Origin of the sequence: Tolypothrix sp. FACHB-123 (assembly GCF_014697075.1) — a bacterium.
In the GTDB taxonomy this organism is placed as follows: domain Bacteria; phylum Cyanobacteriota; class Cyanobacteriia; order Cyanobacteriales; family Nostocaceae; genus Aulosira.
On record NZ_JACJRE010000009.1, the window covers coordinates 1 to 114075 of the forward strand.

118 protein-coding genes, 1 other RNA gene and 2 pseudogenes (1 of these 121 only partly in view) are annotated in these 114075 nt (G+C 40.9%); 54 read left to right on the forward strand and 67 right to left on the reverse strand.

Annotated features, from left to right (window positions below; genetic code table 11):
• Positions 1-238: 238 nt before the first annotated feature.
• From H6G41_RS08390 to H6G41_RS08425, 8 genes and pseudogenes are all read left to right on the forward strand, one after another.
• Positions 239-589 carry a response regulator gene (locus H6G41_RS08390; protein WP_242037851.1) on the forward strand — a complete coding sequence of 117 codons (351 nt, stop codon included), beginning with the start codon at positions 239-241 and terminating at the stop codon, positions 587-589.
• A gap of 152 nt (positions 590-741) precedes the next feature.
• Positions 742-1338 carry a tRNA isopentenyl-2-thiomethyl-A-37 hydroxylase MiaE gene (locus tag H6G41_RS08395; protein ID WP_190745705.1) on the forward strand — a complete coding sequence of 199 codons (597 nt, stop codon included), beginning with the start codon at positions 742-744 and terminating at the stop codon, positions 1336-1338.
• Positions 1339-1358: 20 nt separating this feature from the next.
• Positions 1359-1763, forward strand: coding sequence for a VOC family protein (locus H6G41_RS08400; protein ID WP_190745432.1), 405 nt, complete (start codon positions 1359-1361; stop codon positions 1761-1763).
• Between the two features lie 24 nt (positions 1764-1787).
• A complete protein-coding gene (locus H6G41_RS08405; RefSeq protein ID WP_190745435.1) occupies positions 1788-2243 on the forward strand; it encodes a leucine-rich repeat domain-containing protein in 456 nt (151 codons plus the stop codon).
• Positions 2230-2625: pseudogene (locus H6G41_RS08410) on the forward strand (DUF6745 domain-containing protein); the annotation flags it as partial. The gene H6G41_RS08405 and the pseudogene H6G41_RS08410, both read left to right, overlap by 14 nt.
• A 54-nt stretch (positions 2626-2679) precedes the next feature.
• Positions 2680-3183 (forward strand): GNAT family N-acetyltransferase, encoded by a 504-nt coding sequence (locus H6G41_RS08415; protein WP_190745437.1) that lies wholly within the window; start codon positions 2680-2682, stop codon positions 3181-3183.
• Between the two features lie 45 nt (positions 3184-3228).
• Positions 3229-3900, forward strand: coding sequence for a ComF family protein (locus H6G41_RS08420; protein ID WP_190745439.1), 672 nt, complete (start codon positions 3229-3231; stop codon positions 3898-3900).
• An 83-nt stretch (positions 3901-3983) separates the two neighbouring features.
• On the forward strand, positions 3984-4445 hold the full coding sequence (locus H6G41_RS08425; protein WP_199316096.1) for a PPC domain-containing protein: 462 nt from the start codon (positions 3984-3986) through the stop codon (positions 4443-4445).
• Positions 4446-4502: 57 nt separating this feature from the next.
• Here H6G41_RS08425 and cobS read toward each other — a convergent pair whose 3' ends face one another.
• On the reverse strand, positions 4503-5276 hold the full coding sequence (cobS, locus tag H6G41_RS08430) for an adenosylcobinamide-GDP ribazoletransferase (RefSeq protein WP_190745442.1): 774 nt from the start codon (positions 5274-5276) through the stop codon (positions 4503-4505).
• 230 nt (positions 5277-5506) lie between these two features.
• Between cobS and H6G41_RS08435 the strand changes: the two genes are divergently transcribed.
• The 5 genes from H6G41_RS08435 (at position 5507) to psbM (ending at position 8271) form a co-directional block, all read left to right on the forward strand.
• Entirely contained in the window at positions 5507-5959 is a 453-nt protein-coding gene (locus tag H6G41_RS08435) for a hypothetical protein (RefSeq protein ID WP_190745444.1), read from the forward strand.
• A gap of 216 nt (positions 5960-6175) precedes the next feature.
• Positions 6176-7279 carry a tRNA guanosine(34) transglycosylase Tgt gene (gene tgt / locus H6G41_RS08440; RefSeq protein WP_190745446.1) on the forward strand — a complete coding sequence of 368 codons (1104 nt, stop codon included), beginning with the start codon at positions 6176-6178 and terminating at the stop codon, positions 7277-7279.
• 136 nt (positions 7280-7415) lie between these two features.
• The gene (locus H6G41_RS08445) at positions 7416-7553 is read left to right on the forward strand and encodes a photosystem II reaction center protein K (RefSeq protein WP_015199278.1); all 138 of its coding nucleotides are present in this window, start codon (positions 7416-7418) and stop codon (positions 7551-7553) included.
• A 183-nt stretch (positions 7554-7736) separates the two neighbouring features.
• On the forward strand, positions 7737-8033 hold the full coding sequence (locus tag H6G41_RS08450; protein ID WP_190745448.1) for a 2Fe-2S iron-sulfur cluster-binding protein: 297 nt from the start codon (positions 7737-7739) through the stop codon (positions 8031-8033).
• 121 nt (positions 8034-8154) lie between these two features.
• Positions 8155-8271, forward strand: a complete 117-nt coding sequence (gene psbM / locus H6G41_RS08455) for a photosystem II reaction center protein PsbM (RefSeq protein ID WP_096604004.1) — start codon at positions 8155-8157, stop codon at positions 8269-8271.
• Positions 8272-8349: 78 nt separating this feature from the next.
• Here psbM and H6G41_RS08460 read toward each other — a convergent pair whose 3' ends face one another.
• Complete coding sequence (locus H6G41_RS08460; RefSeq protein WP_190745709.1) at positions 8350-9201, reverse strand: universal stress protein; 852 nt, start codon at positions 9199-9201, stop codon at positions 8350-8352.
• Positions 9202-10210: 1009 nt separating this feature from the next.
• On the opposite strand from H6G41_RS08460, the gene H6G41_RS08465 reads away from it, so the two are divergent.
• The 4 genes from H6G41_RS08465 to H6G41_RS08480 all read left to right on the forward strand — a co-directional run bounded on the left by H6G41_RS08465 (position 10211) and on the right by H6G41_RS08480 (position 13628).
• Positions 10211-10969 carry a DsbA family protein gene (locus H6G41_RS08465; protein WP_190745450.1) on the forward strand — a complete coding sequence of 253 codons (759 nt, stop codon included), beginning with the start codon at positions 10211-10213 and terminating at the stop codon, positions 10967-10969.
• Between the two features lie 377 nt (positions 10970-11346).
• On the forward strand, positions 11347-12054 hold the full coding sequence (locus H6G41_RS08470) for a CAP domain-containing protein (RefSeq protein ID WP_190745452.1): 708 nt from the start codon (positions 11347-11349) through the stop codon (positions 12052-12054).
• Positions 12055-12168: 114 nt separating this feature from the next.
• Positions 12169-12741 (forward strand): CAP domain-containing protein, encoded by a 573-nt coding sequence (locus H6G41_RS08475; protein ID WP_190745454.1) that lies wholly within the window; start codon positions 12169-12171, stop codon positions 12739-12741.
• 44 nt (positions 12742-12785) lie between these two features.
• On the forward strand, positions 12786-13628 hold the full coding sequence (locus H6G41_RS08480; RefSeq protein WP_190745711.1) for an alpha/beta fold hydrolase: 843 nt from the start codon (positions 12786-12788) through the stop codon (positions 13626-13628).
• Positions 13629-13830: 202 nt separating this feature from the next.
• Here the strand turns inward: H6G41_RS08480 and H6G41_RS08485 are convergent, their stop codons facing one another.
• The 5 genes from H6G41_RS08485 to carA all read right to left on the reverse strand — a co-directional run bounded on the left by H6G41_RS08485 (position 13831) and on the right by carA (position 17980).
• The gene (locus H6G41_RS08485; RefSeq protein WP_190745456.1) at positions 13831-14133 is read right to left on the reverse strand and encodes a DUF1816 domain-containing protein; all 303 of its coding nucleotides are present in this window, start codon (positions 14131-14133) and stop codon (positions 13831-13833) included.
• Positions 14134-14229: 96 nt separating this feature from the next.
• Complete coding sequence (rlmB, locus tag H6G41_RS08490; protein WP_190745457.1) at positions 14230-15264, reverse strand: 23S rRNA (guanosine(2251)-2'-O)-methyltransferase RlmB; 1035 nt, start codon at positions 15262-15264, stop codon at positions 14230-14232.
• A 98-nt stretch (positions 15265-15362) separates the two neighbouring features.
• The gene (locus H6G41_RS08495; RefSeq protein ID WP_190745459.1) at positions 15363-15842 is read right to left on the reverse strand and encodes a ribonuclease III domain-containing protein; all 480 of its coding nucleotides are present in this window, start codon (positions 15840-15842) and stop codon (positions 15363-15365) included.
• A gap of 377 nt (positions 15843-16219) precedes the next feature.
• Positions 16220-16678 (reverse strand): STAS domain-containing protein, encoded by a 459-nt coding sequence (locus H6G41_RS08500; RefSeq protein ID WP_242037840.1) that lies wholly within the window; start codon positions 16676-16678, stop codon positions 16220-16222.
• Positions 16679-16813: 135 nt separating this feature from the next.
• The gene (gene carA, locus H6G41_RS08505; RefSeq protein WP_190745462.1) at positions 16814-17980 is read right to left on the reverse strand and encodes a glutamine-hydrolyzing carbamoyl-phosphate synthase small subunit; all 1167 of its coding nucleotides are present in this window, start codon (positions 17978-17980) and stop codon (positions 16814-16816) included.
• A gap of 305 nt (positions 17981-18285) precedes the next feature.
• Between carA and H6G41_RS08510 the strand changes: the two genes are divergently transcribed.
• The gene (locus H6G41_RS08510) at positions 18286-19341 is read left to right on the forward strand and encodes a TIGR02281 family clan AA aspartic protease (RefSeq protein WP_190745715.1); all 1056 of its coding nucleotides are present in this window, start codon (positions 18286-18288) and stop codon (positions 19339-19341) included.
• On the opposite strand, the gene trpD is transcribed toward H6G41_RS08510, so the two are convergent.
• Together trpD and H6G41_RS08520 are read right to left on the reverse strand one after the other, a co-directional pair.
• Positions 19271-20359, reverse strand: coding sequence for an anthranilate phosphoribosyltransferase (gene trpD / locus H6G41_RS08515; protein WP_190745464.1), 1089 nt, complete (start codon positions 20357-20359; stop codon positions 19271-19273). The two genes, H6G41_RS08510 and trpD, sit on opposite strands and share 71 nt — an antisense overlap.
• 304 nt (positions 20360-20663) lie before the next feature.
• A complete protein-coding gene (locus tag H6G41_RS08520; protein ID WP_190745466.1) occupies positions 20664-21479 on the reverse strand; it encodes a DNA adenine methylase in 816 nt (271 codons plus the stop codon).
• 214 nt (positions 21480-21693) lie between these two features.
• Between H6G41_RS08520 and H6G41_RS08525 the strand changes: the two genes are divergently transcribed.
• Positions 21694-21873, forward strand: coding sequence for a high light inducible protein (locus H6G41_RS08525; RefSeq protein ID WP_190745468.1), 180 nt, complete (start codon positions 21694-21696; stop codon positions 21871-21873).
• Positions 21874-22133: 260 nt separating this feature from the next.
• Here H6G41_RS08525 and H6G41_RS08530 read toward each other — a convergent pair whose 3' ends face one another.
• From H6G41_RS08530 to hpnI, 6 genes are all read right to left on the reverse strand, one after another.
• Positions 22134-23021, reverse strand: a complete 888-nt coding sequence (locus H6G41_RS08530; RefSeq protein ID WP_190745470.1) for a DNA adenine methylase — start codon at positions 23019-23021, stop codon at positions 22134-22136.
• Positions 23022-23089: 68 nt separating this feature from the next.
• Positions 23090-24235 (reverse strand): hypothetical protein, encoded by a 1146-nt coding sequence (locus tag H6G41_RS08535; RefSeq protein ID WP_190745472.1) that lies wholly within the window; start codon positions 24233-24235, stop codon positions 23090-23092.
• Between the two features lie 135 nt (positions 24236-24370).
• A complete protein-coding gene (locus H6G41_RS08540) occupies positions 24371-25456 on the reverse strand; it encodes a hypothetical protein (protein WP_190745474.1) in 1086 nt (361 codons plus the stop codon).
• A gap of 160 nt (positions 25457-25616) precedes the next feature.
• Positions 25617-28574: a virulence factor SrfB gene (locus H6G41_RS08545; protein WP_190745476.1), complete on the reverse strand. Its 2958-nt coding sequence runs from the start codon at positions 28572-28574 to the stop codon at positions 25617-25619.
• A 105-nt stretch (positions 28575-28679) separates the two neighbouring features.
• Positions 28680-31208 (reverse strand): proteasome protein, encoded by a 2529-nt coding sequence (locus tag H6G41_RS08550; protein ID WP_190745478.1) that lies wholly within the window; start codon positions 31206-31208, stop codon positions 28680-28682.
• 853 nt (positions 31209-32061) lie between these two features.
• Positions 32062-33213: a bacteriohopanetetrol glucosamine biosynthesis glycosyltransferase HpnI gene (hpnI, locus tag H6G41_RS08555; protein ID WP_374939412.1), complete on the reverse strand. Its 1152-nt coding sequence runs from the start codon at positions 33211-33213 to the stop codon at positions 32062-32064.
• Between the two features lie 133 nt (positions 33214-33346).
• Here hpnI and H6G41_RS08560 point away from each other — a divergent pair, with 133 nt between their 5' ends.
• Positions 33347-34969: a cyclic peptide export ABC transporter gene (locus H6G41_RS08560; RefSeq protein WP_190745480.1), complete on the forward strand. Its 1623-nt coding sequence runs from the start codon at positions 33347-33349 to the stop codon at positions 34967-34969.
• A gap of 57 nt (positions 34970-35026) precedes the next feature.
• On the opposite strand, the gene H6G41_RS08565 is transcribed toward H6G41_RS08560, so the two are convergent.
• From H6G41_RS08565 to H6G41_RS08575, 3 genes are all read right to left on the reverse strand, one after another.
• The gene (locus H6G41_RS08565; RefSeq protein WP_190745482.1) at positions 35027-35353 is read right to left on the reverse strand and encodes a hypothetical protein; all 327 of its coding nucleotides are present in this window, start codon (positions 35351-35353) and stop codon (positions 35027-35029) included.
• A gap of 161 nt (positions 35354-35514) precedes the next feature.
• The gene (locus H6G41_RS08570) at positions 35515-38946 is read right to left on the reverse strand and encodes a WD40 repeat domain-containing protein (protein WP_242037841.1); all 3432 of its coding nucleotides are present in this window, start codon (positions 38944-38946) and stop codon (positions 35515-35517) included.
• 159 nt (positions 38947-39105) lie between these two features.
• Complete coding sequence (locus tag H6G41_RS08575; protein WP_190745483.1) at positions 39106-41316, reverse strand: CHASE2 domain-containing protein; 2211 nt, start codon at positions 41314-41316, stop codon at positions 39106-39108.
• A gap of 368 nt (positions 41317-41684) precedes the next feature.
• Between H6G41_RS08575 and H6G41_RS08580 the strand changes: the two genes are divergently transcribed.
• The 3 genes from H6G41_RS08580 (at position 41685) to H6G41_RS08590 (ending at position 45945) form a co-directional block, all read left to right on the forward strand.
• Complete coding sequence (locus H6G41_RS08580; protein WP_308796119.1) at positions 41685-42548, forward strand: SGNH/GDSL hydrolase family protein; 864 nt, start codon at positions 41685-41687, stop codon at positions 42546-42548.
• Between the two features lie 78 nt (positions 42549-42626).
• Positions 42627-43835: a 4-hydroxy-3-methylbut-2-enyl diphosphate reductase gene (locus H6G41_RS08585; RefSeq protein WP_190745486.1), complete on the forward strand. Its 1209-nt coding sequence runs from the start codon at positions 42627-42629 to the stop codon at positions 43833-43835.
• A gap of 385 nt (positions 43836-44220) precedes the next feature.
• Positions 44221-45945 (forward strand): ABC transporter ATP-binding protein, encoded by a 1725-nt coding sequence (locus H6G41_RS08590; RefSeq protein ID WP_190745487.1) that lies wholly within the window; start codon positions 44221-44223, stop codon positions 45943-45945.
• 107 nt (positions 45946-46052) lie between these two features.
• Here the strand turns inward: H6G41_RS08590 and H6G41_RS08595 are convergent, their stop codons facing one another.
• Together H6G41_RS08595 and lipB are read right to left on the reverse strand one after the other, a co-directional pair.
• Positions 46053-46814 (reverse strand): peptidylprolyl isomerase, encoded by a 762-nt coding sequence (locus tag H6G41_RS08595; RefSeq protein ID WP_190745490.1) that lies wholly within the window; start codon positions 46812-46814, stop codon positions 46053-46055.
• Between the two features lie 478 nt (positions 46815-47292).
• Positions 47293-47946: a lipoyl(octanoyl) transferase LipB gene (lipB, locus tag H6G41_RS08600; protein WP_190745493.1), complete on the reverse strand. Its 654-nt coding sequence runs from the start codon at positions 47944-47946 to the stop codon at positions 47293-47295.
• Positions 47947-48573: 627 nt separating this feature from the next.
• On the opposite strand from lipB, the gene hpf reads away from it, so the two are divergent.
• A complete protein-coding gene (gene hpf / locus H6G41_RS08605; RefSeq protein WP_190629572.1) occupies positions 48574-49224 on the forward strand; it encodes a ribosome hibernation-promoting factor, HPF/YfiA family in 651 nt (216 codons plus the stop codon).
• A gap of 171 nt (positions 49225-49395) precedes the next feature.
• Here hpf and H6G41_RS08610 read toward each other — a convergent pair whose 3' ends face one another.
• Positions 49396-49854, reverse strand: coding sequence for a peroxiredoxin (locus H6G41_RS08610; protein WP_190745495.1), 459 nt, complete (start codon positions 49852-49854; stop codon positions 49396-49398).
• 352 nt (positions 49855-50206) lie between these two features.
• Between H6G41_RS08610 and H6G41_RS08615 the strand changes: the two genes are divergently transcribed.
• The gene (locus tag H6G41_RS08615; RefSeq protein ID WP_190745497.1) at positions 50207-51334 is read left to right on the forward strand and encodes an acyltransferase family protein; all 1128 of its coding nucleotides are present in this window, start codon (positions 50207-50209) and stop codon (positions 51332-51334) included.
• A gap of 67 nt (positions 51335-51401) precedes the next feature.
• Here H6G41_RS08615 and H6G41_RS08620 read toward each other — a convergent pair whose 3' ends face one another.
• The 3 genes from H6G41_RS08620 to H6G41_RS08630 form a co-directional block, all read right to left on the reverse strand.
• Positions 51402-51989, reverse strand: coding sequence for a Uma2 family endonuclease (locus H6G41_RS08620; RefSeq protein WP_190745499.1), 588 nt, complete (start codon positions 51987-51989; stop codon positions 51402-51404).
• Positions 51990-52005: 16 nt separating this feature from the next.
• The gene (gene obgE / locus H6G41_RS08625) at positions 52006-53028 is read right to left on the reverse strand and encodes a GTPase ObgE (protein ID WP_096645896.1); all 1023 of its coding nucleotides are present in this window, start codon (positions 53026-53028) and stop codon (positions 52006-52008) included.
• Between the two features lie 253 nt (positions 53029-53281).
• The gene (locus H6G41_RS08630; protein WP_190745501.1) at positions 53282-53998 is read right to left on the reverse strand and encodes a Mo-dependent nitrogenase C-terminal domain-containing protein; all 717 of its coding nucleotides are present in this window, start codon (positions 53996-53998) and stop codon (positions 53282-53284) included.
• Between the two features lie 508 nt (positions 53999-54506).
• Between H6G41_RS08630 and H6G41_RS08635 the strand changes: the two genes are divergently transcribed.
• Entirely contained in the window at positions 54507-55616 is a 1110-nt protein-coding gene (locus H6G41_RS08635) for a glutamate--cysteine ligase (RefSeq protein ID WP_190745503.1), read from the forward strand.
• 296 nt (positions 55617-55912) lie between these two features.
• Here H6G41_RS08635 and H6G41_RS08640 read toward each other — a convergent pair whose 3' ends face one another.
• Together H6G41_RS08640 and H6G41_RS08645 are read right to left on the reverse strand one after the other, a co-directional pair.
• Positions 55913-56608, reverse strand: coding sequence for an SAM-dependent methyltransferase (locus H6G41_RS08640; RefSeq protein ID WP_190745505.1), 696 nt, complete (start codon positions 56606-56608; stop codon positions 55913-55915).
• 112 nt (positions 56609-56720) lie between these two features.
• A complete protein-coding gene (locus H6G41_RS08645; RefSeq protein WP_190745507.1) occupies positions 56721-57830 on the reverse strand; it encodes an iron-containing redox enzyme family protein in 1110 nt (369 codons plus the stop codon).
• Between the two features lie 331 nt (positions 57831-58161).
• On the opposite strand from H6G41_RS08645, the gene H6G41_RS08650 reads away from it, so the two are divergent.
• On the forward strand, positions 58162-58362 hold the full coding sequence (locus H6G41_RS08650; RefSeq protein ID WP_190745509.1) for a hypothetical protein: 201 nt from the start codon (positions 58162-58164) through the stop codon (positions 58360-58362).
• Positions 58363-58501: 139 nt separating this feature from the next.
• Here the strand turns inward: H6G41_RS08650 and H6G41_RS08655 are convergent, their stop codons facing one another.
• Entirely contained in the window at positions 58502-58699 is a 198-nt protein-coding gene (locus H6G41_RS08655; RefSeq protein ID WP_242037842.1) for a DUF2795 domain-containing protein, read from the reverse strand.
• Between the two features lie 430 nt (positions 58700-59129).
• Here H6G41_RS08655 and H6G41_RS08660 point away from each other — a divergent pair, with 430 nt between their 5' ends.
• Positions 59130-59372, forward strand: a complete 243-nt coding sequence (locus H6G41_RS08660) for a hypothetical protein (RefSeq protein ID WP_190745511.1) — start codon at positions 59130-59132, stop codon at positions 59370-59372.
• Positions 59373-59479: 107 nt separating this feature from the next.
• On the opposite strand, the gene H6G41_RS35685 is transcribed toward H6G41_RS08660, so the two are convergent.
• Positions 59480-59659: an Rpn family recombination-promoting nuclease/putative transposase gene (locus H6G41_RS35685; RefSeq protein ID WP_190745513.1), complete on the reverse strand. Its 180-nt coding sequence runs from the start codon at positions 59657-59659 to the stop codon at positions 59480-59482.
• Between the two features lie 128 nt (positions 59660-59787).
• Positions 59788-60402 carry an Rpn family recombination-promoting nuclease/putative transposase gene (locus H6G41_RS35690; RefSeq protein ID WP_308796146.1) on the reverse strand — a complete coding sequence of 205 codons (615 nt, stop codon included), beginning with the start codon at positions 60400-60402 and terminating at the stop codon, positions 59788-59790.
• 328 nt (positions 60403-60730) lie between these two features.
• Here H6G41_RS35690 and H6G41_RS08675 point away from each other — a divergent pair, with 328 nt between their 5' ends.
• Positions 60731-62539, forward strand: a complete 1809-nt coding sequence (locus H6G41_RS08675) for a PmeII family type II restriction endonuclease (protein ID WP_190745515.1) — start codon at positions 60731-60733, stop codon at positions 62537-62539.
• A gap of 136 nt (positions 62540-62675) precedes the next feature.
• Here H6G41_RS08675 and H6G41_RS08680 read toward each other — a convergent pair whose 3' ends face one another.
• The 6 genes from H6G41_RS08680 to groL form a co-directional block, all read right to left on the reverse strand.
• Positions 62676-63749, reverse strand: coding sequence for a Gfo/Idh/MocA family protein (locus H6G41_RS08680; RefSeq protein ID WP_190745517.1), 1074 nt, complete (start codon positions 63747-63749; stop codon positions 62676-62678).
• A 234-nt stretch (positions 63750-63983) separates the two neighbouring features.
• On the reverse strand, positions 63984-64703 hold the full coding sequence (gene rnc / locus H6G41_RS08685) for a ribonuclease III (RefSeq protein ID WP_096645886.1): 720 nt from the start codon (positions 64701-64703) through the stop codon (positions 63984-63986).
• A 174-nt stretch (positions 64704-64877) separates the two neighbouring features.
• An RNA gene (rnpB, locus tag H6G41_RS08690) (RNase P RNA component class A) lies at positions 64878-65327 on the reverse strand.
• A 48-nt stretch (positions 65328-65375) separates the two neighbouring features.
• The gene (locus tag H6G41_RS08695; protein WP_190745519.1) at positions 65376-66086 is read right to left on the reverse strand and encodes a hypothetical protein; all 711 of its coding nucleotides are present in this window, start codon (positions 66084-66086) and stop codon (positions 65376-65378) included.
• 63 nt (positions 66087-66149) lie between these two features.
• Positions 66150-67292, reverse strand: coding sequence for a magnesium/cobalt transporter CorA (gene corA / locus H6G41_RS08700; RefSeq protein WP_190745521.1), 1143 nt, complete (start codon positions 67290-67292; stop codon positions 66150-66152).
• Between the two features lie 338 nt (positions 67293-67630).
• Positions 67631-69310 carry a chaperonin GroEL gene (groL, locus tag H6G41_RS08705; protein WP_190745523.1) on the reverse strand — a complete coding sequence of 560 codons (1680 nt, stop codon included), beginning with the start codon at positions 69308-69310 and terminating at the stop codon, positions 67631-67633.
• 711 nt (positions 69311-70021) lie between these two features.
• Here groL and H6G41_RS08710 point away from each other — a divergent pair.
• Complete coding sequence (locus tag H6G41_RS08710; RefSeq protein ID WP_190745725.1) at positions 70022-71113, forward strand: MraY family glycosyltransferase; 1092 nt, start codon at positions 70022-70024, stop codon at positions 71111-71113.
• 78 nt (positions 71114-71191) lie between these two features.
• On the opposite strand, the gene fabG is transcribed toward H6G41_RS08710, so the two are convergent.
• The 7 genes from fabG to H6G41_RS08745 all read right to left on the reverse strand — a co-directional run bounded on the left by fabG (position 71192) and on the right by H6G41_RS08745 (position 78875).
• Positions 71192-71959 (reverse strand): 3-oxoacyl-[acyl-carrier-protein] reductase, encoded by a 768-nt coding sequence (gene fabG / locus H6G41_RS08715; RefSeq protein WP_190745525.1) that lies wholly within the window; start codon positions 71957-71959, stop codon positions 71192-71194.
• Positions 71960-72274: 315 nt separating this feature from the next.
• The gene (locus H6G41_RS08720) at positions 72275-73396 is read right to left on the reverse strand and encodes a transposase (protein WP_242037843.1); all 1122 of its coding nucleotides are present in this window, start codon (positions 73394-73396) and stop codon (positions 72275-72277) included.
• Between the two features lie 238 nt (positions 73397-73634).
• Positions 73635-74927 (reverse strand): glucose-1-phosphate adenylyltransferase, encoded by a 1293-nt coding sequence (locus H6G41_RS08725; protein ID WP_190745527.1) that lies wholly within the window; start codon positions 74925-74927, stop codon positions 73635-73637.
• 408 nt (positions 74928-75335) lie between these two features.
• On the reverse strand, positions 75336-75635 hold the full coding sequence (locus tag H6G41_RS08730) for a hypothetical protein (protein ID WP_190745529.1): 300 nt from the start codon (positions 75633-75635) through the stop codon (positions 75336-75338).
• 133 nt (positions 75636-75768) lie between these two features.
• A complete protein-coding gene (locus H6G41_RS08735) occupies positions 75769-76719 on the reverse strand; it encodes a MoxR family ATPase (RefSeq protein WP_190745531.1) in 951 nt (316 codons plus the stop codon).
• Between the two features lie 62 nt (positions 76720-76781).
• Positions 76782-77870 (reverse strand): DUF4350 domain-containing protein, encoded by a 1089-nt coding sequence (locus H6G41_RS08740; protein WP_190745533.1) that lies wholly within the window; start codon positions 77868-77870, stop codon positions 76782-76784.
• 90 nt (positions 77871-77960) lie between these two features.
• Complete coding sequence (locus tag H6G41_RS08745; protein WP_242037844.1) at positions 77961-78875, reverse strand: 1-aminocyclopropane-1-carboxylate deaminase/D-cysteine desulfhydrase; 915 nt, start codon at positions 78873-78875, stop codon at positions 77961-77963.
• Positions 78876-78887: 12 nt separating this feature from the next.
• Here H6G41_RS08745 and H6G41_RS08750 point away from each other — a divergent pair, with 12 nt between their 5' ends.
• Positions 78888-79448, forward strand: coding sequence for a pyridoxamine 5'-phosphate oxidase family protein (locus H6G41_RS08750; protein WP_190745536.1), 561 nt, complete (start codon positions 78888-78890; stop codon positions 79446-79448).
• A 67-nt stretch (positions 79449-79515) separates the two neighbouring features.
• Here H6G41_RS08750 and H6G41_RS08755 read toward each other — a convergent pair whose 3' ends face one another.
• Together H6G41_RS08755 and H6G41_RS08760 are read right to left on the reverse strand one after the other, a co-directional pair.
• A complete protein-coding gene (locus tag H6G41_RS08755) occupies positions 79516-80169 on the reverse strand; it encodes a glutathione S-transferase family protein (RefSeq protein WP_190745538.1) in 654 nt (217 codons plus the stop codon).
• 11 nt (positions 80170-80180) lie between these two features.
• A complete protein-coding gene (locus H6G41_RS08760) occupies positions 80181-80453 on the reverse strand; it encodes a hypothetical protein (protein ID WP_242037845.1) in 273 nt (90 codons plus the stop codon).
• Positions 80454-80703: 250 nt separating this feature from the next.
• Between H6G41_RS08760 and H6G41_RS08765 the strand changes: the two genes are divergently transcribed.
• Positions 80704-81609, forward strand: a complete 906-nt coding sequence (locus H6G41_RS08765; protein WP_190745540.1) for a LysR family transcriptional regulator — start codon at positions 80704-80706, stop codon at positions 81607-81609.
• A 417-nt stretch (positions 81610-82026) separates the two neighbouring features.
• On the opposite strand, the gene patD is transcribed toward H6G41_RS08765, so the two are convergent.
• Entirely contained in the window at positions 82027-82380 is a 354-nt protein-coding gene (patD, locus tag H6G41_RS08770) for a heterocyst frequency control protein PatD (RefSeq protein ID WP_190745542.1), read from the reverse strand.
• 296 nt (positions 82381-82676) lie between these two features.
• Between patD and H6G41_RS08775 the strand changes: the two genes are divergently transcribed.
• On the forward strand, positions 82677-84947 hold the full coding sequence (locus tag H6G41_RS08775; protein ID WP_190745544.1) for a bifunctional (p)ppGpp synthetase/guanosine-3',5'-bis(diphosphate) 3'-pyrophosphohydrolase: 2271 nt from the start codon (positions 82677-82679) through the stop codon (positions 84945-84947).
• A 126-nt stretch (positions 84948-85073) separates the two neighbouring features.
• Here the strand turns inward: H6G41_RS08775 and H6G41_RS08780 are convergent, their stop codons facing one another.
• The gene (locus tag H6G41_RS08780; RefSeq protein WP_190745546.1) at positions 85074-85955 is read right to left on the reverse strand and encodes a CoA-binding protein; all 882 of its coding nucleotides are present in this window, start codon (positions 85953-85955) and stop codon (positions 85074-85076) included.
• A 395-nt stretch (positions 85956-86350) separates the two neighbouring features.
• The gene (locus tag H6G41_RS08785) at positions 86351-87574 is read right to left on the reverse strand and encodes a succinate--CoA ligase subunit beta (protein WP_190745548.1); all 1224 of its coding nucleotides are present in this window, start codon (positions 87572-87574) and stop codon (positions 86351-86353) included.
• A gap of 632 nt (positions 87575-88206) precedes the next feature.
• On the opposite strand from H6G41_RS08785, the gene H6G41_RS08790 reads away from it, so the two are divergent.
• The 5 genes from H6G41_RS08790 (at position 88207) to H6G41_RS08810 (ending at position 93145) form a co-directional block, all read left to right on the forward strand.
• On the forward strand, positions 88207-90246 hold the full coding sequence (locus H6G41_RS08790; RefSeq protein WP_190745550.1) for a hypothetical protein: 2040 nt from the start codon (positions 88207-88209) through the stop codon (positions 90244-90246).
• Positions 90247-90333: 87 nt separating this feature from the next.
• Positions 90334-90597, forward strand: coding sequence for a hypothetical protein (locus tag H6G41_RS08795; RefSeq protein ID WP_190745552.1), 264 nt, complete (start codon positions 90334-90336; stop codon positions 90595-90597).
• A gap of 151 nt (positions 90598-90748) precedes the next feature.
• Positions 90749-91642: an oxaloacetate decarboxylase gene (locus H6G41_RS08800; RefSeq protein WP_190745554.1), complete on the forward strand. Its 894-nt coding sequence runs from the start codon at positions 90749-90751 to the stop codon at positions 91640-91642.
• A gap of 26 nt (positions 91643-91668) precedes the next feature.
• Positions 91669-92154 carry a glutathione peroxidase gene (locus H6G41_RS08805; RefSeq protein ID WP_190745556.1) on the forward strand — a complete coding sequence of 162 codons (486 nt, stop codon included), beginning with the start codon at positions 91669-91671 and terminating at the stop codon, positions 92152-92154.
• A gap of 169 nt (positions 92155-92323) precedes the next feature.
• A complete protein-coding gene (locus tag H6G41_RS08810) occupies positions 92324-93145 on the forward strand; it encodes an SDR family oxidoreductase (protein ID WP_190745558.1) in 822 nt (273 codons plus the stop codon).
• 65 nt (positions 93146-93210) lie between these two features.
• Here H6G41_RS08810 and H6G41_RS35695 read toward each other — a convergent pair whose 3' ends face one another.
• Positions 93211-93339 (reverse strand): hypothetical protein, encoded by a 129-nt coding sequence (locus H6G41_RS35695; protein ID WP_277878063.1) that lies wholly within the window; start codon positions 93337-93339, stop codon positions 93211-93213.
• A gap of 54 nt (positions 93340-93393) precedes the next feature.
• Between H6G41_RS35695 and H6G41_RS08815 the strand changes: the two genes are divergently transcribed.
• Both H6G41_RS08815 and H6G41_RS08820 read left to right on the forward strand, forming a co-directional pair.
• The gene (locus H6G41_RS08815; RefSeq protein ID WP_190745561.1) at positions 93394-94128 is read left to right on the forward strand and encodes a glutathione peroxidase; all 735 of its coding nucleotides are present in this window, start codon (positions 93394-93396) and stop codon (positions 94126-94128) included.
• Positions 94129-94269: 141 nt separating this feature from the next.
• Positions 94270-94584: a hypothetical protein gene (locus H6G41_RS08820; protein ID WP_190745563.1), complete on the forward strand. Its 315-nt coding sequence runs from the start codon at positions 94270-94272 to the stop codon at positions 94582-94584.
• Positions 94585-94692: 108 nt separating this feature from the next.
• On the opposite strand, the gene H6G41_RS08825 is transcribed toward H6G41_RS08820, so the two are convergent.
• Entirely contained in the window at positions 94693-95112 is a 420-nt protein-coding gene (locus H6G41_RS08825; protein WP_190745564.1) for an Hsp20/alpha crystallin family protein, read from the reverse strand.
• 467 nt (positions 95113-95579) lie between these two features.
• Between H6G41_RS08825 and H6G41_RS08830 the strand changes: the two genes are divergently transcribed.
• The gene (locus tag H6G41_RS08830) at positions 95580-95813 is read left to right on the forward strand and encodes a hypothetical protein (RefSeq protein WP_190745566.1); all 234 of its coding nucleotides are present in this window, start codon (positions 95580-95582) and stop codon (positions 95811-95813) included.
• Positions 95814-96221: 408 nt separating this feature from the next.
• Positions 96222-97157 (forward strand): GIY-YIG nuclease family protein, encoded by a 936-nt coding sequence (locus H6G41_RS08835; protein ID WP_190745567.1) that lies wholly within the window; start codon positions 96222-96224, stop codon positions 97155-97157.
• A gap of 12 nt (positions 97158-97169) precedes the next feature.
• Here the strand turns inward: H6G41_RS08835 and H6G41_RS08840 are convergent, their stop codons facing one another.
• The gene (locus tag H6G41_RS08840) at positions 97170-97583 is read right to left on the reverse strand and encodes a heavy metal-responsive transcriptional regulator (protein WP_190745569.1); all 414 of its coding nucleotides are present in this window, start codon (positions 97581-97583) and stop codon (positions 97170-97172) included.
• A 140-nt stretch (positions 97584-97723) separates the two neighbouring features.
• Between H6G41_RS08840 and H6G41_RS35010 the strand changes: the two are divergent.
• Positions 97724-97903: pseudogene (locus H6G41_RS35010) on the forward strand (peptide chain release factor 3); the annotation flags it as partial.
• 73 nt (positions 97904-97976) lie between these two features.
• Here H6G41_RS35010 and H6G41_RS08850 read toward each other — a convergent pair.
• Positions 97977-98864, reverse strand: coding sequence for an aromatic ring-hydroxylating dioxygenase subunit alpha (locus H6G41_RS08850; protein ID WP_190745571.1), 888 nt, complete (start codon positions 98862-98864; stop codon positions 97977-97979).
• A 6-nt stretch (positions 98865-98870) separates the two neighbouring features.
• On the opposite strand from H6G41_RS08850, the gene H6G41_RS08855 reads away from it, so the two are divergent.
• Together H6G41_RS08855 and H6G41_RS08860 are read left to right on the forward strand one after the other, a co-directional pair.
• Entirely contained in the window at positions 98871-98984 is a 114-nt protein-coding gene (locus tag H6G41_RS08855; RefSeq protein ID WP_308796148.1) for a DUF433 domain-containing protein, read from the forward strand.
• 217 nt (positions 98985-99201) lie between these two features.
• A complete protein-coding gene (locus H6G41_RS08860) occupies positions 99202-99489 on the forward strand; it encodes a hypothetical protein (RefSeq protein WP_190745573.1) in 288 nt (95 codons plus the stop codon).
• On the opposite strand, the gene H6G41_RS08865 is transcribed toward H6G41_RS08860, so the two are convergent.
• The 13 genes from H6G41_RS08865 to H6G41_RS08925 all read right to left on the reverse strand — a co-directional run bounded on the left by H6G41_RS08865 (position 99486) and on the right by H6G41_RS08925 (position 109178).
• Complete coding sequence (locus H6G41_RS08865) at positions 99486-99764, reverse strand: hypothetical protein (protein ID WP_190745575.1); 279 nt, start codon at positions 99762-99764, stop codon at positions 99486-99488. The genes H6G41_RS08860 and H6G41_RS08865 overlap by 4 nt on opposite strands.
• Positions 99765-99971: 207 nt before the next feature.
• Entirely contained in the window at positions 99972-102236 is a 2265-nt protein-coding gene (locus H6G41_RS08870) for a heavy metal translocating P-type ATPase (RefSeq protein ID WP_190745577.1), read from the reverse strand.
• A 121-nt stretch (positions 102237-102357) separates the two neighbouring features.
• Positions 102358-102804 (reverse strand): hypothetical protein, encoded by a 447-nt coding sequence (locus H6G41_RS08875; protein WP_190745579.1) that lies wholly within the window; start codon positions 102802-102804, stop codon positions 102358-102360.
• On the reverse strand, positions 102804-103073 hold the full coding sequence (locus H6G41_RS08880) for a hypothetical protein (protein ID WP_190745581.1): 270 nt from the start codon (positions 103071-103073) through the stop codon (positions 102804-102806). Before H6G41_RS08880 ends, H6G41_RS08875 begins: the two co-directional genes overlap by 1 nt.
• Before the next feature lie 16 nt (positions 103074-103089).
• Complete coding sequence (locus H6G41_RS08885) at positions 103090-103401, reverse strand: hypothetical protein (RefSeq protein WP_190745583.1); 312 nt, start codon at positions 103399-103401, stop codon at positions 103090-103092.
• A complete protein-coding gene (locus tag H6G41_RS08890; RefSeq protein WP_190745586.1) occupies positions 103401-103721 on the reverse strand; it encodes a hypothetical protein in 321 nt (106 codons plus the stop codon). The genes H6G41_RS08885 and H6G41_RS08890 overlap by 1 nt, the downstream gene beginning before the upstream one ends.
• A 2-nt stretch (positions 103722-103723) precedes the next feature.
• On the reverse strand, positions 103724-104092 hold the full coding sequence (locus H6G41_RS08895) for a hypothetical protein (RefSeq protein WP_190745588.1): 369 nt from the start codon (positions 104090-104092) through the stop codon (positions 103724-103726).
• Positions 104085-104447 carry a hypothetical protein gene (locus H6G41_RS08900; RefSeq protein WP_190745590.1) on the reverse strand — a complete coding sequence of 121 codons (363 nt, stop codon included), beginning with the start codon at positions 104445-104447 and terminating at the stop codon, positions 104085-104087. Before H6G41_RS08900 ends, H6G41_RS08895 begins: the two co-directional genes overlap by 8 nt.
• Before the next feature lies 1 nt (position 104448).
• Positions 104449-104811 carry a hypothetical protein gene (locus tag H6G41_RS08905; RefSeq protein WP_190745592.1) on the reverse strand — a complete coding sequence of 121 codons (363 nt, stop codon included), beginning with the start codon at positions 104809-104811 and terminating at the stop codon, positions 104449-104451.
• Position 104812: 1 nt separating this feature from the next.
• A complete protein-coding gene (locus H6G41_RS08910; RefSeq protein ID WP_190745594.1) occupies positions 104813-105172 on the reverse strand; it encodes a hypothetical protein in 360 nt (119 codons plus the stop codon).
• Between the two features lie 132 nt (positions 105173-105304).
• Positions 105305-106144, reverse strand: coding sequence for a hypothetical protein (locus tag H6G41_RS08915; RefSeq protein ID WP_190745596.1), 840 nt, complete (start codon positions 106142-106144; stop codon positions 105305-105307).
• Positions 106145-106146: 2 nt separating this feature from the next.
• The gene (locus tag H6G41_RS35700) at positions 106147-108873 is read right to left on the reverse strand and encodes a hypothetical protein (RefSeq protein ID WP_190745598.1); all 2727 of its coding nucleotides are present in this window, start codon (positions 108871-108873) and stop codon (positions 106147-106149) included.
• Positions 108873-109178, reverse strand: coding sequence for a glucose-6-phosphate dehydrogenase (locus tag H6G41_RS08925; RefSeq protein ID WP_190745600.1), 306 nt, complete (start codon positions 109176-109178; stop codon positions 108873-108875). Before H6G41_RS08925 ends, H6G41_RS35700 begins: the two co-directional genes overlap by 1 nt.
• Positions 109179-109394: 216 nt before the next feature.
• Here H6G41_RS08925 and H6G41_RS08930 point away from each other — a divergent pair, with 216 nt between their 5' ends.
• The 3 genes from H6G41_RS08930 to H6G41_RS08940 all read left to right on the forward strand — a co-directional run bounded on the left by H6G41_RS08930 (position 109395) and on the right by H6G41_RS08940 (position 110589).
• On the forward strand, positions 109395-109976 hold the full coding sequence (locus H6G41_RS08930) for a site-specific integrase (protein WP_190745602.1): 582 nt from the start codon (positions 109395-109397) through the stop codon (positions 109974-109976).
• Entirely contained in the window at positions 109973-110137 is a 165-nt protein-coding gene (locus tag H6G41_RS08935; protein WP_190745604.1) for a hypothetical protein, read from the forward strand. Before H6G41_RS08930 ends, H6G41_RS08935 begins: the two co-directional genes overlap by 4 nt.
• Positions 110138-110268: 131 nt before the next feature.
• Complete coding sequence (locus H6G41_RS08940; RefSeq protein ID WP_190745606.1) at positions 110269-110589, forward strand: hypothetical protein; 321 nt, start codon at positions 110269-110271, stop codon at positions 110587-110589.
• Here H6G41_RS08940 and H6G41_RS08945 read toward each other — a convergent pair.
• The 3 genes from H6G41_RS08945 to H6G41_RS08955 form a co-directional block, all read right to left on the reverse strand.
• A complete protein-coding gene (locus H6G41_RS08945; protein WP_190745608.1) occupies positions 110569-111036 on the reverse strand; it encodes a DUF4102 domain-containing protein in 468 nt (155 codons plus the stop codon). The genes H6G41_RS08940 and H6G41_RS08945 overlap by 21 nt on opposite strands.
• Positions 111029-111736 (reverse strand): hypothetical protein, encoded by a 708-nt coding sequence (locus tag H6G41_RS08950; protein ID WP_190745610.1) that lies wholly within the window; start codon positions 111734-111736, stop codon positions 111029-111031. Before H6G41_RS08950 ends, H6G41_RS08945 begins: the two co-directional genes overlap by 8 nt.
• A gap of 254 nt (positions 111737-111990) precedes the next feature.
• Entirely contained in the window at positions 111991-112203 is a 213-nt protein-coding gene (locus tag H6G41_RS08955; RefSeq protein ID WP_190745612.1) for a ribbon-helix-helix protein, CopG family, read from the reverse strand.
• 112 nt (positions 112204-112315) lie between these two features.
• Here H6G41_RS08955 and H6G41_RS35705 point away from each other — a divergent pair, with 112 nt between their 5' ends.
• From H6G41_RS35705 to H6G41_RS08975, 6 genes are all read left to right on the forward strand, one after another.
• A complete protein-coding gene (locus H6G41_RS35705; protein ID WP_277878064.1) occupies positions 112316-112438 on the forward strand; it encodes a hypothetical protein in 123 nt (40 codons plus the stop codon).
• 166 nt (positions 112439-112604) lie between these two features.
• Positions 112605-112736, forward strand: coding sequence for a hypothetical protein (locus tag H6G41_RS35710; RefSeq protein WP_277878065.1), 132 nt, complete (start codon positions 112605-112607; stop codon positions 112734-112736).
• The gene (locus H6G41_RS08960) at positions 112697-113164 is read left to right on the forward strand and encodes a hypothetical protein (protein WP_190745614.1); all 468 of its coding nucleotides are present in this window, start codon (positions 112697-112699) and stop codon (positions 113162-113164) included. The genes H6G41_RS35710 and H6G41_RS08960 overlap by 40 nt, the downstream gene beginning before the upstream one ends.
• The gene (locus H6G41_RS08965; protein WP_190745616.1) at positions 113139-113387 is read left to right on the forward strand and encodes a hypothetical protein; all 249 of its coding nucleotides are present in this window, start codon (positions 113139-113141) and stop codon (positions 113385-113387) included. The genes H6G41_RS08960 and H6G41_RS08965 overlap by 26 nt, the downstream gene beginning before the upstream one ends.
• Before the next feature lie 9 nt (positions 113388-113396).
• Complete coding sequence (locus H6G41_RS08970; protein ID WP_190745618.1) at positions 113397-113903, forward strand: hypothetical protein; 507 nt, start codon at positions 113397-113399, stop codon at positions 113901-113903.
• Positions 113903-114075, forward strand: partial view of a hypothetical protein gene (locus tag H6G41_RS08975; RefSeq protein ID WP_190745619.1) — the 5' portion only. The gene runs 100 nt beyond the window's last position; only the first 173 of its 273 coding nucleotides appear in the window; its start codon is at positions 113903-113905; its stop codon lies off the right edge, out of view. The genes H6G41_RS08970 and H6G41_RS08975 overlap by 1 nt, the downstream gene beginning before the upstream one ends.

Consider the following 114075-nt stretch of genomic DNA (forward strand, 5'->3'; position numbering starts at 1 on the left):
TGTCAATACATATAAGGCTTTTGGCAAAATAAAGATGCTTTTTTTGTGTTTATATGAGTGCTATAACTAATAATTTGGCATAATAGCTACTGAAGAACCAAATAGTGGGGGTTTTGTACAAGTATTCAGTCAACAAGGTAAAGGTACAAAATTTAAAGTTTACTTACCAGCCATAGAACAAGCGAGCGATGAACAAGTATCATCGACAACAATACCCACAGGAAACCAAGAGCTAGTGATGATTGTCGATGATGAGGTAATGATACAATTAGCCACCAAAACATCACTAGAACAAGCTAATTATAGAACCTTGATTGCTAAAGATGGTATTGAGGCGATCGCAATTTACGCCCAGCATCAGCAGGAAATTAATTTAGTATTGATCGATATCATGATGCCGAGTTTAGATGGATTAACAGCTATCCGTACCCTCAAAAAATTAAATCCTCAACTCAAAATCATCGCCACTAGCGGATTACCTACTCACAGTCGGGAAGCTTTAGCAGCTGGTGCGCAAGAGTTTTTAGCCAAACCTTACACAGCCGCAGATTTATTAAATACTTTATCTGAGTTAATCGCCAACCAATAGACTGGTAAGCTAAAACCCATCTCCATTGACATAATCATTTCATGGGGTTGTTGACAGTCAACACTCAACACTCAACAATCAACTGTGAAAAGATTAAAATCAATGTGCTGGGCTATCTCAGCTACATTGAGATATCTGGAGTTTGTCATCCTGTGCTTACTGAATTACCAAAAATCAACGCCCTCAAACAACCCACTAGTTCCGCTTGGGTAGAACAAGCGATCGCTAATTTAGATATAATTCTGCTCGATCATTCCCACTGCGAACGTAAAGCAGCAGGCGTGGCGTTAAATTTTATGTTTCGCTACCCTTCCAATGCGAAAATGGTCAGAGAATTAACTGCGATCGCTCGTGAAGAACTAGAACACTTTGAACTCGTCAATCAGTGGCTAGAACGCCGCAACATCCCCCTCGCACCCTTACCACCACCACCCTACGGCGCGGGTTTAAAAGCGCAAGTTCGTCCCCAAGAACCAGATAGATTTTTAGATTCTTTACTCGTCACCGGATTAATAGAAGCTCGTAGTCATGAACGCTTAGGATTATTAGCTACACACTGTCCTGAGCCAGAATTAGCCAAATTTTACAAAGGTTTGATGGCATCTGAAGCCCGTCATTTCGGTACATACTGGGTTCTAGCTGATACTTACTTTGACCGTGAAATTGTCATGCAACGGCTCGATGAACTAGCAATAGTTGAAAGCGATCTGTTAGCAACATTACACTCAGAGCCTAGAATTCATAGTTAGTATATCAGCGTAAATGAATTATGAAACTTCAGTTAACACACCTCAGACTACTCGTATCCAATTATAAAGAGACTTTTTTGTTTTACCGGGATGTACTGGGATTGAATGTAGATTGGGGTGATGAAGAAACTGGATACGCCGAGTTTAACACCGGATCTATCCAGCTTGCTGTATTCAAAAAAGAGTTCATGGCACAAGTCATCCCCAGCATCAATCAGCCTTCATCCTTTGCTAGCCAAGATAAAACATCCTTAATTTTTGCTGTCGATAACGTCGATGAAGTTTATCAACGCCTCAAAGATCGTAATGGTATCCTCATGGCTCCACCGACAGATCGTCCAGACTGGGGAATTCGCACAGCTCATTTTCGCGATCCCGATGGCAATTTAATTGAGATATACACCAACTTGGGCATCCTGAGTTAAATTTTCTTTGCCAGTTACTAGTCGATGTCTCAACCACAGCCAAACCAGAGTCCGAACTTTCGCCGCTTTGCTGACTGGTGCTTACATCAAGATAGCCTCTCACCTAAAGCCAGACATACAGTTGAGGTTCTATTGGCGGAAGTTATTACTTCTGATTGCTACCAAGCAGAGCAACGACTTGCAAGCGTTATCAGACTGGGGCTAAATTATCAGGAAATTTCCGATCTAAGTCTACTATCTACATTAACCAATCTGACTTACTTAGAACTCGGTAATAATCAGATTTCTGACATTAGTCTATTATCTAGTTTAAGGAAACTGCGTTACCTAGAAATCAGTGATAATTCGATTGCCGATTTTTGTCCGTTGTCTGGTCTAACTAATTTTACTAAACTCTTTATTTGGCATAATAAAAATGACCTAGACCTGAGTCAATTTTCTACACTTCTCAACTTGACTCTACTGCGAACCAGCCATTGAATTTAGCGACGCTTGGCATACTGGATACTACTATCATAGTGTTAAACTACCAGAGAAATACGGCAAAATTCACCCCCAACAATGGCAAGCACAATGGCTTGTACAAGAAGACAATGCTGAACTTAGATGCATATTAATCCAAGGTATAGGCTACGATCGCATTTGTCAGCAACTACAAGCGCAAGTCATCGATTCTTGGGAAGAATACACCTTACTTCGCATTGATGCTGATGTTGATGTTGAGCCAATTCATCTTTTAAAAATGACTTGCCCTAGCACGGCAAAAATTCATACATTAAGAGTACCGCCTTTGATCAACTCTGCCAGAGTTGCGATTCGTTGGGTAAATTGGGATATAGATCCAGAAGAAATTTCTGTGTAAACTTGACTCTCTTTTTGCTCCCATTCAAAATTAAAAATTATTGAAAATTTTCCGATGAGAGATTATTATCGAGACTTTTTGATTCGTAACTGGGAGCAGAGCGATCGCACTAGCACTGCCGCAGTTATTAGTTATGTATTATCAGAATACGGTTTGGGCTGGGAACCAAACGGAGCCGATCGCGATGTGGTACAAGTTGAAGAATGCTACTTAGCCACAGGCGGTGAATTTTGGGTAATTGAACACCAAGGGCAATTAGTAGGAACCGGGGCATACTATCCGGTAAATCGCGGTGAAAAAGCCGTAGAAATCAGGAAAATGTATTTATTGCCCAGCATCAGAGGTATAGGATTAGGGAAATATTTGTTACAACAACTAGAAGAAGCGATCGCTGCCCGTGGCTTCAAGCAAATTTGGATAGAAACCGCCAGCGTCTTAGTAGAAGCTGTCAAACTCTACGAAAGCAACGGCTATCAACCAGCCACAGGAGTAGAAACCCCAAGGTGCGATCGCGTTTATGTCAAATACCTCAATCAATCCTCAAAGGAAGAGGGTTGACGGTTGACAGTTGACTGTTGACGCTTGACTCATACCCCATGCCCCATGCCCCATCCCCTAATTAAAGGATTACTTAATCTTTTTCTCCAATCCCATTGTCCTTTGTGTCAACGCAGTACCCCTAGCCATCTGTGTGAATACTGTGAAAGACAGCTGCAACAATGTCGCCTGCAAGACCCGAAAATCTTTTGGCAAAGACCGATACCAGTGTTTAGCTGGGGGGTTTATGGTGGTTCGTTAAAAAGAGCGATCGCTGTGATGAAATATGAAAATCAACCACAAATTGCTAAACCTTTAGGTCAGTGGTTAGGTGAAACATGGTTATTAAATTCGCCCATTGATCATCAAAATTTGCTAGTCGTACCCATACCACTTCACCCCAGTAAACAAAAAACCCGAGGATACAATCAAGCCGCACTCATAGCCCAAAGCTTTTGTCAAACAGCTGAGTTAAAATTCAAACTAAATGGTCTAGAAAGAGTTAGAGAAACTAAAGCACAATTTGGTTTATCGGCATCTGAGCGCGAAAAAAACTTGGCAGCAGCTTTTGTTGTTGGGCAAGAATTGCGCCGTATTCCTCCCACTGTACCAGTGTTGTTAGTAGATGATATTTACACTACGGGTGCTACCGCCGCAGCCGCGGTGCAAACACTCAGTGAGTGCAAAATTCCTATATTAGGCTTGGTAGCCCTTGCTACTACAAACAAAAATAAATAACTCAACAACACATGGGAAAGCTATTATTCTTTAAAACTCTATAATTGACCAAATTATCCTGTTTTTATGGAAATTTTGCTTTAATGATCAGTCAAGTTTTTGTCGCGGGTTTACAACGGCTAATTATTCTTCCTGCCACCTTATTGGCAATGAGCATCAGTACAAATGCTGTTTTTGCTCAAAATAAGTTATATAGTCCAATTCCTTTAACTACCAGTAGTTCAGAATTTTCCGATACTCTTTCAGAGAAAGATATTCCCACAGGTCAGGGCGGGTACGCTCGCGATTACGCTGTCAAGCTCAATAAAGGCGACAATTTAGCAGTTGATTTGTCATCAGATAACTTTGACTGCATTATTACCCTACTTTCGCCCAATGGTACAACCTTAGCCGAAAATGACGACGGGCCTGATGGCACAAGTAATTCCCTATTGTTTACCCGCATTGCAGAGACAGGAACTTATATAATTCGCGTCCGTTCTTTCGGAGAAACTGGCGTTGGTAACTTTAAATTAAAAGTAACAAAGCTACAGCCGATAAAGTGATATGGGGCATGGGGCATGGCTATTTCTCCTGTGCTTCCTCTGCCCCTCTGATTTCTTTCAAAAAGCAGTGAGAACGCAAAGAAATAGGGCTTCAGTCCATTCCACAACTGCGCCATAAGTGTCACCAGTGTGACCGCCTAATTTGTGGTTAAACCAGGCACTAGTGGCAGTAGCGATCGCTATTCCCGCAGCTACCATTACTAATGCCAAAAATCTCTGCTGGTTATATAGTAAAAAGAGTAATCCACTGATGCTAATCAGTAACAACAGTCCCGGTAACAAATCTTTGTAGGATTGAATGGCTTGTTTGTGAAATGCGCCTTTACCAGTCGGTTTAAGATAAGGATAATAAGCGATCGCTAGCTGTTGTCCCCAGCGTCCCCAACCACAAGTAGCCATCAAGATTAACCAACGGTTTGTTTCTATCTCTGTCAAGGCTGTTGTTTTTAGCAATAATAGAGCGATCGCAGCCATTGCGCCAAATGCACCTGTAGCACTATCTGCCATCACCTCTAGCCTTCTCTCTGGGTCACCTACCGCCAAACCGTCAGCAGTATCCATTGCTCCATCTAAATGTAGCCCTCCAGTAATGCCAATACCCATGCTGACTACTAGCGCGCTACGAGTTAATATTGGTATACCCAAATAACTCATTCCCATATCAAACAATCCTAAAATTCCCCCAATCAACAGCCCAATTAGTGGAGCCATACGCGCCACTTGCGCAAATACCAATCCGTTGACAGTTGGCAACGGAATTACAGTATAAAATATCACGGCAGCTACCAAATCAAGCAGCAGCTTTTTCCCAAAACTAGGCTGGTCGTTCATAGAATTTACGGGATGAGGGGCTAGGGATGAGGGGCTAGGGTCTAGGGACTAAGAACAAATGACTAATGACTAATGACCAATGACCAATGACCAATGACCAATGACAAAATTTAGCTTATTGGACGGTCGCTCTCAAAAGTTGATATTTTTTAAATGTAGGGAGTAAACAGACTTTTGACCTCAAAATTTTGCGCTGTTGCACCTCACTTACGCTCATACCCCATTTCCTTATGAGTCACCATCTACCCGACACCAAGATACCAGCTCCGTGCATTATTAACACGGGCATTATTGTGAATAAGCTCGACATCCGGCGATTGTTGGCTGACTTAGGTCGAGTCCACTACATCTACACCCAAGACGGACAGTTACAAAGTGAGGGTGATGGGGATGTGATGGAAGTGTTTGCCAACCCGCAAAGGTCTACTCTCGTGGCTAACCATGCACTTTATTTGAACGTTCATAGTTTTGACTACCTAGAACTCAAACAGTCCGAGCAACAAGAAACCTACTTTGATTTGCTCCAAGAAGGTATGTGTTTGCGGCTGATTCCCCTCTCAACGCCTTTACAAGAGCGCAGAGAGCGCAACTTGAATGTGAGCGCCATCGAAGCCATGATGGAGCAAGTACTCGCCGCCAGATGGGATGCGGAAATTGATGATGATACGACCGACTCATTTTGAATAATTTAGCTTGAAAATACTGTTGACTGTTGACTGTTGACTGTTGACTGTTGACCGGAAAGAGAAATTTTTAAGGCTTTTTAGTTTACCAATCTTTATAGATTAATTTTTTTTATGCCTTTGTGCCTTTGTGCCTTTGGGGTGGAAAATAATCTTTTACCACAAAGACCCAAGGGCATACAATCGTTAAATTAACGAAATCATATTAATTTTGCCTTGAGCGCTAATTTTTCTTTTCAATGTCTTGCTTGCTGTAGCAAGACAAAAGCTAGGGCTGGCGTATTTTTCACCCCTCACGGCCCTGTGGAAACCCCTAGATTTATGCCAGTGGGGACGCTAGCAAATGTGAAAACTGTGACTCCAGCCCAACTTAAGGATACTGGGGCACAGATGGTATTGTCTAATACTTATCATCTCCACCTCCAACCAGGGGAAGGAATTGTAGCGGGCGGTGGGGGACTGCATAAATTCATGGGTTGGGACGGGCCAATGCTCACTGATTCCGGTGGGTTTCAGGTCTTTAGTTTAAGCGAGATGCGAAAAATTACGGAAGAAGGCGTAACTTTTCGTTCTCCCCATGATGGACAAATCATTAAATTAACGCCAGAACGCTCAATTGAGATTCAAAATACTCTAGGGGCGGATGTGATTATGGCGTTTGATGAATGTCCGCCATACCCAGCGACTCGCGAAGAAGTAGAAGCGGCTACGGAACGTACTTATCGCTGGCTAGAACGCTGTATAGCGACGCATCAACGCAGCGATCAGGCGCTATTTGGGATTGTCCAAGGTGGGGTGTATTTAGATTTGCGATCGCAAGCGGCTTTAGCTTTAGCTAAGTTAGATTTACCAGGATATGCAATTGGTGGTGTCAGTGTCGGTGAACCGCCAGAACTAGTGGCGCAGATTGTCCAAGCAACCGCACCATTATTACCACCAGAAAAACCCCGTTATTTAATGGGTGTGGGTACATATAAAGAAATGGCGATCGCGATCGCCTCCGGTGTCGATGTATTTGATTGCGTAATTCCCACCCGTTGGGCGAGACATGGAACAGCAATAGTTCAAGGCGAACGCTGGAATTTAAAAAATGCTAAATTCCGTGAAGATTTTGCGCCATTAGATGAAACTTGTACATGCTACGCTTGCCAAAACTTTAGTCGTGCTTACATATCTCATTTAGTGCGATCGCAAGAAATTTTAGCTTACACCTTATTGAGCATTCACAACATCACAGAACTCATACGTTTTACCCAACGCATCCGCGAAGCCATATTAAGCGATCGCTTCGCCACAGAATTTGCTCACTGGCTAGATTGAGTAGGAGGGAGACAAGGAGGACAAGGGAGACAAATGACTATTGACAACTGACAACTGACAACTGACCATTGACCAAACCATGTTAAGATACCTATCAATTATGAAAGCTGTGTTGGATAGGTGGATTTAAACGAATATGGAAGCAGCATTGTTGTTAGCAAAATTGCCGGAAGCATACCAAATTTTTAATCCTTTGGTAGATGTTCTCCCAGTAATTCCCGTTTTCTTCTTGTTACTTGCTTTCGTTTGGCAAGCAGCAGTTGGATTTAGGTAAGTTAATTAAGTTTTCATCTCTGGGACAGGTTAAAAATACCTGTCCTATTTTTTTGTATTATTAGTTTTGCAAAACTAGATATTTCTTAATAATCTGTAATCTTTTAATATAGACTTAAGTTAGTATATCAAGCCTGGTTAAAAAAATATCAAAGCCACGCTGCAAGTCCCTAAGGTATTAGTTATGGGTAATATCAAATTTGTTAAAGAAGATAAAGAAATAATAGCGGCAGATGGTGCTAATCTCCGGCTGAAAGCCATGCAAAATGGCATTGATATCTATACATTGTTTGGCAAAATGACAAATTGCGGCGGCTATGGCCAGTGTGGTACTTGCATAGTCGAGATTACAGAAGGTATAGAGAATCTTTCCCCGCGCACAGATGTAGAAAACCGCAAATTAAAGAAAAAACCCGAAAATTACCGCCTTGCTTGTCAAACCTTAGTTAACGGGCCTGTCAGCGTAGTCACCAAGCCTTAGCCTTTTAGATGCATTTCCGGTTAGCAAGCATTTGCACCATCAGAAAATATGGGCAAACTCTGTCATCTATGATGCTATTCTAAATGTTGTTGACCGGAAATCTAGGAGAGGCTTTCTTGCCATGCAAGTTAATGACCTGGGGTTTGTAGCGAGCATTCTGTTCGTACTAGTTCCCTCTGTATTTTTGATAGTTCTTTACATCCAGACTGCCAGCCGCGAAGGTAAAAAAGATAGTTAAAACGCTTTATAAAATAAAGAACCCCTACACCAATGGTGCAGGGGTTTTTGTTTATCAACCGCTAAATCTATTTAGCTGTTAACTAGTGGTTCGTGCCAACAGTACAGGACAAGTAGCATTCACGCGAACATAGTCAGATAAAGAAGAGCCAATGAGCCTATCTATATCGACAAAACTCTTAGCTACCGATGGACGACGATCGGGAGATCCCAGTAATAATAAATCTACGCTCAATTCTTCTGCTAAACGACAGATTTCTTCACCTGGTTTACCCGAACTGCTGAAACAACGTGCTTTGACTCCTTGTTTGTTGGCTTCTGCAACAGCTGCGGCTAAAACTGAATTCTTCTCTGGGGTAACTTCGGTGAGTTCAGATGATTTACCGCGTAAATCTGTATTTACATTCGCTAAGATTAGCTGACCACCCTCGATACCACGCAGTAAGAACAAAGCTAAACTCAAGCAGTGTTTCGCTGACTCCGAGTTATCCATTGCCACCATAACGCGGTTAATTCGTTTAACATAAATGTCATCTTTGACCAGCAACATAGGACGAGATGACAGTTGGAATACATACTGGCTAACTGAATTCGATAAAATAGATTGTAGGCGCTTGAGTCCGCGTGAACCCATGATGATCAAGTCAGCATCGATTTCATCAGCTACCTGACAAACCACATCTTTGGGATCACCTTGGCGCAAGATAGAAGAAACCTGGCTCGCATCTAAGTTCAAAGTCTGAATCGCATTTGCTAAGATCTTGCCACCTTCCTCCCACTTTTCGGTCATAGCGTTAGCAGTAGATTGAGATGGAACTACGTGCAACACTGTAACTTTTGCAGTTTTGATTGATGGCACTTCTTTTAATGCCTTGAGCATTTCTTCTGCATGTCCCAATCCAGACACAGCCAGCAAAATTTTATCTATCATCATACGTCTTGTTGTTAAGATTGCTTTGGTTTCTGCTCTTAGTGATTCGACTCAACTTGGCTTGGTTACAAGCTTGCTGAACTACCTAGTTAAGTTTTTCGCACTCATCGCATCACAGCCAATCATCCACAGTATTATTCTTCGAGAATGAGAAGATGAATTTTACAGTTGGAATTGTGATGGTGATTTGCACTTCAGTCAAGTAAGTTCTTAACTAGGCTCTGATGATTAAGCTTACTTTCAATTTAGCCTGAACAATTTACTAAAATATGATGGTATTTATTATTTTTAATTTATGTTTACTTTTGTTCATTAAAAGTGAGTTAAGTATTGCAACGATGCTCTAAAAAAAGTAAATGAATTATATATAAATCTCATATCATATATAATTCACAAATTAGCAGAATGTCTGTTTGATAAGAGTTACAGATTTTTTGTATTTAAATGTCAAATCAGATTCCTATGGCATCTTTTATGCTTAATTCAGCATTTTGCAATAACTCTTGATAAACATTAAGCTATTTTTTTAGATTTTTTTTGGTTGAATATAATAAAAATTTGCTAGATAAATCCCTAAAAGTTTGTAACTCCTGTATTTTTACAGTTGACTATTAATTGTCATCTGATAAATCACAACTGCAAATTACTTTCATTTTATTTTCATTTTCCTTCACACACAAATGTGCATAAGTACGCTTGAATAGCGATCGCTATTCAAGTGTATATACTGAATAAACTTTAATTAATTAGGGATAAATTGTCACTCACATTATCATGCATAGACTTCAAAACGAAATTCGCAATCGAATTCCCGTATCAATTCCTGGTTTCCCCTTTTAAAACCCATCCCCCCTGTAGGAGGGCGGTCTCCGCTCCCTTATGATATTGATAATCACCACACCCAACCCCCCTTAAATCATCGATGAAATGTGATTTAATTCCGAAGAGCGATCGCACTCACTCATCTAAGGGAATACTATGAGGATGTTTACTGAGCGAGTATTTTGATATGCGTCAATTGTTTCGGTATATGCGTACTTGGCTATTCATCAGCTTACTGTGTTTAGTTGTCAGCTGGTCACTTCCCGTACAAGCTGCTACTTCCGTCAGTTCCAAACTAGAACAGCAAGTATTACAAATCCTCCGCGAACACCCGGAGGTAATTATCGAATCTGTCCAGACATACCAGCAACAACAGCAACAACAACTAAAACAAGTACGCCAAGCATTTTTACAGGATTTAAAAATCAATTCTCAGTCAGTGATTGGCGAATCTCCCACTACAGGCGCGAGTCAGTCAAAGATTGTACTAGTAGAATTTTCTGATTTTCAATGTCCCTACTGTGCTGAAGCCCATAAAACCCTAAAGCAATTGTTAGTAAAGCACCAAAATAAAATTACCTTAGTTTACAAACATTTGCCTTTAATTCCTATTCATGACCAAGCATTACCAGCAGCAAAAGCAGCTTGGGCTGCAAATCAACAGGGCAAATTTTGGGAATATCACGATGCTTTATTTGCTAATCAGAATCAACTTGGCGAAGCATTATATATAGATACTGCCAAATCATTGCATTTGGATTTGGAGAAATTTAAAAACGATGCTTTTGGTGCGAATAATATTGCCGAAAAATCTATAGCAAAAGATATCCAATTAGCAGAAAAATTGGGCATTGATGGCACACCCTTTTTTGTGATGAATAGCGAAAATTTCTCTGGTGTAGTGCAGTTATCGAATCTTGAGAAAATATTAGCTGATGCTAAATAGATGAGAGCATACAGTGGATATTTCTGTAAAATTTATCCAATCTTTGCCTAATACAAATAGGGTGCGTCAGCCAGACATCAGCTTTGAATCTCAAAAGCTTATTGGAACTGAAGCACCCTACATCAATTTGAAACTCCCTGAGAGGGTTTGCTCACTCTTTACGTTTATTGTAAGAAAGGTTACAACATACTGTTGAGTGAGAATTGTATAACGCAGAGGCTTAACGCCGAGTAGTAGGAGATTTGTCTGTACTCCTAGGCGTAACTCTGCGCTTTTTTTCAGAAAATATTTAGGTAAAATTTCCGAAATTTTACTATCTTTTCATGTATCTAAAATCTATAAAGTTTAACCGTATAAATTACCTAGTGAGATAATTTATGAGTCGCGTTGGCATTTGGCTATTTTTGCCTCTTACCTTGATAGCTAGCTGTTATCAACAACTAATACCCAATAAGCAGTCTGTAGCAAAATCGCCCCAACCTATAGTTCAAAAGGCTAGTCCTACTCTGTTAGCGAAGGCAACTTATCTTTCTCCTTTAGAACAACAAGTAATTGTGGAGATGAACAAAGTGCGGACAAATCCTAAATCCTACCTTCCTATCATAGAAAACTATAGAAAGCGCTTTCAAGGAAATCGAGTCAAAATTGGCCAGAATACTTATTTAGTGACTCAAGAAGGGGTAAAGGCGGTAGATGAAGCGATCGCATTTCTTAAATCGGCTCGTCCTGTGGGAACATTGACAGCCTCTAAAGGAATGTCTTTAGGGGCGAGAGATCATGTCAAAGACCAAGGCCCCAAAGGTACAACAGGTCATAATGGTAGCGATGGTAGCAGCCCAGTTAGTCGCATTAGTCGCTATGGTCAATGGCAAATCACAGCAGGCGAAAATATTAGCTATGGCCCAAGCACCGCCCAAGATATCGTCATGCAGTTAATTATCGATGATGGAGTAAGCGATCGCGGTCATCGCACCAACATTTTTAATGGTGCTTTTAAAGTTGCTGGTGTGGCTTACGGCACTCACAAAAAATATAGAACAATTTGCGTAATTAATTACGCTGGTGGTTATAAAGAAAAATCATAATTTTGTATTCAGGATTTCAGTCCTGAGAGAATTTGATATTTGCGATTTTGGATTGAGTAATTTCAATCCAAAATTCTTTGATGGCGATATTTTTTATCATTTAATTAATTAGCGATGCTATCACCTTTAGAACAAGAAATAATTGCAGAAATGAACAAGGTGCGGACAAAACCTACTGCATATCTTCCAGCTTTAAAAAACTGGAAACAGCGTTTTCAAGGGTTACAAGTCAAAATCGCTGAAGGAGTTTACTTACTGACTCAAGAAGGCGTCACAGCAGTTGATGAAGCAATTTCGGTTCTGTCTTCTGTTAGTCCTGTCGCCGCTTTGAGTATATCTCAAGGAATGTCTTTAGCTGCGAAAGCTCATGTGCAAGATCAAGGAATTACAGGCGCAATCGGTCACACTGGTAGCGATGGTAGCAATCCCTTTACTCGCATGAGTCGCTATGGTAACTGGGAAATTACAGCAGCTGAAAACATCAGCTATGGTTCTTATCTAGCTCAAGATATCATTATGCAATTAATTATTGATGATGGAGTACGCGATCGCGGTCATCGCCAAAATATCTTTAACTCTGCTTTTAAAGTCACTGGGGTAGCTTTCGGCGTTCACCCTAAATATAGACAGATGTGTGTCATCACCTACGCTGGCGGTTATCAAGAAAAATCGGTGTCACAATTATAAGCAAGATATCAATACTTGCTATGACACCAGAAGAACGGGGACTAATGGGCGATCGCCATAGTGCTAAGGCTGCAAAGTTAAATGTCTATATTCAAGGTCAAGGTTTCCCCATCTTGGCTTTACATGGCCATCCTGGTTCTGGTCGGAGTCTTGCTGTGTTTACAAATCACCTATCCAAGCGCTATCAAACTTTTGCCCCTGACTTGCGTGGATATGGAAAAAGTCGCTTTCAGGGTGATTTTGTCATGGAAGACCATATACATGACTTAGAAGTTCTCCTAGACCGCTTTGAGATTAAAAAATGTCTGGTATTGGGGTGGTCTTTAGGTGGTATTTTGGCTATGGAACTGGCGTTACGTTTACCACAACGGGTGACAGGGCTGATTTTAGTGGCGACAGCTGCTAGACCTCGTGGCAATCATCCCCCGATTACTTGGCAGGATAATCTGTATACTGGTGTGGCGGGAATCTTGAATTATATTAAACCAGGTTGGCAGTGGAATATTGAAACTTTTGGCAAGCGATCGCTATTTCGTTACCTGATCCAACAACATACACCCACAGCTTATAGTTATCTGGCTAAAGATGCTGTGCCAGCTTATTTACAAACTTCTTCTGCGGCTACTCGCGCTCTTTATACTGCTATCCGCGCTGGTTACAACAGACTTACAGACTTGGAGCAAATAGAATGTCCTAGCTTGGTACTTGCTGGTGCCCAAGACCGTCACATCACAGTTGATGCTAGTTTAGAAACAGCTCGTCACCTGAAAAACTGTCAGTGGGAATCTTACGCCAATACTGCTCACCTTTTCCCTTGGGAAATTCCCCAGCAGGTATTGAGAGACATTGACTGCTGGATTAAGGAGCATTCTCCAGAAATTCACTAATGCTGATAGTGGAGGTTGGAATCATGGGATTGAGCCGCCAGATTGAAAGCATCTGGCGTAACTAAAAATTCCCACCAGCAAATTGAAATCTCAGTTTGATTGGTTCTACCAGGAATCAGCCAGGCCAGGTTACTCTACTCTGGAAATTAGAGAACGCAACTGGCTTCTCAATAATCAGCATTTGATAGTGAATGTTGCCTAATTAAATCTGACCGCTAAAGGCAGGCGTTACTTTGCGGTCAATCCGTTCCCCCAGGTCTTCAGCAATTGTTAAAGAATCTGGTTTACAACGCTTGACATTCACAGTAATTCCCTGTGCGCCTTCTGCTTCTAAATCTTCTATGTAACCTTTAATTGCCAGATTGGCTTCCACAGAGTTCAGAAACGGGCCAAAGTAGTACGTGCAACGGGGATTTTGTGTCACAATCTCTACCCACCAAGCCATGCCTAGATTGTTGACTGTGCTAATCAACGTTTCCTTGAGATCATCCCAAATGGTTTTCATGGTAGTTGCCAATTTATGAATGAGGTACTGGATATTAAACGGTTTTTGATTTGTGTTTTTCCTTTACATTTCTTTATACTCTGTTCTTCTAAATTTTCAAAGAGGTTTTGGTAATCTATCCAGATAATGTGTGTTGAGCAAGCGCTGACGGGAAATTTCATACAGCGCCATTCCTGCGGCTACAGAGGCATTCAGGCTAGGGGTTTTACCCTGTAGGGGGATGGATACTAAAACATCGCAAGAGCGTTGTGTTAACATGCTTAGTCCTTCACCTTCTGAGCCAATCACTAAAACGATGGGGCCGCTGAAATTGACTGTGTGCAGGGGTTCACTACCGGTGGCGGCTGTGCCATAAATCCAAAAGCCAGCTTCCTTGAGTTCTTCCAAAGAACGGCTAAGATTCACTACACGAGCAACGGGGAAGTTTTCTAAAGCACCTGCTGCCACTTTTACCACAGTTGAAGTGATCCCGGAAGCCCTTCTTTGAGGAATAACTAATCCTTGTGCACCGATAGCTTCTGCTGTGCGAATAATTGCACCTAAATTATGGGGATCGGTAATCCCATCAGCAACGATAATGACAGGATCGTTGACAGATCTTGCTTTTGCAATTAAATCTGGTAATTCAATATAGCTGTAGGGAGCAATTTGCGCTGCTATCCCTTGATGATTAGCACCGTGAGTAATTTGATCCAAGCGCTTTGGTTCTACTTCATCAATGACTGCGCCATGATCTTTAGCTTGTAAAATCAAATGATGAAAGCGGGGATCGTAACGTAAACGAGAAGTAATCCAGATCCGGTTAAGACCACGCTGACTTTCTAAAGCACTTAAGACTGGATGACGACCATAGATGATATCACTCTCTTCTGATGCTGAGTGTATCTCTGTAATGGGATGAGGCAAGTGACGCTGCTGATTACTTCTTATCGTTACGGGTTTAGCATCACCAGTTCTTACTGTTAGGGGTTTAGCATCACTAGATTGATGATGACGCACGGGTTTAGCCTCACCAGGTCGGGACTGGCGAATGGGATTAGCGAGAACGCGCTTTTTACCTTTGACTTTCACAGGTAGGCCGCGATTAGGTTCGCCAGCAGTTTTGATTTTTCTGGGTTTATCAGATGACATAGGAGTATTTGCTATTACTTATAAGGTGGGCATACTGTTTACTAAACTTACCGAAGCTCACTCGGCCTAGATTTTGCTAGCGTGAGATTAACGGCCCACTATTTTTCTAGATGGAGTTTCTGCAACAGTTCGGTTAAGCGGGGGAAGTCTGTGAGATAAAGGTAGCCGATTAATGTTTCTAGACTAGTTGCTTGCTGGTAAATTTCTGGATCAACCCGTTTAGAGCGTCCTGCGGCAGCATTACGACCCCGTCGGACAATATCTAATTCACTATCCCTCAAATGAGGTATTAGCGATCGCAAATGTAGCGCCTGTTGTTCTGCTCTTACCTGTGCCACTACCAGACGATGGTAAGTGTCTGGTCGCTGCAATGGCATTAGATAAAACATTCTAACATATAGCTCATAAATTGCATCTCCTACATATGCTAATGCAGCAGGAGAGATTTGTTGCACTTGTGAAACAGAAATTTGTTGGGGTAGTTGAAATGTGTTTGTTAAGAGCGATTCAGTCCAAAATGAATTCTGTTGCACAGGTTCATCTTGTCCATCTAATAGCTCTTCCTCCTTGGGCTTCACAAGTTAACTATTCCTTCTTGTGCTATATTTGGCAGCCATCATTGCTCTTGTGTTTACATACTTAGCATTATCTACACTATCAAAAATTACTGACTAAATCCGATCTTTTTATTGAGATCTGAAAATTTTAATAATTTTAATATTTGTTAGCTATATTGATTGGCGATCGCTTGGGCTACTTATCTATAGATTGGTCATTAGTCCTTGGTCATTTGTGTTGACAAATGACACAAGACAAATGACTATTGACGATCTGAGCGAAAAAATGAACAATTTAGACGCTCGTTAGCTTAAAGAAGTTTGCTAGCCAACTTTGTTAAAAATTAAGCTATCCAGATAAAGCATCGGATAGCTAGATTGTGTTTTTGGTCAAGCAATCAAGACGACTTGATGTTTTCTAGAGCCGCATCAACGGATGATTGCAGGGAGAGAAACTTCTCTAAGCGAACAAGCTTGACCGTTTGAGTTACACGGGCATTGGTGACAATTTGCAAGGTGCCATTAGCGGTTTGAGCCTGCTTGGCTAGTTGTACCAAAGCACCTAAGCCAGAGCTATCAACAAAGTCGATTTGTGAGAGATCCAAAATAATATTTTTTGGCCCCTCATCAATTTTGCTACTGAGTACCTTGCGAAATGTCGGCTCAGAAAAAGCATCTAATAAACCTGTGAGGCGGAATAGCTGACAGTTATCCCGGGCTTCACGAGTACCCCTTAGGCTCACAGTTAGATTCAGTGGCTCAGCAATAACTCCCTCCTCATGGTGAAAGTGAACGCTCCAGTATAATTGGTTTTGGTGCAAGTTGTCTACAACCTGCTGGGTTAGGGCATGGGGCATTGAAAACAATTTTGGATTTTGGATTTGCGATAGCGCAGCGTTAGCGAGTCCGCGAGCGTCTTTTGGATTGTATTTGAATCTAAAATCCAAAATCTAAAATCTAAAATTCCTAGTACCTAGTACCTAGTCCCTATTTTATTTAACCCCAGTTGCGGCTAATTGACGTGCTGCTCGCATTGCTTTGACAAATTCCTCAAACAAGTAATCAGCATCATGGGGGCCAGGACTAGCTTCTGGGTGATATTGTACTGAAAATACAGGCAGTGATTTGTGACGTACCCCGGCAACAGTGCGATCGTTCAAGTTGAGGTGGCTAATTTCCACAACTGCTTCAGGTAAAGAATCCGGGTCAATAGCAAAACTATGGTTTTGACTAGTAATTTCTACCCGTTGTTGTAAGCCTGCTGGCTGATTCAATCCCCGATGCCCAAACTTGAGTTTAAAGGTTTCTGCTCCCAAGGCATGACCCAAAATTTGATGCCCCATACAAATACCAAAGATGGGTTTTTCCGCGCCTAGCAGTGCCTTGGCAGTTGCAATACCTTCTGTTACTGCGGCTGGATCGCCAGGCCCGTTGGAAAGGAAGATGCCATCTGGATTATATTTGATAATTTCTTCTGGTGGTGTATGCGCGGGTACAACAATGACTTGACAACCATAGCTGGCGAGGCGACGTAAGATATTACGTTTCACCCCAAAGTCAAGGGCGACAACGGTGAAGGATTCGCCACTGTTTTCCGATGTATTGGCGTTGAATTCCCAAACCGGAATTGTCGGTTCTGACCATTCATAAACCGTTGGCGTAGTTACTTCCCGCACCAGATTTAATCCTTGCATATTTGGAGCCGCCTGTACCTGCTCCAGCAACTCAGCCTCATCCAAAATAGATGTGGAAATACCACCATTCATGGCTCCAAACATGCGAATTTTGCGGGTGAGGGCGCGGGTATCAATGCCGTAAATACCTGGTACTTGGTGTTGTTTCAGGTAGTCAGGCAAGGATTGCGTTGAGCGCCAATTACTCGGTCGCTGACAAATGTTGCGCGCGATCGCACCTCGTACCTGTGGTCTAGCCGATTCTTCATCTTCGGGATTGACCCCAGTATTACCCAGTTCAGGATATGTAAAAACAACTATTTGACCGCAGTAACTGGGATCTGTTAACACTTCCTGATATCCAGTCATGCCAGTGTTAAACACCACTTCCCCAATTGTGGTTCCCGTGGCACCAAAAGACCAACCACGATAAGCAGTTCCATCCGCTAGGACAAGTAGAGCAGGTATTGTGTCAGACAGAGACATAGGCAATCATGATTAGGGGTTAGGGCTAGGGATTAGGGGCTAGGGGTTAAGTTTTTCTTGTTTTTTAGCCTTAGTCTTTATTCCCTAGTAAGCTGCGAATGCTAATTATCCCATGAGTTGGGTAATTTAGCGAGAAGATGGTTAGGGGCAGGGGGACAAGGAGGGAGGACAAGGGAAGGGGGACAAGGAGGACAAGGGAGAAGAATGACCAATGCCCAATGCCCAATGCCCAATGCCCATTTCTTAACTTTCCTGCAAAAGATGTAGATTTCCTCCTTAAAGGGCGGGTAAAATCGAAGTTAATTATGCTCCAGTCTTTTTTATCCCGTGCAACCCTGGTTGCTCTTACAAGTGCGCTAGCGGTTTTGGGTGTTGCCTGTAGTCAAGACAAACAAAGTACTGCGAATCGCGATCGCGAGCAGCCTACGCCCGTGGACAAGCTAGCAGAAACGCCTGTTGTCGAAGCAACAACACAATTATCCAAACCAGAACCCCAGGCACAGTCTTCGTCGGTAGTTGAACTGAATTCTTTTGAGTTGGCGCTGGACAAGGCGGCTGGTGCGATGACGATCAGCCGATCTGCCCAATCTCCTGATGATTGGAAGTTGGTGGCGAGTCAGTTCCAAGATGCGATCGCGTTGATGCAAAATATCCAGCAAGAAAGTCCCAATTTCACGGTCGCGCAAATCAAAATCTCTGAATACCAGCGTCAAATTAAATATGCCTTAGACAAGGCTAGCCCGAAACCTGTTACACCGGTAGCCGCCAAACCCCAAAGGGTAGTTGTTGTAGTTCCTTCACAAAAAACCCTGTCTAACCCTAGTCAACCTCTAGCGTCACAGGTGCTAAAACCACAACAACCAGCCGTCCAATCGGTGTTAATGCCATCGCCACAAGTTACCGAAGAGTCAGATGTGTTTATTGCCCCAATAAAACGCCGCATTGGCGGAACACCAATTATTGAAGTTACCTTCAATGGCGAGCGGCGATTTGAAATGATTGTGGATACCGGGGCTAGTGGCACTGTGATTACCCAAAACATGGCAAATACTTTGGGTATCGTCCCTGTAGGTAAAACTAAAGCCAACACAGCCAGTTCCAAGCAAGTGGAATTTACCATTGGCTATGTTGACTCGATGGCTGCGGCTGGGGTAATGGTGAATAAAGTACCAGTAGCGATCGCAGGTTCAGACTTAGAAACAGGATTGCTAGGTCATGACTTTTTCGGTAATTACGATGTCACCATCAAGCGCAACGTCGTAGAATTTCGCCCCCAATCCCACGGGGATATCAATTCCCCAGAAACCGGACTAACTCCTCCAATTTCACCCAAGGAGCGCCAGTATTTAGGATCTCCTTAGCTACCTTAATACCTTGAGCATGGTCTAACAACGGGATCGCACCTGCCACTTGTAGCGCTAATGAAGCATTTAACGCCACAGCATCCTGTTGCGCTTGAGTGCCTTTACCTTGGAGTACCGCTTTCAAAATTTCCGCATTTTCCTGGACATCACCGCCTCTGAGTGTGCCTATTGTTGCTGGCGTTAAACCCACTTCTTCCGGATTTAGAGTAGTTAACTGCACTTCCCCATCCGATAACACGGCTAAATCGGTGACATCTCCTAATCCCGCTTCATCAAGTTTTTCCCGCCCGTGTACAACAATTGCCTTTTGCTTACCTAAGTTTTGTAAGGCATGGGCAACAGTTGCTAATAATTTAGGAGTAAATAACCCTACCACTTGCCCAGTGGGATTTAAAGGATTTACCAAAGGGCCGAGTAAATTAAACACAGTCCTTACCTTGAGAGTTCGACGCAAAGCCGCAACTGCTTTGAGTGCAGGGTGCCAACCAGGAGCAAAGAGGAAAGTGATCCCCACTTCTTTGACTGCTGCTTGAACTTTTTCGCTGGGAGCGCTGAGATTCACACCCAAAGCTTCTAAAACATCCGCGCTTCCTGTGAGACTGGATGCTGAACGATTACCATGTTTCGCCACAGGTACACCATAGGCAGCAGCCACAAAAGCAACTGCTGTAGAAATATTAAAAGTTGACGAACCATCTCCACCAGTACCACAGGTATCGATGAGGGAATAAGGTGAAGAAATATCCCCAACTCCTTGAGTTCCTACATTCCCGTGTCCCAGAGATTGAGACTGTAGCACTTGTGCCATCCCAGTCAACTCATCAGCCGAAACCCCTTTAAAGTTCAGTGCTGTTAAAATTGCTCCCGATAATTCTGGGGGAACAGATTCACTCAGCCAACCTTGCATCAATTCTGCCGATTGATTGCGGGTTAAAGATTCACCATCAATTAATTGTTGCAGCAACAAATACCAGCTAGTTGAGATTTCTGGCGTAGAGATGGGGGAAGTTGTCATAGATAAGTTTTGTGTGTGCGCTAGGGTCTGGGAGTTATCCTACCGGAAAATGGGAAACAGTTCGTAGTCAGGAATTTAGTCCTTATATATTTGAGGATGCTGATGATAAAATGTGCACCTGTTCCCTCAATTCAAATAAAAAAATTTCTCTCCCCTACCCGAAATAACGCTCGCAGGCTAGAAGCCTGGAGCTATAAGTACGAAGCCCACCTTCGTGGGCTTTGTAAGATTAGCCGCACCCTTCTAGGGTGACGGCGGGATTGTGGAATTGTCGAGGGTTGTAATTTGAGGACTTCAGTCCTCACTAAGAGAAAATTTGATAGTTAGTAATAAATAACTCTTTTCCTTTGGCAGCATTATTTTGTTTATAGTTATTCATCCCATATTGTAATTCCCACTCAAATATATTTGCCCAATTAAAATTTTCTCGGATTTGTGGGGAATTGTCGTAGGTAATTAACCATTGGTGATGGCATTGTTTTAATAATTCAGCAAATTTCTGATGTTCAAAAGAGGTATGTAAGTTACCATCTTTGCCGTAGAGTTTAGATTTTGTGGCGATAAAATAAGGTGGATCTAAAAATAAAAATACTTGCTTTCCTGGTGCATGTAATAATTCACTATAATCTAAATTTGTTATTAAAATATCTTTTGATAAAATAGGTTCTAATTTTTCCAATCTGTCTATAGATGAATTGGTAAAGCGTTTATGAAAAGCTTCTTGGGAAAATCCACCAGATTCTACAGTTCCCGAAAATGTGATTCTGTTGAGTACGAAAAATCTTACGGCTCTTTCCAAATCAGATAATTTATTGATATCTACGCTAGTCAATTCTGCAAATAATAATTTACCGTCTGTATATTCTTGTTTGATACGCCGAATTTCAGCGACTAGTTGAGATATATCAGATTGGGCAAATTTCCAAAATAGATATAACTCGCGGTTTAAATCATTAATCCAAATTTTCAGATGGGGGAATTTTTGTTTTAAATAGATAAATACAGAACCACCCCCTACAAAAGGTTCTCTAAATTCCGAGAAATTTTCTGGTAAGTATTCAATTATTTGCTTAATTGCTTTGGATTTACCGCCGGGATAACGGAGGGGGCTTTTGAGCATGATTTTCTGGCGATCGCAAAAATCTTATTTTAAATATAAATATTCTCCTGGATGCGGTAAACAATAAAAGCTACTTATGCACACAGTCTATGGGTGAGTGCGAATTAGATTTATCTTTCTTTTGTCAAGAAAATGTTGCATTTCTACAAAAATCTGTTACATTACTTTACAGGCAGTCACAACTGTCACCACATAAAAGCTCGGAGTGTTATTTATGGCAGGCTCGAAGAATCCTACACCTACAGTTTCTGAAGATCCTAACGCTTTACGCTGGGGCTTCACTCCTCAGAGCGAAAACTGGAACGGTCGTTTTGCAATGATTGGTTTTATAGCGGCGATTCTAGTGGAAGTTTTTTCGGGCCAAGGAGTTTTACACTTCTGGGGTATCCTCTAGATTCAGCTTGGCTTGATGTTTTGGGAAGACTGCGATGTGTAGAGTCGTCTAGCTTCTCTTGACCTCAAAACTCATTCGGACTGCGATCGCAGTTGCAATACATTCAGATAAATATCATTCTTTCGATAGTTGTAGAAAATGCAAGCTTATGCATTTTTTACTTGAAGGCAAAGCTGAACATTAAATGTTTAGCTTTGCCTTTCTTCTATGTGGATATAGTGGGTAATGCCATACCGTAAAATAAGAAAATATGAGCCATGTTAAATGGAAAAACCAAGATTCAATTGCAGAGAATCAGCCAAGTTATCATTTGTAAGTTTTTTCGGCAAATTTCGCTGAATTTCATAGTTATTAATGAATAACTCTTTTCCTTTAGAAGCTTTACTCTGTTTATAGTTATTCATTCCATATTGCAATTCCCAGGCTGAGATGTTAGCCCAATTAAAATTGTCTCGAATTTGTGGCGAATCATCGTAAGTTATTAGCCATCTGTGATGGCACTGTTTCAATAATTCTGCAAATTTTTGATGTTCAAAAGAAGTATGTAAGTTACCCTTTTTTCCATATAACTTTGATTGATTAGCACTCAAATATGGAGGGTCTAGGAATAAAAATACATCATCCTCAGATGTTGAATATAATAATTCGCTATAATCTAAGTTAGTGATAAGAATATCTTTTGATAAGATATTTCCTAATCTCTCTAGACGATCTATGGATGAGTTAGTAAAGCGTTTATGAAAAGCTTCCTGAGAAAAACCACCGGATTCTACAGTTCCAGAAAAAGTAATTCTGTTGAGTACAAAAAATCGGACTGCTCTTTCTAAATCAGATAAATTATTTACATCTATGCTGGTTAATTCTGTAAATAACAATTTGCCATCTAAAAATTGATTTTTAATTTTGCGAATTTCAGTGACAAGTTGAGATACATCAGACTGAGCCAACTTCCAAAATAGGAATAACTCACGATTTAAATCATTAATCCAAATTTTCAAATGAGGAAATTTTTGCTTTAAATATATAAATACAGAACCACCACCTACAAAAGGTTCTCTAAATTCAGAAAAATTTTCTGGTAAGTATTCTACTATTTGATTTATTGCTTTTGACTTACCGCCTGGATAACGGAGTGGGCTTTTGAGCATAATACAGCGAAACTCCTAAAATCTTATCTAGTACATCTCAAAATAATCATCTTCATTCGCATGATTATTTAGATTAAAGAATTGCTTGCTATTTCAATTTTTAGCTTTAAATTATGATTTTCTTCAGCTTCTAATGCTAAATTTTGGATAATTAATTTTTGCTTTTTGTTTAAAAAAGCATTATTAGCTTTTAAAAAATACTCTAGATCTTCTATTGATGCATCTGGAAAAACTATAGAACCTACAATGTTTTTACCAGTGAGCTTTAATTTTGTCATAAAGGAAACTGGTTGATCGTTCAATATCAAAGAATCTAAATTAGAAAATAAAATTAATTTAAATAAGCCATCTTGAATATCAGGAATCTTTGGCAAGGATTCTGTAGAAGTATTTTTTGACTCTTGTATTACATACATACCTTGATCAAATAATATTTCATCAGGGGTCAAATGATAAATTCCACCTAAATAATTTTCAATACTAAAGGTTGCCTTTAAGCCATCTACTAAATATTCTAGCTTATGAGAGGTGAGAGCTTCTCTCTTGCTTGCACTTAAAGAACCTTTGAGCGAAATATTCTTAAATTCATCAAACTCCTCTGTGATTTTTTGTAAATATTTATCCATGCCTGTCCGTGCATGAATGATTACACCAGTTTTCTGCGAAATATCATCATAAGAATCAATAGCCTTTCCCAAAATTTCAACAAACCTATCTTCAAATATCTTTTTATTCCAATGAAGTGCGCTTTGATGATAGGATAATATTTCATTAATTTGAGATTTAACTAATTCATTATCAAATTTTTGATTAGTAAGTTTGTGTTTATGTGACTGTCCATTTTTGCTACTTTTTTCGGCAGATTTATAATAAGCAAGAACAATATAAATATTCAATAAGTTCATCCAGGAAATTGTAGAGTATTGAATTTTATCTCTATCACCATCTTTTCCTTCATCTTTAATTACGGGAATAATAGTAATAACTTTCGACGAATTATAAGTATTATAAATACGAGCGAAGGGATAACTTCTAGTTCTCTTAGGTGATACCCATTGTGAATAAGCAATTTCTGTTATTGGAGACTTAATTATTCCATAACTATTCGCTTTGTTAACATCGAAGCTTTCTAAATCAATCTCTTTCAGTTTTTCAGCCAAACAAGTTTTATAAGTTACTCCCTTAATAAAGCCTGTAAAGTGTAGAACTTCCATCTATTCTTCAAAGTAAGGTTTGCAATTCACTAAATTTAGCTCAGTATTTTGTTATAAGAGCATAAACATCAAAGTATGTACTTTATTCTTTCGTGAGTCAATAGCCACTAAGCAAGTACAAAAATTTCCTCATATTTATCTTGATGGGCGAAATATTACCCGCCCTGGTAATTCTTCTTGATTAATTCGCCCATAGACTCGCAGACAAGCCAACACTTCCCCAGGATTACCTCCACAATCAAGTTGCAAGTCGTCTTTGGTTAGGGCACAGATATCGGCGTAAAGTCCTGATAATTGGCGAATGCGGACATCATTACCTGCATTATTTGCGTTATCGACAAATTTTTTCAGCATTCGCCGTGATTCTTGTTGTAGTTTACCCCACCAGGAATAGCGATCGCTTGGTGGAATAAATACTAAGGAGTGGATGGCTTCATCTATGTCAATCCAAGCACGTAGAGTTAATAATGCGTCAGTGTTTTCCACGGCTTTTTGGGTGCGTTGAAAGCGTTCTGTTAAGGCTTCAATATATTGATTTTGCTGTTCTGGTTTGGCGTGTAAGGAAACGATATCGAAGCTGAAAACGCTTTTTAAGGCATGATGTAAGTCTGGTTCTATTTCAATAAAATTAATACAAAAAAATAAGTAACCTGCGAGTAAGTTTATATCTTTTGAATCGGTATTTTGTTTGGTTTGGGTATAAGATAACGCTTTTTGAGATAAAGATAAACCTTTGGTTTGAATTGTACCGCTAAGTCCGGGGTAAATAATTTCGTCGCGGATGAAGGGTAAAGGGTAGAGGTTGGCGGTGTCTTCTACTGCACCAATTTCTTGGGCTAAAGTTAAGGCGCGTTGACGCCAAGTTGCTGCTAATTCTTCGGGTATTCGTAGGAGTTTACGTTGTATTTCGTTCCATAATTCTGCGTCTGTTTGGCTTTGCAGGGGGTTATTTCCTAGATATAATTTGAGGTCTTTATCGGTGTCGAATTCTTGTTTGAGTTGGCTGAGTTTTAATTCATTATTGGGGGTGGGTTGGGAAGATTTGGGTTGTAATAAGTTATGGATTTCTTGCAGTATTTCGTCGCATAATTTAGCGCCGGGATCTAGGGGGTGTTCTGTTTGGGCTTGCTGTAATGTGGCGGCGATTCCGTGGAGGCTATAGCGTAATATTTGGGCTAGTTGGGAGTTTTCTGTTTGTAAGAGTTGGCGTAGGTTTTCCATGAATGTCGCCTCCAGGTTATTTATTTTTAATTAACCGCCAAGACGCCAAGACGCCAAGGAAGAGAGAAGAGAGATGAAACCGCAGAGACGCAGAGGACACAGAGAAGAGGTTTTGAGAGGTTTTCTCTCTGCGTCTCTGCGCCTCTGCGTGAGGTAATTCCTAATGAATTCCGCAGAAGGGATCGCGTTCTTTATCTACTTCGTTGGGTTGTAGTTCTAATTCGGCGCGATAAACACATCCTGGTTGTTTGAGGCTTTCTTGGATGTTTGATGTCCAGTAAGGTACTTCCCCGGCGTGCATTCTTAAAATACCTTTGTTGTCGAGGGTGACGCGATATTGGCAAGGGTAATCTGTGGTGATATCGGGTTTAATTAATGCGCCAATACGTATCCATTTTTTTGTGTTGGTTTCTGCGTCTGTTTGCACTACATAAAAGGTATGTTCTCCGTTTTTAGGGAAGGGTGGTAAGGGATTACTAATTAATCCTTTTCCTGGTTCGGGTGAACCATCGCGGATGTAATGAAATTCTTGCAGGGATTTACTAATATCTTTGTCGGCTTCAAAGACTAAATGATAAGCATCTGGTTGATCTACTGTGGCTGATTCGATGACGTTGATGGCTATATCGCCATCGTTTAAGTCTTTGTTGGGACGTTCAACGGCTATATTCCATTTCAATTTACTATCAGCAAATAATGTAAATGTTTCTGATGCGGCGGAGATGACTGAGGTGACATCAATACCGGGAACATCTATTAAGTAATGGGGGTTTCCTTGGCATAGTAAAACGCTAAATTGCAGGGTTTGATCGATTTCAAATTGAACTTTGATTTTTTTGAGAAAGTCGGGTTCTAAAAATCCTAGTTTCTCCATTAAGGTTTTACCGTCGAAGCTACCCCAAAGTCTTAAATCGCCGTCTTCGTAGTCTTGGCGATAAATGATGTTTGTTAATTGTATCCCTTGCCATTCTGTGCGGACTTTGGCGACGTTTTCATCTGCTGCTAGTTGATAAAGTTCTTGTCCGGCTTTAAATATTGTTAGGAGTTCGTTGCTTTGGGTTTTGCGTTTGAAGTTGCAAGGTAAGTAATAAAATAGGTTTTTGACATCAATTTCTAGTTGATTTGCACCTTTACGGAGCAATCCTTTTGACTCTTCGGGGTCGAATCTTAATCTACGTAGTTTCTCGGCGTAGCAAGCACCGGCTGAGGTGGCTAGTTTGGTAAATTCTAATACAAAGGTGATGCGTTCGGGGTTCCAGACGAAGTAGGGAGATTTGCTAAATTCTTGGTAGATGGAGCGCTGTACGAGGTCGAGGCTGCAAGTTTTACCGGATAAAATTAGCCAGTCTACTTTGTGGGTATTCCAGGGGTCTATGGTGCTATCCTGGGGACGGAGGCGGCTATCCATGAGTCCTTGGGCGATTCCAATTGCTTCTTTGATGGCTGATGATGCGGCGCGATCGAATTGTTGGCTATCGATGGTGACGCAGATACTACTGGGGTCTTTTACTTGGTATCTAATAGCACTTTGATTGAGTAATTCGGAAATCTGCTGTTCGGAGAGGGTAAAGGTGATGGGTGAAGCGTCTGCTGGCTTTTGTCCGAGTTTGATTTTGGCAGCTTCGGCATGATCCCACAATGTATAAAATGTTTGTAGGCGTTGGGGTGCTTGTTGCCAGCGAGTAGGTAAGACTTTTTCGGCTGTATCTAAAGCGTCTTTATAAGCGGCGTCGCCTTCGGGGTTTTCTTTATCTAAACATTTTAAAATACTACCGCTTTTGAATTGTCCGTTTTCGAGAAAGCGTTCGTTTAATTCGGAGTTGATTAAGTCTTCTAGCTTGTCGCTTTCTAAATTTCCGGTGGAAACTGCTGTTAATAAAAAATCGGCGATCGCTATTTTTAACAGCCTGAATATTCTCAGGGTAATTAATTCGCCGCCAAGCTGTAAATGTCCCGATGAACCTAATAGTTTGGGGGTGAGTTTATAGTAACGTCCGCCTAAACCTCTGTCTTCATTATCGGCAAAGAATGGGGTTTTATCTTCTAAAGTAAGTTCAATTAAAGCTAAGTCTGTAGTTCCGCCACCAATATCTAAAACTAAAACATTTTGTGACCATTTATTCCCTACTTGACGACAGCGAGTTTTAAAAGATTCAATCCCAATATTCAGATTCCCGCCAAATTCTCGCCAGAGGAAAAATATCGCTACAGAAACGGCTTCATCATAAGCGGTTTGGACATCATCAATTCCTAGTTTTTCAACTAATTCTTTAACTTCTTTCCGCACTACAGGCGGCGCAACGGTGGGATAGGTAACAACGGCGGAGAGAAAATCACCTTCAGAAAATCTGCGTCTGGCGCGTTTGCGATAGTCTTCGGTTAATTCAATTAAATGTCCCCAAGCTGCTTGTACTAATTGGTTTACATTAATTGTTTCTTCCGCCTCATCTAAGATAACGGGAAAGGAACGATCCTGTCCAAAATAGCGTTTGGGGGAGTGATGAAAGCGGCTGATAATTTCCTTTAAAGCGCTGCTGGTTCCTTGGGCGATCGCTTTTTTTCTATTATCGCTGGCTTCCCTGCCCATTTTCAGTTTTAAAGCGGCTAATTTAGCGATTTCTAACTCGCTTTTAATTTCGGTGCTGCGCCTATCGATATCTAAAACAACGGGGATGAGATTTTGCGATTCGAGGGTGGGAACGCGGAAGACTTCATGATATATCTGATAAAGCTTTTTACTGACAGCACGCCGAAAGCGATCGCTTGTTCCTAAGCATAGTTCAATTTGGCGCAGTGCTTCTAAAAATCGTTCCCGGTTATCGCTGGCAAACACTTCGCTTAAGCGGCTGGGTTCTATTTCTAGGTTTTTACTGATGTCAGCAATAAACTTTTCCCAGTCGCTAGCGCTGACATCTGGTAAAGCATCTGTAGCGGGGGAACTTAACCATTGTGCCATGCGATCGCGCAATCGCATTTCTTGTTCTTTGGGTAATACTTCGGCAATTGGTACTTCAATGGGATCGAAAAGTGTCACCGTAGAATTGGATGTGCCAAAGTCTAAAGCAAACCATCCGGGGAATCTTTTTTGTTGTTGGTTATTGGTTTGGGAGGAGTTCATGGTGTTGAAGGGTTAATTTTTTTTAACGCAAAGGGGCGCAAAGGTTGGCGCGGAGGTTCGCAAAGTTTTTTCTCTGTGTTCTCTGCGTCTCTGCGGTTCATTTTCCTAATAATCAATTTCAGAAACATCAGCCAAAATCTGCAACCAGGTAGGAATTGCTAGTTGTGAGGATTCGCCAGCTGCTAGATATCTCAGCAATTCTTCCTTCTTAGAAAGATTTTGCAAACTGGGAATAATTTGATCCAAAACCCCGGCTAATTCCCCATTCACTTGCTGATTAACTTCACTCACATATTGCACCAAATGCAGACTCGCACTAGCAGTAATTTCATCCCGCAAGCGCAATACAAAAAGCTGATGATTGTTCGATTTGGTTAAACCATTCCTTTCAGGTGCCCAATCAAATATTTGCCCTACATTATGTTTTTCATCTTGATGCGCTAAGGGAAAGATTACTTCAGCAGCAATATTTTTTTCTCTACTTTCAATTTCCGAAATAATCGCTTCTTGCCATTTATTTGGATCGCAACCTAACAGCAGTTTATAAAATAACTCTGCTTCTTCAATGCCAAATCTCGCTTCTATTTCCGCTTCTATTTCTGGGTTGAGATTTGCTTGTAAGTAATCTCGTTCTTTGGCGACAATATTTGATAACTTACTCAGTAAATCGCCAATGGCTTGACGAATGCGATCGCGCGCAAATTCTTCTACTTCTTGAACTGTCTTCGCAAAGGCGGGATAAAAATCATCGCTTTTGGTGGGAATAGCGGTATTTACTCTATTTCCTCGATCAAATAATTTCCCGGCTGCACCTTTGGATTCAGTTAAGGAAATTGTGCCGTTGTTCGCTTTATTAAATAGTAAAGTCCATTGATTCCAATTAAGAATGCGATATGTTAGTTCATCTTTAACAACATCGCTAACGCCAATTCCTCTTCTATCTTTCAGTGGTTCCTTACCTAAATCTTTCTGGAAATTTCTGTATGTTTTATCTAAATTTTCAATCGCCGCCCGTAATTCTATCAAAGCTGGGCTATCGGCGGTAGGCATACCTTGTTCGTGCATTTCATCCAGGATATTTTTTAAATTATCCTGCTGTAGACGCACGTTATCAGCAGCCCTTTTTGTATCTTCGTGAAGTTGCTTTAAGCCGTGGGTAGCTACGTGTTTTTGAATTAATTCTCGCAGCTTACTAATCCCCCCGTCTTGAGCAAAGTAGCCTAATTGTCTACCTAAATAATTACGCGCATCGGTTGCTAATAAATTCTCGCTTAACTGTCCCCATTTATCTTGTAAGCGTTTGGAACGATCTAAATAATCGGGATAATCTAGATTAGCTAAAAATTCCGGCGAACCTGCTTTGACAGAAGTAGAACGTTTCGCTAAATCTGCTAGTCCTAAAAGTGGTGATAGTAAAACAATTCTATCTTTTTGGCTGGTAAATGCGTTAGCAGCATCAATTGTAGTTTGCAGAACTTTGAGTTTTTGAAAAACCTGGCTTTCACGTAAAGGATTATCGATGCTATCTTGAATTAATTGGTCTAATTCTCTTTCTCCCCCTTCACTATCTAGAGGCAGTTGATCGAAGCGTCCCACACCTACTAAAATTAAATCCTTGAGGTCTTGTCCCGGACGCTGTTGTTGCATCATGGTAAAGATTTTATTCGCGCGATCGCTTCCTGGGGATTTACCATTTAACAACACTAAAATTGTCTGTACTTCCGCTAATTCGCGCAGTGATAAAAAGGTATCTCTTGCACCAGAATTCGCCGCACCTAATCCGGGAAAATCCAGCAAGATAAATTCCGATGCACCATTTACATCCCAAATTTCCCGCGAGATGTTCACATCTATATCTACACGGCGAATTAGGGGGAAACTATTTTGTAATAACTTAGCTGGTAATCTTTGCGGGGGACTGGGTAACTTGATATGTGCTGGCGGTAAATCGTCAAAGCTAATGGTTTGAATCGCCATTGGTTGCTCGACCAGCTTTAATCCTTCCCTGGCGGTGGTAGCATCAATTTGATAGGAACCACCACACATGACTTCGCCGTAGGCTTGGTAAGCGCGAACAAAGATGACTAATTCACGCAAAATGTAACGCAACTCTAAATTATTGCTATTTTTCCAGGTTTCCTCGCACCAATTGATAATATCCTTGGGTTCCTTCAGCTTCGTCACCAGCGCAGGTAAAAGTCCAGCCGCTACTGTGCGCCGATTTGCTTCGCCAATCATGAACCGCAGACAATCATTCACTCCTTCGTGAGAAAGATACTCAACTGTAAAGTTGCCTAACTGTGTAGTGGCAAACCCATCCTGGGGTATGATGTGAATCGCTGTAACATTGCCCGTCGTAGGGTTTTCGCTCACTGGTAAAGCATCAGCGTAGCCAATCAAGCTGCCTAACAGCAAAGTTTTCCCGCTACTAAATTCACCCATCACCCCGATTTTCACTGGTGAAGTAGCAAGTTCTACTGTTTTCTCCGCAGCTTCCCGGAGGCGAAACAGACTCTCATCAAGACTAGCTGGTACCCAATCTTCTTGCTTGGAGGGATATTCAGGCACAGAGTCCAATTTCTGGAGGATGAATTCGCCATATTTTTTATAACGCTCCAGTTGTTCTGTTTCCATAGAGTATTTTTTGCTCTAAGATAAATTGCTGTGAGTTTTATAACACAAAAAACCTGAGCTTCGCCGTAGGTAAATTTCAACTCACCACAGGTAGCGATCGCCACGAAACCCGCTCATGCTTGCCAAGGTCAACAAAAAAATTAACTATTTTTTAATAAAAAAGATTTGTCTTAATAAACTATAAAATTGTGCTTTTTGTTAATGATTTTCTGGATAACATATCAGATAATTAAACTCCAGCATTCTCAAAAATTAAGTGCATCTCACATAACTGCTTAATAGTGGCATAAAAAGCAGAAAGATAGATTAAGGTGCTGCATAGAGATTGATTTGGCAAACATGATTGGTGAGTTTCGCGATCGCTCTGAGCGCAGAAGAGTGCGATCGCGATTATTTATGTTTGTCAGTAGTCAGTTGTCAGTAGGGGCGGGTTTATGAAAGATCGTTATGGATATTTGAGGATCTCTGTAAACCCGCCCGTACAGTTGTCAGTTGTCATTTGTCCCCCTTGTCCCCGTCCCAATGAGGGGAGTAAACCCTCTCCACAGCCATAGTTTTCCGTGTGAAAATCAGTTCCTACATATTTTTACTGAGTCGAAGATTCCCCAAACCCAGCACTGTCATGTCTTCCTTGTGGAGGATACTGGTTTACCAGTTGGGATTTATGAATCTTTGACAGATTCTTTACGTAAACTTAACTAAACTTTATTGAAAAAATAACCAGAAAGCTGTTTACTGAATAGTAATTCACTTTTTGCTGCAACATTTGAACCCCTCAACCACCCTGTATATGCAGGCATTGAGGGGATTCTTTATTATGGGGCATGGGGCATTGGTTATTTCTCCCTTATCCCTAGTCCATGTTTTCCTGCAAAACTAACTTCCCTCCCTGAATTAGCTGCAATTGCTGACCTCGCCAGGTAATCGCTTTACCAAAAAAGCCATAACACCAGATTGCAAAATGTATTAAATCGCGGAAAGGGATTAGCCAAAAATATTGTTTTGTAACGGGATCGTTGAATACTCGCACGCCAATTACCCAAGCCATAATTAACCGTAATACCCAAGTAATAACTAGGCCAGTCCAACCGATAATTGAGCCTTTTGTCACTAACAATAAAAGTAAACTAGTAACTGTTCCATAGGTAAATACCAATCCTAAATAACCCCAAGGACGAGAAACCCAAATACAACGCAGCCAACGAATTTGGCGTTGAATGACATCTGCTAGGGTACTTTCATCTAAAATATGGTCAACTATATAGTTAGATAAAAAGACTCGATAACCGACTTGAGCAGGTAAATAACCGAGTTGAAAGTCATCTGCTAAGTAATCTGCGATCGCATTAAATCCACCAATTGCTTCTAAGGCCTGTTTGCGAATAATAATAGTAGAACCAAAAGCAAATTTTATGTTTTCTAATTGATTGCTGACTAACACGCTAGGATGAAAGCTGGTAGCAATCCCCAGTGCTTCAAAAGAAGTTACCCATCCTTGAGCTAAGGAACGATACAAACAGGTAACTACACCCACCTTCTCATCTTGCAACGGCTGGACAATGCGTTGTAAATAATCTTTACCAACGCGAATATCACTGTCAGCGATGAGGAGAATTTCGTATTTAGCCGCAGTCAAAGCATTGGCGAGATTACTCACTTTCAGATTAGCGCCAATAATGCGATCGCTCACCACAAGCTGAATATCTACATTGGGGAACTGCTGGATTAATTTATCAATAATGGCGATCGCTGGATCTTCGCGATCGCGCACCGCAAAGATAATTTGATATTCTGGGTAATCTTGCTGACAACATGAAGCTAAGTTGTCCTCAGCGTCCCGATCCACACCACATATCGGTTTGAGAATCGTTACCTGGGGAAGGAATGCGGGATCTATAGTGCGGGTTTGGGTAAAAAAGGCGATCGCTGCATATATGCTGTAACAGTAGAAACAGATAGCCGCTAGACACAGTATTAACAGCAACCACTTAATCAGTAACATCATGCTCACATTGATAAATGTCTGATTGACTCAAACGCTGATAAATTCTACTTATACAATGCGATAATCGTCATAGATAATAAGTTCTTCCTGTCCCCTAGAGAGCGCATTCGGTAAAATTGCTCATTACATCTTCATGAATCTGATTTACTTTCTTTTACGTTCAGCATGGGGGATGGTAGCGATCGCGATCGTTACCGGATTCCTGAGTGGTGGTAGCAGTGCGGGACTAATTGCTCTCATTAGTTCAGCTGCAAATCCTAGTAACCAATCACCGCTGACATCGATTGCTTGGGGGTTTGTCGGATTAGTCATAGTTGCATTAATTACCAGTATAATCTCTCAAGTTATGCTAGTTCGTCTCTCCCAAAACGCCATCTTACAACTACGGATGGGCTTAAGTAATCAAATCCTCGCTTCTGAGTTAAGTCATCTAGAACACTTGGGTAATCCCCGCATCTTAGCAACCTTGACAGAAGATGTTCAAGCTGTCGCTAATGCTGTGTACTTAATTCCCTTTCTCTGCATTGATTTAGCGATGGTTGCTGGTTGCTTGGTGTATATAACTTGGCTTTCTTGGTTAGTATTTTTGCTAGTTGTCGTCTTAATGGTAGTCGCTCTGGGTAGCTGTAACTGGCTGTTACGCGGTGGGGGAGAATTACTAGCTCAGGCGCGAGACGATCAAGATGTATTATTTCAACACTTTCGCACAGTTACCGAAGGCATTAAAGAACTTAAACTTAATTATCAACGCCGTCAAAGTTTTCTAGAAAACCAACTTAAATCAACGGCTGTTAAATACCGAAATCATAATATTAAAGGCTTAACTCTGTTTGCTGTCACTACAAGCTGGGGCAGATTTATCTTTTTTTTCGCGGTGGGTTTTTTGTTATTCGCCTTACCGAATTTAATAACTATTAGTCCCCATACACTCTCTGGCTTCATTTTGACATTTACTTATTTGATGTTGCCAATGGACAATATAGTTAATAACCTACCGCAAATTATTCGCGCTAATGTTTCTTTTCAAAAGATAGAATCATTAGGTTTAGCTCTCGCCAGTAAAGGAGAAACTTCTACAGTACCAACAAATATCAACCCGATTTGGCAAAGTTTACAACTTAAAGGTATTACTCACACCTATTACAGAGAGCAAGAAGAAAATAGTTTTATTCTGGGCCCCATCGACTTGACATTATATCCGCAAGAAATAATATTTATTGTTGGTGGGAATGGTAGTGGTAAATCGACATTAGCCAAACTAATTACTGGTTTGTATATCCCAGAAAGAGGAGAAATTTTTTGGGATAAAGAGCTAATTACAGAGACTAATCGAGAATGGTATCGTCAACATTTTTCTGTGGTGTTTTCTGATTTTTATTTATTTGATGAACTTTTAGGTTTAGAAAATGCTGATTTAGATAATAAAGCTCAAAAGTACCTCAAACAACTCCAGCTAGACCATAAAGTCAAAATTGAAAATGGCAAACTTTCTACTACTGCTCTATCTCAAGGACAGCGTAAAAGATTGGCTTTACTCACAGCTTATTTAGAAGACAGACCAATTTATTTATTTGATGAATGGGCAGCAGACCAAGACCCAATTTTCAAAGATATATTTTACACTCAGTTACTAGCAGAATTGAAAGCGCAAGGGAAAACAGTCATAGTAATTAGCCACGACGATCGCTATTTTTATTTAGCAGACCGAGTAGTTAAATTAGACTACGGTAAAATTGAATATGAAAATAGTCAATAAGTAATGGGCATTGGGTATTGGGTATTGGGCATTGGGCATTGATTGTTTCTTTAGGCTTTAATTGGGTTCCACCTGAGAATCGTTTTTGACTGGACTATCTTGTTTAATTGGCTGTAGGGGATTAACCTTGAGAACAGGTTCATTATTGGAAATTTGTCTTTGTCTGAGAAGTTCAATTTCTCGTTCCATTAATTCTTGTCCTTGGCGGAAAAATTCTTGAGAACTATGGGGAACTAAGTCACGAGATAACTGTTGAGTTTGTACGGGAGTCAGGTTAGGTAGCTGTTGTTGCGCATTAACAGCAGTGTTTCCAAAAACTAACACAGCAGTTGAGAAACCAAAGGCTGTAATTTTTATGCAGCGGGAAAATATGCGTGACAACATGATTTATACCTCTCTTGCTGCTTTCAACTACTAGAAAGATACAATAATCAATTGGCTGATTACCTCCTACAAATGGGTTAATTATTTTCAGTCAAAAGCTTGATATCAAGCACATCTATAATTTTGATCAGTTCAAGGTGCGTTAAATGACAAATGACAAATTACGAATTAGAATCACTTTCCACCGCACCCAAAGCCTTTAATGTCGCTACCTGTGCGGGGGTTAAACCTGTAATTCCGGTGATGTTCATTCCTTCATAAGGTCTTTCTACTTGCAAAACCTGGAGACATTCACCTGTATTCACATTCCATAATTTTATCGTGCCGTCGCCGCTACCACTGGCTAAGGTATTACCATCAGGATGAAATGCCACAGACCAAACTCGGTTAATATGTGCGGGTAAGGTACTTATACATTTACCTTCATCCACTGACCATAATTTTACTGTTTGGTCGTCACCGCCACTGGCTAAAATTTTTCCGTCGGGACTAAAGGCGACTGACCAAATCCAGTTACTATGTCCTTGGAGAATTTTCACACATTGACCATCATTCACTGACCATAGTCTAATTATTTGGTCGTTTCCGCCACTGGCTAAAAGTTTTCCGTCGGGACTAAATGCTACGGGGCCGACTTGTCCGGTGTGTCCTTGTAATATTCTTAGATATTGGCGATTGTTTACTGACCATAACCGCACTTCTCGATCGTAACCGGCACTGGCTAAAATTTGTCCGTCGGGACTGAAGGCGACTGACCAAACTTGATTGGCGTTTTCTTGTAAAACATGCAAACATTTACCTGTGCTGACAGACCATAATCTAATTGTGCTGTCGTGACTACCGCTAGCTAAAATTTGGCTATCGGGACTAAAGGCGATGGAACGGACTTTATGCTGATGTTCAGCTAAAATATGGAGAGATTTACCATCTTTGACTGACCATAATCTAATTGTGCGGTCGTGGCTGCAACTAGCTAAAATTTCTCCATTAGGACTAAATGCTACTGACCTAACTTGCTGAGTATGAGCGTCTAAGGTTCTCCGACATTGATTGTTAACAATTGACCATAGTCTGACTTTTTGGTCAAAACCACCACTGGCTAAGGTTTGACCATCGGGACTAAAGGCGACTGACTCGACACCGTTAATATAACCTTGAAATACTTTAATACATTCACCACCACTGACTGACCACAGTCTCACTGTTTGGTCATAACCTGCACTGGCTAAGATTTTACCATCAGGACTAAAGGCAACTGCCCAAACGCGATCGCTATGTCCTTGCAATATTTGGTAACATTCACCGTCATTGACTGACCACAATCTCACGCTTTGGTCGTAACTACTACTAACGACGGTTTGATTATCTGGACTAAATCTAACTGCTAAGACGCGATCGCTATGTCCTTGTAAAATTTGCAAGCATTGACCGTTATTCACTGACCATAATCGCACAGTTTGGTCGTAACTTGCACTGGCTAACATTTGACCGTCGGGACTAAAGGCGACTGACCGCAGTTTATCTGTATGTCCATACAGAACTTGCAAGCATTTACCATCGCTCATTGACCATAATCGCACAGTTTGGTCGTAACTAGCACTGGCAACAGTTTGACTATCGGGACTAAAAGCGACTGACCAAATTTCGTTACTATGTCCTTGGAAAATTTGCACGCATTGTCCTGTATTCGCTGACCATATGCGCAGATTTTGGTCGTAACTACCGCTAACTATCAGCTGACCGTTGGGACTATATGCTACTGACTCTACGCGATCGCTGTGACCTTGTAAAGTTTGAATGCATTTACCGTCATTTACTGACCATAATTTGATAGTTTTGTCAACACTGCCACTGGCTAAAGTTTGCCCGTCAGGACTAAAGGCGACGGAACGGACAAAGCCTGTGTGACCTTTAAAAGTTAAAATCGGTTGACCGTCATCGATTTGCCATAGCCGAATTTCGCCGTTAGCATCACCTGTAGCTAAAATCTTACCATTGGGACTAAAGGCGACGGAGAAAATAGTCGCGAGAATATCGGTAAAAACTGAACGTTCAAAAGTCGCATTAATTAATTTTACTTGCTGTAAATTTTCGCCTTTGAGATAAGCTTGCCAAATTGTCAGATTGGAGAAATCATAATTATTTAAATCTGTTTGCAGATAACAGAGTAAATTGATAATATTCCCGCCAACATACCCCGGTTGATGGGAATATTTAGTTTGTAACGTTGAGATAAGTTCTGTTAATTTACCGACAACTTTTTTATTACTACCCAATAAATTCAGCAACCGTTCCGCCAGGGGTTTGACTATCAGCCGAATTTGCGCTTCCCGGATATAATCTTTTGCCGTTGCTTTCATTAAAGCATAGCGATTACAAGTAGTAATTTCCCCATTAACTATATTTTCACAGATTTCCGCAATTAGGCGATCGCTCGCATATTCCATTACCACCGGTTGCAGAGTAAATAAAGCATTACTTTTTTCGATTAGCGACCTTCTCGCCAATGATTGCAACGCTTCCACTAAATTAGATTGAGAAGGTAAATTAACAATATCCTCTTTTAATTCCCCAATTCCCACAGGTTCGCGATTAATTGCTAGCCAGTACATCACCTCTGTTTCTAAATCAGAAAGGCGCTGAGATTGCTGGTCTAAAAGTTGGCGAATACCGCCAAAAACTACGGTATCCTGAGCTAAAAAAGCAGCAATACTACTATCAAATAACTCTTTAATTGTCGTTGAGATAATTTTTAAAGCTAAAGGATGACCTTTATAAAATTCGATTAATTTAACTTGTTCTGTTGGCGTTCCTGAGAGTCCCTGAGTGTGGAAAATTTCTTCCCCATCTACCGCTTTTAACCCAGTGAGTTGTAAAGCGCGTACCGGGAGAGTTTCCCCTTCCGAAGCTGCTACTTCTGGAGGTTTTTCACGACTCGTGAGAATTAAACAACTTTGATGATTTGTGCCGCCAATTCTTCTAATAAGTTCCCCATAAGCTTCATAACCGCCGCGATAAGCCAAAGCACCCGATTGAAAAATTGACTCCGCATTATCGAGAATTACCAGACAACGCGAACTGCGGAGATAATCAATTAATAAAGAAATTCTTTCCCCCACATCTTGGGGTAAATCAATTTGTTGTTGATGAGAGAGAAACTTAATTAAATCTGCGAGAATATCTTGGATTGGTGGCGCATTGCGCAAACTCCGCCAAATCACATAATCAAATTCCCCTTGAATTTTTTGCGCCAGTTTAATAGAAAGAGAAGTCTTACCAATTCCCCCCATTCCCAACAGCGCCACCACCCGACAACGTTGTTCTACTACCCATTTTTCCAGCTGAGTAAGTTCATCCACCCGTCCATAAAACACCGACACATCAACAGCTTCCCCCCAATCAACGCGATGGGAAGTTGCGGGTTTTAGCTGGGGATTTGGCTGATTTGCTTCTGGAGTATCAGCTTTTTCGCGACGTTTTTCTATATAGTCCAGCACTTGTACTGTACTAGCAATAAAGCCAATTAAGCCAACAATAAAGCCGATAGTAGCGGAGAGTGGTTCCATATTAATTGGGCATTGGGCATGGGGCATTGGGCATGGGGCATTGGGCAATTCAATTTTGGATTTTGGATTTGCGATAGCGCAGCGTTAGCGAGTCCGCGAGCGTCTTTTGGATTGGGTTTGAATCTAAAATCTAAAATCTAAAATCTAAAATTCCTTGTCCCCCTGCTCCCTGCCCCCCTGCCTCTTCTACTGTGATAATTTTTGCAAATCCTCAAGAACTGCGATCGCGGATGAATAGCGATCGCTAAAATGGTAACGCACCATATTATCTAAAATTGCGGCAAATTCTGGACTGACTTTGTTATGAGGCCAAATTATATTACCTGTTTCTGGGTCGGGCTGGAGTTCTTGGGGGGGAATCCCAGTAATCGCTTGAATCCCAATCATCCCTAAAGCGTAGATATCACTTGATAGACGCGGATGTCCCGCAAATTGTTCTGCTGGCGCGTAACCCCGCGTACCAATGGCGACAGTGGCTAATTCTGTTTGTTCGCTACTACCTGGCTGCATTAACTTGACTGCGCCAAAGTCAATTAAGACTAAGCGATTATCTTCAGTTGAGCGAATAATATTTGTTGGTTTAATATCGCGATGAATTACCCGATGTTCGTGGACAAATTCTAAAATTTCTAAAACTTCTTTGAGCATCTTAATTACCATACTTTCTGACTGTAAATCTTGTACAGGTGGTAATTCTTCGCTCAAAGTATGCCCAGGAATATATTGTTCAACTAAATAAAATTCTTGATTTTCTTCAAAGTAAGCCAGCAGTTCCGGGATTTGCTGATGTTTCCCTAAAGCTTCTAAAATTTCCGCCTCTGTATTAAATAATCTCCTGGCAACTTCTAAAAATCTTGTATCTCTTCTGGCTGGCATTAATTGTTTAACTACACAAGTCGGATTACCAGGTCGATGAGTATCATTTGCTAAATAAGTACAACCAAAGCCACCGGAACCGAGAATTTTTGAGATTTGATAGCGTCCCCCTAAAAGAAAATCGCCCGTAGATTTTTCTGGTGTTTCAATGACAGAAATATGATGGTGTCTGTCACGAACTATTGTAGAATCTACCGTAGTTTCTTTTAAGAGAAGATCTAATTGGGCAATTACCTCCTGTTGTTTTTCTACTTGCTGAATAATTAACTGAGTTTGCTGTTGAGTTTGATAGCTAGAATAAACCATCACCCCCATCCCAGAAATTACCAAACTTAAAGCCGGGGGAATTAAAGGAACCCATCCAGATAACAGAAATAACCCAAAGCAAATACCCACCAAAGCAATCAGAGTTATACCGCCAGTGATGAACAATATTAGAGGATGTTTTAGCCGCCAACCTACAGTTCCCCCTACTATTCCCCAAGTCCATACCCAGAGAAATTCACCCCATTCCGGCCAATCCCAAATTAAAGGTTTACCATCCAATACTGTGCTAATAATTTGACTAGCAATTTGTGCATGAATCATCAAAGCTGGCATTCTGGCTATTTGTTCTGGGGAAGCACTATAAGGTGTATATACGCCAGGATGAACGCTAGCAGCAGTAGTCCCGATAATGACTAATTTATCTTTAAAAAGACTAGGATTAACTTTATTTGTGAGTACATCTGTTAAAGTAACTTCTGGGGCAAAGTGATCTGGGTGACGATAATTTAACAGTAATTGATAACCACTAGCATCTAAATTTTTATAGCTACCGTAATTACTGGTTAAAGTAGAAAAAATAGTTTTACCAATAGAGAAAGTTTTTTTATCAATATAATTAACTTCTAAACCAGAATTTTCTAAATAACTAATAGCTGTTAATGCCGCAAAAGAAAATGTGGTTTGACATTTTTTATCCGGTGATTGTGCAAATAACAAACTACGCCGGATAATTTGGTCATTTTCGCTGTCAGGAATTAAATCGTTATAGCCGACATTATCTATATAGAAATTTGGTGGAGGCGGAACTTCTGGTCTACCCATACTACTTAATAAACAAGTAGCGATAATATTATCTGTATTGGCAATTCCCTCACCTAAATTTTTTTGTGTTGGTCGATAAAGATTTAAGCCAATCGTCCGAGGTTGATAAGACTGAATTTTTTGTAACAGCTTATTGACTGTGTTATCAGATAACGGCCATTTTTCCCTAGCAATATCAGCTTCGGTGATAGTTACCAAGATAATGCGCTGCTCGGTTGCTGCCACCGGACGCGATCGCACCATTTGATCGTAAACTTTTAATTCCCCTGACTGTAACCATTTCAGTTCCCTTACGCCCCAGACTAAAGCTGTCACCCCTAGACTGCTGAGAAAAACAACTTGTAGCCACGTAAGTATAGTAGGTGAAGTCTCACGATTCACCCGGTCTTGTCGAAACCCATCTCGCAGTTTTCGTAAAATTCCACTAATCACAGGATTGCGGTAGAAGCTTAAAGTTGGTAGATGTCAAGAATTTGCAATATTAAGATACTTTGGTTCTCAATATCGTAAACCTCAGCTTTATTTAATTTAGCAATTGACTGTTGACCGTTGACTGTTGACTGTTGACTGTTGACCAATGACAAATTAAAAAATATACGCAGTTGAGATTCTCTGAGTTATGATACCAGGCACTATAGGGAAATCACTGCCGTGATAACCTAAGTAGCTGACAACTCTCTGTACTTGGCTATGGAAATATCCACAAAAACCGAGTAATCCCCTTAAAGTTGTTGATCGCAATGCATTTACAGTCAACGGTCAACAGTCAACAGTCAACGTAAAATTAAATTTTGCTAGCCGTGTCCATTTCTGCAAAACCTTTTCCCATTTGGGGATTTTTCTCCTTATTAACCAACGGACTCCTGATGTTGGCGGTTATACTGCTAATTTGGCAACAGCAGAGATTAAGCAATGGTGTCGAGGAGACAACTACGCCTACAGTAAGTGATACCCAGACTGCTGAACCAGAGTTAGGCCCCCGTCACCAGCTAAATTATCCACAATGGGTAGAAATTCTTCAAAAAGAAGCCAAGGTTGCATCCGAAAAATCACCTCAGCATCTAAGTATTCTGGCGGGAGATTCTTTAAGTCTGTGGTTTCCTCCAGAATTATTACCTGAAAATAGAAGTTGGCTCAATCAGGCTATTTCTGGCGAAACTAGCGACGGATTGCTGAAAAGATTAAATCTTTTTGACAATACCGAACCTGAGGTAATTTTTGTGATGATTGGCATTAATGATTTAATTCGCGGTATTGGCGATGAAATCATCTTAGAAAATCAACAGCAAATTCTGGGTTACCTGCGCAAAGTCCATCCTCAAGCCAAAATATTTGTCCAATCAATTTTGCCTCATGGCGGAGCAGAATCAACTTGGGAAGGTAAAGAAAAATTGCTGAAAATTCCCAACAATCGAATTCAGCAACTAAATCAGCAATTGCAAACCATAGCCAGCAATCAAGGCGTGAAGTATCTCGACTTATATAGCCTGTTTGTCAATCCTGAAGGTAATCTCCGCAGTGAATTGACTACCGATGGCTTACATCTGAGTCCTCAAGGCTATATGGTTTGGGGGACTGCATTGCAGATTTATAGCCAGCAAGCCTTAGAACTCCAGCCCCTACCCAATAGAAAAGATAAAGTTAAGGATAAAGTAAAAATATGACCCATTGACACTTTCACAAGACTCATTAGCGTCTTGACGCGAGACAATGAGAAATGGTGAACTAACTTGAACAAACCAATGGATACAAAAGCTTTTAAACGTAGCCTGCAACACTCCCAAAACTATAATCGCAAAGGCTTTGGTCATCAAGCAGAAGTTGCTACCCAGTTACAGTCTGAATATCAAAGTAGTTTAATTCAGCAAATTCGCGATCGCAACTACAGGTTAGAACAAGGTGAAGTCACCATTTTGTTAGCGCAAGCCTTTGGTTTCTGTTGGGGTGTGGAACGTGCGGTAGCAATGGCTTATGAAACCCGCCAGCACTTCCCTAACGAACAGATATGGATTACCAATGAAATTATTCACAATCCCTCTGTAAACCAGCGAATGCAGGAGATGGAAGTCAAATTTATTCCTGTAAATGCTGGTCAAAAAGACTTTTCTGTCGTTGGCAATGAAGATGTAGTTATCTTACCTGCCTTTGGTGCCAGCGTGCAAGAAATGCAAATTCTCCACGAAAAAGACTGCAAAATCGTCGATACAACTTGTCCTTGGGTATCCAAAGTTTGGAATACAGTTGAAAAGCACAAAAAAATTGACTATACCTCAATTATCCACGGTAAATATAAGCACGAAGAAACTGTAGCTACAAGTTCCTTTGCAGGCAAATATTTAATTGTGTTAAATATGCGCGAAGCCGAATATGTGAGCAACTATATTTTACATGGAGGCGATCGCCAAGAATTTCTGCAAAAATTTGCGAAAGCTTGCTCAGCTGGCTTTGACCCAGATCAAGATTTACAAAGAGTGGGAATTGCTAACCAAACTACCATGCTCAAAGGCGAAACCGAACAAATTGGTAAGCTGTTAGAGCGGACAATGATGCAGAAATATGGCCCTACAGAAATCAATCAACATTTCCAAAGCTTCAACACCATTTGCGACGCTACCCAAGAACGTCAAGATGCAATGTTAGATTTAGTGGAACAAAACCTAGATTTGATGATCGTAATTGGGGGCTTTAATTCATCAAATACCACACAATTGCAACAGATAGCTTTTGAGCGGGGAATTCCTTCATATCACATTGATTCTGTTGAGCGAATTAAATCGGCAAAGTCCATTGAACATCGACAATTAACTGGAGAGATAGTTACCACAGATAATTGGCTAGCTGAAGGTAAAATAGCTGTCGGTATTACTTCCGGCGCTTCTACACCAGATAAAGTAGTTGAAGATATCATTGAAAGAATTTTTGCTTTGAAAGCGACAGTTTTGGCGCTGTAATCTTTGCAAACATTACAACTAACCAGATGAATTATCGGGGGTTTAGCAATGCTAAACCCCTACTTGTGATAATTGCACGCTCGTCATGAAAAAATCACAAAATTATACCAATTTGACAAAAGAAGACAACAGATAATAGGGGCATGGCAATGCCATTTCTTCTAGAATATATTGATATGTCACAAACATTATTTGAATTAGTATTAGCAGCACTCAGAGAATTACAAGTAAAAAATATATCATTGCTATGGTTCACCATTGACACTTAACAGTCAACAGTCAACCGCAGAGAAAAATTTTCCGCATATTCTGCAATAACTCTTCAGAAACTCCACAAAAACTGATAGCGTCAAACAAAGTAAAAGATTATTGTGGATGTGACAGCTTGAAAACGCGATCTAATTATTGGCAACTGCTACCTTATATCAAACCCCAGTGGCAAATTATCATTAAGGGATTTATTGGCATTTTGGGATATGTGCTGGCTACGTTAACGCTGATTAATCTCGCAGGTAAATTGGCAGTTCCCTTTGGAGAAGGTAATGTAGTAGCGATCGCACAATTAGCTGGAATCTGCGCTGTTGTCTTTTTGGTGCGGGGATTTTTTCAGTCTGTGCAAGATATTTATATGGCGCAAGCTGCTTTAAGAGTAGCCTTTAATCTCCGTAAACAAGTCTACGCTCATCTACAAAAGCTGAATTTGAGCTATTTTGAAACAGCGAAAGCAGGTGATTTATCTTACCGCCTAACTGAGGATGTTGACAGGATTGGGGAAGTAGTTAATAAAATATTTCACGATTTGCTTCCCTGCGTGTTGCAATTGCTGGCAATTCCTATCTATATGATCTACTTGAATTGGCAGCTGACATTAGCAACGGTGATTGTTGCGCCATTGATGGGGATTTTGATTGGCTGGTTTGGCGAACGGTTGCAGAAATATTCTCGTCGCAGCCAAAATCGTATTTCTAGTTTATCGGCTATCCTCACAGAAGTTTTTAGCGGTATTCGCTTAGTTCAAGCTTTTGCAGCGGAAAGCTACGAAATTGCTAAGTTTAGCCATGAAGCCGAGCGCAGTCTCAAAGCTAAATACTCAGCAGAAAGGCTCAAGGCGATTCAAATCCCGATTGTGGGATTTTTAGAAGCTGTGAGTGCTTTATCGCTGTTATTGGTGGGCGGTTGGCAAATTTCCCAACGCAATTTAACTGTGGGAGAGTTTTTCAGCTATTTAACAGCAGCCGCGTTATTAATTGACCCAATTGGTCATACTACTAATAATTACAACGAATTTAAACAAGGTGAAGCTTCCGTTGACCGAGTTTTTGAATTATTAGCCATTGAACCAACAGTATTAGAAAAACCAAATGCGATCGCTCTGCCGCCCGTGCAAGGTAAAGTGGAATACGATCGCGTAGCTTTTGCTTACAAACCTGGCGAACCTGTATTAAAAGATATCAGTTTATTGGCATATCCCGGACAAGCGATCGCCCTTGTGGGTGCTTCTGGTGCTGGTAAAACCACATTTGTGAATCTGCTTCCCCGCTTTTACGATCCCATATCCGGTCAAATCTTCATTGATGGCGTAGATATTCGCGATGTTACACTTAACAGTCTGCGGCGACAAATTGGCATTGTTCCCCAAGAAACTATCATGTTTTCCGGCACAATTGCCCAAAATATCGCTTTTGGACAAGAATATTTTGAAATTTCAGCAGTTGTAGAAGCCGCAAAAATTGCTAACGCCCATAATTTTATTACCCAGCTACCAGAGGGTTACGATACTTGGGTAGGCGAACGAGGGATGAATTTATCCGGGGGACAAAGACAAAGAATTGCGATCGCTCGTGCTGTACTCCTCAACCCGCAAATTTTGATACTTGATGAGGCTACCTCAGCCTTAGATTCCGAGTCAGAAGCCTTGGTACAAGAGGCTTTAGAAAGACTGATGGAAGGACGAACTGTATTTATTATTGCTCACCGCTTAAGTACAGTCAAAAGATGCGATCGCATTTTAGTACTAGAACAAGGGCAAATAGTCGAATCAGGAACTCATGAAGAACTTTTAGCCCTTAATGGACGCTATGCCCGTTTTTATACACAGCAGTTTAGTTAAGTTTGGGCATGAGGCATGGGGCATTGGGCATTGGGTATGTGCTCTGCCCCCGGTCGCCGAGGGTCGCCGAAGCGCTGCTTCCTCTGCTTTCTTTCAACGTGATTAACTTACGCTGATTTGCTCAAAGATGAACTATCATCCACTGAATTACCAGGTAACATCATTTGCTTTTGCTGTTCGTTCATCCAAGTTTCAAACAGTTCATTCAACAAGCGCATTTTCATCCCATCATCTAGTTGTGCAGGGACAAATTTCTCTAACTGCACAATCACAAACCATTCCCCGATACGGTTGGGAGGTACAACTTGACCTGGTTGAGAGTTCATCAGTAGTTGCGCCATAGCTGGATGTAGTTGGCTGAGTTCCACAGGGCCGACTAATCCACCTGTTTGCGCTTCTGGGCCCATTGAATATTGTCGCGCTACTTCTGCAAATGTCTGCTCTTTGTCTTGAATGCGAAAATATAGTTCTTGAGCAATTCCGATATCTTGGGTACGCAGTAGAGAATAAATTACTTTGTCTAGCCTTGATTTAGATTGAAAAAAATAGGATTCGAGTTTTTTACCCCAAGTTACTTGCTTGAATTTCTCAACTTTCAGCTTGCGTAGCATGATAGCTTCGAGTTGATTGCCACTAAGACCTTGATATTCCATCCAAACTTTGAGTTCGGCTTCGGATTTTAACTGTCTCTCAGCAAAAAACTGCTGTTTAGCAGCGTTGATTTCTTCTTGCGTACAGTCAATTGATGCGATCGCCTCATCGATAATTAATTCCCGTCGCAACTGTGGCAGCATTTGGTAGCTTGCCAATAAGGGAATCAATTCATCAGCAGTGATTGTACGGTTACCAATTCTCAGTACTTCATTCATAATTTTTTAAGTATATTTAAATATATTGTTTGTTAGAATGGGCACTCTCAATTTATCGATACTGATTAAGGTGCCTTCACGGCAATTATGGCATAGCCAAATCTGTACTGAATTTTCATCCCTACTGAAGTTAAATATTTAATAGTTTATATTTTGTAACACTCTTTGGGTGAACATTATTTGCGCTCAAGCTCATCATTAGTTCGGTAGTTGCTTATGTTATACACAATCAAATTGTAATTTCCTAACCATGCAGCTTTTTATAAATTTTTCGACAAGAAAACACTTAAAAAAATTAGGTAGATGCAATTAAAATAAGCATGTATGTAATCAGCGCTCAGTTTCTAGGCTCAGTGATTTTACCATATAACTGACAACCGAAAACGGAGACATAAAGATGCGGGGATAAGGAAACAGAGGAAACCATTGAATAGTGACCAATACCCGCTCAAAACCCACAACTGACAACTAACCAAACCTAAAAATTAGGATTAACAAACTCTACAGCAAACACTTCTGCAAAACACTTTGATACATGGGAACGCACTTCTTCGCAGGTAATACCAGGAATCCATTGGGCTAAGCTGGCTACAGGCTTATCAGCAATACCACAGGGAATAATTTCTTTAAAGCCTGTGAGATCGGGGCAGACATTTAAAGCAAAGCCGTGCATAGTAATCCAACGGCTAACTTTAATCCCAATCGCTGCAACTTTCCGTCCTTCCAGCCAAACACCTGTAAATGAAGGAATGCGATCGCCTTTTAAGCCATAAATTGCCAATACCCGAATTAAAACTTCTTCTAGCTGGCGCAAATACCAATGCAGGTCTTTTTGATAGCGTTGCAGATTTAAAATCGGATACCCCACCAATTGACCGGGACAATGGTAAGTGACTTCCCCGCCGCGTTCAATTCTATGGACATCAAAATTACTGTTGTTGAGGTCAAATTTGAGAAAGTCTAAACTAGCTCCTTGTCCCAAAGTGTAGACAGGGGGATGTTCCAAGAGAATTAACACATCATCTAGATTGGGGTTGTTCAGGCGATCGCTCATTAGCGATCTCTGCCATTCCAGAGCTTCTAAGTAAGGTAACAATCCTTGGTTATATAACACACAGCGATGCAAAGACATAGGTTTATTACTACGGAAGCGACGAAAAATCAACTACTTGAGGGACAAAAAATATTGCAAGTCTCTGGGTAAGGGTCAACAAATGTCAAGCTATGCAAAGGATTTTAAAGGAACATCAACGGAACCCACTTTAGAAAATACAAAATGCTAGTTTGAATATATAACCTAACTGGGTGTAGGAGGAGTTCTCTGCAATAAGCATCACGCCACAACAAGAGGAAGAAATGTACTGGCTGATGAAGTCTAAACAAATTGTTTGCATCAAAACCTTAACATTCTCTATGCAACACCAGCGAATACCCAGGAGAAAAAAGAATAACTAATAGTTAGCTAAACATAGCTCTCATAGTCAAAGCAAGTCAGACAGATGCTGTTCAGATTGCTTTATTCAGGGTTTTCACATAGGTAATCAATTGACTGACAACCAATGAGATACCTGTATCAACATAGAGAAATATTGCCCAGGAACGCGCAATAGTAAAATAAGATACAACAATCATGATAGGCAGATTGGTAGTACAGCAAAACACTTCAGAGATTGTTTTGGCGGCAGTGATAGACCTTACCGCATTTCCCTTTCATACAAAACGAATACACATCAAATAAATATTGAGCGGGAGAGTTTACATGAAGCTTGTCATCCACGGCAAAAATATTGAAATCACCGACGCCATTCGGGATTATGTGCATCAAAAGATAGAAAAGGCGGTTAATCATTTTCAAAACATCACCAACGAAGTGGATGTGCACCTTAGCGTAGCTCGCAATCCCCGAATTGCTTCTAATAAACAAGCAGCTGAAGTCACCATATATGCCAATGGTAACGTCATCCGTGCCGAGGAAAGCAGCGAAAACTTATATGCCAGCATTGACTTAGTAGCAGATAAAATTGCTCGTCAATTGCGCAAATACAAAGAAAGAAAACAAGATAAGAAAACTCAACCAACTAACGAGGTAGTAGTACCAGAACCAGTAGTTGGAGATTTAATTGGCGATCGCACTCCCGAACTCCCCAGTGAAGTCGTGCGCACAAAATACTTCTCCATGCCACCCATGTCAGTTGCCGAAGCTTTAGAACAGTTGCAACTGGTCGGTCATGATTTTTATATGTTCCTCAATTCGGAAACTAATGAGATAAACGTCATTTACGAACGTAACCACGGCGGTTATGGCGTCATTCAACCCCGCCATAACAACGCCCACACCAACGGTCATAGCAAGAATGGCAAAACAGCCCATGCTAATACCACTGTAGAAAAAGCCTCTGCGAGTAAATGAGGGGCTAGGGGCTAGGGAGTGGGAATTTTAGATTTTAGATTTTGGATTTTAGATTGAAACCTAATCCAAAAGACGCTCGCGGACTCGCTCTAAGCGAAGCTATGCCGAAGGCTTTACGCTGCGCTATCGCAAATCCAAAATCCAAAATTGAATTGCCCCATGCCCCATCCCCTACTTCGCCAATTGCTGCAATGTTTTCAATGCTTCTTCAACGTGACCTTGAAAATTGAACATTGAATCAAAAACATATTGCACAACGCCCTGTGAATCGATAACGTAAGTCACGCGACCAGGAAACAAACCAAAGGCGGCTGTTGCACCGTAGAGTTTCCGTACTTGGTCGCCTTTGTCACTTAAGAGTGTAAAGGGCAAATTGTACTTAGCCGCAAATTTTTGATGAGACTCGCTAGAGTCGCCACTAACACCAATCACTTCAGCGCCGGCGTTTTTAAACACTTCATATTGATCGCGAAAAGCACAAGATTCCGCAGTACATCCTGGCGTGTCGTCTTTTGGATAAAAATACAGAACTACAGCATTTTTGCCCCGAAAATCGCTTAAGCTTACCGTTGAGCCGGTTTGCGCAGGTAAGGTGAAATCAGGCGCAGTATCTCCAACTTTAACTGGCATAGGTATTAAAAAATTCCAAATTTGATAATTGCAGAAAAAACTATTTTAAGTGATGTTAAGACCGTAAAGATAGGAAAGACTAAATCCTCGACTTCTTCAAAAAATCGGGTATCTGATACCAATTCTCTGTAAACTTGCACTTAATACTTGTTTCTTTTCTCTTGGCGTACTTGGCGTCTTCTCTGCGAGACGCTGCGCGAAGGCGGTTCATTAAATAAATATTAAGTGCATCATCATAGCGAATTGGTATGACATCACAAAATTTTAACTTCTATGTTAGTCTAAAAACTTTGCTTGCTCGTCTGTCATAGCAGGTGTACTGTGTAGATCTCAAAAAGACTTCTTTTCTGCTATGCGTCTGACCTCACTTGATGTTTTTCGTGGTATCACCATCGCTGGGATGATTCTCGTCAATATGGCGGGAGTTGCTGATGATGTATATCCTCCCTTAGCACACGCCGATTGGCACGGTTGCACGCCAACTGATTTAGTATTTCCCTTTTTTCTGTTTATTATCGGTGTGGCGATGACATTCTCATTGTCAAAGTACACTGAAGGCGAAAAACCCCAATCGGGAGTTTACTGGCGAATTTTGCGCCGTGCGGCTATTCTGTTTGTCTTGGGTTTGCTACTCAACGGTTTTTGGAATAAGGGAATTTGGACTTTCGATTTCAGCAGCATTCGGCTAATGGGAGTGTTACAAAGAATCAGCCTTGCTTATCTGTTTGCTTCCTTGACAGTTCTGAAGTTACCACGTAAAGGTCAATGGATATTGGCGGCTGTTTTACTCATCGGCTATTGGTTAGCGATGATGTATATACCTGTACCTGGTTACGGTGCGGGAGTGTTGACGCGGGAAGGTAATTTTGGTGCTTTTGTAGATAGACTAATTATACCCAAAGCGCATCTGTATAAGGGCGATGGCTTTAATTTTATGGGAGACCCTGAAGGGCTTTTCAGTACGATGCCCGCAATTGTCAGCGTATTAGCCGGTTATTTTGCAGGACAATGGATACGCTCTCAGCCTGTACAATCACGTACAAGTATTGGTTTAGCATTATTTGGCGTTGGCTGCTTAATTGTTGGTTCGGCTTGGGGGTGGATATTTCCCATCAACAAAAAAATCTGGACGAGTTCCTATGTAGTGTTTACCAGTGGTTGGGCGTTACTGTTGCTAGCTGCTTGCTACGAACTCATCGAAGTGCGGCGAATCAAACGCTGGAGTAAACCATTTGAGATTATGGGCTTAAATGCGATCGCTCTTTTCGTGGCATCGGTATTACTGATTAAAATATTAGTGAGAACCAATATTGGTACTGGGGAAAATGCTCCCAATACCTTCAATTGGATTTATCAAAATGTTTTTGCTTCTTGGGCTGGAACCTTCAACGGTTCATTTTTATTTGCCCTTGTTACCGTCCTCTTTTGGTGGCTAGTTGCAGTAATTATGTATCGTCAACGCTGGTTTGTGAAAGTTTAAGGGTAATTCGTAATTCGTAATTCATAATTTAAATTTTGAATTCTAAATTTTGAATTTTGAATTTAAATTACTCTTCTTCTGCGTTGAAATCTACCTTATCGTAAATATCAGCTAGGGTAATTTGGAAGGAAACAGACGCTAGGGATAACATTACATCGCCGTCTTCATATTCCGAAAATATCCATTTATTATTTTCGGTTTTAAAGTATTGTTCAACATGCATCTTATATTGATCAATTAGAACATACTCTTGAAAGCTAGGAATTGTGCGATAAGCTGCAAACTTTTCATCCCTGTCATAACTCTTGGTAGATTTTGATAACACCTCAGCAATAAATACTGGATTCATCAAAGTGTCTCGTCTTCCTTCCTGATACTCTAAAGGCGTGTTTACTATCATCACATCCGGGTAAGTATGTATTCGCCTGTTAGGAATCCATAAACGCTGATCGGTATAATAAACTTCATAAGGCTGACGCTTGAGAGCAAACAGAATTGAAGCATACAAGTTACCAGCAAGTTTGTTGTGATTTGGCGTTCCACCTGTCATAGGAATAATTTGTCCATCAATATATTCATGACGTTCCTCAGAATTAACCTCTAATTCTAGGTATTCTTCAGGCGAATAATATTTTTGTGTTTGTGCAATAGTCATAGGATTTCACCTAAGCTTATACTTCCACTTCTTCAGCAGCATTAATCTGATCGAGAATTCCCCAAATTTCTTGTAAAAGTGGCTCTAAACCAGTGCGAGTTACTGCGGAAATTAAGAAAACCTTAGCGTAGGAACGATGATTTAATTCAGTAGCTAATGCCTCTAAATCTACCGTTTCTCGATCCACTGCATCTATTTTATTTAATGCTAAAATTTGCGGACGTTCTGCTAAACCCCGTCCGTAAGCTTTTAATTCTTGCTGAATCGTCATAAAATCACCCACCACATCCTCACTAGTCGCGTCAACTAAGTGTAGTAACACCCTAGTGCGTTCGATGTGGCGAAGAAAATCGTAGCCTAAACCCGCGCCATGAGAAGCGCCTTCAATTAATCCGGGAATATCAGCGAAAACTGTACCGTCACCTGTAGGTTTACGAACTACGCCTAAATTTGGTATCAGGGTAGTAAAAGGATAGTCAGCAATTTTTGGACGCGCTGCTGACAATGAGGAAATCAAAGTAGATTTACCCGCATTTGGTAAACCAATAATTCCCACCTCAGCCAAAAGTTTCAATTCCAAACGCAGTACTTTCGCTTCACCTGCTAATCCGGGGAGGGCGTATTCTGGGGCGCGGTTGCGGTTACTCAAGAAATGCTGATTTCCCAAGCCGCCTTTACCGCCTTCCGCAGCCCGAAAACGTTGTCCAGGTGTAATTAAATCTTCTAGTAAAGCCCCTGTGGAAGCATCATAAATCGCAGTACCACAGGGAACTTCGATAATTAAATCTTTGCCGTTTGCGCCAGTACAATTATTAGGGCCGCCTCTTCCGCCGTTTTCAGCTTTAAAAAGGTGATTATAGCGGAAATCTAACAAAGTTTGCAGGTTTTCTACTGCTACAAAAATGATTGAACCGCCTCTTCCGCCATTACCACCAGAAGGGCCTCCTGCGGGAACATACTTCTCACGGCGAAAGGCGACAATTCCATCGCCGCCTTTACCAGCTTCTACTTGAATTACTGCTTGATCGATAAATTGCATAGTTAGTCAATAGTCATTTGTCATTAGTCAGTTGTCAGTTGTCAGTAGGGGCGGGTTTGTGAGAGATTGTTATGGATATTTGAGGATATCTGTAAACCCGCCTGTACAGTTGTCAGTTGCTTTAGCTGTTAGGGTAACAATCCTTTTTGGCAGACGAAAGGCTGAACTAACAATTCTACAAGTTGGGGAACCCTCAGCGCGAACTACTTCACCAATAACCAATGACCAATGACCAATGACTAATGACTATTAACTAAATATATGGTGAAATATCCTCTCCACAATCATCTGCCAAATAGGAGAGGGCGCGGAAACGCAAACCTACCATTTGTTCATACAGGGGATTAATTTTACATAATGGCGGAATATGTACGATTTTGCGTCCAAATAGCTTTACATCCCGTTCAAAGGGACACTGGGGCGGAATCATTTTACATAAAAAACGAGCAACTCTAGGATCTTGAATATCCAGTCCGTCTAACCAATCGCGTACAGGGGTAAGTGCATCATGGGGGGGAGAATGAGGCCCAATGGTGATAGAAGGTTGGGCGGATGCTTCTTGCTGGAGAAAACTATCGATTGTCGGATCTACATGTTCTGTGTGTTCTAGGGTGTGGCGCAGGGCTTCGATTAAATCTTTGGGTTCGCCTAGTGCTTGACACAGCTGTTGCAAAACTTGGTCTTCACTGGGAGAATATATCCCATCTGCGATCGCTACCATCACAGCTGTCCGCAAGAAATTTTCTGCTGTTGATGTCCCTTTACCCAAAACTGTTGCTAATTCCTCTGGTGTAATCACCTCCAGAGAATCAAAATTAATACTCGGAGCTAATTCATTTTCCGTAATACTAGCAATTAACTCTTGTTCATGAGCGTCAAAGTCACCATCAGCTAGAGCAATAGTGAGCAATCCACGCAACCAAGCCGCTACTTGTTCGCTAGTGTAGGGGGATTGAACGACACTTTTCATAAACTCATACCTCAAGCTGTCCTCAGTCCATACAGTAAATAGTAAGCTACCTTAAAGGGTATTAAACTGCTACATATTTAACTTTAAAGACTGTAAGAATTGGTTTTTTCAGCCCTAAAGACAAAGATCAATGCATAAACAGGGAAAAAATTCTTTTGAAAATCTCATAGCTTCTTAAAAAAAAGATTGAGAATTTTTCTACTTAAATGGTTTAGCGTTAAGTTAGTTTTGATGGCTTTATAGCCTCCAAAGCCTTGTAAAACTGTTAATAATATTCAAGATAACCAGTTTATTGCAAAAAATATTACCTATTTGATACAATCTCTATTGAGAATCTATCTCATATAGCTAGCATAAACAGTAATTTTCCGCAACTCGTTACAAAAGTACTGGAAATAGCATCCTAAAATTCATGTATTTGGGATGACTAAAAAATGTGAGTTGAAATATTTCCTGTTTTATTACTTAGCATCAAATTGCAATTAACTCTACATATTTAGGTAATATCATGACGTTTTTTTTTGGAATTGAACACGAAGTTGCTTTTCTGAATCAAGCAGGAAAGTTTGCTGATTTTGAAAATACAAAATTTGCTGATTTTAGCCAAATTGTTGAAAGATTACCAACATACCCTAATGATTATGCACATTTACGTGTAGGTGATGCGGGAATTAAGGCTAAGAGATGGTATATCGAAGGATTTGAAAGATTTGCTGACTCTGATAAAGTAATTGATTGTTTACCTAAAGGTATCGAAATTAGAACGACTATTCACCTTAATATTCAAGGTGCGATTCAGGAATTAACCGAAAGTTTTTGCTTATTACGTGATGTAGCTGCTGATTACGGTTTTTCACCTGTATTAACTAGCTTTAATCCCTACAAAACTTTTTTTGAACCGCAACCACCATTAAATGAGTATGAAAAGAAATATCTCCAAGCTTATCCTGACGAAAATACCGCCAATATTTACATGGTGACATACGGGCCAGATTTAAATATATCTATGGCAGATTTGTCTGTAGAAAAGCTAATTGATATTGGTAAAAAGTTAACTTATTATAGTCCTTATATAGTTCCTTTTAGTTACAGCGCGCCTTTTTATAATGGGGATTTATGGACGGGATTATCGGTAAGAACTTTTGTACGAACGGGTAAAAGATCGGCGGCGCTAGTTTTTGTGGAAAAAGCAGAACAAACGATTGCGAGCGTTCCTTCTTTAACTAAAGTCGCACGCATCCCTGCAGAAGTAGGAAGAATTGAATTTAAGGCTTTTGATACCTGTGATGATTTTTCGATTTATGCAGCTTTGTTAGCTTTATTAAAAGGGTTAGTATTAGATGAATATTTATCAGGTAGAGCCACAATTCCTGATGCAGCTTTACATCAAGTTTCAGCCAAAGCAGGATTTAATAACGAAGAAATATCTCTGATTGCACATCAGGTTTTAGAAGCAGCAGAAATGGCTTTGAAAGATGACCCAGATAGAAACTTATTAATACCTCTGAAAGTCAAATTACAGCAACGAGAAACACCATCTCAAAAACTCATTCAAGGGTATCAGCAATTAGGTTCTATAGAAGCAGCAATGCAGCAAACTTATGTAAAATTTAGCTGATTCTTAATTTGAGATTTAATTGTCAGTAGGTTGGCATAATTAAATATAACTAGCAAGGGCTGTCATTAGTCATTAATCATTGGTAAGGGGTTCAAGTATATTGACGTTTTGTAATATAGTTTGGTTTATTGATTAAACCGCCAAGTACGCCAAGTACGCCAAGGATAAGAGAAAGAAACTGAGAGTTTGTAACTTTCACAAATGATTTAATATTGCTATAATAATCAAAATTGGGAAAACCTCTGCGTCACTTTGCGCATCCCTTAGCGCTACTCTGCGTTTAAGAATCAATAAAATTACAAACTCGTCAATACCTGAGCCAGTTCCTGAGATAAATCAGTTTGCTGTGTTTGACATTTACTAAATAAAACACCAGCTAAAAAGTAATAGTCACCGGAATAAAATGCCATTTTCTGCTTCCGCAATTCTTCAATATGCTTTTTAACTTTTGGCTCAGAGCTATAATGACCAAATTTCAGAGGAAGCACGACAAAATTATTCACTATATATCCATAATCTTTTGCTTGTTCAATGGTACTGTTAGGGTTAGAATAGCTAGAAATTAAAACTAGTACGTTCTCATAACCTAAAGACAAAAGATTATTAGTCACTGTCGCGCCATCTATACCCCCAAATAATAGTGGCATATAAATGTCTGGATCTGGTGCGGGGAGATAAGGTGGATTAGCAACGAGATATTTAGCTTCAGGTTTATCTGATTTAAAGAGACAAGCATTATTGATGATATATTTTTCCGTGAGGTTATATTCATCAATTGTTAAATTAGCAGCTTTCCAAGCAGAAGTATTTAATTCAAATCCCTGTATCACACCATCAAATTTATTTCTCAGCAAGGAGTTGATTACCGGACTACCATCACCGGAACCAAATTCGACAATCGACTCAGGATTTTGACAACTTCTCAAAACTAAATTTTCTAAACAATTGGAGTAAAAATTAGATTCTTCTGGGCAAAAGAATATGTCTTTCATGTGACCTCAAGTCAAATTTAATGTAAGATAAATTAGATTTAGGCAGGAAGAACTGTTTCTTTAGCAGTAGATTGCTAAAGAAAGGTTTTGCTAAAGAAATTGAGAATTTTAGCTATTGTTCTTGGGCGCGAATAGAATAGACAACAGCTTTTGCGGCGCGATCGCCCATGAGTTTTTCTTGGTCATACCCTAGTAGCAATTCCCACGCATCATTGGGGTACTGTTCTGCTAAAGCTAAAGCCACATCATCCAACATCCAACGACCGTGGCGTTCGTCTTCGCGAATATGCAGTTCCCAATAACCCATCGCCGCATCTGATAGCCCCAAGCGTTGCGCTGCTGTGAGATAATTTCTGTAAGCTGCAGGGCCAGCTACTTCAAAATAGGTTAATGCACCACTGTAGCGGAGAAAATAGCGCTTGCGTTCTGTGGTTAAAAAGTTATGGTTATCGCAAGCTAAAACTTCCCAAGGTACTAAATCAAAATACGCCTCTGGTGCTGTATTCATACCAAACTCGGCTAACATTTGAGCGAAATATGTCGAATGCTTGCGTGATAAGCGACCGTTGCCATATTCTTCTAAAAATACTCGCACTAGAGTACACTGCACTTCATTCGCCGCACCGCCTAAAATAAAGGTCATGCGACTACCTTCTACCAAGCCATCAAAGGAACCAATGGCGAGTAGGTGACGGTAACCAGCTTCACTCATTTCTTCGCGGATGTAGCGACTCCCCGGCGATAAAGGCGGATCGACATCAACAGTGGCGCGTTCAATCAGTGCTTGTTTAACTTGTGTAACGTTTAGCTGTTGCAGTGCGGAGACATTGATTTGGGATAGTTCCCACTTTTGCCAAGCTGCTTCAATTTTATTTCGACAGGATAATAAATAGAGCGATCGCTCGTTGTCATAATGGCGCAAATCGTCATACCAAAACAACTTTAGCCGATTAATACGGTACAGGATTCTTTGCAGAAAGCGATGCGCCACATCATCACCACAGCCGTTTCTATAAGCAGCAGTAATTGCTATTGATAACGTCTGTTCAAATTCCCAGACTTTGCTAGCATTTTCTTCAAGTTGATTATCTAAATTTTCTGTAGCTAGCAGTTCTATAAATTGCTGTTCAGCATTGTTATAGTTGGTAGCTGTTGTTTGTGCTATTTGATTATCATTCCCTTTCACCTTCAAGTCAGGGAACATCAGCAGATTATTTTGCATGGAATATTAAGTAGCGTTGCCAATTGTGAACAAAAAACGCCATCTGTAATATTTAAATTCACATAGTTATAGCTATATTTACCTCTTTCCCAGGTTATAAAGAAAGATTAAGCCTAGAGAAACAGATAATTCTTCCAAAGTTGGCAAATATGTCAAAAGATTGATGAATAAACTCCATAATCTCTATTGAATAAATTCCGACAATATAGTGAGTAGATGATGCAACTTTAATCAAGAATTGTATTAGTTTGATAACTGGGGCCTTTGTCTGCTCTTATACTAAGGATATTCCTCAAGTTAGCGTGCTTATTGCACATTTGGAGGCCCCAAAATGGTTCATACATACGAGGTATTGGTAGATATTAAGGAATTTGCCGGACAAACAGACAATACCTTTCAACGGGAAACGGCAAGGTACGAAATAGACGCTCCTTCAAAAGAAAAAGCTGATGGTATGGCTTTCCAAAAAGCGAGAAGCGAGCATCCACTCGGCACAGAATATGATGTTAGGGTAACACGACTGCTCAGATAAAGCGAATATTAAGTATGCTCATTCTAGTGAATAGGCATTCTGCAAAAGTTGTAAATTCAATAATTAATTATAGAGTATAAAACCGCCCTCGACTGTTTGGGGGCGGTAGTAATTTGGGGTTGAATTGACAATTTTTCGACTATTTCAGATTTGCGATCGCTTCACTTACATCCGTACAAGCTTCATAATCTTGATAAGGGATTTTTTTCAAAATCCGCAGCACTTTCTCATCAAAACCCTTCTCTTCTGCATTCTTAATCAAGTCTTTTTTGCTAATCGGGTATTTCAATTCGTGCAAACTTTTATTTAATTGTACCGAGGTGGCTGTACTCATCATGGCGATTCTCCTGAATACTAATTATTTGCATTCACATCTTATCCAGTTCTAATTTGCTATGAGATTTACTGGATTGTAATCTTACAGATGAATTCGCTTACTCGTGGGAGTCAGGAATATTCGAGTAATTAATTACAGCCTATTTTAACTATTTGTTATCACTTATACAATCAACTGATACAATTCTATTTTACATCCTACCAATGATAGATTTTTCTATTTTCATATCAATTATTAATTAAGCAAATTTAATTGTAGTCACCCACCATCAAAAATTCCTACAAATGACCAATGACTAATGACAGTGGACATCTGTAACCAGTTATCTTTAATTCCACCAACCTACTTAATTTTTTCTACGCTTTTAGGAAGATGAAGCTCTCCTTTACTGTGAGTAGAAATTAATTAGACACCTAAAAGAGGAAAAGTTATGGTTACTACAGGTAACGGACAGTCTCAACAAGCCATTAGCAACCTAGAGTACGATTTTGTCACCGTGCTGCACAATAAAGCAGAAGCTGTTAAGGCTTACGATACTTACATCAAAGACGCACAAGAAGCTAACTCTCAGCCTTGTGTAGAATTATTCCAAAAATTGCGCCAATCTGATATGGAGCAAGCACAAGAAATCCGCCGCCATCTTCAAAAAGTATTACAGCACGGTAAAATGTAAAGCCGATAAATCAATTTTAGATTTTAGATTTTGGATTTTAGATTTAAATTTCCTAAATCCAAAATCTAGAATTCTCTGAATTGAGATATAGCAAGTAGCAGGTAATATTAGCTAGACTGATTGCTTGCTACTTGTTGTACTTGCTCCACAGTCAAATCTAAAGCTTGCGCTATTTGTTCCACACTTAACCCCAAAGCTAACAATCTGGGTATAGCTTCTAATTTTGCTTGTTGTCTACCTTCTTGTCTACCTTCTTCTAAACCGTCCTGTTTAATAGATTGATACATCCTTGTTTTTTTGAATTCCTCATCTATACCTCAATACAGTTCAGTTAGCGCCAAAAACATTAAGCTGCGTAGGTTGGGTTGAGGAACGAAACCCAACATTTCCAGGGGTTTGTTGGGTTTCACTTCGTTCAACCCAACCTACAATTATCCTTAACTGAACCGTATTGATCTATACCTAACATGGTTGCCAACTCCTCTCGGCTAAGTCTGGTAAATTTGTACAACAGGATAGTTTCTATTAATTCTACAATTTGCTTTTTGGTAGTTTCATCAGCCAATTGATTTTTGGCTTGTAAAATTAGTTCTTTACCTCTTTCTATTGCTGTCTCTTCACCTGCGATAATTAATTGCACTATAGCAACTTGAAGTGAGGTTTCCGTGACTGTCCCTAATTCATCTAAATAAATACATTGTACTTGAGGACTGTCTAGCAATAAGCGATAAGGCTGTCGATCATCTGGCTCTACACTACGTTGAGGATAGATAACCACAGCACGCCAAAAGTTAACAGATGGGTTTTGACGTAAGTAAAGAAATATTTCCGCAAACAAGCGGCGATAAAAGTTTGTATCTAGTTGAAACTGGACTTCGACAAAGTATAAAGGTTGTTCTGGGGTTTCACTTTCCGGGATAAATACGCCATCAATTCTAAAGGCTGTATCTTTGAGTTCAACTGATACAAATTCATAAGCATTAATGTTAACCCTAGTTTCGCCAATGATGGCAAAAAAGATGCTTGGAATAAGCTGTAGAAAATTTTGTCAGTTTGCACCTTGATTTTCTCATATCGAAAATTCTCTAGTTGCCAGTCTATCAATAAGTTTCTCTACGAGAGTAGTAATATAGCAATTCTCAGATATCACCATCAGAAACTAACAAAAATGGCAAAGTTCATCTACCTGTGGTTCATTTGAACTACAATAAGTTCAAATTAGCTATCGAATGTAAAAATAACTTGATTTTTGCTGCACTCTATAGTGTCTGTAAGCCTTTTAAGGTACACTAGAACGCTGCATACTTGTTTTTTAGTATATTTCGGCTAAGTAAAATTTCAGTCTAAGAAGTTCGGTTATGGTAGAAGCATCGCTAAACATTACCTTGGAATCTGAGGAAATTCTTATTCAGGATTTAGAGTCAGTAGACAAGGATAATCCGCAAAGTTGGAAGAATAAGGTGATTCTTGGTGATTGTTTAGAGGTTTTACAAAAGCTACCGTCTGCAAGCGTTGATTTAATTATCACTTCACCTCCATACGCTGATAGTCGAAAAAAAACTTATGGAGGAATTTCTCCAGATGAATATACTGATTGGTTTCTTACAGTAGCTCTAGAGCTAAAAAGAGTTTTAAAACCAGAAGGTTCTTTCATTCTTAATATTAAAGAAAAAGTAGTTAATGGTGAAAGACATCCTTATGTATTGAATTTAATTTTAGGAATGCAAAACCAAGGATGGTTATGGACAGAAGAATATATATGGCATAAGAAAAATAGTTATCCAGGAAAATGGTCTAATCGCTTTCGTGATTCCTGGGAGCGGTGTTTACATTTTAACAAGCAAAAGAAATTTAAGATGTATCAGGAATCTGTTATGGTTCCTATGGGAGATTGGGCAAAATCCCGTCTCAAAAATCTGAGCGAAACTGATAAAAGGCGCGATACTTCTAAAGTTGAAAGTGGGTTTGGTAAGAATATATCTAATTGGGTAGAGCGGAAAATGGCTTATCCAACCAATGTGTTACATTTAGCAACTGAGTGTGGAAATAAAAATCATAGTGCAGCTTTTCCGAAAACTCTTCCTTCATGGTTTATCAAGCTATTTACTGATTTTAATGATGTAGTTATCGATCCATTTGCTGGTTCAGGAACATCTTGTGTAGTAGCTAAAGAGTTGGGTAGAAATTATATAGGAATTGAAATTAAAAAAGAATATTGTGAGCTAGCAGCAATGAATATTAAAACAGCAGTTGCTAATAGTCAAGTTGTGAAAAATAATAACCAATCTAATGAGGAATTAAATGTGGTTGACCGAGATTATACAATCTATCATGATTATTTGATTCAGAAGGTACTTACACCTTTCTACGATAAGAGATTTGAAAAATTGAGTCAATTAAAACTCAAAGATGTTATTAAACGTAAAAACCCTTATTTATTTAAAGCAAAAAATATTGAACTTGCTCAAGATTTTGTTGCCAGCATAATTACTGCATTTCTTTCTTCACAAGAAGAAACCATTTTCGGGAATTTGCTAGAAGGATTTGCAATACATATATCTAAATCTTTGTATGGTGGTTTTAAGTCAAAATTAAACAGTGTCGATCTAGAATTTAAACGAAATGAAACTTATTATATTGTAGGGATTAAATCTGGTACTAACTGGGGCAATTCTGACCAAATTAGCAAGATGAAAGATAATTTCAAAAAAGCAAAACAATTATTGATAGAACAAGGTATTACCAGCAATATTGTTGCTGTCAATGGTTGTATGTATGGTAAAGATAGTAATCCTTTGAAAGAAGATATCAAAGATCCTGATAAAACATATTTTAAATATGCTGGACAAGAGTTTTGGGAATTTATCTCAGAAGATGCCAATCTTTACCAAGAGATGATTGTTCCTATCGGGGAAGAAGCAAAGAAGAAAGATGAAATTTTTAAATCTACACTTAATGCAAAAGTTAATGAAATGACGTTTGAGTTTATGCAGTATTTTACTGTAAATGGTCGGATTGATTGGATTAAACTTGTTGATTATGTATCTAAAAAAGGCGATTTCAAATTAGAACCTATATCTCAACAAATGACGTTAGAACTAGAAGCAGGGGATTCAGATTTAGAAGAACCTCTAGATTTAGCAGATGCGCTAGATTTTGAAGAATAGAAGAAAATACTGCTGAATATGAGCCTAAATTTAGAGAGTATTATTCGGCATTTTCTAAGTATTTACATCATCGGGAATTGACAGCACCTACGATTTCAACCTATTGCTAGGACTTTTTTTTGTAAGACTGGTGATATCAAATACTATTGCTATATTCCCTACAGCCTTTTAAAAAAATAGCTTGTCCACCATATTTGAGAGATACTGTAAGAGCAGAGAGAATTTGCACTAACTCCATACCAACCCAACCAGATGACTCAACTGGGGGCGTATTTTTCAGAATACAACTAATAAAGCGATCGCACACCCGCGCTAAAGGTTCGCCTGTTTCTACCTCTAATACCTCTTGGCTTTGATTCATCGGTAAAAATTGATTATCCTGGTATTCAATTTCACCACTGAGTAAAGTTAAAGGCGACGGATGCAACATTTCATCAAAAATTAAGCTACCACAGTCACCAACCACCGCTAACCGCCTTTGTTTATCGGTATTCAACCAGCACAGATGAATATATGCTTGAAAACCATCTGCATAGGTTAGCGTCACCCATACTAAGTCAGCTAGTCCTTGATTTGGGAAATTAGTAACTCTTTTCTTACCTGCTTGTTGTAGCCACACTGTACCCGTAGCTTGGACTTTTACTGGTAGCTTACCTAACCAATTGTTAAAAATAGCAATATCGTGAATTGCTAAGTCCCATAATGCATCAACATCTTGTCTCACAGGCCCTAAGTGAGTACGAGTAGCATAGCCGTAGCGTAAATTACCTAACTTATCTGCCTGAATTACAGCTTGTCCTTTCTCAACGGCTGGGTGAAATAAATAAGTATGATCCACCATAAGTATTAAATGTTGTTGCTCTGCTAACTCGCAAAGTTCACGACATTCTAACGGATCTAAAGTTAAAGGCTTTTCGGCTAAAACATGGTAGCCCTGGTTGAGAGCATCCTTAATCAGATGATAATGGGTAGTAGCTGGAGTTGCGATCGCTACTGCCATCAAATCTGGTATTTGCTTTACAGCTTGCCAATCAGTAGTTAATAATACATTATCATCTAATTTAAATTGCCGTTTTACCGCCGCTAACCGTTCTGGATTCGGGTCTACAACCGCACTAATACTTACTTGCGGATGTTCTAAAAAATTCCGTAGCAAATGCACGCCCCAACGCCCAACGCCGAGGACAGCAATTGTAATTTTGTTATTCATTAGTTATTTAGTCATTTGTCATTCTTACAAAGTTGAGGTAGTCCGTTGGCGGGGTTCCCCCGCTGAAAGGAACTGCCGTCTGAGCGCTGGAAGCAGGCGCTCAGACTTTGCGCTTTGTCATTTGTCATTTGTCTTCCTTCCGCGTCAATGGTCAAGAAATTCTGGACTATGGACTATGGACTATTGACTCTTGACTAATAACTGAATTATCGGCGTATAAAGAGTATATTGAGTTCAGGGTTGTTCCTGATTAGTAATAGATAAAAAAGCTACTTTGGCTGCGGCTTGTTCGGCTGCTTTAATTGAGCGTCCTTTACCTTGACCTAGTTGTTTACCGTGTAACCACACCTCAGCGACAAACCGCTCTTGATTGCGGTGGGGTTGAGTAACTTCAACAACACGATACTCTGGTAAAACCTTAAATTGCGCCTGAGTCCATTCTTGTAGGGCGGCTTTGTAGTTTAATCTCGCGGGATCGAGACGAATTTCTGCTGCTAGTTGTTTGAAGTGCGGATCGAGCCAAGGACGAATTAACTCAAGATTGTGAGTACTTAAGTATAAAGCACCAAGAACCGCTTCAAAAGCGTCTGCTAATCGGGATTCTTGACCTACTTTATCAGCAGTAGCACTACCGGCGACTAATAAATACAGTTCTAAACCATATTCTCTAGCTAATTGGGCGAGAATGCGATCGCTCACCAACACCGAGCGAATAGCCGCAAAATCCCCCACCGGACAATCGGGATAATGTTCCCACAACACCACCGCCGCTACTAGCCGCACTACCGCATCACCAACAAACTCCAGTTGCTCATAATTGGCTGACTCCGACACAGTAGGATGAGTCAGGGCTAAATCAAGCAAGTGCCATTGTATGGCTGCTTCTTTTGGTAAACCTAATTTTTTAACTAAACTTTCAAGCTGGCGCTGACGGCGTGGATAAGCGAGAGACATTCAATCAGAAGGGGGCGGGAAGGGGACAAAGAGGAGCCACTGCGTTGCGCGGGTTCCCCGCGTTGTAGCAAGTGGCGTTGACAAGGGAAGAGGGACAATAAAAACTATTGACCATTGACCATTGACTCTTGACCAATGCCCAATGCCCAATGCCCAATGCCCAATGCCCAAAAGAGAAGAGAGCAGATCGTAAGCCGGGTTCTGTTCTCTAATGTAGAGATGTTATTGCAACTTCCCTACAATGAGGGCGGTTATCTATCTGGGACGTTTGTTACCAAACGCCTCTAGCGGCACTGTTTTGCGGAACTGGTAAAAGACCAACCATAGTTCCTTCGCCTTGCTCCCAACCGGGGTTTACCGAGCCAACGCCTCTCGACGTTGCTGGTGCGCTCTTACCGCACCTTTGCACCCTTACCAATCAATTTTGGATTTTGGATTTTGGATTTTAGATTCAATCCAAAATCTACAATCTAAAATTTAAAATTGATTGGCGGTATCTTTCTGTGGCACTATCCTCACGATCGCTCGCACTGGACGTTATCCAGCAAGTTTGGTCTTTCGGAAGCCCGGACTTTCCTCAAACCGATTTTTACAACCGATCTGCAACCGCCTACCTCTACTCTCTCCCTAGATACAGTGTAATCTTGGATGGCGTTGTGTGTCTGATTTGAATTACTTCTTTTTATTCCAAGGTAGGGCGTATGTCCAAGGCAATTTCCTAATGGTAAAAGGACAATTGACTATGCACATTGGTGGGAAATCCGCACCAGGGGCTAAACCTGCACGCACCTCAGACATGCGTAGTACTAGTTGTAGTGAAAATTCTAACTTTTTTGTTCTGTTAACAAAGTCGTTGTATAGCTTTTTTTGGGCTTTGACAGGACTTTTTTGCAAAGCCGTGATATTCACTAGGGGTTGTTTGGCTGAGTAAGTACCTGAGGTTGCATCACGAGCGAAAACATCTTCTGCTGTGACTGTTGCGGAAAGGGTCTTCTTGGGAGCGATGAGACTGGGGCTTTGGGGTACGGCTAAGTCACGAGTTAAATCTGGTGATTTGCGAATTACCCGGCGTGATTGCTTGCTATGTTCAACGACTATAGAACTATTATCCCAATCAACATAAATTGCGAGATTGTCAGATTTATTTTCGATACTCACTGACAACTCTTTCAATTCATCAAAAGAATAAGAAGGACTAAGTTTAAAAGAAATCCCTACTTGGTCTTGCAAATTTTGTTCTTTAAGTTGATCGTCAACGACATTTTTTTGATGCTCAAATTTAATTTTGTCGTCAATCGACTCAATCATCAAATTAACAATGTAAGAGACGCCGATGATATAAAGCGTCAAAACCACTAAATTTTGGTCGCCATTGCCTCTCATAACTTTATATATAGACTCCCTGTACTAATTTTGTATATTTGTTCTCTAACTTATCGGCTATAGTTAATCTTCCTTGATTGGTACCGACCTTTCTAGCCAGCCCCGCCGCCAGAAAAAGTATAATAATCCTCCAGCGATCGCCAGCATTACTCCCCAGCACAACAGGTATCCCCATTTCCAATTGAGTTCAGGCATATTATACGGTGATATTTCCGTATTGAAGTTCATTCCGTAAATTCCTGCTACAAAAGTTAAGGGAATAAAAATTGACGAAACTACAGTTAGTAGTTTCATAATTTCATTCATTTTGTTACTAACTGCTGACAGGTAAACATCCATTAATCCTGATGTGAGTTCGCGATAAGTTTCTACCATATCAATTACTTGGACTGCATGGTCATAACAATCTCGCAGATATATGCGGACTTCGTCACCTATCAGGTCATCGCTATCTCGCATTAAAGCACTCATCACATCCCGTTGCGGCCAAATGGCGCGGCGCAGTTGCAGTAATTCTCGCCTCATTTTATAAATCTTCTGGAGTGTTTTCTGAGTAGGCTTAATGATTACTTCTTCTTCTAATTCTTCAATTTGCTCGCCATAACGTTCTAAGACTGGAAAAAAGCCATCAATAATGGCATCTAGTAGGGCATAAGCTAAATAATCTGCACCTGATTTGCGGATAATTCCTTTGGATTTTTCAATGCGCGATCGCACTGGTTCAAAGCAATCATGTTCTGGTTCTTCTTGCACAGTGAGCAAATAATTTTTCCCAAAAATTAAACTCACTTGTTCGCTATGAAAACCAAAGGCATTTTCCCTGGGTACTACCATGCGGGCAATAATTAATAATTGATCACCATAGTCTTCTGTTTTTGGACGCTCTGGGACATTAACAATATCTTCTAAAACTAGAGGATGTAACTCAAAAATTTGCCCGACTCTTTGCAATAAGTCTTGATTTCCTAGCCCCTGCACATCTACCCAAGTTACAGATGTTGTATCTAAATAAGGAATACATAATTCCGGCGTTTCTATTTTTTTGCGAATATATTCTTGGGAATTATAATCAATCAACACGATTTCTGGAGATTCGGCATTTTCATCAATTCTCAAAGTGCCAGGGATATTTCCTGGTTGGTGATAAAATTCTTTGATTAATGATTTGTTGATAGCTCTACGACGACGAGGGATTCTTATTCCCATAAATTTTTCCCTTTAATAATTAGTTATTTGTCAATAGTAAAAATAACCTGAGACGAGGTTTGTGATAATTGGCGATCGCCAAATCTCATGATTCTCAATAATTGCTAAAATTAATAATTTGTATCCTGGGCAATGCCCACCATATCCAGGCTAGGGTAGACATTGCCCACCCTAGCAAATGAATAGCATCCAAAATTGGTTAACTATTCAAGCCGATATGATATCATCTCCGCACCTGTGAGTCAGAAATGATAAAAAAACAGTTTGTCTTCACTGAGACAAACTGCTTCATAAATGTTTATACAGATAATCAATGGGAAGATATCGGGAAGCGGAGATTAGAACATACCCATGCCGCCCATGCCGCCCATGCCACCCATACCGCCCATACCACCCATGCCACCCATACCGCCATCAGCGGGAGCAGCGGGGGCTTTCTTTTCAGGCTTTTCTACAACCAGGGCTTCGGTGGTTAAGACTAAGCCAGCGATGGAACCAGCATTTTGCAGCGCAGAACGCACGACTTTAGCAGGGTCGATGATCCCAGCCGCAATTAAGTCTTCAAATTCTCCAGTCGCGGCATTATAGCCAATGTTAAAGCCAGTTTCCCGGACTCTGGAGACGACTACGGAACCTTCAGCACCAGCATTGTCTGCTATTTGACGTAGGGGCGCTTCTAGGGCGCGGCCAATGATATCAGCCCCAAGCTTTTCTTCTTCATCTTTGAGGCTATTTTTAATTGATTCTACCTTGGTAGCTAAGTGAATCAAGGTTGTACCACCACCGGCAACAATCCCTTCGTCTACGGCGGCTTTGGTAGCGTTTAAGGCATCTTCAATGCGTAGTTTGCGGTCTTTGAGTTCGGTTTCTGTGGCTGCACCGACTTTAATCACTGCCACGCCACCAGCTAACTTAGCAATCCGTTCTTGCAGTTTTTCTTGATCGTATTCGGAATCTGTGTCTTCCAACTGCTTGCGAATTTGTCCAATCCGTTTTTGGATTTCTGGTTTAGTGTTGCTACCAGCGACAATTGTGGTGTTTTCTTTGTCGATAGTAATTTTGCGGGCGGTTCCTAAAGCTTCTAGAGAAGCGGTATCCAAGCTTAAGCCGATTTCTTCCGAAATCAACTGACCATCAGTGAGAATGGCAATATCTTGTAATAAAGCTTTGCGGCGATCGCCAAATCCCGGAGCTTTAATTGCAGCAACGGAAAGTACACCCCGTGCTTTATTCACTACCAACGTTGCTAAAGCGTCGCCTTCTACATCTTCAGCAATTACCAGCAAGGATTGACCCAACCGAGCAACCTTTTCTAGTACAGGTACTAAATCCTGAATGCTGCTGATTTTCTTATCGGTAATTAAAATGCGGGCATTTTCAAATTCTACGGTCTGCCGCTCGTTGTTGGTGATAAAGTAGGGAGAAATGTAACCCCGGTCGATCTGCATCCCTTCTACCACTTCTAATTCAGTTGTCAGGGACTTAGATTCTTCAACGGTAATTACACCATCTTTGGTGACTTTATCCATTGCTTCGGCAATCATGCTGCCGACTTCTTCATCATTACCTGCGGAAACTGTCGCCACTTGAGCGATCGCACTTCCTTCTACTGGCTTGGCTATCTTGGCAATTTCTTCTACCAGCGCCTCAATAGTCTTGTCAATTCCCCGTTTTAAACTAACTGGGTTGCTACCAGCTGCAACATTCTTTAGCCCTTCGCGGATTAAAGCCTGTGCTAAAACCGTCGCGGTAGTGGTACCATCACCAGCAACATCTTTAGTTTTTGATGCGACTTCTTGGATCAGCCGCGCACCTGTATTTTCTAATGGATCTTCTAATTCAATTTCTTTAGCTACAGTGATACCATCATTGACAATTTGAGGGGCACCATATTTTTTTTCTAAAAGCACGTTACGACCTTTTGGCCCTAAGGTGATTTTTACCGCATCAGCAAGAGCGTTAACACCCCGTTCCAGGGCCCGCCGTGATTCTTCATCAAATGCAATAATCTTCGCCATGTTTCATTTCTCAAGCGCTTCCATTAGACAATTTAGCACTCACAGCGCCAGAGTGCTAACACATTCCACGACTCAAATAACAAATCAAGATAAAAAAATGAAATTACATATTTAACCGTCAACAGTCAATAGTTATTAGGGGCGGGTTCCCCTAAATAAGCATCGGGAAAACAGCTATTGTCAGCCAACCCACCTGTCAATTAACCAATGACCAATGACCAATGACCAATGACCAATGACTTTAAACTCTTGACCATTAACCTTTATTGATTAATATACAGTTGATGCTCATGGTAATGGTCGAGTGGGCGGGAGGTAGTAGATAGCAAAAAACCTGATTACATCGAGTATTCCTTTGCAGTTTGCATTTTTAGTTTTCAGGCTACAGATACATTCGCGTAACACATCGGTTCGGTTGTTTCCAGCTAGCTGACAATATTCATTTAAATAATTCCAATTCAGCTGTTGTAACGGGCAAATCTATCCTTTTATCCTGTTTAGCCATTTCTATCTACGGATAAAGCCATCAACAACACTTGACAAAGATTTGAATGCGTATTTGCATTTGGGGAATACCCTTGATGAGTATGTAAGACTGGCTCAGTTTCAAGTTACGCCCGTAGACAAGTAGTGGCCGACTGCCTTGGTTGAAGCGGGAAGTAAATATCAATTGCTCAGATTTGAGCGATTTGTGTAAATTTTATGGAGCAGATGAATTTAGGTAACTCCCTTAAATCCTTAGGTATTGCTGACCCTAGCGGCACCGGCTGGTTGGCTGTAGTATTTACGTTTCTCTTGGCTTGGCTAGTAACATGGCGGTTAATCCCCACAGTTCGTAAATTTGCCTTGCGGGTAGGTTGGGCCGATCAACCAAACGCTAGGCGACTCAACCGGGAACCTTTGCCTAATGCCGGAGGGCTGGCTATTTATACGGGCGTGATTGCGGCACTGGTATTAGCTACTCTCCTCAGACCAATTGAACTACAAGGCGTATTAGCTCAAGTCCTGACAATTCTCTTGGGAGGAACGATATTAGTTCTGGTTGGCTTTATTGATGACCAATTTGGCTTACCTCCCTCTGTGCGGATGTTTACTCAGATTCTCACCGCACTGTTGCTCTATGCTAACGGAATTAGAATTGATATCGCTTTTGGCACGCCGATCGACTCGATTCTTTCCATCTCCCTGACAGTGTTTTGGGTAGTCGGAATTACCAATGCCATTAACTTGATGGATGGTATGGATGGTTTGGCAGGAGGAGTAAGTTTTATTACTGCTATGAGTTTGTTGGCAGTTTCTGCCCAAATTTCTAATAAAGCCGCAGCAACCCTAGTCTTAGCAGCATTAGGTGGTGCAGCTTTGGGCTTTTTGCGCCATAACTTCCACCCCTCACGTATTATTATGGGTGACGCTGGGGCATACTTTTTTGGTTACGTGCTAGCGGCAACTAGTATTTTAGGTAAACTCCAAGTCAATACAGTATTTTCCCTGATTCCTACAGTTTTATTTTTGCTACTACCTGTATTAGATACTACGCAAGTAATTGTGCGGCGACTGATGGCTGGGAAAAATCCTATGAGTACTCCTGGTAAAGACCACCTGCACCATCGTCTTTTGGCTTGGGGCTTCTCTCAACGTCGTGCTGCATATACTCTGTGGTCAATTACTTTAGTTTGTAATTTGTTGGCTATGAGAATGCAAAATTTGACTTTGCTACAAATGGTAGCTACTACCATGAGTGTTATTTTGCTCATTAGCTTTACCATTTGGGGAAGAATCCAAAGAACAGAATGTATTACCTGAGGAAGTGGGAGGCAAGGGAGCAGGGAGCAGGGAAGATAAACTATATACCAATGCCCCATGCCCCATGCCCAAAGCTATCTATGCCATGACCATGCCACCATCGACATTAAACACTTGTCCGGTAATATAAGCGGCGGCGGGATCGGCGGAGAGGAAGCGCACCATACCAGCAATTTCTTCTGGTTGACCATAGCGACCGAGGGGAATGAATTTGAGAATTTCTTCGGTGTTGCTGAGATTGCTGGTCATGTCTGTGGTGATGAAACCAGGGGCGACAGCGTTAACGGTAATGCCGCGAGAAGCTAGTTCTTTAGCTACAGTTTTGGTAAAGCCGATAACACCTGCTTTAGCGGCGCTGTAGTTAGCTTGACCGGGGTTACCCATTTGCCCCGCAACTGAGGCAATATTAATAATCCGCCCAGAACGTTGCTTGAGCATGACTTTACTAGCAGCCCGGGTGCAGAGAAATACACCAGTAAGATTGAGGTCAATTACAGCTTGCCAATCTTCTGGCTTCATGCGTAACAGTAAAGTGTCGCGAGTAATACCAGCATTATTAACGAGGATATCGATACGCTTAAATTTATCGATGACGGTGTTAAATAGGGAGTCTACTTGATCGCTTTTAGAAACATCAGCTTGTATAGCGATGGCTTGACCACCTGCATCTGTAATTTCTGCAACTAAGCTATCAGCCGCACCACTAGAACTAGCATAATTAACGACTACATTAGCGCCGTAGCTAGCTAATTCCAGAGCGATCGCTCTACCAATTCCTCGTGAAGCACCTGTAACAATTGCAACCTGTCCCTGCAATTTTTGTAAATTCTCACTCAAGAGTTCCATGAAATATATTTTGAATCACCGCGCTAATAATCTTATGGTGATTTGTACCTTCAGTAATCAAGCTGTGTAGGATTGATTGTCAATGGTCAGTTGTCAGTTGTCAGTTGTCAGTTGTCAGTTGTCAGAAAATTCTCAGTATTGACATCCTCCCACCGCTAACCCTTGCGGGTGTAGCGGGGGATTCCTAAGACTCACGACTTAGGTTTCTGTTTCTTCCCCTTCGGGTTCGCTGGTTGCTCTACTTGGGGAAACCCCAAGACCGCACCAGACTCACCATTACTGGTTTTTCGCAACTGCCCTTTAGACTTATGCCGATCAGGTCTTATGTTCGCTCCACAGACTGTAACGGTGTGTCCCACCGCCAAAATATTCTTGGCCGCGTTGATATCCCTGTCGTGGTGTGTTACCGCAGTTGGGACAGTCCCACTCTCTGATATTCAACGGCAGTTTATCAACAATATGTCCGCAGTTGCCACAGCGTTTAGAACTGGGAAACCATCGGTCAATTTTTACCAAGTTTCGACCATACCACTTGGCTTTGTATTCCAGTTGCCTCACCAACTCGCCCCATGCAGCATCACTGATAGCACGAGCAAGTTTGGGATTCTTGACCATATTCTTAACTGCCAAATCCTCAACCACTATCGTTTGGTTTTCACGAATCAGTCGAGTTGTCAGTTTGTGGGTATGGTCTTTTCTGGAATCAGAGATTTTAGCTTGAAGACGAGCAACTTTGAGCCTAGCTTTATCCCGATTTCGAGAAGCTTTTTGTTTGCGACTCAAAGATTTTTGTGCTTTCCTCAACTTTTGATAGTGCTTGTCAAAGGCTTTGGGATTAGCAATCTTTTCACCTGTACTCAGGGTAACGAGACTGCTAATCCCAACATCCAGTCCCACGGCACTATCAAGCAGCTGCATGGTTTGGTCAGTCGGATCATTGATTCGCAAACTGACAAACCAGCGTCCAGAGGGTTCAAGCCTAACTGTGATGGTACTAGGTTCACACTCCTTGGGAAGTTGTCTAGACCATTTAATTGGCAATGGTTCAGAACACTTTGCCAAGTAGACTTGTCCATCTTTCCACCGGAAAGCAGACTTGGTAAACTCTGCGCTACCACCACTACGTTTCTTTTTGAAGTTGGGATATTTCGCCCTAAGAGCAAAGAAATTAGTGAAAGCAGTTTGCAGATGTCTCAATCCTTGTTGCAGTGGTACACAACTAACCTCATTCAAAAACTGGAGGTCTTCAACTTTTTTCCACTGCGTCAGCATAGCAGAAGACTGAACGTAATCAACCTTCTGTTGTCTCTCATACCAAGCTTCGGTTCTCGCCGCCAAAGCTTTGTTAAATACCAACCGCACACAACCAATTGTCCGGCGCAGTATCTGTTCTTGCTCGGTAGTTGGGTAAAAACGGTAGCGGTAGGGTTTTTCCATACTTCACCCCTCCGGGTTCGGCAGTTGTTCATGGGGGAAACCCCCAAGACCACACTGCCTCACATTTTACTATTAAATCTGTGAAATACCTAAAACCCGCTATGTACCAAAGTTCATTTACTCACCCCGTCGTCGTCTGTCGTTCGCACTCCAGAACTCGACTCAGGGGTGAAGCTTCTCGCTCGTCCCCATTCCTCTCACCGCCAAACTGCGTTGTGGCGGGAGTCTCCTGGGGGTGTTAGATGATTGTGCCATCAGCAATAACAGCATTTTTTAACACAACCACAATTCCACTACGGATATAAAAGCCCTGACTTTCGCGATCGGCTTCTTGTACGTTGTCTTTATTGATAATTTTGACATTTCTACCAATGCGGGCGTTTTTATCAACAATGGCTCGGCGAATAATTGTATCTGCACAAATACCGACGGAAACCTCATCGCTGAACAAGTTACATTGTCTTTCTACAGCAGCTTGGTAAAAGTCGGCACCCATAATTAGGGAATCTTCGATGATGCTACCAGATTCAACTCGCGATCGCACTCCTAAAACTGAATGTTCAATGCGGCAGTTTTTCAAAATACAACCTTCACCAATCAATGATTGGGTGATTGTACAATCTAACATCTTTGTGGGTGGCAAGTAACGTGCGCGGGTGTAAATCGGCGCTTGTTCATCATAGAAGCTAAAAGGTGGTTGGGGTTGCTCGGTGAGAGCTAAGTTGGCATCATAAAAAGCTTCAATGGTTCCGATATCTTCCCAGTACCCATTGAATAAGTAGGCTTGGACGTTGTAATCTTTAGCAGCCGCATCAGGAATGATTTCTTTACCAAAATCGGTACTTTCTAAAGATTCGCGCAATAATTTGATCAAAACTTCTTTTTTAAAGACGTAAATCCCCATCGAAGCGATGTAGGGTTGGAGTTGGGCTTGTTCTGGACTCAATCCCAGTACGGTGGTATCGACGCGCATTTGGGCTAAAGCGTCACCTTTGGGTTTTTCGCTAAAGTCAATTACTCTACCGGACTGATCAATTTTCATCAAGCCAAAGTCAGAAGCGCGGCGATCGTCGATGGGAATTACAGATAATGTAATATCCGCACCTGTTTCTCTATGACGCTGGACAAATTCGCGGTAATCCATGCGATAGAGATGATCGCCTGAGAGAATCAGGTATTCTTCTGCATCCCATTCTTCCAGCAACCAGATGTACTGACGCACAGCATCCGCTGTACCTTGGAACCAGTTGGGGTTTTCTGGGGTTTGCTGTGCTGCCAACACTTCGACAAAGCCTTCGCTGAAGCCACTAAAATTGTAGGCACGCGCAATGTGGCGATTCAGGGATGCTGAGTTGAATTGTGTCAGGACGTAGATTTTAAATATTTCTGAATTGATGCAGTTGCTGACAGGGATATCGATTAAGCGGTATTTCCCTGCAACTGGTACGGCTGGTTTTGCACGTAATTTTGTTAACGGATAAAGGCGAGTACCTGCACCACCACCGAGTATGATTGCTAAAACTTTTTTCACAACATGTCTCCCGACTGCCTTTCAACTCTCACCTTCAGTTTATGACTGTATGTAGCAGCTGGTAAGGGGGGATCGCAGATTCTGAAGCGTGAATTTTACAGAATCCTGTCGGTAATCAATGTCGCTGCCAACAAATACAGCATTAAGATTTGTGTATAATTTGGCTCGTAACTATTTGAGGCGATCGCTACAGAGTTTTCACTACTAAGATAGGTAAATAAATCTTAAATCACCGTTTTTTCTCAAGAAATTTAATTTTGCTTTAAGTGCAAAATACACCTTTTGAAGTCACAAATTTTACACTTGCTGCACTTAAATAAATAAGAATAATTCTCAAGTAAACTCCATAAATTTAGTGTAGGAGAATTTGAGATTGAGGTTAGGAAATTAAGTGCGATCGCTTATAAATTAAACACTTAATTTCTTGAAATTTAACCTGGCATTAACTAAATGTAATTTCTGTGATAACTTGAGATGCTGCACCCAAGGTTGCTCAGATAATTGGGCAATAGAATTTGCAGAAAGAGTAGCTGTAAAAATATCTTTTCCTGGGGTGACATTGCTGACACCTAAATTTTCGAGAACAGCAATAGCATTTGCGTCTAAAACAGGTTCAGTATGGATAAACACAGTTAAAGTCGGTGTTTCTGAGTTTTGTACCTCATTTATTGCTGTTGATAGGGCTGCATCTAGCTTTTGATAATTCATAGCAATTCTTAAACAAGCGTAGCTGGTGATTGTTAACCTACACTATCACCACGCTATCAAATTTATCTGTTTTCATTACCTATCTTCGTACAGAGATAACATTCGCCTGACTACATCTAATTACAGATTTGTCTTAGCGAGGAACTGGTACTTGATTAATTACCGATGCAATTACCCCATCAATTTGTAAACCATCTAGCATTGCTTCTGGTTTGAGAATCAAACGATGACGCAATAATGGTGATGCAACAGCTTTAACATCATCTGGCTTGACAAATTTTCTTCCAGCTAACCAAGCTGCTGCTTGAGATGTTTGTAACCAAGCACCAGCAGCGCGAGGTGATGCGCCTAAAGCTAATTCTGGATGTTGGCGTGATGTTTTGACTAAATTTAGTAAATAATCAATAATTTTATCATCGACTGTAATTTCTTTGACTGCTTGTCGCGCCTGTAAAATTTCGCTGACTGTTGCTACAGGTTGAAGACGAGCGATATCCCCACGTCGCGCCGCAAAACCCGCTTGACGATTGAGTAACATTTGCTTTTCTGCGGCTGGTTCTGGGTAATCTACTGCTAATTTGAATAAAAACCTATCTAACTGCGCTTCTGGTAACGGATAAGTACCCTCAAATTCTAGAGGATTTTGTGTGGCAATTACCCAAAATAATTCTGGCAAAGGTAAACTTTCGCCATCGAGTGTTACCTGCATCTCTTCCATTGCTTCTAACAGCGCCGCTTGGGTTTTAGGGGGAGTGCGATTAATTTCATCTGCTAGTAATACTTCAGTAAAAACCGGGCCTTTCTTGAGAGTAAAATTGCGGCTATTTAAATCAAATATATTTGTGCCTGTAATATCTGATGGGAGTACGTCTGGTGTTAATTGAATGCGCCGAAAATCTGCTTTAATTAACTGCGCCAACACTTTTACCAACAATGTTTTACCCGTTCCCGGTACTCCTTCTAAAATTATGTGTCCACCCGCTAGTAGTCCTACTATTAGCTGCTGTACCAAGCTGGATTGTCCAACAATTATACTGTTAATTCCTTGTTCAAGGCGACTTACAATAGAGTGAGTATCGTTCATATTTGTCATTTTTTATAAAGAGAACAAATATCAATAGTGGTTGCCAGATAATCAATTACGAATTACGAATTATTTCTGATGCTTTGCCATTTTCCTAGCCAGCTTAACAGTTCTCGTTCGCTCATGGGTCGTTTTTGCGACTTGAGCTTTAATACTGTAGCTAATTCTGTTGAACTTTTACCTGTTTTTTCTACCCAAATATCAATTAAAGCTTGAGGTTCTAGGAGCATTTCTCCTAATCCTAAAGCTTTTTGTAATTGTAGTTGTTCTTCTTTACCTACCATCTCGACAACAAAATCGGTAGATTCAGCTTTTTGTAAGACTCCTGCTAAAGCTTGGATATATGCTTCGCTGTTATCTAAAACTGGTGTTTCTAAAGCTATTGGCTTACCAAAACGGCGATTTTGTGCCCAAATTAGCACTAATAAAAATACACCTGTTTGTAATAAAGCAACAATTAAGGGTTGATTAGCAAAATAACTTAATAAATCGCCTTTACTTTCTTGATTGCGCACATCAGCATCTTTATAGCCATGAATATATTCATCAACAAATATGGCGTTATTTTGGTTGCTGACTAAATCGGCAAGAAATTTAAAATTACTTAAATAATCTTGATAAGCATTAGCTGCTAAATAAGGCGTTGTGCAAAAGATAACTTTTCCTTTGCCATAATTCTTTTGCCAAATAATAGCACCGAAGCGATCGCCTAACAAGACTTCTTTGCCCTCGCCTTTAGCATAGCGTCTGCGTGTAGCGATTTTGACATCACCAAAAGACGATTGTTGCATAGTGTGAAATTTTGCGGCTGTTACTGGATGCTGTGCGCCTAAGATTACCCAAGTATTACCTTTTTCTATCCATGCGCGTTCTTGCGAAGTAATAACTGGAAAACTCAGACGGCTGTATACCTGTAACAGGGTAACGGGACTTTTCTCTGCTTTAATAGCATCCCACGGCTTTTGCCAGCGCTGGATAGAAGTTCCCTGTTCTTGCATAAAAGCATACCAAGCACCATAGCCATCGGCAGCACGGTTATAGGTAGAACCACTATTAAGAATGCTATTTCTAGGAGCCGCGAACAAGCTAATTAAAATTAGCACTACTAATGCGATCGCTCCTAGCCCAGACAAGCGGTTTGCACGCTGCATAAGGTATAAATATTAATTTATTCCATAGTCAATAGTCCATAGTCCATAGTTAATAGTCAATAGTCCAGAGAAATTAACCTTAACAACTGACTAATAACTAATATTGCCTTGTAAGCCGCCAGTGTGTATTAATAACAAGCGATCGCCTTTTGGAAAAAACCCCTGCTTCAACAAATCCATCACACCATAAAACATTTTGGCAGTGTATACATAATCTAAAGGTACGCCGTGTTCTTGGGTGAACTGCTGCTGAAACTGTAATAATTCGTCGTTGACTTTAGCGTAACCACCCATATGGTAATCACAGATTAATTCCCAAGATTTGGACATCGCTTCATCAGCCAGGGGTAAATCAGAGACGAGGTAATTATTCAGCCAACTATCTACTTCCGACGCGAGAAATCCCCCATTTTTAAGCACGGGAAAACCGATGGCGCGTTGGTCTTTGTGTAACGAAAGGATAATTCCAGCTAAAGTAGTACCTGTACCGCAAGCCACGCATACAGTATCAAATGCTTGATTATTCAGTATCTCCATGCACCCACGCACCCCGTTAAGATTACTTCCACCTTCGGGAACGATAAACACATCACCGAAGCGTTGCTGTAATTGTGCTTGTAATGCTGTTGTGTGGCGTTCTCGGTATTTTTGTCTATCAAGGTAGAAAATTTGCATACCTTGTTCTACTGCAAACCTCAGTGTAGAGTTGAGTGGCAATCTCTCCTCTCCCCTAATCATGCCAATAGTGCGGAATCCAAAGAGCTTTCCGGCCGCAGCGGTAGCAAATATATGGTTAGAATAAGCACCACCAAAGGTCAGCAGTGTTGTCAAATTTCTCTGTTTAGCCTCTAAGAGGTTGTACTTGAGTTTGAACCACTTATTACCATTAACCCAAGGGTGCATAGCATCGAGACGAAGCACAGACAACTCAACTCCAGCCTGTTGGGCAATGGGGCTATCAATTGGCTGTATGGTGGGAGGTAGTCCTAAAGAAAAATTGTTCATCACCATGTAGAAATGGCTAAACTTTTTGACTCTATCACAGAGGAATTACAACAATTTATTACTACCCAGCACATTTTTTTTGTGGGTAGCGCACCCTTAAGTCCTACAGGTCACGTTAACCTATCTCCCAAAGGATTAGATAGTTTTCGCATTCTCTCTCCCAACCGCGTAGCCTATTTGGACTTAACAGGTAGCGGTAATGAAACATCCGCCCATTTGCAAGAAAATGGACGGATTACATTTATGTTTTGTGCTTTTCAAGGTGCTGCTCGGATTTTACGCCTTTACGGTCGAGGATATACAGTTTTAGCAGGTTCCCCAGAATGGAACTTACTTTCTCCTCTGTTTCCCACGCTTCCTGGATGTCGCCAAATCATCATAGCTGATATTGAAATTGTGCAAACTTCTTGTGGCTTTGGCGTACCACTTTATGAATACCAAGGTCAACGTGAAAGTTTAATTGATTGGGCAAATAAAAAAGGTACAGAGGGTGTTAGAGAATATCAACAGCAAAAAAATCTTGTCAGTCTTGATGGTTTACCAACGCCATTGAGCAATTTACCTGGGGATTGAAGAGAAATCGAGAAGGAAGACAAAAAGGACAGAATAATAAATACTCAATACCCAATACCCAATGCCCCTAAAATTCATATTGAGAAAGCACTTCTGTTTCGTTTTTAGCTGCTTGTATCCATTCTTGGATAGCAGGTAGTTCTAAAATTGCCTCTGCATATTTCTTAGAAATACTATCTAATTGCACATCGTAAGTGATAAAGCGCAATACAACTGGTGCATACATAGCATCAGCAATTGTGAATTTGCCAAGTAACATATCACCTTCTGTGGCAAATTTTTGGCGAAATTCCTGCCAAATACTAGTAATGCGGTCAATATCTTTTTGTACTTCCGGTGTTAATCCTTTCCCAGGTAACTTTTTACGACAATTCATGGGCATATTCTGCCGCAGATTTTGAAATCCTGAGTGCATTTCTGCACTAATAGAACGAGCTAAGGCTCGATTTGTCTTATCTGCTGGCCACCAATGCAGATGGGGAAATTCTTCGGCTAAGTATTCGCAAATTGCTAGAGAGTCCCAGATAATTTGATGATTATGTAACAGTACTGGTACTTTTCTTGAAGGTGAATATTCCTGAAGTTTAGATGCAGTTTCTGGAGTGTAGAGAGGGATGCGAATTTCCTCAAATTGCACCCCAAATTGCTTTAAAGCTAACCAAGGACGTAATGACCAAGATGAATAATTTTTATTGCCAATTACTAATCTAAGTTGCGTCATGTTAATTCTTATCATCTATACAACTGCTCAATCCACATACACACATCAACTTCAGAACCGGAAGAATAGGACTTTCCGCTTATAGGATCGTAAGCTTGCCAATAAATATTACCTTTGCGATCAACCTTTTGTATAACCTCTAATTCTTGATAATCTGATGATAGTATTTTTACGGTATTTTGCCAGAAATTATGCAGTAACTCTTGGATAAAACTGAGGATATTACTAGTTTTAGAAGTTATTTTTATTTCTTCTGGTTGCAGGCATCTCAATTCATTCCTCATAACATTATTCCTGATAGATGCTCGTGACAACAAAACTCTAACAACACTTGACTAAATAATCAAAACATGGCTTGTATAGTTGCTATAAATGCCATTTATAGATATAAAAAACACGAATATAATATTTTTGGCAAAATTAAGTCAGCTATTTACGCTGTGTTTTAGAATAACTAAGTATCAAAATATCTCATCCCTCATACCTAACCCCTAGCCCCTAGCCCCTAGCCCCTAGCCCCTTGATCAATTCGCCATGAAACTCTCCCAACTTCGAGCCGTAGTTGCTGTAGCAGATTGTGGTAACTTTAGTGAGGCTGCTTTAGAATTACAACTTTCCCAACCGGCAATTAGTCATGCGATCGCTACCTTAGAAGCAGAATTGGGCGTACCTTTATTTGCTAGGGGTCGTCATGGTGCGGTACTTACACCTGCGGGAGAGCGGATTGTATATCATGCTCGTCAGTCATTGCAACATCTGGAGATGATGCAACAAGAAGCGAATCTGCATAAAGGGTTACACGGCGGACATGTGCGGATTGCAGCTTTTCGCAGTGTTGCTACTCATTTACTACCAAAAGCGATCGCACTGTTTCACGATCAATTCCCAGAAGTGGCTGTAACGATCATTGAGTGTCTTTCCTACCTGGAAGTAGAACATTGTTTGCGGGAAGGACGCGCTGATATTGGCGTGACTTATTTACCCACTAGCGATGAGTTTACAACATGGGAAATTATCCGCGATCAATATGTGGCTTTGCTACCGCCAAACGCCAAAGTTAGCAGTCCAAAAATTACTTGGGAAGATATTGCTGTCTATTCACCAGTTTTACTGTCTTGTTTACCCTGCGGACGCAATCTCCACCACCACATGAAGGTAGTAGCAAATTGCATTAATACTATTAGTGATATTCAGGAGGACTCTACGATTGTCAGCTTGGTAAATCAAGGACTAAGAGCCGCTATTATTCCCCAATTAGCCGCTCTACCAATTCCCCATAATGTCCAAGTGTATAGTTTGCCAACACCGCTGGAAAGAGTTATGGGTGTGGCTATTTTAACAAATGGTCTGCAAATTCCAGCAGTATTTATGTTTTTAGAAATGCTGAAAAATTTTGATTTTTATAATTTGGCTAAATCCGCTTATTCATCCCATTCATAACTCGGTAGTACTGGGGTTAGCAAAACTTCAATAGATGCAATTGTAAATCTCAGGGTGGATTTAGCGATCCCCAATCGAGAAAGTTTTTCGGGAGATATTAATATTGTGAGCGAAAAATTTAGTTTTATATACTCCTGCTAGAGAAAAATATTATCTGCGAAAAGAATTTTTTTGCGCAAGGCTGAGAATGATTAAAACCTTTACACATCAGAATTTCAGATTTTGACCATCAGAAAATTGTATGTTTGGGGATCAAAGTTTTTGCGAATTTTTGCCATAGTTGTGAAGATGAGTCTGCCTGGGGATCGCACAAGTTCAGGCGGTAGATAACTGATTAGAAAACTTGTTGCGAAAATAGCTGTCAACAATCAGTTTAAGATGGGATGATAAACTAACAGAGAAAGCAGGCATTAATAATTATTTTTCCTCTGTTTCCTCTGGTCGCAGGATAGCATCGCAATATCGGATGAGAGTTGTCAAGCGATCGCTAATTGTTTGCAGCCTTGCTTGTGCAGTTGACACCTGCCTTGCACCTTGGAAAAACATAATGTCAATTTCCAACAACCGCAGCTGCTTACTCATCTCTGTCCGATAAGACTGCTCTTTCGAGTCTTCCTCAGTTAAAGGTACAATCTGCTGTACAAACAATTGTTTTAAGGAGGCTAAACGCTGTCGCAGTTGATTCGCATTGAGTTGGGTGTTTGTAGCATCTGAGCGGAATTCCTCTAGAAAGCTAGCCAATACCTGATATTTATCTGTATTTAGAGACATCCAGTGCTAGTTAAGATAGTATTAATGTCAAGTAATTTTTTTTCTACAATAAACTTTCTTAAGCTCTTTTTAGAACTAGAAGCCTCAAATTATGCTTTGAGGCTTCATTTGCCAGCAACATATGTTTGGGATTATGAATCGAGAAACCCGCACTGGATGATTACCATAGGCAATAAAGGTATCAAATTCATATGACTTGATTAACTAGCCTCTGGGCAACAGCATTTGCTATCGACAATGCTGTAGTTTTTATCCCTATCTGAACTTATCCACAGATCACCTCTAGTCCCCTTTGTATGAGCACTATAGTTCTTAATTCTTCAGTTAATATTCCCCTTCCGGATTGGCTTAAGAAATGCATAGTCCATTCATCAGCCAGTAATGGTAATGCGGACAATGACCGCAAGTTTAGTGATGCCAATTTAATCTGTCGGGCATTTGAATTTGCCCATCAACTGCATCAAGGACAGTATCGCAAATCCGGCGAACCATACATTTGTCATCCCGTCGCGGTAGCTGGATTACTACATGATTTAGGCGGTAGTCCTGCTATGATAGCAGCTGGATTTCTCCATGATGTAGTGGAGGATACAGATATCACAATTGAACAAATAGGAGAGCTATTTGGAGCAGAAGTTAGACAATTAGTTGAAGGCGTTACTAAACTTTCTAAAATTAATTTCAAAAGTAAAACAGAAAGTCAAGCAGAAAACTTTCGCCGCATGTTTTTAGCAATGGCTCAAGATATTCGGGTGATTGTTGTGAAGTTAGCAGACCGTTTGCATAATATGCGAACTTTACAAGTAATGCCAGATGAAAAACGCCGTCGCATTGCCCAAGAAACCAGAGATATTTTTGCTCCCTTAGCCAATCGTTTAGGGATCTGGCATTTTAAATGGGAACTAGAAGATTTATCTTTTAAATATTTAGAGCCAGAAGCTTTCCGGCAAATTCAACAGCACGTTTCCGAGAAACGCACATCGCGAGAAGAAAAATTAGCCAAGGCTACGGCTATTTTACGCGATCGCTTACAACAAGCTGGAATTAAATGCCTCGATATTAGCGGTCGTCCCAAGCACCTTTATAGTATCTACCAAAAGATGCAACGACAGCAAAAAGAATTTCATGAGATTTATGATTTAGCTGCGTTGCGGATAATTGTTGAAACTAACGAAGAATGTTACCGTGCATTAGCAGTAGTTCATGATGCCTTTCGCCCAATTCCTGGTAGATTTAAAGATTACATTGGGCTACCAAAACCTAACCGTTACCAGTCATTGCATACTGGTGTAATTGGGCTGACAGGTCGTCCTTTAGAAGTACAAATTCGCACAATGGAAATGCACCATATTGCGGAGTACGGAATTGCTGCCCATTGGAAATATAAAGAAACGGGTAATTCTAACAATAGCCATTTAAGTGCAACCGATGAAAAGTTTACTTGGTTGCGCCAGTTACTCGAATGGCAAAGCGATTTAAAAGATGCCCAAGAGTATTTAGATAGCGTCAAAGATAATTTATTTGAAGATGATGTTTATGTTTTCACGCCGAAAGGTGATGTCATACCCTTAAGTCCTGGTTCTACTAGTATAGATTTTGCCTATCATATTCATACAGAAGTTGGCAACCACTGTGCTGGGGCAAAAGTGAACGGGCGGATGGTTCCTCTATCAACCCGGTTACAAAATGGGGATATTGTGGAAATAATGACCCAAAAGAACAGCCACCCTAGCTTGGATTGGTTGAACTTTGCCAGAACCTCCGCCGCTAAATATCGGATTAAACAATGGTACAAGCGATCGCGCCGGGAAGAAAATGTAGCTCGTGGTCGGGAATTACTAGAAAAAGAACTAGGTAAAACTGGTTTTGATAGCCTGCTGAAATCAGATGCAATGCAGAGTGTCGCCGAAAAATGTAATTACCACAGCGTAGAAGATTTACTTGCCGGTTTAGGTTACGGTGAAATCACCCTAAATTTAGTACTAAACCGTTGGCGTGAAGTAGTCAAAGCCCAACAACCCCTTGCTGTTGTCCAGCCATTTCTCCCCAAAGAATCAGCCGCAGCTAACAAAGCTTTACGCGATGCGCCTGCAACCTCCCGTGCCAGTGATTCGCCAATTGTTGGGGTAGAAGGTTTGGTATATCATCTGGCTGGGTGTTGTACGCCAATTCCTGGGGAACCAATTATTGGTGTAGTTACCAGAGGTAAAGGAATTTCCATTCACCGCCAAGGCTGTCATAATTTGGAATGTGTGGAGTACGAACGCTTAGTACCAGTTTGTTGGAACCCAGCCGCCGAACATAGTTCTCGTCCCTATACTTACCCGGTGAATATTCAAATTGAAGCCCTTGACCGAGTGGGCGTTTTAAAGGACATTTTATCGCGGTTAAGCGACCAAGGCATCAACGTTCGTTATGCACAAGTCAAAACCGCCATTGGACAACCAGCTTTAATGGACTTGGGTATAGATATACGCGATCGCCCGCAACTAGAACAAGTGTTTGTGCAAATTAAAAAAATGAGCGACATTCTCAATATTCGTCGCGTTGGTCAAATTAACGAGTAGGGGCGGGGTTTTCCCGCCCTTTGTGCCAATAGTCAATAGTCAATGGTCAATAGTTGGGAATTAGGTGTAGGCATATACAGGGTAATCAGCAATGCCCAATGCCCAATGCCCAATGCCCAATGCCCATCACTTAATTACCTTCCTCACTAATTCAGGAATTTGGGAAGGACGCTCGGCTACGGGAACTTGTGCTTCTTGGAAAGCACCTAATTTATGTTGTGCTGTGCCAAAGTTGGCATCGCGACCGATAATTGTGGCTAAAGTACCAGTTTGCCGCCAATGTTTGCCTGGGGGTGCGTGTTTACCTGCAATATAGGCAATTACTGGTTTATCAATGGCTTCGGCAATGTAACGGGCTGCGGCTTCTTCACTACCGCCGCCTGGTTGACCGACTAAAACAATTGCTTGTGTGGTTTCATCTTCATCCAGAATTTGCAGCCATTGGAGAAATGAGGAACCAACTATGGTGTCGCTACCAATACTGACGCTAATCGATTGCCCTAAACCTGCTTTGGTTAATTCCCAAGCAACTTCGTAGGTAAGAGTACTGCTGCGGCTGACAATCCCTATATTACCAGGGGTATAAAATTCACTAGGGTGAGTTCCTAGAAGGATTTTCCCCGGAACAATGATCCCCGGACTATTAGGCCCAACTACCAAAGTTTCGCAGGCTTCGGCTTTACGCAGTAATTGAACCATATCTAAAGGTGGCACGCCAGCAGAGATGATGATAATTTGGCGAATATTAGCGGCGATCGCTTCCAAAGCGGCATCTAAAACTTGGTAAGGATTAACACATATAATCGTGGTGTCAACTGGCCCAAACTGTTTGACTACTTCCTCAACCAAATCGAAGACAGGAAGATCGTATAGTTGTTGTCCGCCAAATCCAGGATTTACACCAGCAACTAAATTAGTACCATAAGCTTTCATTTGCGTAATATGAGTTGCTGAGATAAATTCACTGAACCCTTGAATTATGACTTTACTGTCTGGCGTTAAGTTCATAAGAAAATTACGGTAATTTTTAGTATCCCAGCACCATAAGTTACAGGGAAGAGATTTTTTGTTGACCATTAACTGTTAACAGTCTTGCAGCGTCTTTTATCCCATCCTCATCAGGAATGAGTTCTCCCGACGCCTGTTGATAAATAAGTGTTTTAGCTTACACAGTATGAGAACGGGCAATTTTGACTATATTTTACAAATATTGTGGGAAACAACTGATTAATTCTAGGTTATGCCGCAAAAATGTTAAACAAGTATTGTCTAACACAATAACTTATTGCTACTGCTCCCCAATTTCTCATAAATTGGGGAAGGTGACAAAAGTCAGTTGTTAATTGCAATACTTATTCAACATCCTTATGCCTAGATTGATGGCAGGCATTAGTAATTGCAGACTATCTTTTAGATACAGTTGACCTAGCTAGACGAATAGATTCTGCTACTGCTTCATCTAAATTTTCCACTAAAATGAGGCTATCGCCTTGGGTTTTCAGACCAGCTAAATATTTTCTGGCTGTGTTAAATTCCGAACCAGCAAGACGGATGACTAATTGGGGAAAAGTGCTGTCACGGCGGGTTCTTTGAGGGTTATTGCGTACAGTCTGCGTTTTACCTTCACTTTTATCTTGTTGGGTAAATTTGCTAATAACTTCAGCAAATTCCGCAGCTTGGGGGATGCTACCCAAGAGATTGATCAAAATCACTTGTACAGCTTTATCAGCAGTCAATATTTTTAAACTTGTATCTAGGCGATCGCAAAATGTGGTTTGGGCTGTATCGCTTAAGAAAGCATGACGTAAATTTAAGCACAAACCAGGCTTACCCCCAGCATTGGCGACTAAATCTAAAGTTGCCAATACCGAACCAGTACCATTACCGAGAATGCCAATTTTACCATGCTCTGCACTATCCCATTTGCCTAAATGGCCATTAGTCTCACCATGACCGTGAGTTTTGACTATTTTTGCGGCCATTTCCGAAATATCTGGATGTCTCCCAATCGCTCGTTCATTGACTCTGACTTTGCCATTTAAAGCCATGACTTGACCGGAAGCGCTAACACCTAAGGGATTAATTTCTACTAAGTCTAGGTCTTTTTGAATAAATAACTGATACATTTTCTCGATTACATGACTAATCGACTGCATCAGCGTCCCTTCTAGACCTAGTTTTAAAGCCAGTCGGCGGGCATAAAAGGGAGAAAATTCCTGTTCTACAACCACATACTGCATTTTTTGCCCTGCTGTTTCCCAATCAATATCAGCTTCCTTGCAGCCTAAAAGCACAGGTCGGCAAACAGCGGTATCTAATACTACTGCTAAATATAATTCTTGCTTGGCATCGTATTTCGATTCTGCCAGTACGACTTCTGGTAACTCGCCCCAAATTGGTAAATTGAAGATTGTTTGGGCGGCGGCGATCGCATCGATGGTTGTTTCTACAATTCTGACTCCACCAGCTTTCGCCCGTTCAGCTGCATGGACTTGGGATTTCAGCACAACGGGATAGCGAATTTTTAACCGCTTGAGATCTGTGGGATGGTCAATTCGTTGAGAGGGCAATACAGGAATGCCTATTTTCCCAAACCATTCTTTAACTTGATACTCCAATAAATCCATGAACACGCACCTGGTAGCGACATTTGCAGAGTATTTCTTTAACTATTGCTCTTGAATCTTTCTCCGTACCCTCATTAGAAAATTAGCTTTACACGGTTATAAAAATTTATTTTTCATCGATCAATTTTATCGAATTCAGTAACTTAGGTAAATTAAACTTTGCTCCTAAAAATCAGGCGGTGGTTCCACAATAGGTAATTAATCTCCTCAGTAAATTTCCTAGGTTGTCAGTGAATCACCATATTCATGAACAACCCTTAAATAATGTATATTCAGCTTTTTACAATTCTTAGTGTACTGTAAATGTTCAAATCAAGGGCAGTAGCAGGTGTGCATTTCTTTTTCCTCTGTAAGTTAGGTGAAATGCCCAAAGACTTTATTATGCCCATTTTTTAGCTGTAATTTCTACTTTCAGTAAGATTGTCAAATATTACTTAAACTAGGGGCCAAGTTGTTGACACAGATAATTCCTACTCTGTAGATTTTTGCTGAAAACTCAGAATTTGTGTTAGAAAGTTGGTCAATCTGATTCTCTGGCTCTGGTTGCTTAAACTGTGCATCTGCATTCAACAAACGAAAGTCCTAACTTTCCTACCCTCGAAGATAAGAAACACTATATAGAAGAACCCTCTATGAAAGTAGCAGTTCAGCAAGATGACTTACAGCTACTAACCAAAACTTTGCAGGAACTATTCCTAGCCGAAGTTCCATTTGGTGGAGCCTTCCAAGTTAAGTGTGCTGTCAATAATGACGAACTAATGATTCTCATTCAACATCCAGCAGGCTTGACGGTTGACACTCAAACAGTTTTTCAAGTGCTTGAGGATGCCATCCAATCATTATTAAGTCATCGGCACGAACATGTACAATGCTTTCTGCGAGTATTAGGTGAAAAACGTCCTTATACTAAACGTGCCCTCTACATTAATCAGAGGGTAGAAATCGAAGATATAAATTCTTACTCTCCACCACCAGCAAGTGTTGGCCAAGAGTCTGGCGATAACTCTTTTGATAATAAATTAATCTTTCCTTCCTTTGGCGATTCCATCCCAGGTGCTACAAACGATCGGGCTGATTCACCTTTGACACCGCCTGTCTCGACAAATTCATTCAAGGATGAGGGTGATTCACCTTTTGCAGCGTCTGTCTCAAAAGCGACCTTTGGTGATGAGGGTGATTCACCTTTTGCACCGCCTGTCTCACCTCCTTCTTTTAGTGATGAGATGGATTCTGCATTTGCGCCCCCTACTTCAACAAGTTCTTTCAATAATGAAATAGATTCAACCTTCGTACCTTATAGCTCGACAAGTGCTTTCAGCGATGAAGTTGAGGAAGAACCGTTTGATCCCTTCGCAGGCGCACCAAATCTGTTACCGGAAAAGCCAAAAAAACCAATCAAATTAATCTTGTTGGGTGTAGCTTGTGTCGGAACTTTGGTTTTAGGTAGCGGAATTTACTTCCTCACCAATCCCTGTATTCTTTCGGAGTGTCAAGCAATTCAGACAGCCGATCAATTAAAGACAGAATCTAGACGATTGATGCGTCAGGCTAAATCAGAACAGCAATTAGTCACATTACAACATCAACTCAATGCATCAAGCGCAGAATTAGCACAGATACCTTTTTGGTCTGTGAATAATGCCAAAATCGAGGAACTACGTGCCAGTTTATCTGGCTCAGCGGAGAAAATCGATCAGGTAGTCAAAGCTTTGCAAGCAGGAGAGTTGGCAACGCGGAAAACGCAAACGCCTAGTGGTAATTTAGAAGAATTGCAAGGTAGACAAAAACTGTGGCGACGGGCGATCGCACCATTAGAAGCGATCGCTGCTAATAGCGAATTGTACACTTTAGCACAAGTAAAATTACTGAGCTACCGTGCTGGTTTAAACGGTGTTAATCAGCAATTACTAGTAGCAGAAAAATGGCTAAAAAAACTCAATGCTGCTCAAGCTGTAGCCAATGCTGCCACCCAACAAGAAACAGCCATTAAATCCTTAAAGGATCTGCAAAAAGTTCAGTCTACCTGGCAGGTAGCAGTTAATGCCTTAAATATCATTCCGCCCAGTAGCTCAGAATATCAACAAGCCCAAGAACTATTAAAAGAATACAAACCCAAACTAGCAGCAGCCCGTAATCGCACCACTAAAGAACAATTAGCAGCGAAAACTTATCAACAAGCTATTAACGCCGCCAAGCAAGCTAAAGCTTTTGAGCAAAAGCAACAATGGCAAGCAGCAGTAGCCCAATGGGAACTGGCGTTACAGTCTGCCAAGCAAATTAGTGATAATAGCTTTCAGTATCGTCAGGCGCAAGCTTTAATTGAACCCTATTCTGCCACCCTTAAGCAAGCAAAAGTCAAACTAGAAGTTGCTAATAATTTGCAAAAAACCCGCACAGATCTGAATAAAGTTTGTACTCAGGGAATGCGGATATGTACTTTTACGATCAACAATCAAGAAATTACTGTGCAGTTGAGCCGTGAATATGACCAAGCAAGGCAAAGTAATATACCTGCCAATAATTCTGGCAATCCAAATATGATTACTAACGGCAATCAACACTTAGAAATTTTACAGCAAGCCCTAGGAGTCATTAGTGACAATGCGAACATGTCCTTGGCGATCTATGATTCTCAAGGAAGACCAGTTTATAAGCGATCGCTAGAAGGTTAAACTTTAGTTTTGGGCATAAGACATTGGGGATCATTTTTCTGTGTCTTGATTGTATTTGAAAAGTGACTGATGAATTTTCAATTGCTTATGGCTACTGGAATTTATGCGATCGCTAACATTGGTCGATTTAAAGTTTTCGTTGGTGATGTCAGCAGTATTAAACTAGTTTGGCCGGAAATCTTGGAGATGCTCAACAGTGGTAATTATCCTCACACAGCATTGCAACAAGAATGGCAACAATTGGGACAGCAGCGACATTTCACATTTCACACCCGCAAAGATATTGTCGGCGATGGGGAGATTCTCGGTATTGAGCAGCTAGAGCCTTTCTTGAGAACAACTGACTACTAACAACTGTACGGGCGGGTTCACGGATATCTTCGCCGATCAACGATGATCTAAAGAAACCAGCCCCTACTAACAACTGACACGCGAAGCGAATCAAATTTGCCATCCAAGGCTGTATTCTCAAATAGGGGAATTTTGGATTTGAAATTACGCTATGTCAGCTGGACAAAAACTGCGTCAGTTATTGGCGCGTCCTGAAATTATTGTCATTCCTGGAGTTTATGACTGCCTAGGTGCTAAACTAGCCCAACAGTCAGGTTTTGAAGTAGTGGCTACAAGTGGTTTTGGTATTGCTGCTTCTACCTTGGGCTTACCAGACTACGGTTTTCTCACGGCTACAGAAATGCTCTACAGTGTAGGGCGGATTGCGCAATCAATTGATGTGCCATTGATTGCTGATTTAGATACTGGCTATGGTAATGCCTTGAATGTGATGCGCACGATCAAGGATGCTGCACAGTTGGGTTTAGCTGGGGTATTGTTAGAAGATCAGGAATGGCCAAAAAAGTGCGGTCACTTTGAGGGTAAGCGCGTTGTTCCCCTTGCAGAACATGCTGGCAAAATCCGTGCCGCTGTAGAAGCCAGAGGTGATAGTAGTTTGGTAATTATTGCCCGTACAGATGCCCGTGCGCCACTGGGTTTAGAAGAAGCGATCGCTCGTGGTCGCGCTTATATAGCAGCAGGTGCAGATATACTATTTGTCGAAGCACCCCAGTCTGTTGAAGAATTAAAAGCGATCGCCGCCGCTTTTCCTGATGTGCCACTAGTGGCTAATATTGTTGAAGGTGGTAAAACTCCACAGATTTCTAGCGCCGAATTACAGCAATTAGGTTTTAAAATAGTATTTTTTCCTCTGACTGCTTTGTTGGCTGTCACCAAAGTCATGACTGCTTGCTTTCAACACCTTAAAACCCAGGGAAACACAGCGAATTTTTCTGAATTAGTGAACTTTCAAGATTTTCAGGCACTGGTTGGTGTTCCGCAATATCTGCAAATTGAAAAGGAGTTTGCAGCGGAAAATTACACACCAATTTCTGACAGAATTTAGAAAGAATTCACAAGCAAAAATTTAACATGAGCGCTAACATTTCTGACATTACAGTCACAACCATCAATGGTACGGATAAGCAACTTAGTGAGTACCAGGGCAAAGTACTCTTAATTGTCAATGTCGCATCCTACTGCGGTTATACTCCTCAATATGAGGGATTAGAAAAATTGAATCAAGAATATAAAGATGCAGGATTAAGCATTCTTGCCTTTCCTTGCAATGATTTTGGTGCGCAGGAACCAGGTAGTAACGAAGAAATTGTCCAATTCTGTACTAGTAAGTATGGAGTCAGCTTTGAACTATTCGATAAAATTCAAACCAAAGGCCCGCACGAACACCCACTTTATGCTCGACTTACAAATGCAGTTGAACCAACAGGGCCTGTAGCTTGGAATTTTGAAAAATTCTTAGTTAACAAGCAAGGTGAAGTTGTAGCACGTTTTAAAAGTAGTGTTAAGCCATATTCACCAGAGTTAATTGCAACTATCGAAAGTGAATTAGCAAAATAATCAACTTAAGGATGAAGGCTAAAGTATGGAGATTGAACTTTACACTTCATCCTAAAATTTTATAATTCTCAATATAGCCGATCGCAAAAAAATCATAATAAACTCATAAAAATCTCTCTTCTCTAATCCCTAACCCCTAGCCCCTAGCCCCTAGCTCCTATATCTAAATATGAATATTGCAATTATTGGTTGTGGTTATGTTGGTTGTGCCGTTGCTAAATATTGGCAACAGAAAAATAACTTTGTGGTGACTGCAACCACTACTACGCCTGCACGGGTTTCAGAACTAGAAACCGTAGCTCAAAAAGTTCTAGTCACAAAAGGTAACGATCCTGAAGGTCTAAAAGCAGCATTAGAAAATCAAGATGTAGTGCTGTTAAGCATATCTGCAAAAGGGGGCGAGTATGAACCAGTCTATTTACAAACTGCCAAAACTTTAGTTTCCATCTTACCAGAAATGCCTAAGCTTCGGCAATTGATATATACAGGCACTTATTCTGTATATGGTAATAGAAATGGTGAGGTTGTAGATGAAGAAACAACGGTGAATCCTACCACTCCTAATGGCATAATACTGAGGCAAACTGAAGAATTATTACTATCAGCAGCTAATGATAATTTCCGCGTCTGTATTTTGCGTTTAGGCGGTATTTATGGCCCTGGTAGGGAACTGATCAAAATATTTGGGCGCGTTGCAGGGACATCTCGTCCTGGTACTGGTAATGATATCGCTAACTGGGTTCATCTGGATGATATTGTCGGTGTGATTAACTGGGCTTGCGAACATCATTGGCAAGGTATTTATAATGTAGTCGATGATGCCCATCTAACTAATAGAGAGCTTTTTAATCGGTTATTTACAAAACATAATTTACCGCCAATTGTTTGGGATGCTTCCCAACAAAGTAACCGCCAATATAATGTTTGGGTATCGAATCAAAAAATCAAAGATGCTGGATATAAATTAATCCAGCCCCAGATGATTTTTTAGCTAATTACATGATGTTGAGATACCCAGTTTTCACATAAATAAGGCATCCTTGCTGAGTGAAGGAATCAAACTAACTGGGCGTAATGTTCTACCATATGAATCGACGGACTGAATTTGTAGTCGCGATCGCACCATTTATCGCCGAACCTGCTGGCGGCTGCTCCTAGCTGGTAAAATTGTACACTTATTGACATTTCGACTAGCGATCGCCTCATACTATCCATTGATTGATAAATTTCGGAGGTATTATGCTGTCAAATCGCCGAGGACAAAGAGTCCCCAATGTGACATTCCGTACTCGTCAAAACAATCAGTGGGTAAATATCACCACTGACGAGCTATTTGCTGACAAAACAGTGGTTGTTTTCTCCTTACCAGGTGCTTTTACTCCAACTTGTTCTTCTACTCACCTACCTGGTTATAACCAGTTGGCGAATGTGTTTAAAGAAAATGGTGTTGATGACATTGTCTGTATTTCTGTCAATGACGCCTTTGTCATGAATGAATGGGCAAAAGACCAAGAAGCCAGTAATATCACTTTAATACCTGATGGTAACGGTGAATTTACTGAAGGTATGGGAATGCTCGTAGATAAATCAGACCTGGGCTTTGGTAAACGCTCTTGGCGTTATTCCATGCTGGTTAAAGACGGTGTAATTGATAACATGTTTATCGAACCAGAAGAGCCAGGAGATCCCTTTAAGGTATCTGATGCTGAAACAATGCTCAGATATATCAATCCCCAAGCTGTGAAGCCGAAACTAGTGTCTTTATTCGCCAAAGTAGGTTGTCCTTACTGCGCGCGCGCTAAAGCTTTACTCAAAGAACATGGCTTAAATTATGAAGAAATTGTCTTAGGTAAAGATGTAACTACTCATTCTTTAAAAGCAGTTACAGGTGCGACAACAGTACCCCAAGTATTTATCGATGGACAACTTATTGGTGGTTCCGAAGCCTTAGCAGCTTATTTTGGTGAAGCATAGTTAATAGTCAATGGTCAATAGTCAATGGTCAATAGTTAAAAATTGTTGACTGTTGACTGTTGACTGTTGATTGTGGTTACTGAGAGCTTCAAGAAGTTTTGATTTTTGATAAACCTAGTGCTGAGTAAGTTTTCCAGTTAAATGAATATACGTAAAATCATTCTTTTAATTACTTTGGTGATCCCTGGTTTAGCAGTGGTAGGGGTATCGCTTTATTGGTTTATTTTAGATTATGCAGCCCTAGGAAAAGCAGAAAATTATATAGAAAAGTTGGCAAAAGATAAGCAAGCGAATGATAGACAATTAGATTATGCCTATCATCGCACATTAGCTCATCGGATTAATGTATTTGCTGATGGTACTTGGGGTTTAATTGGTGGCGTAATTACTGGGCTTGGTATACATGGGATAGCTACTATTCAAGAGCAATCTCAGAGTAAAAATAAAGCAGAATAATTTGTAATACCAACCGAAACCCTTTGCTGTGATAGAAAAAAGAGCTTGGTAATAATATCACCAAGCTCTAAGTTATCTCAATCAATCATTGGAGGAAAAAGCTTTAAACTAAGCAGTAGGTTGTTCTAGATTAACTTTGACAACCTTGTTCTTTTCTTGCTCAGATTTGGGTAATGTCAGAGTCAAAATACCATCTTTATAATCTGCGGTGACATTGGTATTTTGAATTCTGGCTTTGAGCGGAATTACACGCTGAAACTTACCGTAATAAAATTCTGAACGAGTACCCTCTTGATTTTCAAATTTGCGTTCTGCTATCACCTTAACAGCATTTTCTGTGACTTCAATATCTACATCTTTTGCTGAAACTCCAGGTAGTTCGAGTCTAAGATACAATGTATCTTCAGTTTCTGTCAATTCTGCTGCTGGAGTTTTAAATGTTTGTCCTTGTAAATCTTCAAACATTTTTTCAATTTGACGTTGCACTGTAGTCATTTCAGCAAGGGGATTGTAGCGTAGAATAGCCATATTATTTCTAACCTCTAACTGTTTATTTACTGGAATTAGAATTTAATTCGTTGCTTTGATTCTTATATTAAGCATGATGAAAAGTTGTGTAAATTCGGTTTTTATCACCGCACTCGTGATGATTACCGCACTAAATTAGAAAAGTAATAATATTACGGTTTACGCTAATTTTACGGTTCGGTAAACTCGAATATAAATTACTATACATTATTCATTACTAATATCTAAAATGAGAGAGTTGCAGCGCTTCAAAGTATATTGGCACATTACTAAATACTCTTATCTACTAGCTGAGTGATGTGAGGGCTATAATAAAGCATCATCAGCAGGTAGCTGAGGAAAACTCAAGAACTCGACTTTCCTCTAAGAAATTGTATGGTAGTAAGTTATACTAATTAGACTTGTATTCTCAAGAACTTATCCCCGGTTGGGGAACGGAAAATGCGATAGCTTAATCTGAAAATATTATGAAGTATCATATTTGCGACAAAGAAGCGACACCCGAATGGCTCACCCTCGAATCCATCGATTACATTGCTGAGTGCTTAGAAGCTTGCGAAACACTGGAAATGTTAGCGGATTTACGCGCTATCTTCCCTAGGGTAGCGCTACGCTGCGCCAGTATCAAGGTAAATGCTGTACAACGTCAACGAATTGTGCAATGGTTACAGCGATTAAACCAAGATGAAGCTGCTGCATAAAGACTTTTATCAACAGAGAAAAAGCTGATTGTTGAGTTGAAGTAAATTACTAGCTTGCTTTATTTATTTATATATTTATTTATTTATTTATTTATTAATAAAAAATCATTAGTATTAACTAACAATTTATATATTTATTTATCTACAGTATTTGCCGACTTATTAAGGTATACCGTGCCACATGTGTCATAATATATCTATTTAATTACGCTTAAATTTATCAAACTAAAATTAAACTTAATTATACAAATTAACCAAAATAACGTGACAGATAGAGCGGTGCAAAAATTTTTGTGTCCTGAAAAAATTTTATATGATAATCACATTTTCGCCCTAAAGATAGAGACATTTTAAAAAAGTTACAGCACACTGGTAAGAGCAACTTTCAGCTTAAATCATGGTGTGAAAATGTGGCTCAAATATGGTGTAGATCGAGAGGATAAATTAATATGTATTGAAGATATCCCTAGAGGAAAGACTTCACTTAAGTGCCCTTATTGCCAGGGTAGCTTAATTGCTAAAAAAGGCAAGGTAAAAGAACATCATTTTGCTCACGAGCATGAAACTTGTCGCCCTGTAGCTAATCGACAATTTCCGACATTACCTCTGTATGACAATTTTAACATTCAGCTATCAGGAAAGGATTTAGCACAGTTAAAATTGCTGTGGCAGGAGTACGGAGCCAAAAATTATCCCATAAGTTCCTACTTAGTTACGCCTGGGTTGCTCAAAGCAGGAATGTTGAAAAAAAATGTATATTTCATACCACCTGAATATGAATTGAGCGATTTGGGTAAAATTCCTGTAGGCACGCTGGAATTAACTCGATTTAATGACGTACAGGAGCCGTTATTACTCAAAAAGCTGCTGAAATTAGAGTTGGATTTTGAACATGCTAAACATAAAAACTCTCCTGATTTGGCATATCGGCTGACTGATTTGAAGCTGTACCGCGCTCAACTCAAACGTGTCTTAGCTTGTCAACTCTATTTTTTGGAAATTGAAACTCAGAAAGGAATTTTCTACAAAATTGGAGTTACCACAAGAAATATGCAAGAACGTCTAGCAGAAATCAAACTAGATTTAATTGCACATTACCCAGAAAAAGTGAATATCAAAGTTCTAGGAACTTGGGAACACCGAGGGAATGTAGAAAAGTATTTCAAACACCGCTATCAAGAGTTTAACTATCTCATTGGTAGTTTAACTGAATATTACAAATTTAAGATTCAGGAGGCTAAGAATGTGTTACGCGAACTAGAACAAATGAAACCGTTAATACTCTCGGAGATTTTTATTGATATTCTGGAAGACAGTTCTAGTTTGGTAAAAATTGCTGCTTAAAAAGCATAAGCCTCAATCATTTTCAATAATTGGGCAAATAGTTGCATGAGAATTATCTGGCTTAATTTCCCAGCCAGAGAGTAAGCCGGATAATTCTTGTCTTAAAATCATCAATTGCTGAATTTGTTCATCAATAGCTTTTACCTTATCTTCTAGCCTAATCTTGATATGTTCGCAAGGTAATTCGCCGCTATCATGAACGTTTAAAAATTCTTTAATTTCCGATAAACTTAATCCTAAGCTTTGCGCGCGTTTAATAAAGTGCAGTCGCTCTAAAACATCAGAGTTAAATAATCTAAATCCACCCTCAGTTCTTCCTGATGATTTGAGTAAGCCAAGTTCTTCATAGTAACGAATTGTTTTAATGGGTACGCCGCTTTCTTTGGCAACTACACCAATCTGTTTTCCTTCTGCTTGGGCTAACATACTTACCAAACCCTGATTGTGATATGATTACGGATCATATAATAGACTCTCCATCTGACTGGAGAGTCAAGCAGGAAAGCGATCGCTCCCCAAGAAATAGAACATCGGCGGAACTTTGCCATCATCTCACACCCAGACGCGGTCAACTTCAATTTGAAGTGGTGCAGTTTCGGCTGATGAATGAGTATGGAGTAGAGACTTACTTAGAAATGCTACCTTATTCAATAGCGCGATGGGTAACAGTCGGCTGGGCTATTTTGGAAAAAGTAGGTCGTTTGTTCAGTAAAAGTAGAATAAAGACCAAAGTTAGGGCGAAAGTCTAAACTAAGGTACTCTCCTTTGAGTACAGAAGCTCAGGGTTTTGCGTAGCAAAATCCTGAGTAATTCACCGAACTAACTACGCCATCGAAGTGTCTTTTCTTTAATTGGATGAACAAAAGAAGCCCCCTGCATTTGAGAGCGAGCAAATTCTGCTTTCAATCTATAGTACCAACGGGCTTGAGCATCAGCATCTCCAACTAAAGTTAAGGGCGGATTATATTTCAAGCCTATTTGTTGTTTAAGCAAAATTTTTTTATCTTGATTGAGAAAACTGCGCGTGAACCACAGCAACAATGGTTGAAGAATAGGAAACCAAGATAAAGTTGTGTAAAACATAGTTGTTTCCTCGGTTTCAGTTTCGGAAATGGGAGTAATTGCTGTTAAGTTACAGACTAAATGTTTCTCGGTAGACACCTTCTCAATCCGAATTCCTGGCAAACGAAATGAGATTTCGATCTGTGGATTTTCTCCAAGCAACCGATAGAAAAAGGTTTGTTGTTCTAGTGGATGCTTCCGCATAGTAAAGCCGTACAAAGATGGTTCAAAAGTTTTGATTACTTCCTTGAGCGTTTGTGGAGAACGCCACCACCACGCCTGATGAACGAAAGCAATATGAGCAGGATCGATCAATCCGAATACAGCATGATCGACATTACAAGGAAAGCGGATCGATTCAACAGCTTGGTGAGTTTGATTGGCAAATTCAGGGATTTGTGGAATGTCTTCTAGTACTAAAGAAGTCTCATCATTTGACATATAAATCCATATATTGCCTTGTGCCTCCTTTATGGGGTAATCTTTCGTTTCACTTTTTTTAGCAAAGACTGTACCTGAGCGATCGCGACTAAAAACGATTTGCTCGTTTAAGAGGGTTTTTGAAAGTATTTGTCCAGGTTTTAGCTGCTTACTCGGTAATGCATAGTACCAAGTATTCCTTAAAAACAAAGGTATTTTAGCCATCTGATAATTAGTTTATCCCCTGAAGTTATGGGTGATACTCCAGTTTTTGCTGGTACTAGAGTTCCTGTTCAGACACTTTCAACAAAATTTGCCACAGTTCGATATGGCGGTAATTGTTGACGCAAATTAGGTTAGTCAGGCTAATTTAATCATAGTAGCTTCTGCCTGCGATCGCTCTCCAAAATCAGAATGCGATCGCTAATTCTGCAATTCGGTGATACCGTACTCTCGCCGAATTGCGCATCCTACAAGATTGGCGATCGCACTAGTCTCAAAAATTCCGCGATCGCTTACAACTATCTCAAGCTTAGGCGATCGCTAATTCTGCAATTCGGTGATGCCGTACTCTACCCGAATTGCGCATCCTACAAAATTGGCGATCGCACTAGTCTCAAAAATTTCGCGATCGCTTACAACTATCTCAAGCTTAGGCGATCGCACCCCAAAATTAAGAAGGCTCGCATTTTTAGAACAACCAATTCAAATTTACGATGTGCAAACAGCTAAAACTGTGCAAACTTTCAGCAGACATCTTCCCTATGAAGGCGTGAATATTACCGGGGTGACGGGAATTTCTGAGGGGCAAAAAATGAACCTCAAAGCATTGGGAGCAATTCAAGTTTAAATAATATCGGTAACGTTCTCTGTAGCAACTGCTTTCTGAGATTTGGGTTTACTCAGCAAAAACCACCAAATTTCTAAGCCCATTAATCCCAACCCGCCAAGAGTGACGGCTATTTTATTTCCTATTGGTTGTTCAATTCTTTGAAATTGATTGGTTTGGACTGTTGGCGATGAATGCGCTTCGTGGGATGTTTGCGCAACCACTTTACTAGACGCAATCCCGAATAATATCCCAAAACTAACTATACTACCAATCAATGCTGTTTTCTTCACCATGAAAGAACCTCCTATTTTATTGGGCTTTGCGTGTTAAAAGTCAGTAGTCAGTTGTTAGTAGGGGCTGGTTTATTAAGATCATCATTGATCGGCGAAGATATCCGTGAACCCGCCCGTACAGTTGTCAGTTGTCATTGGTTAGGGATGTCCAAAAAATAAATTATTCCCATGTCTGAATTCAATACAACTGTTTCTCTCCCCTGCTCCCTAGCCCCTAACCCCTTTAGGTTGAAAGTTACGCAAACGCAGAGCGTTAGTTACTACAGAAACTGAACTAAAAGCCATTGCTGCACCGGCGATGATGGGATTTAGCAACCAACCAAAGAAGGGGAAGAGAATTCCGGCGGCGATGGGAATCCCGGCGACGTTGTAAATGAAAGCAAAGAAGAGATTTTGGCGGATATTGCGAATTGTGGCGCGGCTGAGTTGAATTGCTGTGACTATACCTTGTAAATCGCCAGAAATTAAGGTGATGTCACTCGCTGCGATCGCAATATCTGTACCCGTACCAATGGCTATACCTACATCGGCTTGAGCTAAAGCTGGTGCATCATTAATTCCATCCCCAACCATTGCCACAATTTTACCTTCTGCTTGGATTGCTTGGACTGTAGCCGCTTTTTGATCGGGACGCACTTCGGCTAAAACCCGTTTAATCCCGACTTCTCGCGCGATGCTTTCGGCGGTGCGGCGGTTGTCACCTGTCAACATGACAACTTCTAAACCGAGTTTTTGTAATGCTTTTATCGCTTGGGTGGAAGTGGGTTTAATTGCATCCGCAATTCCCATTAATCCTTGAATTTCGCCGTCAACTGCTAACCATACGGCGGTTTTCCCCAAATATTCTAAGCGTTCTTTGTCCTGTTGCAAGGCTTGAGTGTTAATTGCTAATTCTTCCATCCAGCGTTGGGTACCAATTTGCACCAGCCTATGAGAAATATTACCTTGTACGCCACTCCCAGAAATTGCCTCAAAATCTCTCACTTCTGTTAATGGTACTTCCTGAGATTGAGCATATCTGACAACTGCTTCTGCTAAAGGATGTTCGGAATTGCGTTCTAAGGATGCAGCTAATTGAATTAACTTGATTTCGTTGCCGTTAGCTGTGCCGTTAACTGTGAGAAAATCTGTAACTGTCGGTTTACCTTGGGTAATTGTGCCGGTTTTATCTAGGACAATGGTTTGAATTTGATGTGCTAGTTCTAAGCTTTCTGCACCTTTAATTAAAATCCCGTTTTCTGCACCTTTCCCCGTTCCTACCATCACCGATGTGGGTGTAGCTAAACCTAAAGCACAAGGACAAGCGATAATTAACACCCCAACTGTAGTAATCAACGCTAGGGTGACATTACCCATGATGTTGTACCAAATTATAAAGGTAAAAATAGCGATCGCAATTACCGCAGGCACAAACCACCCGGTAACTTGGTCTGCTAATCTTTGAATCGGCGCTTTTGAGCCTTGGGCTTGCTGGACTAATTGGACAATCTGCGCCAATACAGTATCTTTCCCTACCCTGGTAGCGCGAAATTGGAAACTTCCCGTTTTGTTGATAGTTGCGCCGATAACTTCATCCCCTGCTTGCTTTTTCACAGGTACGCTTTCCCCGGTTACCATCGCTTCATCAACTGTAGATGTCCCCGCAACTACTTCGCCATCCACAGGAATTTTCTCACCAGGACGCACCAATACTACATCACCAATGGCTACTTGCTCAATGGGTACATCTATTTCTTTGCCGTTGCGAATCAACCGCGCAGTTTTCGCCTGTAAACCGATTAACTTGCGAATTGCTTCCGAAGTTTGCCCTTTGGCGCGATTTTCAAACAATCGCCCTAATAAAATTAAGGTAATTACAATCGCCGCCGTTTCATAATATACATCTGGCATCAATCCCTGGGCAATAAAAAAGCCGGGAACCAATGTGGCAAATAGGGAATAGAAATATGCGGCACTTGTACCTAAGGCAATTAGGGTATCCATTGTCGCCGCATGACGCTTTAAAGCTTTCCAGGTATTAATGTAAAACGAGTAACCACACCAAAACTGTACGGGAGTAGTTAGGATTAATTGCAACCAAGGGTTATGCAACCACATGGGGATGAAAGGCAGATTTAAGCCTGTCATCATCGGGAGGGAACCAATTACCAACACAATGCTAATAACGCCGCCTATCGTCACTTTTCGCTGTAATTCACGGGATTCTTGCAGACGATATCGTTTTTCTTCATCATCGTCTCCCGCCAGCAAGTTTTGTGCTTGTAGAGGATAAGCAGCATAACCGGCTGCATCCACCGCATCTTGGATAGCTTGTAAATCTGTGGTTTTGGGGTCATAATCTACAGTTGCTTGTTCCGCCCCAAAATTGACGCTACATTCATTCACACCAGGGACAGAACGAATTGCATCTTCTACACTTTTAGCGCAGGAAGCGCAACTCATACCGCGTAACTTTAATGTGGCATTTTCCATTTGCAAGCTCCAATTATTAAGTCATGTTCAAGATTAATTACATCTTGAATCCTCCAGTGAACTGGAGTGTCAAGGGGGGTAAAGAAGAAAATTGGAACTAAGCAGAATCCCCAGAGGACTGTTACAGTCTGTAACCCCAAATCTTACGACCAGAAAAATAGTAGTTGGTAGCGCTGGGGTGCTTGTCAAAAACGGTAAACTTAAACTCCTGCAAACCATCCGAAGCGATTACAATGTCACGTTGCATGTAAACATTTAGGTTAGGGCTGGGGTTGTAGCAATCGAGATCATCAAAAGCTAAAACGTTATTAACTTCTAGCTTGAGTTTACCGAGAATACTACTATTGAGCGTTAGCAATCTAAGCCTATAGTTACCAGCTTGTAGCACTCTCGAAAACTTAAAGCTGTCATTGATAGCCGGGGGATTTTGATAAATCTCTACACCGTAAAGGAATGACGTATTGATATCTGACCTAAGAGGATTCCCGGTTACTACCATGCTTTCATCGTGCCAATGGGTAAAGCTGGTAGGAAGAGTTACTACGGATTGCAAATTGTATAAAGGCATTACTCCTCTATTTGCTTTTTAGCGCGCATAATCCAAATTTTAATCTCTAATAAATCACGCGCCATAGTATTAAGCTTGGCTTCTATCTCGTCAAATCCGTGAGCTATACCCTGAGAAATATTTTGTTGATTATTTCTCAAATGATTAAAGTCACGCTCTGCGGATAGTTTGCGTTTTTCAAAATTACCATAAGTAATAAAAAGCCACACAATATTGCTGCCAAAAGCCAAGGTAAAAGCAGCCGCCGAAATAATTGTTTGAGTGGTCATAGGCTGCAAGATTTTTTTAAGTTAATTCCCGTACTAAAGCACTACCATTAGCGGTTGACCAAATGCCACTAATTACGCCAGTGTAATCAAAAGGTAATTCAAAGTATCCACCTGCCGATAATTTCACGGCAAAATCGCTGGTAGATGCAGTTGAGTCAAAATCAATATATAAATCAGCCGTGCTGTTGTTCCAAATTGTCGCGCCTTTGCGGTTGGAATTTAAAGCCAGGATAGTAACACTTGTAGCGCTAGAGTTAACGGTGCTAGGTGTAGAAGTGCTAGCAGTGGAAGGGGTAACGGTAACTGATGCAGGATTGTATAAAGCCATTACTCAACGCACTCCACAAAAGTTAATTTTGCTGCAAAAGCAGATACAGCGAACACTGCACCCAAGTAAAGGTTTTGAGAATTTACCTCATAGCTACCGCGAGGTTTTAAGATAATGCCTTTATTAATAGCTCCTCTATCAGCAGTCCCTAAGATTAAGGTGATATCCACTGAGCTATTATTAATAAAAGCAGCATATTTTCTTTCTGCATTAGCTTTTAAAATTTCCGTTTTGATATTTGCGACTAGATTTTTATCATCATTAGTGCAAGTATCAAATTTGTTATTGGATTCCCCAATTAATACATTATTTATTGCCATTTTCAACCCTGAAGCGCTTCTAATTTAAATGACCACTGAGCAAAATTACCGTCAGGGGTCAATGGTAAGTATCGAGATGCCCTGATAATTTGCGGAGTTCGCAGAACAAACAACTGGCTTTTTAATTCCTGGGGAATTTCAAAGCGGTAAACTGTGGGAGTATCTAAAACTCGGATGTAATAACGAACAGATGCACTGTTATCTATGTAAATAAACCGCAAGTAAGCAGCGCTTCTAAATTTCCATTTATCCCAATCATCCTGATTGACAATTGTGGTAGTAATTCGGAATGTTTCAGCAATAACTGAGCTAGAAAATGACTGCCAGTCATTACTGACAGTCAACTCCCCCAAAGACTGCCAACTAGCCACGACTTACAACACGACGACTAAAGCCAATTGACTTGATGGTTCCACTTCCACCACCGGTGATTGTGTAGGTATCATCTACCAATGCATCAAGGATTGTGGCTAATTTATCCTTTCCGCACAATAAACCTAATCGACTGCGACGACCGGCGGAAGTTGTAGTAATTGCAGTTACACGGCGCAAAATACCTTTTTTGAGCAGTTCTTTAACTGCAAATTCTGGTAAATCTTGATCAGTGTCTCCAGCCACAGCTACACCTGTAGCGGTAGCAATTGCGCCAGCATAAAGCCCAGCAGGCGCACGAAACGCATATTTGACGGTTGAAACAGTCGCAACATATTTATCTAACTTCGGCATTTTATCCTCTGGAAATTTGTTTTCTGCGTTGGTTTAAAGATTTGATTTGACCAGAAGCACCGCCAGTAATCGCAAAAGTTTTACTTAGTCCTGAGTCAAGCACCGCAGGGAAAACCAGCCGATTACAAAGCAAATCAAGCGAACGTCTTTTACTGTCAATTACGACAATTGCATTAAGACGAATTAATAAGCCTTTTAGCAACAAGCTTTTAACTGTGACTTCTGGATTATCTTGTTCATTGTCAGCCGCAGGATAAATACCTGTAATCGCGCTACCAATGCTCTGATATAGTCCGGCTGTTGATTTGAAATAGATTTTGTCAAAATCAACATTACTAATGTAGTACTTCTGAAGTCTGGGCATATTACCCAAGTCTGATACGTGTTGGGTAGTAAGCGGTTTTAATTTTAAAACTGTTATATGTACCGCCAATTAGAGTAGCTCTCGCTTGCATTCCTTTTTCAGAAGCCACTACCAAGGTTGATGTTTTGCGCTTGGTATTTGCGCCAATATAAGATATCTTGATTCGGCGTACTAAACCTTCTGCAACTGCACGTCCAACGGTGGTAGATGGTACGCCAGCAGGAGGATCACCAACTAATTTAACAACTCCAATAGCAGCGCCAAAAGAAGAATAGATATCTGGCAGTACTAATAAAACTCTATTTTCACCTGTTCCAACAACGTGAGGAACATTTTCAACACCTGATACTCTTGTAGCCATAAGCTGAGTTAGTTTTTTGATGCGAAACTATCTGATATTCCAAAGGAATAACACAGCATTAACAGCGTTCCGGCACTTGGAAACCTAATAGGTTTCCCTATGTTGTGGAATAATTTTTAATTTTTAGAGCATTTAAGTAATTAATGCAGTATTGCGATAAGTAGTATCTATTAAAAAGATTGGGGGTGCAGTGTTTCCAAAACTAACGTAAGCATACCGAAAGCGTAAGTTTGCTACTGGTCGGTATGCTCTGCGTTTATACTGCTTTCCTAATATTGTGTCATTACCAGTATTTTGATTAGTTGTGCTGTCTTTTTCTGGTGTGGAAACGTTTAATTTATTGATATCAAACGGTGAATCTATAACGTTACATAACTTTTGATACAACTCGATGCCTTCACTTTTGGAATTTACTAACCAATAATTACCCTTAGGAAATCCGTTGATTGGGTCGGTGTAACTTACTAAAACTTTTCCACAAGTGTAAATAGTTCCTTTGTTAGCATTAACAAACTGAGCTTTTACCTCATTGGCAAGTTCTATTAAATTGGCTTTAGTAATTGCAGGTAATGCTTGCCCAGCTTTAGATGCAAATTTAGTCAATCTGCATGTTTTTTCATGGTCGATGCGTTTCCCGTCGGCTGGTACTGCTTGGGCATCTTGGGAGAAGTACAAACATAATTTAGGATGCGCCGAAACATCTGTACTAGTATCTGTAGTACTACCGTAGAAAATAGATAAATTTTTACGAGAATAACCAATAACATCAAAAAATAGAGAAGTGCGTAAGTCCCAAGTAGCCTCATTATCACCGTCTACTAATCTGCAAGCTAACTTTAAACTTGAGCGAACGCTAGATAAATCCCCGTTACCTTGAATATCACTAAAAAATTTATCTACACGCCTGTTATATTCAAGCATGTATGTTTTTTGCAAGTGTTCCCATGAATTAAAATTTTCGGGTAAAGACATAATCAATCCTCACCATCAAATAAATCTGTAATGTCAAATGATGGAGGAGCGCTTACAGCTTTTCCGGCTTCTACATCAGCTTTAACCTTAGCTGCCTCACCCACATCTAAACCATCTTTTGTATCTGGTTCTTGTTTGACTGCTTTTACTAATTCAGTCGTTGAATTAGTAAGTTCTGTTACGGCATTAACGCCATCTACAGGAATTTGTGTGACCATTGCAACGGTGTTTGCCCCTTCCTGTAATTGCTGCAATTTAGTCATCCATTTATTATCAAATGATGGCTGCGGATTCATCCAGTTATAAGCCTTTTCGCCTACAACGCCCCAAATTCTTAGGGCATTTCCAATCTTCCCGGTGTAGCTACCAATTACTTCTAAAGCATTGGTAATTACAGAGTTTACATTCATTAACTGATTAAGAACATTGGTAGTCGCTTGATAGATGCGGTTAGCTTTTTGGAATGCCGCACTTAATACGGTGTAATTTTCTTCACCAATAATTCCCTTTATTAAGTTCTCGATTCCATTACTTATAAATTCACCTAAATTAAATGCCTGTCCGTCATCATCTTTTAATCCAATCAATGACAAAACGTTATTAATTGCAACTAGCAATGTCTGCCCAATTTCATTGGATAACATCATTGCATTATGGACGGTAACAGCAAAGGTCATTAAATTTAATGCTCTATCTAGCTGTAACCACTTACTAAACCTTGTTAGCTTTCCTGATAATCCGCCTGGTAATTGTTCGCCTAATTTAGTGTTTACTGTGTCTAACTTGCTATTTAATGCAGCAATACCAGCTAAATCTAAACCATTTAATAAAGCGTTTAATTGGTCAAGCTTATTACTGTTTTGGTTGCCTTGATTTTGAATATTATCTAGTGGTTGACCTAAGCATTTGTCTGGTGCGGTTAATTCACAAACTCCAGTTTTTATCTCTTCTACCGTTGGTGATTTTGGTGTAGTTGCTGGAATGAAAAGCGGTGGAATGCTGGGTAATGGTTTTGTGGGGTCTTGGTTTTTAGGCGTTGGGCTAGTTGCATCGGGTGTTGGCTCTTTCTTGTTTGTTCCTGGTAGCCCGTTTGGTGGTTTGGTACTTGGCCCGCTAATTGTGACGCTTCCACCGCTTCCGAGTGGCACGGGTTGGGCGTTGGTGTCGCCAAAGTTTGGTGGTTTTGGGGATGGGCCAATATCAGTTGAAAATGTTACCGGTGCTGGGAATGATTGATCACCACCATTGGGGCTAGGTGTTGGGGATGGGCTTGGCGCTGGATTGGGGTTAATTCCTGGGTTGCCACTTGGGCTGGGTGCTGGACTTGGGCTAGTTCCTGGCAGTTCGCCGCCTAAGTTGCCTGGGTTGGTATTGGGGTTTGGGGTTTGTCGTGGTGCGGGGAATCCGTGAGGCATCCAATCATATTTATCACCGCGAGGTGAACCGCCTGGAGCAATGCCACCTACACCATAATTATTTGGGGCTGGGTTTGGCTTGGCTTGTGGCTCTCCCCTTGGCGGTGCGTAGCTTTGATTGCCTGGGTGGAAGTATGAATTTGAAGCGCGATTGTCTGACGGTATTTGCTCTGGAGTTCCTGTACTCGGTTCAAATACACCGTCTAAAGGAGTGATTTTTACATCTTCTATGCGCTGAACATTAAAAGATTGGGTTGGACTATTTAAAAGTACAAACTGGATGGGGTCTGTTTTGTATTCTTCAATATTTCCATAAAGATATTCGCCGTGACACTCGATTGTTACTAGATTTGGGGTAATTGTAATTTCACCAATTGGGCCCCACAGAATAAAATAATCAACTACTAAAACATTCGCCCCTTCCCCCACAATTCTCATTTGAACTTTGTAAGGTTTGGCATATCTTCCCGAAGGTTGGAGTTTTCCTGTATATCCTTGTGACGGTGGTGTAGCAGACGGAGGGAATGCAGTGCGGTAAATGGCATCTGCTAGCATTCCCCCCAAAAATCCACCAATTGCACCGCCAATAAAAGTACCAGCCGGGCCAAACGAGCTACCGACTACCGCACCGGCAACCGAGCCAGCGAAGTTACCAGCTGCACCAAATCCAACTTGTGCCGGAGGTTGACCAGCAATAATCCTAAATCCTGCATCGATTCCCGCACCTATCGCCGCACCGCCATAAATTCCGGCTGCTGGCTTGGGTAGCGAGCTTGGGGGCATCGTCGCCGGCTTGGTAATTGGCGGCGGTAACTCTTGGACGAGTACCCCCGGCGCTGGGTGAGCAGTGGCGTTAATTTTCGCTGATGGTCTAGCACCACTGCTGTTTGGTGTTGGTGGTAGCTTGGCTGAATTTGGTGTTCCTGGCTGGGTTGGGCTTTTGCTTGTTGGTGTTGGTTGTTCCCAGGCTGGATTACGATCAGTGATTCTTGGTGTAGGCGGTTCAGCCGTTGGGGTGCGGTTTCTTAGTGCATCCCGTTGAGCTTGCTCACGCTTGTAAACTTCCTCCATTCTGGCTTGCTCTCGCTGGCGCTGCGCCTTAAATTCGGCATCTCGTGCAGCTTGCTCCTGGAGTGCTACTGAGCGTTCAAGGCTACTCATTCGCCTAGGGGAATTAGGCGGATTTGGCTTGAGTTCTCCCAAGGGAATATTAATCGGCTGGGCTGATACTGGTCGCTGTGTCGCCAAGCTTTCAGCAAGGTCAGCTTGTGACCAGTTATTGGATCTAAATGCTGGACTATCAAACTCAGCCATTAGTTTGATGTGAAGATACTAGGAATGGCTGTATTGCTTAAATCTTGGGCATAAGTCCACAACTTAGATCCGCCAGCGAGATAATCAGGTGACATTTGAATTGAATTTCTGATCAGCGCTCGATATTTGTTATCGGCTTGTACGTAAAAAATTCCTGCTTGGCTTACACGCTCGGTGTACCCTACTCCTTCGATAGCGGTCAAATCAGGGTTGATGTTTGCCAAAGTCAACCCGGCCCACACTGCCAATTTTTCTAAAGTGTTGATTTGGCTAGGAATTTGGGTAGCAATATTTAATGCTGTCATGGGGAGAATTTTTAATTACTTTTCTCCGTTTTATTCAGCTATCAAAATATATGCAATCTTCCACTTTTATGTAAAAGCAGAATAATCACTGATTACGTGTAAGTCTTGTCAGAGTTAGGATTGAGCGACTTATTACTAATAGTTAATTGGTGAAATATTCCGGTTTTACCTCTGCGACAGGTAAAACCGGAAGCTTGAACAAACAATTATTTATCAATGAAAAACAACCGAAATGGACAATCGGCTATTATCACCGACAGTGATTATTCTAAAATCCGCAAGCAGATAAAAAGCCGTAAGTACAAATTACTTTTAGATTTAGGTTGGTACACTGGCGAACGCTGGGGTGCTTTGGTGCAGTTGCAAATTTGTGATGTTTTTGATGATGACGGTAAACCGAGAGAGTTTATCAACTTTCGCGCCAGGACTCGCAAGGCTACTCCGGACGGTAAGCGCAAAACGCGCCAAGTCCCGGTGCATCCAATTCTTAGGGAAACTTTAGCTAGTTACAAACCCGAAAATGATTCTGTTTGGTTATTCCCTGACCGGGAAGGCAATGAACCAATTACTCTACGCTGGGCTGACATGATTTTGCGATCAGCTGTGGATAAGGCCGGATTATCGGCTAAAGGTATCAGCACTCATTCCACCCGCCGCACTTTTATAACCAAGCTGGCTAAACGTGGGGTAGGTTTGGCGACTATCAAAAAAGCCACTGGTCACACGGATTTAAAGGTTTTATCTCGCTACATCGAGGTTAGTGACGATGATGTCAAGGAAGCAATAGCTAGTTTATGAATAACCCTGTGTTTCTACAAGTTGAAATTTTCTATCTAAGGTTGCAGAAGGGAGAATATGACCACCCCTTTGATTTGGCTAAAGCATTGGAAAATTTAGCTGACATGGCCTGGGATGAAGTTGAGGAACTTTACCAGCCATCGTTTAGGATTGACCCATAAAAGGTGTATCACCTCATTGTTTTGCTTAACGCGATCGCACTTCTGAACACCCTGATTCCCAGAAACGCGATCGCATTTTTTGTAAGTGCTTTATTGCTAAACTTGCCGTGTTACACGGCAATTGAGGCGATATGAGAAATCAAACCACTTGGGAATCTGGTAGCACTTGGAACCACGGCGAAACTACTACAATTCGTGTACCAATTGCGCTAGTACCAGAAGTCAAAAGATATGCTAGAGCGATTGATAGTGATTTCCGTTCCGTCTCCCAGCGCGTGGGGGATGCTTCCTTGGTTCTTCAGGCGATAGAAGCGTATATACAGTACAAACGCACTAAACACCACCCAAACCAGCACTCAAGGGAACTCGACATTAACACCCGTGCTTGGGACGAGTTGCGGAAGTTTCGCCAACTGCTCAAAGACAACCCATCAGCTTTGGGGCTTGAGTAATTGCCTGATGTATTCTGGCGATTCTCCATCCGCGATCGCAATTTCTACATCTTCTTTTTTGGCTTTAGCGATTGGGTTGGTCACACTGCCAATGTGAATACAATTTTTCTTTCTGCCTACCATCCAGCAGTAGCGGTAGTAATAATATTTTTCACCGTTACGCTTTACCCAGTACTCTTGCACCCAGTGAGTTTGTTCGTCCGCAAATTGTTTAGGTGTAGGTTGTGTAACTTGCGGACGAACATTTTCCGTAGTGAAAAGGTTGGGAACCACCGAGTTACCCAACCCTTTTGGTGGAAGTTCTAATTCCCCATACTTACCTACAGATGAAGAAACGCTATCACCCTCAGTTTGGGGTTGTCTAGTAATTTCATCCCAGTAGGGGTCAGATTTTGGTTTAGCAACTTGTACAGGATGAATTGTGAATAGAGAAAGTTGTTCATTCATGACTTATACTTCCCCCCGCTAATTCATCCCATATCGTTGTATTCCCAATAACTTGAATAAGCTGATTTTGACTGTGTGGCTGTTCCCAGTATCGATGTCTTAAACAGCTACGTATCCAGCCTGGAGGATTCTGTATTTTCTCAATTCCACCTCGTAGATTAAAGAGAATAATAGCTACTTGAATTTCGCTGTAGGGACGGTCTAAAACCTCTTTCTCGCTTTCGTCAAAATGTATACCAACTTCTGAGAGAGTCGCTTGGTTGCTAATAATATTAGAATGCTGCTGCTGTATATCAGCCTGAACGGAAGAGTTATTGTTTGGTGTGGGTAAATTGTAAGTCGAGTTACTGTTTTGTAAATTTTTTTCTCGCTTCTTTCTCGGTGGCTTCAACCAATCAAGCGGTCTAACAAGTAACTTAAAAATCTTCCAACTGTACTGTTTTACTACTTGAATTACCCGATGTTCGCAAAGTATCTCGAATATTTTTTTAAGATAATTGTGGGCATAAGGTTTACCCCTATTTTTTGCTACCCATGCATTGAATTCTGATAAATCTGGCTCTACTTCTTCACTGATTGAGCCTTGTCTCATTAGCCACTGCCATAGGACTTTAGCAGCATTAGGTATCTTGTTTTTGTAGCAAAATGATTCGTGTTCTTCAGTCCAGGGAAGTGTTACAAGGTTGCTATTTTGTGTCATAATACTTGCAGTTTTTAAAGCATTTCTTTGCCAAAAGCCTTCCAATCTCTGACAAGTTTTGGTTGGCTTTTTAACTTTTTAGGTATTGGAAATCAGGCTATTAACCACTCATTAATACCCATTAGAAAACCGTCATTACTAGATGCAATGACGGTTTTATTCTTTTATTTCTATTGCTTTTAACTCGTTCCGACGTTCGCGGAGAATCTCTGCTTGCTGTTCGTGGTACGCCAACTGCTTTTCTGTTTCGTCAATTAGCTGACTAAGGACTTTCCCAGCGACTGCTTCACCTGACTGTTGCCCGGTGCTAATAGGATTTGATTCTCCGCTATTTTCTCCACTAGTTCCGACCTGGTAAGTCCCATGCTCTTCGCTAGCTGGTCGAAAAGCTCCCATGCTTCGGGATTGACTTTCAGGCTTACACCCTTCACTTCTCGCCCTGATTTCGGACGACCTCTGCTGGCCATGTTGCACTGTCATAATGAACCACTCAATTATTGCATATCCAGAAATCTATTATTGACCAAGGTATCTGGATATGCAATATTATACTATTAATGGAAATCTAAAAATCCATTAATGCAACGTTCTTGCACGTTGCATGTACCTGATGCCCAATGCCCAACACCAAACCCGCCAGAGATAGCAGCCTGTGCTAGAGAAAGACCTGCTAGTGAGTTGGGGAAAAACCGTAAACCTTAGCTAGGAGAAAGACTTTAGACCAAAAAAACCTGATTAATGCACGTTACCAGCAGAAATTACACCAATCAGCCAGCATGTGATGTGTGCTGGCTTTCACTCCAAACCCGCCAGAGATAGCAGCCTGAGCTAGAGAAAGACCTGCTAGTGAGTGAATGACCAATAACCAATGACCAATAAAAAAGCGACTGCACTATCTACCAAAGTGCGATCGCGTTATGTGAGTAAGTCAATTACTAGTGATTTATCAAATCTTATGCGATGGATAATTTATACACCACACCGCAAGCCTCACAGATAACGGGAATACCGGAAGGAACAATTCGCAGCTGGTTAAGCCGACACCCTGGGGTATTCCAAATCGATGTTCATCTAATTGCGGACGAACACGGCCAAAAACTTTGGACTGAAGCCGGAATTGACTTATTGCGTTCCCGTCGTGCATCGAAAAATGCAGCAGATGACGTTGCGGAAAATGATGCAGGCGATTTACTGGAATCGTTGCTAGACCATTCCGCCGAAACTCTAGCGCTTGAATATTGGCGACTGTTACCCGGTCGAGTGCTGCACAGAATTAAGCAAATGCAGCAAAACCCAACACAGCAACAGCGTCAAGTTATCCAAACCTCAGTTCGCGCCGCAATTAATGCAGGTACTGAGCATCTACTCTTGCCCACATATCAACCAATTCTGCTGGGGGGAGATGAACAACCAACAACAAACGACTAACAAAGTAGTTCCCTTTACCGGGGAATTTTACGTTCAGCCTCAGCCATCTGCACCAGTTGCAGCCAGTAACGCACCTTACGCGATCATGATTGCATCTGCACTGGTTGCAGGATTGGCACTTGGGGCAATTAGCACTTATCAAAGTTCGGATCAAGTGCAATTACGCCAGATGAAAGCTGATGCCCAACAACTCGAAAAAGTTAAAACTCAAGTTTGTAGGTAACTTAAACTTATGGGATTCCTTGCACGTATTACGAGCGCTGGTAAATCCAGCAATGCTAATTCATCGCTAGCCACTGGCGGACACGCGATTAATAAAGATGTGGTGCTAGCCCCAACTGACGTAACAGCCATTAATCCCATGAACGCTGGGACATGGCAAACAGTCAGAACCGCACCAATTAACGACATTCCACGCTATTTTACCAAGGAAGAAGCTACAGCACTTAAAGAACTTGCCAAGCAATGCACCGAAGGCGCAAGACAGTCAAAACGTGCCTATCGCTCACTTAGAAAGATAGAAACTGCTGATGCTGAGGTACACAAACATCATAGAAATTATGTTCGCGGCGTGGCTGACAGCGAACTTACCAAAAAACGCGCCGACGTTGCAACAGCTCGTCATCTGCACCGCCAACGTCCGGAGTATGCTCGTTTGGGGGTTGGCTTGGACAACTCCGAAAACCGAGCCAATCAACGGATTGAAGAACTAAAAGCAAAAATCAAGGCGGCTAAGTAATGTCTAAGGCGGTACACCTGGGGGCTTGGTTTTTACTTGGCTGTATCGCCTCTAGTTCTGTAGCTTGGCTAGGGGCGTTACATCCGGCATTATTTCGGGTGATGTGGGTAATTTACATCATGTGTGCTGCGGCGTTGGTCGTTGCATTACTTACGGATGATGCGGTTCGCCC

What these genes read in the sequence shown, in the direction of transcription:
- H6G41_RS08405 (WP_190745435.1), top strand. Translation starts at nt 1,788, where the DNA reads ATGTCTCAACCACAGCCAAACCAGAGTCCGAACTTTCGCCGCTTTGCT.
- H6G41_RS08560 (WP_190745480.1), top strand. Translation starts at nt 33,347, where the DNA reads ATGAATCTGATTTACTTTCTTTTACGTTCAGCATGGGGGATGGTAGCG.
- fabG (WP_190745525.1), bottom strand. Translation starts at nt 71,959, where the DNA reads ATGGAACTCTTGAGTGAGAATTTACAAAAATTGCAGGGACAGGTTGCA.
- H6G41_RS35705 (WP_277878064.1), top strand. Translation starts at nt 112,316, where the DNA reads ATGCAACGTTCTTGCACGTTGCATGTACCTGATGCCCAATGCCCAACA.
- H6G41_RS08755 (WP_190745538.1), bottom strand. Translation starts at nt 80,169, where the DNA reads ATGACGCAACTTAGATTAGTAATTGGCAATAAAAATTATTCATCTTGG.
- hpf (WP_190629572.1), top strand. Translation starts at nt 48,574, where the DNA reads ATGAAGCTTGTCATCCACGGCAAAAATATTGAAATCACCGACGCCATT.
- H6G41_RS08525 (WP_190745468.1), top strand. Translation starts at nt 21,694, where the DNA reads ATGGCAGGCTCGAAGAATCCTACACCTACAGTTTCTGAAGATCCTAAC.
- H6G41_RS08510 (WP_190745715.1), top strand. Translation starts at nt 18,286, where the DNA reads ATGCTCCAGTCTTTTTTATCCCGTGCAACCCTGGTTGCTCTTACAAGT.
- H6G41_RS08945 (WP_190745608.1), bottom strand. Translation starts at nt 111,036, where the DNA reads ATGAATGAACAACTTTCTCTATTCACAATTCATCCTGTACAAGTTGCT.
- H6G41_RS08500 (WP_242037840.1), bottom strand. Translation starts at nt 16,678, where the DNA reads ATGCCCCATGCCCTAACCCAGCAGGTTGTAGACAACTTGCACCAAAAC.
- H6G41_RS08615 (WP_190745497.1), top strand. Translation starts at nt 50,207, where the DNA reads ATGCGTCTGACCTCACTTGATGTTTTTCGTGGTATCACCATCGCTGGG.
- H6G41_RS08735 (WP_190745531.1), bottom strand. Translation starts at nt 76,719, where the DNA reads ATGAACGATACTCACTCTATTGTAAGTCGCCTTGAACAAGGAATTAAC.
- H6G41_RS08795 (WP_190745552.1), top strand. Translation starts at nt 90,334, where the DNA reads ATGGCTACTGGAATTTATGCGATCGCTAACATTGGTCGATTTAAAGTT.
- H6G41_RS08450 (WP_190745448.1), top strand. Translation starts at nt 7,737, where the DNA reads ATGGGTAATATCAAATTTGTTAAAGAAGATAAAGAAATAATAGCGGCA.
- H6G41_RS08900 (WP_190745590.1), bottom strand. Translation starts at nt 104,447, where the DNA reads ATGCCGAAGTTAGATAAATATGTTGCGACTGTTTCAACCGTCAAATAT.
- H6G41_RS08610 (WP_190745495.1), bottom strand. Translation starts at nt 49,854, where the DNA reads ATGCCAGTTAAAGTTGGAGATACTGCGCCTGATTTCACCTTACCTGCG.
- H6G41_RS08445 (WP_015199278.1), top strand. Translation starts at nt 7,416, where the DNA reads ATGGAAGCAGCATTGTTGTTAGCAAAATTGCCGGAAGCATACCAAATT.
- H6G41_RS08785 (WP_190745548.1), bottom strand. Translation starts at nt 87,574, where the DNA reads ATGGATTTATTGGAGTATCAAGTTAAAGAATGGTTTGGGAAAATAGGC.
- rlmB (WP_190745457.1), bottom strand. Translation starts at nt 15,264, where the DNA reads ATGTCATCTGATAAACCCAGAAAAATCAAAACTGCTGGCGAACCTAAT.
- H6G41_RS08545 (WP_190745476.1), bottom strand. Translation starts at nt 28,574, where the DNA reads ATGAACTCCTCCCAAACCAATAACCAACAACAAAAAAGATTCCCCGGA.
- H6G41_RS35685 (WP_190745513.1), bottom strand. Translation starts at nt 59,659, where the DNA reads ATGTATCAATCTATTAAACAGGACGGTTTAGAAGAAGGTAGACAAGAA.
- psbM (WP_096604004.1), top strand. Translation starts at nt 8,155, where the DNA reads ATGCAAGTTAATGACCTGGGGTTTGTAGCGAGCATTCTGTTCGTACTA.
- H6G41_RS08750 (WP_190745536.1), top strand. Translation starts at nt 78,888, where the DNA reads ATGGCTAAACTTTTTGACTCTATCACAGAGGAATTACAACAATTTATT.
- H6G41_RS08650 (WP_190745509.1), top strand. Translation starts at nt 58,162, where the DNA reads ATGGTTCATACATACGAGGTATTGGTAGATATTAAGGAATTTGCCGGA.
- H6G41_RS08955 (WP_190745612.1), bottom strand. Translation starts at nt 112,203, where the DNA reads ATGGCCAGCAGAGGTCGTCCGAAATCAGGGCGAGAAGTGAAGGGTGTA.
- H6G41_RS08745 (WP_242037844.1), bottom strand. Translation starts at nt 78,875, where the DNA reads ATGAACAATTTTTCTTTAGGACTACCTCCCACCATACAGCCAATTGAT.
- H6G41_RS08640 (WP_190745505.1), bottom strand. Translation starts at nt 56,608, where the DNA reads ATGAAAGACATATTCTTTTGCCCAGAAGAATCTAATTTTTACTCCAAT.
- H6G41_RS08840 (WP_190745569.1), bottom strand. Translation starts at nt 97,583, where the DNA reads ATGTTAGCCCAAGCAGAAGGAAAACAGATTGGTGTAGTTGCCAAAGAA.
- H6G41_RS08835 (WP_190745567.1), top strand. Translation starts at nt 96,222, where the DNA reads ATGTGGCTCAAATATGGTGTAGATCGAGAGGATAAATTAATATGTATT.
- H6G41_RS08520 (WP_190745466.1), bottom strand. Translation starts at nt 21,479, where the DNA reads ATGCTCAAAAGCCCCCTCCGTTATCCCGGCGGTAAATCCAAAGCAATT.
- patD (WP_190745542.1), bottom strand. Translation starts at nt 82,380, where the DNA reads ATGTCTCTAAATACAGATAAATATCAGGTATTGGCTAGCTTTCTAGAG.
- H6G41_RS08910 (WP_190745594.1), bottom strand. Translation starts at nt 105,172, where the DNA reads ATGGCTACAAGAGTATCAGGTGTTGAAAATGTTCCTCACGTTGTTGGA.
- H6G41_RS08470 (WP_190745452.1), top strand. Translation starts at nt 11,347, where the DNA reads ATGAGTCGCGTTGGCATTTGGCTATTTTTGCCTCTTACCTTGATAGCT.
- H6G41_RS08950 (WP_190745610.1), bottom strand. Translation starts at nt 111,736, where the DNA reads ATGACACAAAATAGCAACCTTGTAACACTTCCCTGGACTGAAGAACAC.
- H6G41_RS08730 (WP_190745529.1), bottom strand. Translation starts at nt 75,635, where the DNA reads ATGAATTATCAAAAGCTAGATGCAGCCCTATCAACAGCAATAAATGAG.
- H6G41_RS08720 (WP_242037843.1), bottom strand. Translation starts at nt 73,396, where the DNA reads ATGGAAAAACCCTACCGCTACCGTTTTTACCCAACTACCGAGCAAGAA.
- H6G41_RS08905 (WP_190745592.1), bottom strand. Translation starts at nt 104,811, where the DNA reads ATGCCCAGACTTCAGAAGTACTACATTAGTAATGTTGATTTTGACAAA.
- H6G41_RS08870 (WP_190745577.1), bottom strand. Translation starts at nt 102,236, where the DNA reads ATGGAAAATGCCACATTAAAGTTACGCGGTATGAGTTGCGCTTCCTGC.
- H6G41_RS08970 (WP_190745618.1), top strand. Translation starts at nt 113,397, where the DNA reads ATGGGATTCCTTGCACGTATTACGAGCGCTGGTAAATCCAGCAATGCT.
- H6G41_RS08965 (WP_190745616.1), top strand. Translation starts at nt 113,139, where the DNA reads ATGAACAACCAACAACAAACGACTAACAAAGTAGTTCCCTTTACCGGG.
- cobS (WP_190745442.1), bottom strand. Translation starts at nt 5,276, where the DNA reads ATGAACGACCAGCCTAGTTTTGGGAAAAAGCTGCTGCTTGATTTGGTA.
- H6G41_RS08915 (WP_190745596.1), bottom strand. Translation starts at nt 106,144, where the DNA reads ATGTCTTTACCCGAAAATTTTAATTCATGGGAACACTTGCAAAAAACA.
- H6G41_RS08540 (WP_190745474.1), bottom strand. Translation starts at nt 25,456, where the DNA reads ATGGAAAACCTACGCCAACTCTTACAAACAGAAAACTCCCAACTAGCC.
- H6G41_RS08940 (WP_190745606.1), top strand. Translation starts at nt 110,269, where the DNA reads ATGAGAAATCAAACCACTTGGGAATCTGGTAGCACTTGGAACCACGGC.
- H6G41_RS08890 (WP_190745586.1), bottom strand. Translation starts at nt 103,721, where the DNA reads ATGGCAATAAATAATGTATTAATTGGGGAATCCAATAACAAATTTGAT.
- H6G41_RS08570 (WP_242037841.1), bottom strand. Translation starts at nt 38,946, where the DNA reads ATGCCCCATGCCCAATGCCCAATTAATATGGAACCACTCTCCGCTACT.
- H6G41_RS08530 (WP_190745470.1), bottom strand. Translation starts at nt 23,021, where the DNA reads ATGCTCAAAAGCCCACTCCGTTATCCAGGCGGTAAGTCAAAAGCAATA.
- H6G41_RS08810 (WP_190745558.1), top strand. Translation starts at nt 92,324, where the DNA reads ATGAATATTGCAATTATTGGTTGTGGTTATGTTGGTTGTGCCGTTGCT.
- H6G41_RS08805 (WP_190745556.1), top strand. Translation starts at nt 91,669, where the DNA reads ATGAGCGCTAACATTTCTGACATTACAGTCACAACCATCAATGGTACG.
- H6G41_RS08935 (WP_190745604.1), top strand. Translation starts at nt 109,973, where the DNA reads ATGAATAACCCTGTGTTTCTACAAGTTGAAATTTTCTATCTAAGGTTG.
- H6G41_RS08475 (WP_190745454.1), top strand. Translation starts at nt 12,169, where the DNA reads ATGCTATCACCTTTAGAACAAGAAATAATTGCAGAAATGAACAAGGTG.
- H6G41_RS08635 (WP_190745503.1), top strand. Translation starts at nt 54,507, where the DNA reads ATGACGTTTTTTTTTGGAATTGAACACGAAGTTGCTTTTCTGAATCAA.
- hpnI (WP_374939412.1), bottom strand. Translation starts at nt 33,213, where the DNA reads ATGATGTTACTGATTAAGTGGTTGCTGTTAATACTGTGTCTAGCGGCT.
- obgE (WP_096645896.1), bottom strand. Translation starts at nt 53,028, where the DNA reads ATGCAATTTATCGATCAAGCAGTAATTCAAGTAGAAGCTGGTAAAGGC.
- H6G41_RS08415 (WP_190745437.1), top strand. Translation starts at nt 2,680, where the DNA reads ATGAGAGATTATTATCGAGACTTTTTGATTCGTAACTGGGAGCAGAGC.
- H6G41_RS08960 (WP_190745614.1), top strand. Translation starts at nt 112,697, where the DNA reads ATGGATAATTTATACACCACACCGCAAGCCTCACAGATAACGGGAATA.
- H6G41_RS08875 (WP_190745579.1), bottom strand. Translation starts at nt 102,804, where the DNA reads ATGCCTTTATACAATTTGCAATCCGTAGTAACTCTTCCTACCAGCTTT.
- H6G41_RS08930 (WP_190745602.1), top strand. Translation starts at nt 109,395, where the DNA reads ATGAAAAACAACCGAAATGGACAATCGGCTATTATCACCGACAGTGAT.
- groL (WP_190745523.1), bottom strand. Translation starts at nt 69,310, where the DNA reads ATGGCGAAGATTATTGCATTTGATGAAGAATCACGGCGGGCCCTGGAA.
- rnc (WP_096645886.1), bottom strand. Translation starts at nt 64,703, where the DNA reads ATGTCTCTCGCTTATCCACGCCGTCAGCGCCAGCTTGAAAGTTTAGTT.
- H6G41_RS08765 (WP_190745540.1), top strand. Translation starts at nt 80,704, where the DNA reads ATGAAACTCTCCCAACTTCGAGCCGTAGTTGCTGTAGCAGATTGTGGT.
- trpD (WP_190745464.1), bottom strand. Translation starts at nt 20,359, where the DNA reads ATGACAACTTCCCCCATCTCTACGCCAGAAATCTCAACTAGCTGGTAT.
- H6G41_RS08420 (WP_190745439.1), top strand. Translation starts at nt 3,229, where the DNA reads ATGCCCCATCCCCTAATTAAAGGATTACTTAATCTTTTTCTCCAATCC.
- H6G41_RS08865 (WP_190745575.1), bottom strand. Translation starts at nt 99,764, where the DNA reads ATGGTGAAGAAAACAGCATTGATTGGTAGTATAGTTAGTTTTGGGATA.
- H6G41_RS08860 (WP_190745573.1), top strand. Translation starts at nt 99,202, where the DNA reads ATGCCGTACTCTACCCGAATTGCGCATCCTACAAAATTGGCGATCGCA.
- H6G41_RS08660 (WP_190745511.1), top strand. Translation starts at nt 59,130, where the DNA reads ATGGTTACTACAGGTAACGGACAGTCTCAACAAGCCATTAGCAACCTA.
- H6G41_RS08675 (WP_190745515.1), top strand. Translation starts at nt 60,731, where the DNA reads ATGGTAGAAGCATCGCTAAACATTACCTTGGAATCTGAGGAAATTCTT.
- lipB (WP_190745493.1), bottom strand. Translation starts at nt 47,946, where the DNA reads ATGTCTTTGCATCGCTGTGTGTTATATAACCAAGGATTGTTACCTTAC.
- H6G41_RS08925 (WP_190745600.1), bottom strand. Translation starts at nt 109,178, where the DNA reads ATGACAGCATTAAATATTGCTACCCAAATTCCTAGCCAAATCAACACT.
- H6G41_RS08880 (WP_190745581.1), bottom strand. Translation starts at nt 103,073, where the DNA reads ATGACCACTCAAACAATTATTTCGGCGGCTGCTTTTACCTTGGCTTTT.
- H6G41_RS35710 (WP_277878065.1), top strand. Translation starts at nt 112,605, where the DNA reads ATGACCAATAAAAAAGCGACTGCACTATCTACCAAAGTGCGATCGCGT.
- H6G41_RS08630 (WP_190745501.1), bottom strand. Translation starts at nt 53,998, where the DNA reads ATGAAAAGTGTCGTTCAATCCCCCTACACTAGCGAACAAGTAGCGGCT.
- H6G41_RS08645 (WP_190745507.1), bottom strand. Translation starts at nt 57,830, where the DNA reads ATGCAAAATAATCTGCTGATGTTCCCTGACTTGAAGGTGAAAGGGAAT.
- H6G41_RS08775 (WP_190745544.1), top strand. Translation starts at nt 82,677, where the DNA reads ATGAGCACTATAGTTCTTAATTCTTCAGTTAATATTCCCCTTCCGGAT.
- H6G41_RS08435 (WP_190745444.1), top strand. Translation starts at nt 5,507, where the DNA reads ATGAGTCACCATCTACCCGACACCAAGATACCAGCTCCGTGCATTATT.
- H6G41_RS08485 (WP_190745456.1), bottom strand. Translation starts at nt 14,133, where the DNA reads ATGAAAACCATTTGGGATGATCTCAAGGAAACGTTGATTAGCACAGTC.
- H6G41_RS08740 (WP_190745533.1), bottom strand. Translation starts at nt 77,870, where the DNA reads ATGCAGCGTGCAAACCGCTTGTCTGGGCTAGGAGCGATCGCATTAGTA.
- carA (WP_190745462.1), bottom strand. Translation starts at nt 17,980, where the DNA reads ATGTCTCTGTCTGACACAATACCTGCTCTACTTGTCCTAGCGGATGGA.
- H6G41_RS08760 (WP_242037845.1), bottom strand. Translation starts at nt 80,453, where the DNA reads ATGAGGAATGAATTGAGATGCCTGCAACCAGAAGAAATAAAAATAACT.
- corA (WP_190745521.1), bottom strand. Translation starts at nt 67,292, where the DNA reads ATGGGAATAAGAATCCCTCGTCGTCGTAGAGCTATCAACAAATCATTA.
- H6G41_RS08620 (WP_190745499.1), bottom strand. Translation starts at nt 51,989, where the DNA reads ATGACTATTGCACAAACACAAAAATATTATTCGCCTGAAGAATACCTA.
- H6G41_RS08465 (WP_190745450.1), top strand. Translation starts at nt 10,211, where the DNA reads ATGCGTCAATTGTTTCGGTATATGCGTACTTGGCTATTCATCAGCTTA.
- H6G41_RS08790 (WP_190745550.1), top strand. Translation starts at nt 88,207, where the DNA reads ATGAAAGTAGCAGTTCAGCAAGATGACTTACAGCTACTAACCAAAACT.
- H6G41_RS08680 (WP_190745517.1), bottom strand. Translation starts at nt 63,749, where the DNA reads ATGAATAACAAAATTACAATTGCTGTCCTCGGCGTTGGGCGTTGGGGC.
- H6G41_RS35695 (WP_277878063.1), bottom strand. Translation starts at nt 93,339, where the DNA reads ATGTCAATAAGTGTACAATTTTACCAGCTAGGAGCAGCCGCCAGCAGG.
- H6G41_RS08400 (WP_190745432.1), top strand. Translation starts at nt 1,359, where the DNA reads ATGAAACTTCAGTTAACACACCTCAGACTACTCGTATCCAATTATAAA.
- H6G41_RS08390 (WP_242037851.1), top strand. Translation starts at nt 239, where the DNA reads ATGATTGTCGATGATGAGGTAATGATACAATTAGCCACCAAAACATCA.
- H6G41_RS08460 (WP_190745709.1), bottom strand. Translation starts at nt 9,201, where the DNA reads ATGATAGATAAAATTTTGCTGGCTGTGTCTGGATTGGGACATGCAGAA.
- H6G41_RS08825 (WP_190745564.1), bottom strand. Translation starts at nt 95,112, where the DNA reads ATGGCTATTCTACGCTACAATCCCCTTGCTGAAATGACTACAGTGCAA.
- H6G41_RS08800 (WP_190745554.1), top strand. Translation starts at nt 90,749, where the DNA reads ATGTCAGCTGGACAAAAACTGCGTCAGTTATTGGCGCGTCCTGAAATT.
- H6G41_RS08815 (WP_190745561.1), top strand. Translation starts at nt 93,394, where the DNA reads ATGCTGTCAAATCGCCGAGGACAAAGAGTCCCCAATGTGACATTCCGT.
- H6G41_RS08565 (WP_190745482.1), bottom strand. Translation starts at nt 35,353, where the DNA reads ATGTTGTCACGCATATTTTCCCGCTGCATAAAAATTACAGCCTTTGGT.
- H6G41_RS08595 (WP_190745490.1), bottom strand. Translation starts at nt 46,814, where the DNA reads ATGAATGAAGTACTGAGAATTGGTAACCGTACAATCACTGCTGATGAA.
- H6G41_RS08425 (WP_199316096.1), top strand. Translation starts at nt 3,984, where the DNA reads ATGATCAGTCAAGTTTTTGTCGCGGGTTTACAACGGCTAATTATTCTT.
- H6G41_RS08535 (WP_190745472.1), bottom strand. Translation starts at nt 24,235, where the DNA reads ATGGAAGTTCTACACTTTACAGGCTTTATTAAGGGAGTAACTTATAAA.
- H6G41_RS08885 (WP_190745583.1), bottom strand. Translation starts at nt 103,401, where the DNA reads ATGGCTTTATACAATCCTGCATCAGTTACCGTTACCCCTTCCACTGCT.
- H6G41_RS08480 (WP_190745711.1), top strand. Translation starts at nt 12,786, where the DNA reads ATGGGCGATCGCCATAGTGCTAAGGCTGCAAAGTTAAATGTCTATATT.
- H6G41_RS08780 (WP_190745546.1), bottom strand. Translation starts at nt 85,955, where the DNA reads ATGAACTTAACGCCAGACAGTAAAGTCATAATTCAAGGGTTCAGTGAA.
- H6G41_RS08710 (WP_190745725.1), top strand. Translation starts at nt 70,022, where the DNA reads ATGAATTTAGGTAACTCCCTTAAATCCTTAGGTATTGCTGACCCTAGC.
- H6G41_RS08655 (WP_242037842.1), bottom strand. Translation starts at nt 58,699, where the DNA reads ATGATGAGTACAGCCACCTCGGTACAATTAAATAAAAGTTTGCACGAA.
- H6G41_RS35700 (WP_190745598.1), bottom strand. Translation starts at nt 108,873, where the DNA reads ATGGCTGAGTTTGATAGTCCAGCATTTAGATCCAATAACTGGTCACAA.
- H6G41_RS08850 (WP_190745571.1), bottom strand. Translation starts at nt 98,864, where the DNA reads ATGGCTAAAATACCTTTGTTTTTAAGGAATACTTGGTACTATGCATTA.
- H6G41_RS08550 (WP_190745478.1), bottom strand. Translation starts at nt 31,208, where the DNA reads ATGGAAACAGAACAACTGGAGCGTTATAAAAAATATGGCGAATTCATC.
- H6G41_RS08820 (WP_190745563.1), top strand. Translation starts at nt 94,270, where the DNA reads ATGAATATACGTAAAATCATTCTTTTAATTACTTTGGTGATCCCTGGT.
- H6G41_RS08695 (WP_190745519.1), bottom strand. Translation starts at nt 66,086, where the DNA reads ATGAGAGGCAATGGCGACCAAAATTTAGTGGTTTTGACGCTTTATATC.
- H6G41_RS08585 (WP_190745486.1), top strand. Translation starts at nt 42,627, where the DNA reads ATGGATACAAAAGCTTTTAAACGTAGCCTGCAACACTCCCAAAACTAT.
- H6G41_RS08830 (WP_190745566.1), top strand. Translation starts at nt 95,580, where the DNA reads ATGAAGTATCATATTTGCGACAAAGAAGCGACACCCGAATGGCTCACC.